At 34.9% G+C, this 115,343-nt stretch carries 81 protein-coding genes and 2 tRNA genes (1 of these 83 running past the window's edge); 39 read left to right on the top strand and 44 right to left on the bottom strand.

Translation table 11 applies throughout. The features are described 5' to 3' along the window. From GXM17_RS02925 to GXM17_RS02870, 13 genes are all read right to left on the bottom strand, one after another. Positions 1-1,258 carry the 5' end (the start) of a baseplate J/gp47 family protein gene (locus GXM17_RS02925; protein WP_163397776.1) on the bottom strand. Its footprint begins 2,129 nt before the window's first position, so the window shows 1,258 of its 3,387 coding nt (coding positions 1-1,258); its start codon is at positions 1,256-1,258; the stop codon falls past the left edge of the window. Positions 1,259-1,269: 11 nt separating this feature from the next. Beyond that, complete coding sequence (locus GXM17_RS02920) at positions 1,270-1,680, bottom strand: GPW/gp25 family protein (protein ID WP_163397775.1); 411 nt, start codon at positions 1,678-1,680, stop codon at positions 1,270-1,272. Positions 1,681-1,682: 2 nt separating this feature from the next. After that, positions 1,683-1,973: a PAAR domain-containing protein gene (locus GXM17_RS02915; protein WP_163397774.1), complete on the bottom strand. Its 291-nt coding sequence runs from the start codon at positions 1,971-1,973 to the stop codon at positions 1,683-1,685. Between the two features lie 54 nt (positions 1,974-2,027). Then, complete coding sequence (gene vgrG / locus GXM17_RS02910) at positions 2,028-3,773, bottom strand: type VI secretion system tip protein VgrG (RefSeq protein WP_163397773.1); 1,746 nt, start codon at positions 3,771-3,773, stop codon at positions 2,028-2,030. Continuing rightward, the gene (locus GXM17_RS02905; RefSeq protein ID WP_163397772.1) at positions 3,774-4,463 is read right to left on the bottom strand and encodes a CIS tube protein; all 690 of its coding nucleotides are present in this window, start codon (positions 4,461-4,463) and stop codon (positions 3,774-3,776) included. 1 nt (position 4,464) lies between these two features. Then, positions 4,465-4,626 (bottom strand): DUF5908 family protein, encoded by a 162-nt coding sequence (locus tag GXM17_RS21540; RefSeq protein ID WP_167522105.1) that lies wholly within the window; start codon positions 4,624-4,626, stop codon positions 4,465-4,467. 7 nt (positions 4,627-4,633) lie between these two features. Further along, positions 4,634-5,080 (bottom strand): phage tail protein, encoded by a 447-nt coding sequence (locus GXM17_RS02900; RefSeq protein WP_163397771.1) that lies wholly within the window; start codon positions 5,078-5,080, stop codon positions 4,634-4,636. Between the two features lie 2 nt (positions 5,081-5,082). After that, positions 5,083-5,511, bottom strand: a complete 429-nt coding sequence (locus tag GXM17_RS02895) for a phage tail protein (protein WP_163397770.1) — start codon at positions 5,509-5,511, stop codon at positions 5,083-5,085. A gap of 29 nt (positions 5,512-5,540) precedes the next feature. Next, positions 5,541-7,667 carry a phage tail sheath C-terminal domain-containing protein gene (locus GXM17_RS02890; protein ID WP_163397769.1) on the bottom strand — a complete coding sequence of 709 codons (2,127 nt, stop codon included), beginning with the start codon at positions 7,665-7,667 and terminating at the stop codon, positions 5,541-5,543. Between the two features lie 18 nt (positions 7,668-7,685). Then, positions 7,686-8,525 carry a hypothetical protein gene (locus tag GXM17_RS02885; protein WP_163397768.1) on the bottom strand — a complete coding sequence of 280 codons (840 nt, stop codon included), beginning with the start codon at positions 8,523-8,525 and terminating at the stop codon, positions 7,686-7,688. Positions 8,526-8,527: 2 nt separating this feature from the next. Then, positions 8,528-9,124: a Pvc16 family protein gene (locus GXM17_RS02880; protein ID WP_163397767.1), complete on the bottom strand. Its 597-nt coding sequence runs from the start codon at positions 9,122-9,124 to the stop codon at positions 8,528-8,530. Positions 9,125-10,174: 1,050 nt separating this feature from the next. Continuing rightward, positions 10,175-10,246, bottom strand: a tRNA-Glu gene (locus GXM17_RS02875). A gap of 305 nt (positions 10,247-10,551) precedes the next feature. Then, positions 10,552-12,072, bottom strand: coding sequence for a hypothetical protein (locus GXM17_RS02870; RefSeq protein WP_163397766.1), 1,521 nt, complete (start codon positions 12,070-12,072; stop codon positions 10,552-10,554). A 128-nt stretch (positions 12,073-12,200) separates the two neighbouring features. Between GXM17_RS02870 and yiaA the strand changes: the two genes are divergently transcribed. Next, the gene (gene yiaA, locus GXM17_RS02865) at positions 12,201-12,677 is read left to right on the top strand and encodes an inner membrane protein YiaA (protein ID WP_163397765.1); all 477 of its coding nucleotides are present in this window, start codon (positions 12,201-12,203) and stop codon (positions 12,675-12,677) included. 143 nt (positions 12,678-12,820) lie between these two features. On the opposite strand, the gene GXM17_RS02860 is transcribed toward yiaA, so the two are convergent. After that, the gene (locus GXM17_RS02860) at positions 12,821-16,888 is read right to left on the bottom strand and encodes a hybrid sensor histidine kinase/response regulator transcription factor (protein WP_163397764.1); all 4,068 of its coding nucleotides are present in this window, start codon (positions 16,886-16,888) and stop codon (positions 12,821-12,823) included. Positions 16,889-17,487: 599 nt separating this feature from the next. Between GXM17_RS02860 and GXM17_RS02855 the strand changes: the two genes are divergently transcribed. The 10 genes from GXM17_RS02855 (at position 17,488) to GXM17_RS02810 (ending at position 33,074) form a co-directional block, all read left to right on the top strand. Further along, on the top strand, positions 17,488-20,445 hold the full coding sequence (locus GXM17_RS02855) for a SusC/RagA family TonB-linked outer membrane protein (RefSeq protein ID WP_163397763.1): 2,958 nt from the start codon (positions 17,488-17,490) through the stop codon (positions 20,443-20,445). A gap of 12 nt (positions 20,446-20,457) precedes the next feature. After that, positions 20,458-22,056, top strand: a complete 1,599-nt coding sequence (locus GXM17_RS02850; RefSeq protein ID WP_163397762.1) for a RagB/SusD family nutrient uptake outer membrane protein — start codon at positions 20,458-20,460, stop codon at positions 22,054-22,056. 32 nt (positions 22,057-22,088) lie between these two features. Further along, the gene (locus GXM17_RS02845; RefSeq protein WP_163397761.1) at positions 22,089-23,234 is read left to right on the top strand and encodes a SusE domain-containing protein; all 1,146 of its coding nucleotides are present in this window, start codon (positions 22,089-22,091) and stop codon (positions 23,232-23,234) included. 100 nt (positions 23,235-23,334) lie between these two features. Further along, on the top strand, positions 23,335-24,432 hold the full coding sequence (locus GXM17_RS02840) for a glycoside hydrolase family 53 protein (protein WP_163397760.1): 1,098 nt from the start codon (positions 23,335-23,337) through the stop codon (positions 24,430-24,432). A 5-nt stretch (positions 24,433-24,437) separates the two neighbouring features. Then, a complete protein-coding gene (locus GXM17_RS02835; RefSeq protein WP_244307323.1) occupies positions 24,438-25,466 on the top strand; it encodes a glycoside hydrolase family 53 protein in 1,029 nt (342 codons plus the stop codon). Between the two features lie 328 nt (positions 25,467-25,794). Beyond that, complete coding sequence (locus GXM17_RS02830; protein WP_244307322.1) at positions 25,795-28,173, top strand: DUF4982 domain-containing protein; 2,379 nt, start codon at positions 25,795-25,797, stop codon at positions 28,171-28,173. A 577-nt stretch (positions 28,174-28,750) separates the two neighbouring features. Beyond that, a complete protein-coding gene (gene egtB, locus GXM17_RS02825; RefSeq protein ID WP_163397758.1) occupies positions 28,751-29,890 on the top strand; it encodes an ergothioneine biosynthesis protein EgtB in 1,140 nt (379 codons plus the stop codon). A gap of 36 nt (positions 29,891-29,926) precedes the next feature. Further along, positions 29,927-31,282, top strand: a complete 1,356-nt coding sequence (locus GXM17_RS02820; RefSeq protein ID WP_163397757.1) for a mercuric reductase — start codon at positions 29,927-29,929, stop codon at positions 31,280-31,282. Between the two features lie 134 nt (positions 31,283-31,416). Beyond that, positions 31,417-32,409, top strand: coding sequence for an L-histidine N(alpha)-methyltransferase (locus tag GXM17_RS02815; RefSeq protein ID WP_244307321.1), 993 nt, complete (start codon positions 31,417-31,419; stop codon positions 32,407-32,409). Continuing rightward, on the top strand, positions 32,409-33,074 hold the full coding sequence (locus GXM17_RS02810; protein ID WP_163397756.1) for an aspartate/glutamate racemase family protein: 666 nt from the start codon (positions 32,409-32,411) through the stop codon (positions 33,072-33,074). Before GXM17_RS02815 ends, GXM17_RS02810 begins: the two co-directional genes overlap by 1 nt. A 273-nt stretch (positions 33,075-33,347) precedes the next feature. On the opposite strand, the gene GXM17_RS02805 is transcribed toward GXM17_RS02810, so the two are convergent. After that, positions 33,348-33,420: transfer RNA gene (locus GXM17_RS02805), tRNA-Met, on the bottom strand. A gap of 248 nt (positions 33,421-33,668) precedes the next feature. Continuing rightward, positions 33,669-35,198, bottom strand: coding sequence for an ArnT family glycosyltransferase (locus GXM17_RS02800; protein WP_163397755.1), 1,530 nt, complete (start codon positions 35,196-35,198; stop codon positions 33,669-33,671). 304 nt (positions 35,199-35,502) lie between these two features. Here GXM17_RS02800 and GXM17_RS02795 point away from each other — a divergent pair, with 304 nt between their 5' ends. Continuing rightward, positions 35,503-35,892 carry a TonB-dependent receptor domain-containing protein gene (locus GXM17_RS02795; protein ID WP_341872898.1) on the top strand — a complete coding sequence of 130 codons (390 nt, stop codon included), beginning with the start codon at positions 35,503-35,505 and terminating at the stop codon, positions 35,890-35,892. Between the two features lie 30 nt (positions 35,893-35,922). Here GXM17_RS02795 and GXM17_RS02790 read toward each other — a convergent pair whose 3' ends face one another. Continuing rightward, positions 35,923-36,978: a glycoside hydrolase family 130 protein gene (locus tag GXM17_RS02790; RefSeq protein WP_163397754.1), complete on the bottom strand. Its 1,056-nt coding sequence runs from the start codon at positions 36,976-36,978 to the stop codon at positions 35,923-35,925. Between the two features lie 561 nt (positions 36,979-37,539). Between GXM17_RS02790 and katG the strand changes: the two genes are divergently transcribed. Further along, positions 37,540-39,813: a catalase/peroxidase HPI gene (katG, locus tag GXM17_RS02785; RefSeq protein ID WP_163397753.1), complete on the top strand. Its 2,274-nt coding sequence runs from the start codon at positions 37,540-37,542 to the stop codon at positions 39,811-39,813. Positions 39,814-40,088: 275 nt separating this feature from the next. Here katG and GXM17_RS02780 read toward each other — a convergent pair whose 3' ends face one another. From GXM17_RS02780 to GXM17_RS02730, 11 genes are all read right to left on the bottom strand, one after another. Further along, on the bottom strand, positions 40,089-43,109 hold the full coding sequence (locus GXM17_RS02780) for a type I restriction endonuclease subunit R (protein WP_163397752.1): 3,021 nt from the start codon (positions 43,107-43,109) through the stop codon (positions 40,089-40,091). Next, on the bottom strand, positions 43,093-45,033 hold the full coding sequence (locus tag GXM17_RS02775; protein WP_163397751.1) for a DUF262 domain-containing protein: 1,941 nt from the start codon (positions 45,031-45,033) through the stop codon (positions 43,093-43,095). The genes GXM17_RS02780 and GXM17_RS02775 overlap by 17 nt, the downstream gene beginning before the upstream one ends. Continuing rightward, positions 45,023-46,450 carry a DUF262 domain-containing protein gene (locus GXM17_RS02770; protein WP_163397750.1) on the bottom strand — a complete coding sequence of 476 codons (1,428 nt, stop codon included), beginning with the start codon at positions 46,448-46,450 and terminating at the stop codon, positions 45,023-45,025. Before GXM17_RS02770 ends, GXM17_RS02775 begins: the two co-directional genes overlap by 11 nt. Further along, positions 46,447-47,163 (bottom strand): hypothetical protein, encoded by a 717-nt coding sequence (locus tag GXM17_RS21635; RefSeq protein WP_208796407.1) that lies wholly within the window; start codon positions 47,161-47,163, stop codon positions 46,447-46,449. Before GXM17_RS21635 ends, GXM17_RS02770 begins: the two co-directional genes overlap by 4 nt. Positions 47,164-47,200: 37 nt before the next feature. Continuing rightward, positions 47,201-48,502 (bottom strand): restriction endonuclease subunit S, encoded by a 1,302-nt coding sequence (locus tag GXM17_RS02760; protein ID WP_163397749.1) that lies wholly within the window; start codon positions 48,500-48,502, stop codon positions 47,201-47,203. A 3-nt stretch (positions 48,503-48,505) separates the two neighbouring features. Then, positions 48,506-50,857 carry a type I restriction-modification system subunit M gene (locus GXM17_RS02755; RefSeq protein WP_163397748.1) on the bottom strand — a complete coding sequence of 784 codons (2,352 nt, stop codon included), beginning with the start codon at positions 50,855-50,857 and terminating at the stop codon, positions 48,506-48,508. 18 nt (positions 50,858-50,875) lie between these two features. After that, entirely contained in the window at positions 50,876-51,073 is a 198-nt protein-coding gene (locus GXM17_RS02750) for a helix-turn-helix transcriptional regulator (RefSeq protein WP_163397747.1), read from the bottom strand. 107 nt (positions 51,074-51,180) lie between these two features. Further along, entirely contained in the window at positions 51,181-52,107 is a 927-nt protein-coding gene (locus tag GXM17_RS02745; protein ID WP_163397746.1) for a HipA domain-containing protein, read from the bottom strand. Beyond that, entirely contained in the window at positions 52,100-52,432 is a 333-nt protein-coding gene (locus GXM17_RS02740; RefSeq protein WP_163397745.1) for a HipA N-terminal domain-containing protein, read from the bottom strand. The genes GXM17_RS02745 and GXM17_RS02740 overlap by 8 nt, the downstream gene beginning before the upstream one ends. Further along, the gene (locus GXM17_RS02735; protein WP_163397744.1) at positions 52,432-52,635 is read right to left on the bottom strand and encodes a type II toxin-antitoxin system Y4mF family antitoxin; all 204 of its coding nucleotides are present in this window, start codon (positions 52,633-52,635) and stop codon (positions 52,432-52,434) included. Before GXM17_RS02735 ends, GXM17_RS02740 begins: the two co-directional genes overlap by 1 nt. Before the next feature lie 398 nt (positions 52,636-53,033). Then, entirely contained in the window at positions 53,034-53,285 is a 252-nt protein-coding gene (locus GXM17_RS02730; RefSeq protein ID WP_244307320.1) for a helix-turn-helix domain-containing protein, read from the bottom strand. A 770-nt stretch (positions 53,286-54,055) separates the two neighbouring features. Between GXM17_RS02730 and GXM17_RS02725 the strand changes: the two genes are divergently transcribed. The 12 genes from GXM17_RS02725 (at position 54,056) to GXM17_RS02670 (ending at position 72,014) form a co-directional block, all read left to right on the top strand. Next, the gene (locus tag GXM17_RS02725) at positions 54,056-56,224 is read left to right on the top strand and encodes a heparinase II/III domain-containing protein (RefSeq protein WP_244307319.1); all 2,169 of its coding nucleotides are present in this window, start codon (positions 54,056-54,058) and stop codon (positions 56,222-56,224) included. Between the two features lie 6 nt (positions 56,225-56,230). Continuing rightward, a complete protein-coding gene (locus GXM17_RS02720; RefSeq protein WP_163397742.1) occupies positions 56,231-56,605 on the top strand; it encodes a cupin domain-containing protein in 375 nt (124 codons plus the stop codon). A gap of 464 nt (positions 56,606-57,069) precedes the next feature. Next, complete coding sequence (locus tag GXM17_RS02715) at positions 57,070-58,083, top strand: polysaccharide lyase family 7 protein (RefSeq protein ID WP_244307318.1); 1,014 nt, start codon at positions 57,070-57,072, stop codon at positions 58,081-58,083. A gap of 31 nt (positions 58,084-58,114) precedes the next feature. Further along, complete coding sequence (gene gnd, locus GXM17_RS02710; protein ID WP_163397740.1) at positions 58,115-59,992, top strand: decarboxylating NADP(+)-dependent phosphogluconate dehydrogenase; 1,878 nt, start codon at positions 58,115-58,117, stop codon at positions 59,990-59,992. 101 nt (positions 59,993-60,093) lie between these two features. Next, a complete protein-coding gene (locus GXM17_RS02705; protein WP_163397739.1) occupies positions 60,094-62,433 on the top strand; it encodes a polysaccharide lyase 6 family protein in 2,340 nt (779 codons plus the stop codon). A 58-nt stretch (positions 62,434-62,491) separates the two neighbouring features. Continuing rightward, a complete protein-coding gene (locus tag GXM17_RS02700; protein WP_163397738.1) occupies positions 62,492-63,733 on the top strand; it encodes an MFS transporter in 1,242 nt (413 codons plus the stop codon). Positions 63,734-64,150: 417 nt separating this feature from the next. Beyond that, positions 64,151-67,363 carry a SusC/RagA family TonB-linked outer membrane protein gene (locus tag GXM17_RS02695; RefSeq protein ID WP_163397737.1) on the top strand — a complete coding sequence of 1,071 codons (3,213 nt, stop codon included), beginning with the start codon at positions 64,151-64,153 and terminating at the stop codon, positions 67,361-67,363. Positions 67,364-67,373: 10 nt separating this feature from the next. Next, positions 67,374-68,744, top strand: coding sequence for a RagB/SusD family nutrient uptake outer membrane protein (locus tag GXM17_RS02690; RefSeq protein WP_163397736.1), 1,371 nt, complete (start codon positions 67,374-67,376; stop codon positions 68,742-68,744). A gap of 145 nt (positions 68,745-68,889) precedes the next feature. After that, positions 68,890-69,603: a FadR/GntR family transcriptional regulator gene (locus GXM17_RS02685; RefSeq protein WP_163397735.1), complete on the top strand. Its 714-nt coding sequence runs from the start codon at positions 68,890-68,892 to the stop codon at positions 69,601-69,603. A gap of 129 nt (positions 69,604-69,732) precedes the next feature. Continuing rightward, complete coding sequence (locus GXM17_RS02680; protein ID WP_163397734.1) at positions 69,733-70,503, top strand: SDR family NAD(P)-dependent oxidoreductase; 771 nt, start codon at positions 69,733-69,735, stop codon at positions 70,501-70,503. A 61-nt stretch (positions 70,504-70,564) separates the two neighbouring features. Then, a complete protein-coding gene (locus tag GXM17_RS02675) occupies positions 70,565-70,999 on the top strand; it encodes an RbsD/FucU domain-containing protein (protein ID WP_163397733.1) in 435 nt (144 codons plus the stop codon). A gap of 148 nt (positions 71,000-71,147) precedes the next feature. Then, complete coding sequence (locus GXM17_RS02670) at positions 71,148-72,014, top strand: polysaccharide lyase family 7 protein (RefSeq protein WP_163397732.1); 867 nt, start codon at positions 71,148-71,150, stop codon at positions 72,012-72,014. Positions 72,015-72,466: 452 nt separating this feature from the next. Here the strand turns inward: GXM17_RS02670 and GXM17_RS02665 are convergent, their stop codons facing one another. The 4 genes from GXM17_RS02665 to GXM17_RS02650 form a co-directional block, all read right to left on the bottom strand. Further along, entirely contained in the window at positions 72,467-74,074 is a 1,608-nt protein-coding gene (locus GXM17_RS02665) for a RagB/SusD family nutrient uptake outer membrane protein (RefSeq protein ID WP_163397731.1), read from the bottom strand. A gap of 48 nt (positions 74,075-74,122) precedes the next feature. Continuing rightward, on the bottom strand, positions 74,123-77,296 hold the full coding sequence (locus GXM17_RS02660; RefSeq protein WP_163397730.1) for a SusC/RagA family TonB-linked outer membrane protein: 3,174 nt from the start codon (positions 77,294-77,296) through the stop codon (positions 74,123-74,125). Positions 77,297-77,683: 387 nt separating this feature from the next. After that, complete coding sequence (locus GXM17_RS02655; RefSeq protein WP_163397729.1) at positions 77,684-78,805, bottom strand: phytochrome family protein; 1,122 nt, start codon at positions 78,803-78,805, stop codon at positions 77,684-77,686. A gap of 91 nt (positions 78,806-78,896) precedes the next feature. Continuing rightward, a complete protein-coding gene (locus tag GXM17_RS02650; RefSeq protein ID WP_244307317.1) occupies positions 78,897-79,646 on the bottom strand; it encodes an alpha/beta fold hydrolase in 750 nt (249 codons plus the stop codon). Between the two features lie 1,020 nt (positions 79,647-80,666). Between GXM17_RS02650 and GXM17_RS02645 the strand changes: the two genes are divergently transcribed. From GXM17_RS02645 to GXM17_RS02610, 8 genes are all read left to right on the top strand, one after another. After that, positions 80,667-81,368: a FadR/GntR family transcriptional regulator gene (locus GXM17_RS02645; RefSeq protein WP_163397727.1), complete on the top strand. Its 702-nt coding sequence runs from the start codon at positions 80,667-80,669 to the stop codon at positions 81,366-81,368. 883 nt (positions 81,369-82,251) lie between these two features. After that, complete coding sequence (locus GXM17_RS02640) at positions 82,252-82,953, top strand: FadR/GntR family transcriptional regulator (protein WP_163397726.1); 702 nt, start codon at positions 82,252-82,254, stop codon at positions 82,951-82,953. 166 nt (positions 82,954-83,119) lie between these two features. Continuing rightward, positions 83,120-84,406 carry an MFS transporter gene (locus tag GXM17_RS02635; RefSeq protein WP_163397725.1) on the top strand — a complete coding sequence of 429 codons (1,287 nt, stop codon included), beginning with the start codon at positions 83,120-83,122 and terminating at the stop codon, positions 84,404-84,406. A gap of 26 nt (positions 84,407-84,432) precedes the next feature. After that, positions 84,433-85,197 (top strand): SDR family NAD(P)-dependent oxidoreductase, encoded by a 765-nt coding sequence (locus GXM17_RS02630; RefSeq protein ID WP_163397724.1) that lies wholly within the window; start codon positions 84,433-84,435, stop codon positions 85,195-85,197. Between the two features lie 48 nt (positions 85,198-85,245). Further along, the gene (locus GXM17_RS02625; RefSeq protein ID WP_163397723.1) at positions 85,246-86,268 is read left to right on the top strand and encodes a sugar kinase; all 1,023 of its coding nucleotides are present in this window, start codon (positions 85,246-85,248) and stop codon (positions 86,266-86,268) included. 10 nt (positions 86,269-86,278) lie between these two features. After that, complete coding sequence (locus tag GXM17_RS02620) at positions 86,279-86,944, top strand: bifunctional 4-hydroxy-2-oxoglutarate aldolase/2-dehydro-3-deoxy-phosphogluconate aldolase (protein WP_163397722.1); 666 nt, start codon at positions 86,279-86,281, stop codon at positions 86,942-86,944. A 242-nt stretch (positions 86,945-87,186) separates the two neighbouring features. After that, entirely contained in the window at positions 87,187-89,457 is a 2,271-nt protein-coding gene (locus GXM17_RS02615) for a chondroitinase-B domain-containing protein (protein WP_244307316.1), read from the top strand. Continuing rightward, on the top strand, positions 89,458-90,180 hold the full coding sequence (locus GXM17_RS02610; RefSeq protein ID WP_163397720.1) for a ribonuclease activity regulator RraA: 723 nt from the start codon (positions 89,458-89,460) through the stop codon (positions 90,178-90,180). 81 nt (positions 90,181-90,261) lie between these two features. On the opposite strand, the gene GXM17_RS02605 is transcribed toward GXM17_RS02610, so the two are convergent. Further along, on the bottom strand, positions 90,262-91,227 hold the full coding sequence (locus GXM17_RS02605) for a sugar phosphate isomerase/epimerase family protein (protein ID WP_163397719.1): 966 nt from the start codon (positions 91,225-91,227) through the stop codon (positions 90,262-90,264). A 12-nt stretch (positions 91,228-91,239) separates the two neighbouring features. Continuing rightward, complete coding sequence (locus GXM17_RS02600; RefSeq protein WP_163397718.1) at positions 91,240-92,790, bottom strand: aldehyde dehydrogenase (NADP(+)); 1,551 nt, start codon at positions 92,788-92,790, stop codon at positions 91,240-91,242. Between the two features lie 341 nt (positions 92,791-93,131). Between GXM17_RS02600 and GXM17_RS02595 the strand changes: the two genes are divergently transcribed. Next, complete coding sequence (locus tag GXM17_RS02595; protein ID WP_163397717.1) at positions 93,132-94,478, top strand: polysaccharide lyase family 7 protein; 1,347 nt, start codon at positions 93,132-93,134, stop codon at positions 94,476-94,478. Positions 94,479-94,726: 248 nt separating this feature from the next. On the opposite strand, the gene GXM17_RS02590 is transcribed toward GXM17_RS02595, so the two are convergent. Both GXM17_RS02590 and mnmE read right to left on the bottom strand, forming a co-directional pair. After that, on the bottom strand, positions 94,727-94,996 hold the full coding sequence (locus GXM17_RS02590; RefSeq protein ID WP_208796406.1) for a DNA-binding protein: 270 nt from the start codon (positions 94,994-94,996) through the stop codon (positions 94,727-94,729). A gap of 232 nt (positions 94,997-95,228) precedes the next feature. Then, the gene (mnmE, locus tag GXM17_RS02585) at positions 95,229-96,629 is read right to left on the bottom strand and encodes a tRNA uridine-5-carboxymethylaminomethyl(34) synthesis GTPase MnmE (protein ID WP_163397716.1); all 1,401 of its coding nucleotides are present in this window, start codon (positions 96,627-96,629) and stop codon (positions 95,229-95,231) included. A 160-nt stretch (positions 96,630-96,789) separates the two neighbouring features. On the opposite strand from mnmE, the gene GXM17_RS02580 reads away from it, so the two are divergent. The 3 genes from GXM17_RS02580 (at position 96,790) to GXM17_RS02570 (ending at position 100,828) form a co-directional block, all read left to right on the top strand. Further along, positions 96,790-97,971: a T9SS type A sorting domain-containing protein gene (locus tag GXM17_RS02580; RefSeq protein ID WP_163397715.1), complete on the top strand. Its 1,182-nt coding sequence runs from the start codon at positions 96,790-96,792 to the stop codon at positions 97,969-97,971. A gap of 181 nt (positions 97,972-98,152) precedes the next feature. Further along, on the top strand, positions 98,153-98,986 hold the full coding sequence (locus tag GXM17_RS02575; protein ID WP_163397714.1) for a universal stress protein: 834 nt from the start codon (positions 98,153-98,155) through the stop codon (positions 98,984-98,986). A gap of 69 nt (positions 98,987-99,055) precedes the next feature. Continuing rightward, the gene (locus tag GXM17_RS02570) at positions 99,056-100,828 is read left to right on the top strand and encodes a MutS-related protein (protein WP_163397713.1); all 1,773 of its coding nucleotides are present in this window, start codon (positions 99,056-99,058) and stop codon (positions 100,826-100,828) included. 94 nt (positions 100,829-100,922) lie between these two features. Here GXM17_RS02570 and GXM17_RS02565 read toward each other — a convergent pair whose 3' ends face one another. From GXM17_RS02565 to GXM17_RS02540, 6 genes are all read right to left on the bottom strand, one after another. Continuing rightward, positions 100,923-101,348, bottom strand: a complete 426-nt coding sequence (locus tag GXM17_RS02565) for an HIT family protein (protein WP_163397712.1) — start codon at positions 101,346-101,348, stop codon at positions 100,923-100,925. A gap of 142 nt (positions 101,349-101,490) precedes the next feature. Then, positions 101,491-103,758 (bottom strand): TonB-dependent siderophore receptor, encoded by a 2,268-nt coding sequence (locus GXM17_RS02560; protein ID WP_163397711.1) that lies wholly within the window; start codon positions 103,756-103,758, stop codon positions 101,491-101,493. 228 nt (positions 103,759-103,986) lie between these two features. After that, positions 103,987-104,712, bottom strand: coding sequence for a DUF4198 domain-containing protein (locus tag GXM17_RS02555; protein WP_163397710.1), 726 nt, complete (start codon positions 104,710-104,712; stop codon positions 103,987-103,989). 104 nt (positions 104,713-104,816) lie between these two features. Beyond that, entirely contained in the window at positions 104,817-105,914 is a 1,098-nt protein-coding gene (locus GXM17_RS02550; protein WP_163397709.1) for an alpha/beta hydrolase, read from the bottom strand. A gap of 5 nt (positions 105,915-105,919) precedes the next feature. Beyond that, positions 105,920-107,089, bottom strand: a complete 1,170-nt coding sequence (locus GXM17_RS02545; protein ID WP_163397708.1) for a PepSY-associated TM helix domain-containing protein — start codon at positions 107,087-107,089, stop codon at positions 105,920-105,922. 73 nt (positions 107,090-107,162) lie between these two features. Beyond that, positions 107,163-109,571, bottom strand: a complete 2,409-nt coding sequence (locus GXM17_RS02540; RefSeq protein ID WP_163397707.1) for a TonB-dependent receptor — start codon at positions 109,569-109,571, stop codon at positions 107,163-107,165. A 195-nt stretch (positions 109,572-109,766) separates the two neighbouring features. Here GXM17_RS02540 and GXM17_RS02535 point away from each other — a divergent pair, with 195 nt between their 5' ends. Next, positions 109,767-110,756 (top strand): AraC family transcriptional regulator, encoded by a 990-nt coding sequence (locus tag GXM17_RS02535; RefSeq protein ID WP_163397706.1) that lies wholly within the window; start codon positions 109,767-109,769, stop codon positions 110,754-110,756. Positions 110,757-110,791: 35 nt separating this feature from the next. Here GXM17_RS02535 and GXM17_RS02530 read toward each other — a convergent pair whose 3' ends face one another. Then, a complete protein-coding gene (locus tag GXM17_RS02530) occupies positions 110,792-113,242 on the bottom strand; it encodes a TonB-dependent receptor (RefSeq protein WP_163397705.1) in 2,451 nt (816 codons plus the stop codon). 290 nt (positions 113,243-113,532) lie between these two features. Between GXM17_RS02530 and GXM17_RS02525 the strand changes: the two genes are divergently transcribed. Next, positions 113,533-114,693 carry an MFS transporter gene (locus GXM17_RS02525; RefSeq protein ID WP_163397704.1) on the top strand — a complete coding sequence of 387 codons (1,161 nt, stop codon included), beginning with the start codon at positions 113,533-113,535 and terminating at the stop codon, positions 114,691-114,693. Between the two features lie 230 nt (positions 114,694-114,923). Here GXM17_RS02525 and GXM17_RS02520 read toward each other — a convergent pair whose 3' ends face one another. Continuing rightward, a complete protein-coding gene (locus tag GXM17_RS02520; protein WP_163397703.1) occupies positions 114,924-115,274 on the bottom strand; it encodes a hypothetical protein in 351 nt (116 codons plus the stop codon). Positions 115,275-115,343 lie beyond the last annotated feature (69 nt).

Here is a 115,343-nt window from a genome sequence, read left to right as displayed (position 1 = left end):
CTAACAGTAGAGATCTCACATCCTTAACTTCTACTTTTGTTGAAATACCGGTTATATTTTTTGTAACTAAGCTTCTAAAAAGACTATGTCCTTTTTTATCTTCTGTACGAATTAAAAACCGAATAACAGGCAGTTCTGTTGCGAAAAATTCACCTAAAATTTTCTGGTCATAGCCAACAATTGCCGGACTATCTTTTGGTATCTCAAAAACCAGTCTTAATTCGTTGCCGCCAATTGCCGAAGATTGAATACCATTTTTAAAAGATATGTTTTCGCCAGGTCTAAATTTTCCAATCCATTCTTTCTGTCCACTATACAGAATGCTGATGTTTTCCAAAAGATCATCGACATTAAATGCACTATAAAAAATTAAATCTTCAGAAAAAGTAATAGTGATATCAATTTTTCTGTCGCCTTCCTTAAGATTAAATATTTCTCCGGCTATTGCAAAACCTAATTTAGCATCGCTTAATTCGGGGTATTTCTCTTCATTGGATGTATATCCAAAAGGAAACCAATATGGAGCATCATCTTTCAGCGGTTCTCCTTTTCCGTCAATGGAATTTGCAATTTCGCTGTATTTTATCTCACCACGGTCCACGTCATTGTACACATTTTTCAGGTAGGCTACAGTGGCTCTGTTGGCAATGAATTCTTCTGTGGTTTTGTATATTAATTTTTTGCCATCTGGATCTTTTCCGGCATCAAGTTCTGTACCTGCAGGAATTCTTTCTTCTGCAATTTTTTTTGCCAGCTCAAAAATAATATTGACTTTATCTGCTTTTGGAGGGAGTTTTTCGATCTGCAGTATATCTTTATAAAAAAAATCTAAATGCTTTTTTGTAATTAAATTTAGTTTGTTTTGTGACAATTCCAATAATTTCAGGAAACACACAAATAGCGTTAGGTGAGGAGCAAGGTCTTTATTTACATTGGCATTTGATAATATTCCGGAAATGTTTTCTTTTAAATCGATGTATTTTTGATCTGTTCTTTTAGGAATACCATTTGGAAGATTATCATTGGAAAACCCGAAATAGCTAAAGAATTCCTGCCAGTCTCCCTGAGATTTTGTATGGTCATTAGTATCGAAAAAGTTGACTTCCTTTGCGAAATTATAAGCAAATAGCAGCCAGTCTTCAATCGTAAAATCATGAAGTTTTAAGTTGCCCGGCTCTAATGCATCACTAAAGCGTTCATCCTGGTTGATTCCATTTCTTTTAAAAATTACACTGTGTGTCTGGCTGCCGGTACTCATAGGTAATAAACTTAAATATTAGTGCCTTCTCCTTTATAAAACGGATAAACAAGATTGCTTCTTGAGTTTGTGCTTCTTATTTTGTAATCGATTATGACCAGCAATTCCCCTTCTAAATCATCCCCTTGCAGTATGTCAATTTTTTCAGCATCAACTCTGGGTTCGTAATATAAAATGGCTGTTTTTATGAGTTCAGAAACATAAGTTATGAGTGTCCTGTCTAATGTTTCAAAAAGCAATTCGTCCATATTGCAGCCATATCCGGGAAGCATAATACGTTCGCCGATTTTGGTAGAAAGCAATATCTCCAGACTGCTTTTAATGTCCTGCTCGTCAGATGTCATTACGACTGTATTACTGTTTTTTTTAAATTCTGGCGGAAAGCTCCATCCCGTACCTAAAAATGCGTTTTTATTTTCCATAATTAACCTATTAAAACAGTTGGGCATCCTACTATAATTGTTCCGCCATGCGCAGTTGAATCGCCCATTCTTGCGGCTGGCTTTCCGCCAATCAGTACTGTGCCTGATCCGGTTGTAATACTGTCTGGAGGTCCTGTGCAAACAATCATATCTCCCACACAGGCCGCCGGCATACCGCCAATTAATACTGTGGTTGTACCCGAAGGTAATATGGGTCCGCCAACATGAGGTACAGTTCCTGTTACCATTGGACATACATGCATATCGCTGATTCTTGCGGCTGGTGCTCCCATAATTTTTATTTTAAATGTTTAACTCTTACAACCCGAATGAATTTAGAGTCTATGTTAATTTATCTGAACAATACTGCCTTTTACTATCGCCACTGCTGCTGAGGACATTTCTGCACCTGCATTACCTTCAGCTTTAAATTGGGCCATGGCTTTTACATTTACATTGGTGCCTTCAATTTTTACATCGCCAGTTGCCTTCAGGGAAATATCGCCTGCGCTTTCCAACTTTATACCTGCGCTGTCAATCGTAATCACATTAGCATTTTCGTCTTCAATAACAATTGAGCCTTTGTCTTCGTCCAGTGTTATTTTTTTGCCTGCCGGAGTCTCAATGCCAATTGATTTTTTATCATCATCAAATAGCACTTTCATTTCACTTCTTGTAAAAATCCCTTTTTGATGGTTGTCGTCCGCCCCTTTTAGAGGAGCAGGTTTTGCGCTGCTGTGTAGCATTCCTAATACAATGGCATCATTAGGATCTTCATTGATGAACCCAATAATTACTTCATCTTCAATTTCGGGTCTGAAAAAAGTACCTCTGTTGTCACCTGCATCGAGAGCAGCCACCCTGCACCAAATACCCTGTTCTTCATTATTGATAATTGGGATTTTGACCAAAATTCTGTCTTCGCTGTCGGGATCGTCCTGAAGCTGTGTTACAATACCAATATGCAGTCCTTTTATGGATGGAGTTATTCCTGAAGCTGAGGGTGTATTGATGTCATAAGTTTCCGAAAACCACTCAGGATTCATTCCAAACTGCGCATTTACAGTCCAGTTGCCGTTAGCGATTTCATGGAAAACCCCGGTAATATATGCTTTGCCGTTAAAACGGTCTCCAACACCTTCAAGTGTAATAATGGTGTTAGGTTTTACAGCCGGAATGCCCTGAAATTTTACTCTGCCCCGAACTTTTGATAACTGCTGGAATAATAATTTTGCATCTGCCCAATCCTGTAGTTCGCTATCGGTAATATGACCTCCGTGGCGCAATTCTAAATTTTCCAGCTTTACCACATCTGACAAGTCCGAAGGGGATAAATTTCCGTTTAGGGTTACAGCGGGATCTTTGGCTTCAATTTCTAATAATTCCTGATTGGATGCATTCCAGCTGTAGGACGAAACTTTGGCAAACTGATTTCGGGCATCAATTTCGGCATCAAAATCCAGCATACTGGCGCCAAAAGCAACTGTTTCGACCGATTGAGAAGATAAGTCTGGTTTTTTGATCGAAATTTTGCCACCTTCAACAAAACATATTTTTCCGTTCGCCTGAGCCCGTGACACGATAAAATCCCAATCAGACGTATTGTATTGTACCAATTCCTTATGACTAAAATTAGTACTCTCGACGTCTTTTTGTAATCCGTATTTGCCTATAATATCTTCAAAAACATCACTGTCTTTTACATCATAAAAGTATTTGCTTTTTCTCCCAATTGTCATTTTTACTGCCAAATCCTTGCATTCCACAATTAACAGCGATGAATTGTTTTTTATTTTGATGGAATGTTTTACAACTATTCCTTTGTAAATTGTTTCCTCGTCACTGTGATAACCGGCTTTTATTTCTATTTTTTTTCCCGGAATCAGCAAATCTTCGTTACTTAACTTAAAATCACGTGCAGCAGCATCTCCATCGGTCAGAATAATTTGCGCCATTGGTATTTTATTGATCTCATTATGAACAACAATGCTCATTACCTGATATAATCCAGATAGTTCATTTCCTTCAATGAGCAATTTGTGCGTTATTAAATCGGCACTCTGGCTGGTTTGTATGACACCGCTATTGTTCATCTATTGCTGTTTTTGTAAAGGAGGGAAAAATATTTTCTGGCCGATTTTTAATTTTCTAAAGTTGATGAGCTTATTGGCCTTTGCTACTTCGGGATAATATTTTGAATCTCCATAGATTTTAAAAGACATTAGCGGAAGCGTATCGCCCGCTTTTACAACTCTGGTATGCGTTAAATCAGGAGACTGATTGTTTTGCTGTTTTGCTCTTAACTCATCCTCAACAACTCCTTTAAATTTCCCTTTTGCAATCGCTCTGATGGGTGTTCCGTCTGGCCTGAAAAGTTTATATTCAATAGTCATTTCTGTGAGAGATCCTTTGAACAACAGGCTTCCCCATGCAATTTTTAAGTAGTTTGGTTTGTGTTCTGAGCCATTATACTCTAAAATTACTTTTCTAAAATGCTGAATGTCTTCGATAACACCATTTTCTGTGCTTTCTTTGCCTGTGATAACACCTGTACGGTCAAAAACAAAATCCAGTTCTAATTCCTCAGGAGCAATTGCTGTAAATCTTGGTGCCTGACTGCTTGTTCCGGCTGCCTGGGTTGTATCCTGCTCTATCTTGTAATGGAAAGTATATTTTTCCGGATTCATTAAAGTAATGAACTCCTGAATATCCGAAACTGGATTGTTGAATTGAGGATCGCTGTAGGCAATGATCTTCAGTTTTTTTAATTCTCCTGTAGTCATATCAGCGTTCTTTTTTTCGTTCAATAATCTTCATTACCTGCTCGACGCACTCTGTTACAGCATCTTTTTCATTATTTGATGATGAAGAAACCGGTTTGGTGCCAGGATTGGAGTTTTCGCTTACGTTAATTTTGATGTGAAGTTCTTTGATTTCAATTGGCATCGTAAAATTATTTTTTGTGAAGGGTGAAATAATTGTAAGCAAGTTCAAAGCTTTCAATAACAATTTTGCTTTCTAAAGCACTAAAATCTTCAACAGCCCATTTTACCGGATAGGCATGTACAACTTTCCAGTGCATTAAAGGATCGTGATGCTGGTTCAGAAGTTTTACAGTTAGATCGACGGGTTTAAACTCGAAGTTTTCTATCGCTTTTCTGCACCATTCTATTACGTCAGAGTCTATAAGTATGCCTCTTTTTAAAACCAGATTGGGATATTTGGTCTTAACAGGCAGCTTGTGTTTGAATCTGTTTTCTCCGCCCTCGACGATTTCTTCCGTTTCAAGATCAACCGAGAGTCCTGATACGGATTGAAATTGATGGTCCTTTTCTTTTGTACCCAGTTGACCGAATTCAACCAGAAAATGAAAGCCAACAGGCGGATAGTAGTTAGCCATAGTTATTCATTTTGAATGGATAATCCTTCATGAACCAGTTCCATAGATTCGATTGCGACCTCATTACCATCAGCCTTTAAATCGGTTGACTGTATTTTTGTGGGCCAGGCATTTTTTACTTTCCAGATGATTACCGGATCGTGTTCTTCGTTTAGGAGTTTTATAGTAATATCTCTTCTTTCTATAGTGTTTAATTTCACTGTATTCCACCATTTGTAATACTCATTATCACTCTTGAAAGACCCTCTTTTTAATGTGATGTTTGAAAATTTCTGCATACCGGGCATTTTAATTTTGCTATATTCAGGACTTGCTCCCTGACGGTATTCAATAACTTCTGTTTCAACGTCTAGTCCGGAAACTTCTGTAAAACCTATATTTGTTCCTCCCCAGTCAACTGAGAAGTGAAACTTTGGTAACGGATAACTCATGGTTTATATTTTTTAATGATAATTGTTAATTATGATTCCTGCATTTTGTGAGAGAAACGCAGGATGATGAACTCAGCGGGACGTACTACCGCCATTCCGATTTCAACAATCATTCTGCCTTCCAAAATATCTAAAGCCGACATGGTTTGTCCCAGACCAATCCTTACATAAAATGCCTGTTCCGGTTTTGCCCCGGCTAAAGCTCCTGCTCTCCATTGAAGAATAAGAAAGTTCTCAATCATCGCTCTGACTCTTACCCAGGTGTTGGCATCGTTAGGTTCGAATACAAACTGCTCAGTTGCTTTTTTGATGGACTCTTCGGCCATGTTGAAAAAGCGGCGTACCGGTACATAACGCCATTCGTTGTCATTACCTGCAAGAGTTCTTGACCCCCAAATCAAGGTGCCCTTACCTGTAAAACTTCTAATGGCGTTAATTGATTTTCCGGCAACAGTATCAATATTCAGGTTGTCCTGATCTTCATTTGTTATTTTTATTGTTGGCTTTATGACATAATTTATTCCCACATTGGCCGGCGCCTTCCAAACCCCCCGGCTGGAATCGACCCGTGCGTAAATTCCGGCTACGGCACTGCCTGGAGGAAGCGTAAGAGGAAGTGCTGAAATCTCAGCTTTTATAGCATTGTATGATTTGTTATCCAAACCTTCAATATCTCCAAGGAAACGCCCGTTCATTGCGCCGTTATTGGTGTCAGTAGGAGTAACAAGATTGATTTCGTCTCTAATGCTTTCAACAAGGTTTAACATGGTATTTCCCGGAGTTGCTTCATTGAAAACATTCAGGCTAATATTCAAATTATCATTTGGCAGCTCAACGATTGAATCTGTAGTTGCTGTAGGAACTGTAAAAGCAAGAAGTTTCGCAATTTCGTCAACCACATTATTTACACTGGTTCCTAACGAAGTCGTAGTTTTTGCGGCACGTATTTTTGCAGTTAAATCTTCTAAAGCTGTTTTCACGCTTTCGATTTTATTAGCTCCTTCAAACAAACCATTGAAATCATTCAAGGCAGCCTGAAGATTAACTTCGACTCCAGAATTTTCTTCAACTGATTCAATTGCAGAAACAGCGGCATTTTTAATCTTTTGTTTTGAATTGATTAAATTATTTAAGTCGGTTGTCAATTTTGCTAATGTATCTGCAAAATCATCTTTTAAGGCCATATCAAAATTTGCAGGCCCGGCTCCAAGATTAAATCCATCCGGATTTGGACTGTCTGTAAACAAAAGCACATCTGCAATACTTCCTGATATCGTGTCATTTTCTGCACCACCACCTGAATTGGTTACAGAAATAAGACTTGAAATTGTGGGAGTAATATTGGTTAATGCCAGTTGAACATCAGCGAATGCGGTAACTATAGCATCGGGAACGTTTGTATAATGATTGATTTGAATATCGCTCTCATTGTATCGGTAATCCAGAATAGTATCCAGATAAGGGTAATAGGCGGCTCCGTATTTGAGATAATCTTTTTCAAGTGCAATTTTATTTCTTAGGGCTTCAGAGTCTGTTTGTATATCAGTCGAACCATGAGTGTCTATAATGGTGAATCGGTCCTGCATGTCGTGGCATTGCATTAAAGCATTGCTGTATAAGGCATAAAAATCTCCTTCGTTTAATGCTTTTGCATCTGGAAAAAGAATTAATGTTGGCTCATCTTCGCCTCTTAATAACTCAAGACCATTATTTAGGCTTTTTCCATTTACTAAATCCTGAAATAAAACGGTATTTTCATTGCCATTTTCATCTTCATATCTATTTACAGAAACAATATAACAAGGCCCTCCGCCATTTGCAAAATAGATTTGAAGCGAGTAATACATCAAAAAAGGTTTTGGAGTACCTGGCTGGTTTACCACAATACTTCTGTCTGTTAATACATTATCGGTTACTATGTCGGTAACATCTACAGTAATGGTGTCTTCCGGATAAGCGAATCCAAAATACGTTTCATAATCCAGTAAAGAAGTAATTCGGGTAGGAACCCTGTCTAAATCGTTCTCCACTTTTTTAGTCGCTTTTTCGGTATAGCCAATAAAAGCAGGGATCGCTGTTTCTACCTGTGCAACTGAAGGGGGAAACTTAACGATTTCCTCAATATATACTCCAGGCGTTTTGTAAGTTGTTGCCATAATTGATGGTTTTGATTATTAAATAAATATTTCCGAATAGTAATCACTATTGATTTTTAGTATTGACTTAACTGATGGGTTGGGGTATTGATGGGTGGCCGGTTCGGGAGGAGTAAAATCGGTAAGGGGATCAATTTCCACATAACCTGAACAGGCTAATGGTTTTTCAGCATTTGTAATAATTTCGGTACCTGCTTTTCTGTTGATGTATTTCCAAAAGGTTTTTCTGTTATCAAAATGAATTTTGAAATTCGGATTTACTATTTTACCCGAATTATTCAAAATATCTTTCGAATTGTTATCCCCTCGCATTGTCAGCGAAATCATTCCAAAAACATCTTGTTTTTCAGGCGTATGGAGCTCAGATATAAAATGTTCTGTAGTTTCTTCTGATACCAGATAATCATTGGAAATAAGGACATTGTTATTAATCTTTGGAATGTATTTAAAACTTACTGGCTCGGTGGAAGGTTTTACATTGCTGAATAAAAAGATTTGTTTACGGGAAAATTCCAGAGTCGTGTAATTCTCAAACTGATAGTCAGTGATGGAGATTTTGAAATCCAGCTTTAAATCAGCAGGAATACTTATAAACGGATCAGTTGCATCGTCCTTCACCATCACATATACCCGAAATCCTGTTTTAGTTGGTTTGAACACCATTTTAAAGTTTCTTAAACGGATGTTGGTTTCGATAGTGGGAGTTATAGCTGCAAATGAGTCGATTCTGAATTTCTGCAGCATTTTTGCTTTATTTTTTGCAGACATGCCAGAGTAATTATCTTCACCACTGTTTAGAAAATAATTGTGCAAAAGTGTTACTTCAAATAGCAATTCATATATGGGAATAAAACTCATAATTACTCTTTTCTTTTTGTTAGACTCTCAGGTTTGCTGATAAGCAGTCCTTCACCTTGTGCGATTTCGCGTTCAATTTGTATCATGCTCACTTTGTATAATGCTGATGGAAATTGTTTACTTCCTAATGTTCCCCAGATATAGTTTAATTCTTCAAAAGTGGGAGTGTAGAGTTCCACTGTAAATCTAAAGTTGGCCACATTGCTCATGGCAATATTGTTTCTGTTATAAATAGTATTGGCCTGGGTAAAAAGTTTTTTTCCCTGAAAAAATTCAATGATTTTTGAAATATCCTTAAGCGAATTGATATAATAATCCCGATTGGCACTAAAAAGTAAATACAAATTTAAATTGACAATACTGTTTTTATAAATTGTTTTAGTATTCTCAATAGTATGATTTGGGAAGTTTTTTAAAGTAGTTTCTTCATCTAAATTAATTAAGGTAAGGGCAACACCATCCTTTAAAGCTTTAGTTGCTTCGTCATTTTGGGACTCTAAAAGGGAAATGTTTTCCGGAACAACAGATTTGTCCAGCCCAATTTCATCCAGATAGTTGTTTACTTGTTCTGTAATTATTTGAATTACTTCAAAAATCATTTTAATGGAGTTTTATGTATAAGATTATTTTAATTAGGTTTTTCTAAACCAGTAATTATAGTTTTGAAGACTGTAATAGGTAATTGCTGTAACAGCTAATGTTACGTCAGGCATTTAAGATTGTTATTGTCGGTTTTATAACAAAAAGGCTAAAATAATTATGACACGGCTTGAGGTATGGTGTAATTATAAAACAGACAAAGAAGTTTAAAATCTGATCTAGTGTGGAATTTAAATTGTAGTAGAAATTTTGGTTAAAGATATGTACTTGTAGCAATTTTACTTATAAAATTTATCAAAAACAGGTTGCAAGTTATAATATGAAACAAATAGATGTAAATGATACAATCTATTTAAATGTATATATGCTTATATAAATAAGTCGTTTTACAACAAGCAAAAGCTACGAAGTGTGAAGACTGATTAGAAAAAAAACTACTTTGATGATTTGAAAATCAGGTATAATTATTTCTAAAAAAAAACGTAACAATTACTTAGCTGTTTATGTCTAATTAAATGCTGATTTAGTTTTTTTAGACAGTAATCAAAAAATCGTTATTTATAGTGATAGTGAGAATGTTATCAGACAGTAACTTTACTTCAACTTAAAATAGAATAAGTTTTAATACATGATAACCATTTTTCCAAAAATGCTGTTATACCTACTTTTAATTCTGAAAGCAATATCGTGCATAATTGGACTGCTGCAGAAACAGCTGAAGGAAATTTTTAATACGGCAGGCCTAAAAGATAGAAAGTACATCTCCGAATGATAAATTTTAAAACAAAATAAAAATGCTTTTGACTGTCCCCACAGCAAAAGTGTTTTTAAAATGTGCATCGTCTCTGACCTTGCACATTTTTTTATTCGCTTAAATTCGGAATCCTTAAAGTGAATTTTGAAATATTTTATGGTGTTGTGAATTCTAAATAATTTAAAGACTTACACTATAAAAAATAATAATTGGGATATCCGGTGCAAGTTGATTTTAGTATACAATTTAAAACAAAAAAAGCTCCGGATTTCTCTGAAGCTTTTGTCTTAGTAAGTAGTCCGTGGGGGAATCGAACCCCCCTTACCAGGATGAAAACCTGGCGTCCTAACCGATAGACGAACGGACCTGTTTTGTTATTTCGGGTGCAAAAGTGCAACAAATTTTAAAATACACCAAATGTTTTTTTAATGAAAGCAGTTAAATTATACTGAGAACTCCCTCCTTAAAAAATAATCTCTAGTAAAGAAGTCAGAATTTTTTCGATGTATTAGTTTGATTGATAATGGGTTGTTTTTTCGGAAGAAGAATAAAAAAAGTTGCTTTCAGAAAATGATGCATTTCAATAAATTTTAAAATTATTTTGAAAATTATTGTTTTGAAAGAATATTCTTTTGGTTTTTTAGGCTTCTGTTGAAATGCTGGTTACATAATTCATATAGAATACGCTTTGGGAAAATAAGTTGGAAGGAGATTTAAGGTTGTTTCATAAATTGTTTTTCGTCTTACTTTTGCAAGCAGCCAGGATAAGAAACTCATGATTAGAATATCTTTAGGTCCATTTTGCGCACTAACAATAAAATCTTCAATTGCTTCATGAAATTTTTGTGTTTGAATAATTTCTGGTTTAAGTACATATTGCTCTGTAAATAAAATATATTGGACAACGCGTTCTTCGTTTACTGTCAGAAGGTATTTTTTATAACGCCGTTTAAAGCTTTTAATCCGGGATAAAGCCAGTTCGGTGTTTTCCAGCTGGGCATGCAGAAGGATTTCTACAAGACACTTTTTGATAGACCAGTCTATTCCCATCTTTTTTTCGTACCAGCTGTCGGTATGATTAAATTTTGCCATTTCTTTTGCGGCATTTCGCCCTCCATTTTGCTGTATATAGAAAACGACCAGCATAAGACGAAGATCGTTACTATCGTTTGGATCTGCTTTTTTAATTAATGAAAGTGCTTTTTGAGCAATTTCTATTGCCTTTTCAGATTGGCCAAGATAGTTTTCATTGAAAGCCAACAACAAAAAATATCTAAGACAGAAACGCTGATAATACTTTCCGGATTGTTTTTGAAGTTCTGTAAACATCAAATCAAGATAACTTAGAGACTTCGTAAAATGACCATTCCGAAAATAAAAGTTGGCTATAAAATACAAGATGTAAATATGATAGTATAAATGTTTGTCTGCCAAATCGGTCTTTTTACTAATAAACCGATAACTTTTAATAACAAAAGGCTGAATAAGCGAGAAGTCGTTTTTTAAAGAAGCATATTCGTTGGCAATAAATAATATTTGATACAGCGATTTAAAAGTTAATCCCTGTTTTAATGATATGCCGTGTGTTTCAATAGTGTTTTTTATAAGTGACTGAAAATCTGTTATTCGGCCTTCATGATATATCGCAGCGAGTTCGCGACGTAAAACTGCATAACCTAAATTCAGCTGTTCCTCATATTCGAGTTGTTTTTTATTGGCTTTAAACTTCTCTATTATTTTTTCGATGGGTTCAGACAAATTAAAATGTGCAAATTGTATCTGAGTGTGATATATTTGATTGAGAAGGCTGAAATGTTCAATGCTTAATGCAATCTCTTCGGCTTTTGCCAGACATTTAAAGGCTGTTTTTGTAAGCTTATGTTCAAAAAATAAACGGCTTACCACAATCAGACGAAGTACAGCATTTTCCTGTGAGGTATCATTTTCAAAACTTCGGGAGGCCATAAAATTAATCAGGCTGTCGTACAATCTTTTTCTGAGTGCATGATACGCATCGGTACTTTGTTTACTTTTTAAAGTATATTTTTTATATTTTATATCATCAGTTTTTAAAGAACTAAAAAAAGCGATATTACCTGTGTCTTTACGCTTATTCTTTTTTGAGAGATATTGTATGAATGCCTTTTTTTCGGTTTCATTCATCATATTTGCTATTTCCTGAAGTGCATTCATAAGTGATTTTATATGGAATAAAAGTAATAAAATATGTTTTTATATCATCAGTTTTACTGATAAATTGACTTTTGCAACTCCTGTTTCATTCAGACATTTGCCTCATAATTATAAAACATAAAAAAATTATGGAACCGCTAAAATCAAATGAATCAAACAACAATTCAGAAACAAAAAAAAGCCAAAGATTTAACAATGAACCTGGTCCTTTAAAACCAAGTGCTGCTTTTATCGGCGCATCCTGGATGACGCTGCTTATAGGTATCACTTCCTATTGTATTGGTCTTAATAATTCGGATATGGCTTACAACGAAAAAGGATATTATTTTACAATTCTTCTTTTTGGACTTTTTTCTGTAATATCAGTACAAAAAAGTGTACGGGACAGGCTGGAAGGTATCCCCGTAACGGATTTGTATTACAGTATAAGCTGGTTTAGTACCATTGCTTCGATAGTATTGCTTATAATTGGTCTATGGAATGCTGATTTACTGCTCAGTGAAAAAGGGTTTTTCGGAATGTCTTTCGTATTAGGAATGTTTTCTGCGCTTGCCGTGCAAAAAAACACGAGAGATCTTAAACAATTTGAATCGACTAATCTATAGTTTTTAGCGGGCCTCATTACTGTCACAAAATCGTGCAGTTTTGAGGTTTACTAAACTTCAATTTACAGGAATTGAGATCTAATTAAATATAAAACGAAACACCACTTATTTAATGAGTGGTGTTTTTTCTATTAAAAGTTGTGTTAGCTAATATCATCTCCCTTTTGAATAATATTCAATTCTTTATTAAAAGAATTTCGGTATTTTTTGATATACTCAGAAGGTTTCATTCCAAATAATTTTACAAATTGCTGGCGGAAATAACGCTGATCTTCAATACCAACCTGAGGTCCGACCTGAGCGATATTAATGTTTTCAGTAAGCATAATTACTGCGGCCCTGCGGATTCTGATAGACCTGATAAAACCGGTTACGGTTTGTCCTGAAATGGCTTTGATCTTTTTGTAAAGACTCGAATGGCTCATGCCCATTGCAGCAGAGAAACTCTTTAGGTTGAATTCGCCGTTCTCGAGATTCGCTTCGACGATTTCGATGCATTTTTCCAGAAATTCTTTGTATTCAGGGGGAACCTTATTTACATTTTCACGAAGCGTTATGCTGTCGAGGAAATACTTGCGCAATTGTCCTCTGTTTCGAAGTACAGCATCTACACGGGCTAAAAGTATAGTACTGTCAAAAGGTTTGGTGACATAGTCGTCTGCGCCTTCGGTAATACTCTGCAAATGGATATCATTGCTGGTGGTAGCCGTAAGGAGTATCACCGGAATATGGCTTGAATCATCATTTTGCTTGATTGATTTGCACAAATCCAAACCGTTCATGCCTTCCATAGCAATATCGCTCAGTACAATATCAGGCATGTGTTTTTCCACAAGTTTCAGGCCTTCGATTCCGTTGGCTGCCGAATACACAATATAGTTTTTAGAAAAAAGTTGTACCAGATAATGATTCATTTCGGGATTGTCTTCTACAATCAGCAGTACTTTTTTGGTAGTGATTAATTCCTCCTGTATGGTTTGAGGATTTGAAGGCTTATCAATGTTTTTAGGAGTGTTTTCTGCCGGCATTCCTTCCAGAAGTTCTCCTACAAGAGGCGACATCTGCGGATGCATCTCATTGATACTCATTGCTTCAAAATGGCTTTTTCCTTTTGGAAGTATAATCGTGAACGAAGTCCCTTTTCCGACTTTACTCGTACAGGTTATTTCGCCATGATGTTTATTCACAAAATATTTAGCAACATAAAGGCCGATTCCAAATCCATTGCTGCTTTTAGACTGAATTTGTTTGAATTTCTCAAAAATAGTATCAATATCATTCTCATGAATTCCGCTGCCGGTATCTGATATAATAATAGAAACATCAGTGTCTCTTTCGATTAACTCCATACTTATAGTTCCCTTATTGGGTGTGAATTTGAAAGCATTTGAGATTAAGTTAAAAAGCGTAATCTCTATTTTTTCGTAATCGCCATATATTTCAGCAGGTGTGTTTTCATCAATAAACTGATAATTTAAATTTTTAACCGCTGCCATTTGCCTGAAGCTGCCAAAAATTTCACGGCAAAGACTGTTTACATTAATCTTAGAAATTTTGAGCTCATCAAGATCTGTTTCTGCTTTTCTGAACAATAGTAACTGATCGGTAAGGCTCAATAACCTTTTGGCATTTTTGTAGGCGAGATTCAGGTCAAGATCGTCTTCAGGAGCGTTTTTTCTGTTAATAGTACTTTTTAGCGGATTGATAATCAAAGACAGCGGAGTACGCAATTCATGCGCCATATACGTAAACATAGAAAACTGTTTTTCGGCATGTTCCTTGTCTTTTTTATGCTCCATTCGGGTAAGTTTGATTTCGTAGCGAAGTCTTTCCTTGTTTTTATGATAATCTACATAAGCATAAATTGCACCCGCAATAGCGATTAGATAAAAGGTATAAGCCCACCATGTTCTGTACCAGGGCGGAAGGATTTTTACTGTTGCAAGCGTGACTTCATTGGTCCAGTTTCCAAAAACATCGGTGGTTTTTACTTTAAATGTATAAGTTCCTTCTGTCAGCCTGGAATAATTTGCCCTGTTGTTTTTTGAAGTATAATTCCAGTCTTTGTCCCATCCTTCGAGGAAATAAGCTGTATTGATTTTTTCGGAATTGACATAATCCAGATAAACAAAATCAAAACTCAATGCCGATTTGTCATAAGGAAGTTCGGCTTGGCTTATCATTTCGAGTTTCTTTTCTGTGATATACGGACTATCCAGTTTTAAAGGCTGATTGTTTACCAGCAAATCATTTAATAAAAATTTGCCGGTATTTTTTTTGTCTTTTATCTTTTCAGGATCAAAAACATTGAATCCGTTTATACCTCCAAAAATAAATTCTCCTGTTGAGAGTTTAGTACCGGAATTCCAGCTAAACTGACTACCCTGAAGCCCGTCAGAGACTCCGAAATTCCTGAAAGTATAGTTCTTAGGATTCAGTCTTGAAATCCCATGGTAGGTACTCATCCATAAATTTCCCTTTTTGTCTTCTAAAAGGCGAAGTACGGTATTGCTTGAAAGACCATTTTGTGTCGTATATTTTTTGAAAGTGTCATTTTTTCGATTGTATAAAAGCAGGCCGCCTTCAACTGTGCCAATCCAAAGATTTTTGTTTTGGCCTTCAGTGATGCATCTGATTGTGTAATCGGAATGATAGGTTTTAATTTTTTTTATTTTTGGATCTATTTCAAAAAAAGAATTAAAGGTTCCGCCCCAGATTTTTCCGTCTTTGGTTTCGTATAAACAGGTAACATCGCGCAAAGTATTACTATAGCAGACGAATTTGTTTTGTTTTCTGTCCAATTGATACAATGCTCCATTATTGGTAACGGCAAGCCACAATGTTTTTTTCGAATCTAAAAACAATAGCCAGGATTCCTGTTCAGCCTTTTTAGTGAATTGATTGTAAATCGGGAAATTCTGGATTGCTTTTGATTGTGGAGCAATGCGGCAGACTCCGCCTTTCCACATCGAAACCCAGATGGCATTATCAGAATCCCTGACAATGCTGGTCACAAAATCGCTCTGAATTTTTCTGGCAGGAGAAGAGGTTGTCGAATAAACCTCGTAGGTATTTTGTTTTCTGTTCCAGTATCGCATTCCGGCACCATCAGTTCCTATCCAGATATTTTTGTTTTCATCTTCACAGAAAGACTGAATGAAGTTTGCGGCAGGATCTTCATCTTCCTTATTCGTCAGCGGATCCTTGATTTTAAAATGATTAAAATCAAGCGGTTTTTTGCCCATCATGCTTACGCCGCCGCGAAGGGTCCCAAACCACATTTCTCCGTTTTTGCTTTGAAATATATCATAAAGCGATTTACTTTTAAGGAGCGAAACAGGACCGCTGGCGCGATATAAAACAGGGGTAGTCTCATTTTTTGTAATGGTATAAAGACCAGCTCCGTCAGTCGCAATCCAGAGTCTATTTTCCTGCTGAAAAAAATCACGAACAACTGTTTTTTCCTGAAAGTAATTTTTAGAATAGGTATTCAGCCTGTCATTGTATAAGTAAGCCCCTTCGTCTGATCCGATCCAGAGTCCTTCATTAGTTAGTTTAATGCAATTTGCACCTGTAATTTTATTGTTGAGAAGTGTTAGTTTTTTTGATTTGATATCGTACTGGCAAAGACCTGTGCCGGTTATAAAAACGTAGAAAATTTGTTTTTTAGCATTATAAGAGATTGATCTTGCGATATAATTTAATTTTCTGTCAAAAGGTATTGCTGTTCCAATTTTCTCACCCTCCTTAAAAAGTATGATGGCGTCTTTTGTAGCAACCAGAATTATATGTAAAGAATGTACAGCGATTATTTCGTAAGCGGTAACACTTAATGGTTTGGCTTTTTTGTTATTATCATAATATTGCAAAGGAATAAAAGAAGATCTTTCAGCATTAAAAATCACTGGTCCTGCCGTTGTTCCTATCCATAAATTATTTTCAAAATCGCCTTCTATGCAGCTAATGGCATTACCCTGAATAGAATAAGGGTCAGTATGAACATGGCGGTAGATTTTAAAATCATTTCCGTCGTATCGGTTTAGCCCGTCAAAAGTTCCAAACCACATATACCCGTTCTGATCCTGATATATAGTAGCAACAGAATTGTTAGAAAGTCCTGATGCAATATCAAGATGTCTTATCGGGTAATTTTGTCCTGATGCGTGAAGGCAGAGAAGACTAATTACAAGAAAGAACTTTAACTTATTCATAGAAAATTTTTTAAAAAGCGTGCTGTTCTTTGATATACGAAAAATAAAAGGAATGTGGTCAGGAATACAGATCATATCTTATATGAATATATTAGCTGTATGCCTTGCGAAAATAGCACAATTATGTAATCTTTTAAAAAAAATGATATTTGTTTTTGATGTGTTCTTGTCAAAGAAATAACTTCAGGTGATTTTTTCTTACGAAAAATAGTACTCACAGGGTAGTTATTAAATCGATTATTTTAATGGTTAAAATTGATATTATCATTTATTTTGCGGTAAAAAAATAAAGAATATGTTTTTATTAAGCATTGTGCGCCCGCTTTTACGAAATTGTCCCCTTTTATAAATGAATTTTTCCCTGTCTTAATATCCTGTTCTGCGCTTAATTTGCAGGAGTTGATGAATTTAACGTTTAAATAACATACTGTACTTTTTCGTTAAAGAGTCAACGAAAACTCAAACCAAATTATCTAACCAAAAACATCTAAACATGAACAGTATTGAAATTTACAGGGATAACTCTTTTTAAAATCCCTGCTATTTATTTTGTAACCCTACAATGAAAAAACTAACTTAAACTAACTCATTAAAAAAGTATGAACAGAATTAAAAAGAAATTTTTGCTTTTATTACTCTTGCTTCCCTTTTGTGTTTTTGCTCAGAACACAGTAAAAGGAGTTGTTCTGGAAAAAACGACAGGGCAGCCGATACCGGGAGTAAACATAAAAGTATCAGGAGGAAACTTAAATGCCTCGACAGATTTTGATGGAAAATTTGAATTTTCAGGTGTAAAACCAGAACAGCAAATTACATTCTCTTACACAGGTTATACAACACAAACCATAACTATCGGAACACAAAAAAACCTGACTGTTAATCTTCAGGAAGATACTAATTTGCTGAAAGAAGTTGTCGTTCAGGTAGGATATGGATCTGTAAAAATTAAGGATGCTACAGGTGCAGTAACTTCGGTAACAGCAAAAGATTTTAATAAAGGAAACATTGTTACTCCCGAAAATCTCCTTACAGGTCGTGTAGCAGGTTTATCTATCGTTACTGGTGGAGATCCTGGATCTGGATCGACTATCAGAATTCGTGGAGGAGCATCATTAGGAGCGTCAAATGATCCTCTTATAGTAATCAATGGTTTACCTGTAGATAATAATGCAATAGGTGGATCTCGCTCTATATTGAGTTCTATAAACCCAAGTGACATTGAGTCTTTTTCTGTTCTAAAAGATGCATCAGCTACAGCTATTTATGGTTCTAGAGCTTCGAACGGGGTTATTATCATTACTTTGAAAAAAGGAGTTAAAACACTTTCGGCTACTGTTGACATGAATATGGGTGTTAATACCTTGGCGAAAACGATGGATGTTTTTAGTGCCAATGAATTGAGAGACTTAATAAGTGTAAAAAATCCTAGTCTATTACCTTTATTAGGTACTGCAAATACTGATTGGCAAGATGAAATTTACAGAACAAGTATTTCATCTACTGTAAACGCTTCTGTAAATGGAATGTTGTTTGATAAAATTCCATCTAGAGCTTCTTTTGGTAATACCATCCAAGAAGGTTTAATGTTGACCGCAGGATATCAACGTACCACAGGATCGGTGTCTTTGAATCCAAGTTTATTTAAAGATCATTTAAAAGTTAGTGTAAATGCTAATGTCTCTTTAGAAAAAAACAGATTTGCTTCTGGGCAACAAGGGAACGCTATAACTTTTGATCCTACTCAACCGGTATACGATGAAAACTCTCCTTTTGGTGGCTATTTTCAATATTACAAAGACAATAATGATGGTGTTATCAACAAAAGTGATTTAACACCAATGGCTCCGCTAAACCCTGTTGCTGAGCTTTTACAAAGAAACAACCGAAGCGAAGTAAAAAGAATATATGGAAATGTGAAATTAGATTATAAGTTTCACTTTTTACCTGAATTATCTGCTGTTTTAAACTTAGGTTTAGACAAAAGTTCTGCAGATGGTTATACAAGAGTATCAAATCAAAATCCGCTTTCTCAAGCTGATGGACGCATTGTTGGTTCTTCTACAGAATATTCTAACGAGCAAAGCAATAGCTTATTAGACGGTTATTTAGCTTACAAGAAAACCTTTGGAGCCTTAAACTTAGATGTTACTGCAGGTTATTCATACCAAAAATTTACTAATGAAAGATACAATAGTAATGAATTATTAGATGACGGTGTAGATAGTGCGCCTGTTACTAATATTGATCCAAATTTGGTTTTGATTGGATTCTTTGGAAGAACAAATCTTTCTTTTTATGACAAATATCTTTTTACATTTTCTTATCGTAGAGATGGTACTTCTCGTTTTAGTGAAGACAACCGTTGGGGTAATTTCCCAGCAGCAGCTTTTGCATGGAAAATTAAAGAAGATTTGTTTGCAGATTCTCAAACCCTATCTAACTTAAAATTGCGTTTAAGTTGGGGTGTTACCGGTCAGCAAGATATCGGGCAAACCAATTTAGATTTGTACATGTCAAGATATACGACAGGTTTACCCACTTCACAATATATTTTTGGAAATGCCGTAACCAATACCGCTATTCCACAATTTAGAAATGAAGATTTAAAATGGGAAGAAACTACTACTTATAACGCTGCTTTAGATTTTGGATTCTTAGACGACAGAATTACCACAACTATCGAAGGATTTTACAAAGAATCTAAAGATTTATTGGCTAATGCTGCCATTTCTGACGGGTCTAACTTTAGTAATTCTGGGTTCCAAAACATCGGTAATTTCACTTCAAAAGGACTTGAATTCTCTATAGCGGCAGATATTATTAAAAACCCTGATGGTTTTAATTGGAATGCCAATTTCAATGCTACTTTTATTAATACTCAAATTAAAAGTTTAGCCTTAAATCAAGATCAATTAGTAGGTGCAACGGGTTCTGGCGCTGGTGACGGCTCAACAGTTCAAATTCATCGAGTGGGTTATACGCCTTATTCGTTCTACGTTTACAAACAAATTTACGACGAAAGTGGTGCCCCAATTGAAGGCGCTTATGCTGACTTAAACGGAGATAACATTATTAATGAATCTGATTTATACATTCACAATAATGGTTTACCAAAAGTAAGCATGGGATTTGCCTCTAATATGAATTACAAAAACTTGGATTTATCATTTAATATGAGAGCAAACCTAGGAAACTATGTTTACAATGCTGCCAATTCAACAAGAGCACAATATAATTTATTGCAAAACGGTGCGGTAGTTTCTAACTTACCTACTTCGGTTTTAGACAGTAATTTCAATTCTAACGAAACCGTATTATTATCTGATTACTATATTGAAAATGCTTCTTTCTTAAAAATGGACAATATAACTCTTGGATATACTTTCAAAAATACATTTAGCGATCGTTCTTCTATACGTTTGACAGCTGGGGTACAAAATGTGTTTACCATTACCAATTATTCAGGTTTAGATCCAGAGGTATTCGAAAACGGAATTGACAATTCAATAACTCCACGCCCTAGAACTTTTCTACTTGGAGCTAATATGAAATTTTAATAAAGAAACAGTATGAAGAATATAATAAAACATAAAGCAATTTACATCTTAGGAGTTGTATTAGTCCTTACTGGCTGTACAAATGACCTTAATGTCGAGGTTAATGACCCTAATGTATTGTTGGTAGATGACTTTTATTCTACTCCGGAATCTTACAAACAAGGTTTAGCTGGTGTTTATGGTAACTTATCTATAACAGGTGCAGGCGGGCCGGCAACTTCTAATATTACAGGACTTGATCCAGGAACCAGCCAATACGGTAGAGGTTTGTGGAATATGCAGGAACTTACCACTGATGAATACAAATGGTCTTGGGAAAATGACCCAGGATTAAAAGGATTAAACAATGATACCTGGACATCTGATAACGTTATTCTAAGAGGTTTCTTTGGAAGATGTATGACTCAGATTGCTTTTGTAAACGAATATCTTAGACAAACAAGCGATGCTACTTTAGATGGTCGTGGTGTAAGCGGAGAATTACGTAATGAAATTAAAACTTACAGAGCCGAGGTTCGTTTTTTAAGAGCATTAGCATACTATCATTTGATGGATTTGTTTGGTAAAGCAGGATATGTTACCGAAAATGATCCAGTAGGTGCTTACCAATCTCCACAATACGATCGTAAGCAATTATTCTCATTTATCGAATCTGAAATCAATGCAATTCTTCCTGAATTAAAAGATGCCCGTCAGAACGAATATGCAAGAGCTGACAAAGGTGCTGCTTGGATGTTATTGGCGAAAATTTATTTGAATGCAGAAGTTTTTATTGGTGAGAAAAAATACGACCAATGTTTAGAAAATTGCAAGAACATTATTGCTGCCGGATATATATTATCACCAGTTTATGCAAACAATTTCAATGCTGACAACCACAGTAATTCGGCTAAAAATGAAATCATTTTCCCTATCGTTTCTGATGGTGTAGTGACTCAAAACTATGGTCCAACTACGGTTTTGGTAAATGCTCAAGTAGGATCTTTAGAACAAAATGCAGCAGATTTTGGCGTAGTTGGATGGGCTGGTGGATTGAGAGTTACCAAACAATTCTCAGAAACTATGCTCAATGGCGACTATGATAATGACGATAGAAATACGATTATCAGCAAAGACAGAACTATTGAGATGACTAACATGAGCAATTACGGAACCGGTTATATTACTGCAAAATGGTCTAATAAAACTTCAACAGGCGTAAATGGTTCGGCTACAGAAATGGTGGATACCGATTTCCCAATGTTCCGTCTGGCAGATGTTTATTTAATGTATGCCGAAGCCGTTCTTAGAGGCGGAACTGGAGGTTCAATGGCAACAGCTAGAGATTATGTAAACCAATTGCGAGGAAGAGCTAATAATACCAAAACTATCTTGACTGCTGATCTTACTTTAGATTTATTGTTAAAAGAAAGAATGGTCGAATTATACGGAGAAGCTCACAGAAGACAAGATTTAATTCGTTTTGGAAGATTTACCGGAGGAAGTTACAACTGGTCTTGGAAAGGAAACGTAGTAAGTGGAATCGGAATTGACGATAAATACAAACTATTCCCAATTCCTAAAGCGAGTATCGCTGCTAATCCAAATCTTGTACAAAACACTGGTTACTAAAAATAGATATAAAAAATAAAAATATAGATACAATGAAAAAACTAACCATACTATTTATAGCATTTATAACCTTATTCAGTTTAAATGCATGCTCAGACGATAATGATCCAATTTTTGTGGCCAAACCTGATGTTGATGGCATTGCTTTTGCCAACACATTTGCGGCAAACTACTTAATTTCTGAAGCCACAAAAGCCAACATCGCTGATCGTTTTATTTGGGAATCTGCCGATTTTGGAGTACCAACCAACATTACGTATGAATTACAAGGAGCTACTACTTCAGATTTTGCTGCTTTCAAAGTAGTAGGAACAACCAGTGAAAATAACATGCCTGTAATCGTAGCTACTTTATTAGATTTTGCCAAAGAGTTAGGTCTTGATGCAGACCCGACAACCACAAATCCTGATGGTTCTGCTAATAATAAAGGGCAAGTATATTTTAGATTAAAAGCTTCGGCAGGAACTAATGGAGCGAATGCAACGTTATCTGAAAGTCAAGTAATTTCAATCGAATGGGTAGAAACAGTAGCAACAGGAACTGCTTGTCCTTCTCTTTGGGCTGTTGGAGATGCTTTGACAGATATCGCTTGGAATTTTAAACCAGAAGGAGAATTAGTTTGTAACAACAATGTTTTACAATTCAAAGCAAGATTTGGTGCTGGAAACTTCAGATTTTTCCAAGAATCAGGTAACTGGTCTTCTGCTTTAGGTTTTTCTTATTACACTGAAGAAGGATACACTATCGATGCTAACTTAGCTAGTGCAGAAGACGGAGATAGTAACTTTAAATTTGTTGGAACTCCAGGAATTTACACACTGACTATTGATAATACTAACAAAACAATCGAAATGGAATTATCTACTAATCTTTGGGCTGTTGGAGATGCAGTACCTGGAGGTTGGTCATTTAGCATTAGTACTGCTGAGTTCGTAGAAGCTACACCAAACATTTGGTCAGCGAATATTATTTTATCAGCTGGTGTTTTCAGATTCTTCCACGAATTTAATACTTGGGATACCAACAACAACTTTGCTTATTATGAAGATGCAGGTTTCACTATCGATCCTAAATTTGAAAATGACGGAACTGGCGATGCTAACTTTAAATTTATTGGTGCACCTGGCTCTTATAAATTAACTATTAATGCAATTACTAAAACAATTACATTAGAATAAACTAAATCCCCCAAAATGAGCATGAATACAAATTGGCATCAAACACCAATCCAAACATGCTCATTTTTATTTTTAATTAAAAAACAAATAGTATCCAGATATGAAAAGAATCCTAACCATATTATCGCTTTCTGCTTTATTAAGTATCAATTTTGCTTGTTCAAGTAGTGATTCGCCAGAAGAAACACCTGTTGATCCACCAGTTGTTGTTGATGATTTTATTAGAGCGGCTGACATTTCTTTTCTACCAGAAATAGAAAGTGCCAAAGTTGTTTTTACTAATAATGGTAAAGCCGAAGACATGCTTACTACATTGAAAAATGCGGGTTGCAATACTATCAGAATCCGCTTATGGAAAAATCCAGCTGATGGACATTCAGGTTTTAATGAAGTAAAAACATTCGCTTCTCGTGTTAAAAAAGCAGGTTTAAAAGTGTGGTTAACGGTTCATTATTCAGATGATTGGGCAGATCCTGCGGTACAAACCATTCCTGCAGAGTGGAAAAATTTATCTTATGCTGATTTAAAAACAGCAGTGGCTAATTATACATCAACCATAATTACTGACATCAATCCTGATATTATTCAAATTGGAAATGAAATCAATAATGGTTTTTTGTGGCCACAAGGAAAATTGACTACTAATGAAACACAATGTATTGAATTACTAAAAGCAGCTAGTGCAACTATTCGTAGCAAAGCTCCAAATACCAAAATCATGATTCATTATGCAGGTGTGAGTGCTACTGATACCGATTGGTTTTTCAATAAAGTAAAATCAGTAGATTATGATTATATCGGACTTTCTTATTACCCAATTTGGCATGGTAAAGATTTAACTTTAGTAAAATCTACGATTAATGCTTTAGGTTCTAAGTTTACCAAAAAAGTAATAATTGCTGAGACTGCTTACCCTTTTACCTTAGGTTATAATGACTGGACAAACAACATCGTTGGACAAGATGATCAATTGGTTTCGGGTTATCCAGCAACACCAGAAGGTCAAAAAAATTATATGTTGGCTATCAAAGATTTGGTAAAAACATCAACTTCGGGTATCGGATTCGCTTACTGGGGAGGAGAATGGGTTGCTTTCAAAGGAGATGAAGCTACTAATGGTTCAACTTTCGAGAATCAGGCATTCTATGATTTTGACAATAAAGCATTACCGGTTTTACAAGTCTTTAAACTAAATTAAAAAATATGAAAAAGTTACTGTATTCTCTATTGATTATCACTGTCTTTTCATGCAGTAATTCTAATGAAGTAAACGCACAATCCAAAAAAGATTCCTTTTCAAAAGGAGCTGATATTGGTTGGTTGCCACAAATGGAAGCCACAGGGTATAAATTTTATGATGCAGACGGCTCTGAAAAAGACTGTCTGCAATTATTAAAAGACAGAGGAATTAATACTGTTCGCTTGCGTGTCTGGGTAAATCCAAATGATGATAAAGCAAGCGGGCACTGCAGTCCGGAAGAAACCGTTTTAATGGCAGTTCGTGCGCAAAAGATGGGAATGCGCATCATGATTAATTTTCATTACAGCGATTCGTGGGCAGATCCGGGCAAACAAAATAAACCGGCAGCCTGGGTAAATCATTCTTTTCCGGAATTGCTGAATGATGTTTACAAACATACCTATGATGTACTGAAATTATTGAAAAAAGCCGGAGTTACACCAGAATGGGTTCAGGTTGGGAATGAAATCCCAAGTGGAATGCTTTGGCCGGAAGGTCATACAGACAACTTTCCTCAACTGGCTCAGTTGCTGAATAAAGGATATGAGGCTACAAAAGCTATCGATTCAAAAATTAAAGTTATTGTACATTTGGACGAAGGAAACAAAAACGAAAAATTCAGATGGTTTTTTGACAAGGCAACAGAGCTGAATGTAAAATATGATGTAATTGGTCTTTCATACTACCCATTTTGGTTAAAAACAGATTATAAAGAAAACATTGCCGATTTAGAAAACAATCTAAAAGATATGGCTTCCCGTTACAACAAAGAAGTAATGGTGGTCGAAGTCGGTGGTGATTATACACTGATACAAAACACCAAAGAAATGCTTGAGGCTACTATAAAAGCTGTAAAAAGTGTGCCTGACAATAAAGGTTTAGGTGTTATTTACTGGGAGCCTCAGGGAGCAAAAAGCTGGAGTCATTATCAGCTAAATGCCTGGCTGGATAACGGAAAACCCTCTCCGGCACTGGATGCTTTCAAAAATTAAATAAACAATTAATTTACCATTAAATATGAGGCATGTACTTTATATAACCTTTTGGATAAAATTAGTTTTTGATAATAATTTCCGTCAGTTCGAGTGATTTCGATTTTTCATCGGAATTGTATCGAGAACAGAAAATTATCATTAAAAAGGTTCTCAATACATTTTTTGTTGCACCTCTCTGCACAAAAACACTCGAACTGAAGATTTTAAAAATTACACCCAACAGGTTTTATGTGCTTAATTTTTAATGGTATAGAACAAAACGAACATGAAATTAATTTTTAGATCAGTATTATTCTTATTGCTGCTCATTTTTTCGTCCGGAAAAATGAGGTCACAATCCACTACTGTTGTTTTAAAAGACAACTGGCGTTTTTCTGCAGCCGAAAGTGGAGATGCTTCTGACGTAAATTTTGATGCTTCCAAGTGGGAGAAAGTAAGTGTGCCTCACGATTGGGCTATTTATGGACCTTTTGATAAAAAATGGGATCTCCAGACTGGTATCATTGAGCAAAACGGCGAAAAAGAAGCGACTGAAAAAACAGGAAGGACCGGAGCATTGCCACATATAGGAACAGGCTGGTATCGTAATACATTTACTATTCCGGAGTTCAAAAAGGGAAAAAAAGCGATCCTTTTGTTTGAAGGCGCCATGAGTGAACCTCAGGTTTATTTAAACGGCAAAAAAGTGGGACAGTGGGGGTATGGATACAGTTATTTTTACATTGATATTACCAATGATCTGCTTGTTGGGGCAGAAAATGTACTGGCTGTCAAGTTGACCAATGAACCATTTTCATCAAGATGGTATCCCGGAGCAGGTCTTTATAGAAATGTTAGTATTATTGTTAACGAGGAAGAACGTTTTGCACAGTGGGGTACTTTTATTACAACGCCGGACATGAAAGGAAACAATGCTGTTGTTGATATTAAAGCGGAGTTTCATGGTAGTAATGTTTCAATGGTAACTCAAATAAAGAATGCTGATAATAAGGTAATAGCAACACAAAAAAGTACCGAAATCAAGGATGGAAAATTTTATCAGACACTAGAAGTTGGAAAACCTCATTTGTGGAGTCCTGAAACACCTTATTTGTACACAGCAGTAACCAAATTATATGCAGCTGACGGAACTTTAAAAGACGAACAAAACATAAAATTTGGTATCAGGTTTATCAAGTACGAACCTAAAAAAGGATTTAGCCTGAATGGCAAAGTAACCAAATTTAAAGGCGTTTGTCTTCATCATGATTTAGGACCTCTTGGTGCGGCTATAAATAAAGCGGCGCTTCGAAGGCAGCTTACGATTCTAAAAGACATGGGTTGTAACGCGATCCGAAGTTCTCACAATATGCCTTCTTTTGAACAGCTTGAACTGGCTGACGAAATGGGATTTATGTTCCTTGCAGAAAGTTTTGATGAATGGGCAAAGCCAAAAGTAAAAAACGGTTATCATCGCTTTTTTGAAGAATATGCAGAAAAAGACATCGTGAACCTCGTAAGAGCCACGCGAAATCATCCTTGCATTGTCATGTGGAGTTCAGGAAATGAAGTTCCTGATCAATGGGGAGCTGAAGGGGTAAAACGTGCCAGATGGCTGCAGGACATTTTTCATCGTGAAGATCCTACAAGACCTGTGACAGTTGGTATGGATCAGGTAAAAGCAACTATGGAATCCGGTTTTGGAGCTTTGCTGGATATTCCCGGATTAAATTACAGGGTTCATCTTTATGAAGAAGCGTATAAAACATTTCCGCAGGGATTTATATTAGGTTCTGAAACCGCTTCGACAGTCAGTTCAAGAGGGATTTATAAGTTCCCTGTGGTAAAGGCAAAGAATAAACAATACGATGATTTTCAAAGCTCTTCTTATGATCTTGAAGCCTGTAGCTGGTCGAATGTCCCTGATGAAGATTTTGTATTGCAGGATGACAAGCCATGGGTTATCGGGGAATTTGTATGGACTGGTTTTGATTATTTAGGGGAACCTACGCCTTATGATGAAAAATGGCCGTCAAGAAGTTCTTATTTCGGAATTTCAGATTTGGCCGGACTTCCTAAAGACCGTTTTTATCTGTACAGAAGCAGATGGAATAAGGAAGACGAAACGCTTCATATTTTGCCACACTGGAACTGGAAAGGAAGGGAAGGTGAGGTCACTCCGGTTTTTGTTTACACCAATTACGACAGTGCTGAGCTTTTTGTTAACGGTAAAAGTATGGGAATCCAGAAGAAAAATAATTCCACTCCGCAAAACCGCTATCGTTTGATGTGGAATGATGTTAAATATGAGCCGGGAACAGTAAAAGTTGTAGCCTTTGATTCTAATGGAAAAATAGCTGCTAAAAGTGAAGTTAAAACATCTGGAGATCCATACAAGATTGTGCTTAATGCAGATCGTAAAACTATCAAAGCAGATGGAGAGGATATTTCTTTTGTAACGGTTTCGGTTGTAGATAAAGACGGCATTCCGTGTCCTGTAGCCGATAATGAATTGCAGTTCAAAGTAACCGGTGCAGCAACTTACAGAGCTGCATGCAATGGTGATGCGACATCATTAGAAGTATTTCATCAGGATCACATGAAGCTTTTCAGCGGTAAACTGGTGGTTTTGGTAAAAGCAGTAGAGACCCCGGGAACAATACAGTTAGAAGTAACCGGGAAAGGACTTCAGACTGCTAAAATAAAGTTGAAATCGAAAATATAATAATTGGAGTATTAAAAAATTGATTTAATTTTCGATTTTTCTGTTAGTTCACAGACAAAATTAAGAGTAATATAAAATCTATAATTTTTGAACTAAAAATAAAATTAACTGTACCAGCCCTCAAAAAGTCAGATACTATTTTGGGGCTTTTTTTGTGGAAAGAAAGTAAGGTAATACTGCGCGACTAAAAAACAGATTCCGTACCTATGCCCGTTTTGTACCGGAATGTAAAGACGATTTTGCCTGGGAAATGATAACAAGACATTAGTTCTTAATCTAAATTGTTTTGAATGAATTTCGAATTCAGAATTTCCGGAATTTATTTTCCAGTACATAAATATGCCTCTTTACTGGTCTTTGATTGTTTAGCAGAAATAAGAAATGGCTAAACATTATGCTCAGCTGAAAAAATTACGCTGCAACCTTTCATGATACAGCTTAAATCCAAAACAAAAGGTAAATTAATGTCTTGCATTATTAAATTAATACTATTTTTTACTTAAAATTAAGTATTCTGTTTTTTAAATTACTAACTTAGAGTATAGTACAAACTCGCAAACAGCAGTAATTTAATAATATGATAGCACGTTTCTTAAAGGTCAGACAAAGAACAGAACAAATTTGTACCCCCTTACTTGTAGAAGATTATTCCGTACAACCCAGCGATTTTGCATCGCCTCCAAAATGGCATCTGGCCCATGTTACCTGGTTTTGGGAAGAGTTTTTACTTACAAAATACAACCCAGATTATACAGTTTACCATCCTGATTTCTCTTATTTATTTAATAGTTATTACAATACAGTTGGAAAAAGAGTGCAGCGTCCAGCGAGAGGTTTTATGACACGGCCGTCTGTTGAAGATGTGTATGCGTACAGGAGCTACGTTACAGCCGCCGTTGAACTATTTATGAAGAACGACTTAAATCAGGAAATACTTGATATTATTGAGATCGGAATCAATCATGAAGAACAGCATCAGGAACTTTTAGTGTATGATATAAAATACCTGTTAGGAACACAGCCAATTTTTCCTGAGTATGGTAATTATTTTTCACCTCTTGCTGAAAAACAGGAGAATAGTTTTGTGAAAATTGCAGCAGGGATATATGAAATTGGACATGCGGGACCTTCTTTCTGTTTTGATAATGAATTAGGAAGACATAAGGTGTATGTGGCAGATTTTGAAATTTCAACTAAATTAGTAACCAATGCGGAATACTTACAGTTTATACAAGACGACGGCTACAGCAATTTTAATTACTGGCATGACGAAGGCTGGGGCTGGGTCAGCGAAAATGAAATCCAGGCACCACTATATTGGCATAAAATAGAAAATGAATGGTATGTGTATCATCTCAATGGACTCAAGAAAATTGAAGCAGATTTACCGGTAATGCACCTCAGCTATTACGAAGCTTTTGCCTATGCACAATGGAAAGGAATGCGATTACCAACAGAATTTGAATGGGAAATATCAAGCAGTCAGTTCTCCTGGGGGAAAGTTTGGGAATGGACAAACAGTGCTTATCTCCCTTATCCTAATTTTAGTAAAGCTCCTGGAGCATTGGGAGAATACAATGGAAAATTTATGGTGAACCAAATGGTTTTAAGAGGCGCTTCGACAGCAACTCCGGAGCAACATAGCCGTAACACCTATCGTAATTTTTTTCATGCTTCAATGCGTTGGCAGTTTTCAGGATTACGACTGGCAAAGTGATTTTTTAAAATCAGCTCAATCTCTTAAAAAAATACTATGAAAAAGTTTGATTATATTATTATTGGAAGCGGACAGGCAGGTATTCCTTTGGCATTTAGCCTGTCAAAAGAAGGAACAGTTGCCATTATTGAAAAGAGCTTTTTAGGTGGTACATGTGTCAATAATGGCTGTATCCCAACCAAAGCTTATGTTGCCAGTGCGCGAAGGGTCTGGGATGCTTTTCATGGAGATGATTTAGGTGTTGAAATTCCTAAAGGAACAAAAGCCAATCTTAAAAAAATTAAGGCACGTAAGGATCTGTTGGTTAATGAATCCCGCACCAATATCGAAAGAGCGATTAAAAGAAATGAAAAAATTTCATTATTTCATGGTGAAGCTCATTTTTTGAGTAATTATGAGATTAAAGCCGGAAACACAATCCTTACTGCAAAAAAAATATTTATCAATGTGGGAGCCAGGGCAGTAATCCCAAAAGAATATCAGGAAATTCCTTTTTATACCAATGAAAATATTCTGGAAATTACTGATATTCCAAAACATTTGATCATCATAGGCGGAAGTTATATTGGTTTAGAATTTGCTCAGATGTTCAGAAGATTTGGCAGTGAAGTCACTATTGTAGAAAAGAACAAACGATTGATCCACAGAGAAGATAAAACAGTGACTGATGTAGTAGCTGAAATCATGAAGGCAGAGGGTGTTGATCTTGTTTTGAATGCCAAAGACATTAGTGTGACAGAAAATAATAAAGGAGGCATTACCCTGAAAACAGCTGCTAAGGAAATAAAAGGCTCGCATCTTTTACTTGCAATTGGTCGTGTTCCTAATACAGATACGCTTCAGTTGGAGCATACCACTATCAAATTGGATGAAAAAAAGTATATAAAAGTCAACAATTACTGTCAAACAAATGTCGAAGGTATTTTTGCCATTGGGGATTGCAATGGCGAGGGCGCCTTTACACATACAGCCTACAATGATTTTCAAATTGTAGAAAGTTTTCTTTTTAAGAAAAAGGACCGGAAAATTAGCGATAGAATATCCACTTACGGATTATTTATAGATCCGCCGCTGGGCAGAATTGGAATGACAAAGAAGGAAGCCCTCGAAAAAGGATATGAAATAGTAGTAGGTTATCGGCCTATGACCAAAGTAAACCGTGCTAAAGAAAAAGCAGAAACCCTGGGCTTTATGGAAGCAGTAATCGATGCAAAAACGAATCTGTTTCTTGGTGCTTGTGTCTTAGGAGTGGGCGGAGACGAAATCATAAATGGTATTACCAATTTGATGTATGCTAAAAAGCCTTATACTGTTTTAAGGGACTCCGTACACATTCATCCCACTGTAAGCGAACTTATCCCAACGATGCTGGAAAATTTAACTCATGAATAAGGAAGTAATTTTTGTTTCTTTAGTAGATAACATAATTTAAACACAATTTTTTTTGAAAATAGTGTAACGTCAGGCGTAGGTTCCTATCGTATTTTTAGGATCACTTGCAAAATAAATAATAAATAGCTTTAATTATGAAAGAGACAGTTGTTTTAAATAAAATGGAATCCCCAAAAAACACCTTAGCACAATTCAAAAAAGAAGTTAATGAAGGATTAGACAAGTCTTTCAAGACCTTGCCTTCAAAGTTTTTTTATGATAAAAAAGGGGACGCTCTTTTTGTCGAAATTATGCATTTGCCTGAATATTACGTTACGCGTTCAGAGCATGAGATTTTCAAAGAGAAAAGCGCTTCCATAATTAATGCATTACAATTAAACAAAGATACTTATTTTGAACTGATAGAGCTCGGGGCTGGTGACGGTATGAAAACAAAAGAACTGCTGCAGGAACTCTCACGACAAAATTACAATTTTGATTACATTCCGGTAGATATTTCGCAAAATGCTTTAGACAAACTGGAAAAAGATCTCAATCAGAAAATGCCTCATATTAAAGTAAAAACCAAACAAGGAGATTATTTTGAAGTTTTAGAATCTTTAAAAGAAAATTTACATACAAAAGTAATCTTGTTTTTAGGTTCAAATATTGGCAATATGCCGGATGATGTCGCTACCGACTTTATTGCTAATCTCAGCGAAAATTTAAATTTAGGCGACAAGTTTTTTTTAGGTGTAGATCTAATAAAATCTTCAGATATTGTTTTGCCTGCTTATAATGACAGCAAAGGAGTTACCGCTGCATTTAACCTGAATTTGCTCGAACGGATCAATAGGGAACTGGATGCTGATTTTGAAATTGAAAATTTTAAACACCAACCGGAATACGATGAAAAGGAAGGCATTGCCACTAGTTTCTTAGTAAGTACAAAAGAACAGGATGTATTTATAAAAAAACTCAATAAGATTTTTCATTTTGCTAAAGGCGAGAAAATTTTAACTGAAATTTCGAGAAAATACAACGATAAAATTTTAGATAAAATTTTAAAAAAGACAGCGTTTGTCATAAAGGACAGAATTATGGATCGTAAAAAGTATTTTGCTAATTACGTACTTGAACATTTATAATGAAAATACAAGCTCTGGGCATACTGGGATTGGGTAGCCGTTCGACCCTTTTTTATATTAAAGAACTCAATCGCCTCTATCACAAAAAGAAAGCGGGATACAGCACCTGTCCTTTTATATTATGGAATACTAATTTTCATGACCTCAATATCTTGTTGCCTGAACCTTCCGACAAGATTAAAGTATTGTTGGAGAGTTATTTGGCAGAATTGTTACACTTGAATGCAGATGCTGTTTTAGTTCCCAATATAACCCTGCATGAAACCATTGATAAGCTTAGTATGTTACCGAAAATTATTCATCCTGTGCATCTCACCATATCCAAACTCAAAGAAATAGGTTTTAACGAAGTCGTTTTAATGGGTTCATTGTATACGATGGAATCAGAGTATTTAAAAACTGCATTTCATGATGCAAATATTTCAGTTGTGCTTCCTGCTACACAAGACCGCCTCGTAATGGAGGAAACCCGTAAAAATATTTATTGGGAAACAGAGAGTAAGCAGCTGATGAAAGACTATGCCGCTATCATCAAAAAATACAGTGTAAATCATGCTGTGGTACTGGCCTGTACAGAATTATCAATAGCATGTACTACCACTAATAAAAACGTTTTTGACATGGCCCGGATTCAAATTCAAACCGCTGTTGACAATATTACTTAGTACGTCAAGCCTCAATCAATATTCTTTAAAATAACTTTTCAAATTAAACAGTTGATGATAAAATCATTAGATACTGGAGAAAAGGAGATATTGAGACTAAAAATAAGGATTCAAAATTTAGTCTTTTCGGAAGAATTGTCAATTAGGGCAGAAAAAAGACAATATCTAACTAATAGGTTAACCAAGTTTTTAGTTTAATCTCAACGTTTACAAGGATTCAGCCGAGTATTAAAAAACAAAAAACCCATCAAAATTTTGATGGGTCATATTCAGTAGCGGGAACAGGACTCGAACCTGTGACCTTCGGGTTATGAGCCCGACGAGCTGCCTACTGCTCTATCCCGCGATGTTTCGGGTGCAAAGATACGCACTAAATACGTTTATCCAAAGAAAATCCTGAAAAATTTAGTAAAAGTTATAAAGTTTAATAACCTGTTAACATATAGCTGTTTAAGGAAACTAAAATTGATGTTTATAAATCATCTGCCGAAAATTCTAAAAGTATAAAAAAATAACATCTTATAAATCGGCATCACATTTGGTTTTCTATGGTGTTTATTTCAGTTATTTTTTAATATTCAAAAAACTTGAAGATTAACTTTTACTGAAGTCTTTTGCTTCTTTAATTTCGTTTTCGATCCTTTTATTAATGTTGATTTTTGCTTCCGTAAAAACAAAAATTACGGTTTTGTATTCCCTCGCAAACTTATTGGTTATTTCACCGCCAATAGCTGAAGACTTAAAGTAGGGACCGGTTTCATTCAATTCAGTACTGTTTTTTTGATATTCCTTTACTCTGATAAGGTTTTTGTATGGGACATCGAGATCAAACCAATTTACATAATCTGCATTGAATGAAACCGCCTTGATTCCTTTTTTGGTATAATAATTAATGGCTCCGGCCTGTCCGTAATTATCACAAAGAATAAGTGTTTTTTCAGAATTGGGTAATAAAGCATAAACGGAATCTATTTTAGGGGCAAGTTCTTTCCAGCCCAGCATATCGGCAAAATCCTGTGGCAGTTCATGATCTTTTCCGTCTTCCCAGCGAAGCAGTCCGAGTTTTTTATATTTTTCGGGATGGCTGGCAATATTTTCAGGACTTTTATTTGGAAAGGCAAGATCGTATATCGGAATAAAAAACAATATCGGAATGATGGTGAATACTGGCATTAGAAAACGTTTCCAGCCTTTTTTTAAAATTTCAGCTAAGAAAACTGAACCAAAAGCAATATAAATGGGGTATAGACCAATCGCATAATACCCTTTTGCCTTAAAGTATAAAAAAACAATAAGTGTAAAAAATATTGAAGCAAAGAAAAATCTGTATTTCTCAAATGGTTTGTAAAATAATAAGGCATATAAAGCGACAATTATCACGAAAAAAGAACCAATAAAAAACAGTAGTTGTTCTTTTAGAAAGCTAATGCGATCTACATTCACTAATTGTGTTTCTGCCAGTTGTTTCATATGATGTATTACAGGAAATTGATTGTTGTATTGCCATAAAAGATTTGGTACAATCAAAATGAATCCTAAAATTATAGCTAAATAAAGTTCCCTTTTAGCCAGCATTTTTCTTTGCCTGGAAAGTAAAACGGCAGGCAACAGACCAATAAGCAAAAACAGGATGTTGTATTTGTTTAAAAAACCAAAGGCAAAAACGATGGCCGCTATATAGAACCATTTTGTTTTTTCGCTTTTGATATATTGAATTATTGCACAATAAAAAGCTGTCCAGCATAAAATATCCAAGGAATTAGGCTGGTAAAGCATATTGATTCGCAGCAGGCATGAAAACAAAACACAAACTGATCCTAAGATTAAGGCAGATAAGTTTCCTTTGAGAATTTCAATGGTCTTCCATACGATTACCAATGTTAAAGCACCAAATAGAGCAGGGAAGAACTTGACCCAGAAAACAGAATTTCCAAGCAATAGAATGAAATAAGAAAACCAGGAGGTTACCGGAGGCACAGATAAATATCCCCAGGCTAAATGATTTGCCTGATCTAAATGTAAATATTCATCACGCTGTAAATCATATTCAGGATTATACAGGGCATATTGTAAAACAAATTTTAAAATGATGAAACCTATTAAAATTGTAGTTTTTTTACTCATCTGTTTTGTCTTTAAATTGTTGGCCGGTTTAATAGCTTTAAAGTCATAGCTAAGATATAATTTATATTAGACAGACTTACTATTTTAAAGAAAACGGAGAATATAAAAAAATAAGAACCCCCGACTTATCCGAAGTTCTGTCTGACATGAAAATTACTAAATGAGTAATATTTATTTTTTTTCATTTTTTCTTCTTACCCAGCCAGATTAATAGTCCTGTAACCGGTAAGGTTACAGCAAAAAGACAAACAATAAGAGCAAGTATTTTGGTAGGGTAGTTGAATTTGAATTTTTAGCAAATCCAATTCCTGGATTAGATATTACAGCAGGTTATGCCTATAATGATAACCGCATCGAAAAAACAAGTGGTGCTAATAAAGCTATAGAAGGAAATAAAGCGCAAGATGCTCCTGAACACGTAGTGAATTTTTGGGCATCTTATAAACTTCAAAATAAGTTAAAAGGTTTAGGTGCAGGATTTGGTGCAAATTATGTAGATGAAAGTTATTTGACGACTGCTAATACCTTTTATATTCCATCTTATACTATTTATGGTGCGATAGTGTTTTACAAGCAGCCAACATGGAGAGTTGGTCTTAAGATAGACAATTTAACTAATGAAAGATATTGGAGTACATGGGGAGCACCTCAGGCACCTACAACTGTTTTGGGAAGTCTGACGTTTAAGTTCTAATTGTTATCAGTGAGTAAAAGAATACTAAAATCAGGGTTCATAAATTAGGTAAGACAAAATTTCTGCAATCGAAAAATAGGCACCGCAGACAAATTCATCTGCTGCTCCATAATAAATAGTAAGTTTGTCTCCTTCTACGACATGCCCGTTAGTAAAGACCACATACCCAAAAAAACCACTCAATTCATAATTTTCCTGAGGCATCATAATCGGTTCTAAGGTACGCGCAATTACTTTTGAAGGATCATTTAAATCCATTAGAAACGCACCAAGACAATATTGGTGTTCAGCATTAGCGCCGTGGTAAATTTCCAGCCATCCTTTAGCTGTTTTAATAGGTGCTGCACCGGCACCGACCCTGCCACTGTCCCAATGTCCTTTTCTGGTTCCAACAAGAAATTGGTGATTTCCCCAATGTACACCGTCAAGAGATTCGGCTAACCAAATAAAATTGCCTCCAATCTGCGGACTTGATGGACGATGAAGAGCGTAGAACTTGCCATTTATTTTTTCTTCAAAAATCGCACAGTCTTTATTGTGCGGAGGAAATATCATGCCTTTTGGTGCAAAATTTTTCCAGTCCGTGGTAGTACGTAACCCAACGCCAACACCATTAGCAGAAACCGCAGTATAGGTGATATAATAAGTGTTTTCTAACTTGCTGACCCGCGCATCTTCTATACCAAATTGTTCCAGCGTACCAGAACCAAATAAAGAACTATTACCTTCAGGTTCATAAAAATGTATTGCATCGTCACTGCACAGAATACGTAAATGTGAAAGCGTAGTTAAATAATCAAGACCTTTATATTGCACAATTCGCGCATCCGTAGCTACAAGATCAGGATCATTTAAGGGGATTTCAATAATTTCTACTTTTCCGAGTTCATTAATGACAGGAAAAAATATAACACCTTCCTTTTGCGCAATGCTCTCAGCTACCCGCACTAAAAGCCAGGTTTTGTTTTCAAAGACAAAAACACCCGGATTTAATAGACTGATAATTTGCAGGTCAGGAGTGCTGGACTTTAGATCTTTAGGCATCAATATTGGATTTTCAGGAAATCTGTGTGCTATATCGCTCATAATAAGATTGTTATTTTTGTGGTTCAATTAACGGGTCTGATATTTACTTGAATAATTTATAAAGAAAGCTATTTTAACTTTTTAAATATTTATATAATAGAGATTACAGATTATAATATTTTAATATTTGTAAAATTGACTTTATTAGTCTGATATACAAATTTTTATATTAATATACTACTAAGAGAGTGTATATAAAAAAATTGATTTTTTAAAAAATATTAGGGAGACATATTAACATTCGCTTTGTTTCTCATCAGGCTACAATTTCGTTAAAATACTAAATATAAAAAACGAGTAAATTTTTTATGTTAGAACAATGTGTATTTTTAGTGTAATTTAATGAATATCAGTTATATAAAAAAAAATAAATATTTTGTATCTTTCCTATTTATTGGATGCATTTTACAGTTAATTTTCTGATTTGTGTTTATTTTAATCTTTTTCAGTAATAGATTTTGTCTATGAAAGTAGATTGATATAATATAGATCATACATAGTGTTTTATTATTGTGTTCGTAATTTAGTAATCCGTTAAATGATAAATCAAAAAAGTAAAATATGGAAAATCAATCTAATGACATTAGCAAATGCCCTTTTCATAATGGCAGTATGGACAAAGCGGCTGCCTCAGGTACCAAAAACCGGGACTGGTGGCCAAACCAATTAAAGATAAGCATTCTTAGACAGAATTCGCCGTTGTCAGACCCTATGGGAAATGATTTTGATTATGCTGAAGCTTTTAAGAGTCTTGATCTTGAAGCTGTAAAAAAGGATTTACATGACCTGATGACAGATTCTCAGGACTGGTGGCCGGCTGATTTTGGTCACTACGGAGGTTTATTTATCCGAATGGCATGGCACAGTGCCGGAACGTATCGCATACATGATGGTCGTGGTGGAGCCGGTGCAGGACAGCAGCGTTTTGCTCCGCTTAACAGCTGGCCTGATAATGTGAGCCTTGATAAAGCCAGAAGACTTTTGTGGCCAATTAAACAAAAATATGGAAGAAAAATATCCTGGGCTGATTTAATGATATTAACCGGAAATGTTGCCCTGGAGTCAATGGGGTTTAAGACATTTGGTTTTGCCGGTGGACGTGCAGATGTTTGGGAACCTGACGAATCTGTTTATTGGGGTTCTGAAACTACCTGGCTTGGGGGAGATGAACGTTATGCTGACGGTTCTGAGGGAGTGCCAAAAGAGCATGGTGTAGTTTCCTCTGATGATGATGCAGATGGTAACATTCATTCCAGAAATCTGGAAAAACCCCTTGCAGCAGTACAAATGGGTCTTATTTATGTAAATCCCGAGGGACCGGATGGTAATCCTGATCCTATTCTGGCAGCCAAAGACATTCGGGATACTTTCGGCCGTATGGCAATGGATGATGAAGAAACTGTAGCATTAATTGCAGGCGGACATACATTTGGAAAAACGCATGGAGCTGCCCCATCAGATCATGTTGATAAAGAGCCGGAAGCTTCAGGTATAGAATTACAGGGCTTTGGATGGCATAACAGTTTTGGTACAGGTAAAGGGCCTGACACTATTACAAGCGGACTGGAAGTTACATGGACAAAAACACCAACACAATGGAGCAATAATTTCTTCGAAAATTTATTTGGTTTTGAATGGGAACTTTCTAAAAGTCCTGCCGGTGCACACCAGTGGGTAGCCAAAAATGCAGAGCCAATTATTCCGGATGCATTTGATAATTCCAAAAAACATGTGCCAACAATGCTTACTACTGACTTGTCATTAAGATTTGATCCTGTTTATGAAAAGATATCACGCAGGTTTCTGGAAAATCCGGATGCTTTTGCAGATGCATTTTCACGTGCGTGGTTTAAACTGACTCATAGGGATATGGGACCTCGTTCACGTTATCTTGGTCCAGATGTTCCTCAGGAAGAATTGTTGTGGCAGGATCCTATTCCTGAGGTGAACCATACTTTGATTGATGAGAATGATGTAATTCAATTGAAAGAAAAAATACTAAGCTCAGGATTAAGTATTTCACAATTAGTCGGGACTTCATGGGCATCGGCTTCTACTTTTAGAGGGTCAGATAAGCGAGGAGGAGCAAACGGGGGGCGCATCAGACTGGCTCCTCAAAAAGACTGGCAGGTAAATAATCCGGGACAGCTTAAACAGGTGTTAGACAAACTTGAAAGTATCCGGACAGAATTTAATGCTGCACAGGGAAATGGAAAAAAAGTTTCGTTAGCAGATTTAATTGTTTTAGCCGGTAATGCAGGAGTGGAGAAGGCTGTTAAGAATGCAGGATATTCAGTAAATATTTCTTTTGCTCCGGGCAGAATGGATGCTTCTCAGGAACAGACAGATGTTGAATCTTTCGGTTATCTTGAACCCAAAGCAGATGGATTCCGTAATTATCGAAGCACTAAATCAACAGTTTCTACCGAGGAACTTCTTATAGATAAAGCTAATTTACTGACTCTTACAGCACCTGAACTAACTGTACTTTTAGGAGGTTTGCGCGTATTGGATATCAATACTGACGGAAGTAAAAATGGTGTTTTTACAAATCGCCCGGGTCAGCTTACCAATGATTTCTTTATTAATTTACTGGATATGAATACAAAATGGCAGGCTTTATCAGATGATAAGGAACTTTATGCCGGCAATGATCGTAATACCGGACAGCCAAAATGGATTGGGACCCGTGCAGATCTTGTTTTTGGATCTAATTCAGAATTAAGAGCCATTGCTGAAGTTTATGCAAGCAGTGACGCACAGGAAAAATTTATAAATGACTTTATTGCTGTATGGAATAAAGTAATGAATCTGGATCGTTTTGATTTAGTTTAGTCCGTATTTATATTCCGTTAAAAGAAGGAACCAGATTTTTTTCTGGTTCCCTTTTTTTGATCGTTACTAATTTTCCGGTTATTTCTCCTTTCTAATTTTTATGACTCAACAAACATACGTACTTATACAGATTGCAAAATTTACCGACAACGTAACTACATGACTACAAAATGAATAAGAAAAAAAACTTATTTAGATGTTAATCAATGATTTGTATTTTTTTTTTAAGATTTCAATATTTTAATTTTACCGATTACAGGAGTGTTTTTTTTCTGCTAAAGATTAACCCCTTGCTTTATGGTATTAAAAAAAGCTTGGTAAAATGATGAATCTTGTGCATATAGCTTATACAGCTCTAATTCTACTTTTCTTCTTCTGGACATTTCATCATCCAACATTTTCTTGAGTGCCAGTTCCCGGTTTTGTTCATCATGATTTTGCGCATACTTGCTCTCAAAATCCGGATGTGCTTGTACAGATTTTATTACCGAAATAAACTTTATCCTTTGATCTTCCGGTGTAGCTTCCCAGCCCTGAAACCATCTCTCATTAAATCCATTAATGATAGCTTCTAATTCATCTTTTTCTTCTTCCCCATGTGCACCTCTGGCATTAGGGTTTTGAGGGCTTAACTCTGTTTCCTCATCATCTAGAGGGATAGAAACATTTAATTTTGTTCTCTCTAAACCATAGGTCGAAAGGTCAACGGATTCCAGCAATTCATCCAATAAATCAGCTTGCGCATCTTTAACTATCATTTTAGGAATTAAAAATTTCAAAAACCAAAAAAGTTTTTCCCAAGCCAATATTTCATAAGGTAAGATTGCAGCAACCTGTCCATAAATCTTTACAAACTGCTTTGCCTTGATTTTATAATCTGCTTTTTGTTTATCATCCAAATCCAGCTCGTCGGCAAATCTTTTGGCGGCTTCATCTATAATCGGACTTAACAATTGTGCATCTGTACCTTTAAAGTATTTTTCATTAAAATCATCAACTTCCGACTGTTCATAAATTCCAGAATCGTCCAGACTGTCTTTCAACTCGTGTAGTACATTAATATCCGTTGCACCACTCAGGCTGGTTGCTGTATAAAATGGATCAAAAGATTTTTGAATATCTTCTATAGTATTAAAGAAATCTAACACGAACAAATCTTCAGTTTTTTTATTCAGTTTATTAGCAGAGCGATTTAGTCGTGACAAAGTTTGTACTGCCAGTACACCTTGCAATTTTTTATCTACATACATTGCCGAAAGTTTTGGCTGGTCAAATCCTGTCAAGTATTTGTTCGCCACTACAAGCATTCTGTATTCGTCTTCGTCAAATTTATCTTTGGTTTCACTTTCAGAAAAACCATTCATTTGCGCTTCGGTGTATTTAATGCCACCGATTTCTTTTTCACCCGAAAAGGCAATCAAAATTTTAAAAGGATTTCCTCTTTTATTCAACAACTCATTCAAAGCCTGATAATAGCGGATGGCAGATTCGATACTTTGTGTCACTACCATTGCTTTGGCTTTGCCATTCAGTTTTTTCTGATTGACTACTGCACTGGTAAAATGATCAAGCATAATCTCTGCTTTTGTACCGATAGTTTGTTTATGCTTCTCTACATACGCTTTCAGCTTTTTCTGAGCTTTAGAAGTATCAAACAACGGATTGTCTTCTATCGATTTTTCCAGTTCATAATAACTTTTGTAAGTCGTATAGTTAGCCAAAACATCCAGAATAAACCCTTCCTCTATCGCCTGTTTCATAGAGTACAGATGAAAAGGTTTAAAAGAACCATCTTCCTGCTTCACTCCAAACTTCTCTAATGTTGCGTTTTTAGGTGTCGCCGTAAAAGCAAAGTAAGAAGCATTCTTGGTCATTTTTCTTGCGTGCATTGCTTGAAGCATCATATCCTGATAATCTTCGCTGTCCGCCTCGTCACCTTTGTTCCCTATGGCTTCATTAAGTTTATCAGCTGATGTTCCAGATTGGGAACTGTGAGCTTCGTCAATAATTACTGCAAATTGCTTATTACTCATATCGGCAATACCATCAATGATAAAAGGGAATTTCTGAATAGTAGTAATGATAATTCTTTTCCCATTTTCTAAAGCCGATTTTAAATCAGAAGACTTATACGCTGGAGCTACAATGTTTTTAACTTCAGAAAACTCTTTAATATTATCTCGCAATTGTTTATCCAGTAATCTACGGTCGGTTACGACAATTACTGAATCAAATAAAGGCTGGTTCACCAGTTTATTTCCTGCCACTACTTCATTTTCGGGATAAGCTTCTATTAATTGGTAAGCTAGCCAGGTAATTGAATTGGATTTACCCGAACCCGCACTGTGCTGAATGAGATAGGTTTTTCCTGCTCCGTTTTGTGCAGTATCTTTCAGCAACCTCCGCACCACATCCAACTGATGATAACGAGGAAAAAACAAAGTCTTCTTGCTCAAAGCATCATTTTCTCCTCCATCAAAACGTACAAAATGCTGAATGATATTGGCAATACTTTCCCGCTTCAAAATATCCTGCCAGAAATAAGCGGTCTTATGACCAAACGCATTGGGCGGATTGCCTTTACCATAATTATCTCCGAGATTGAAAGGCAAAAAGAAAGTCTTGGCGCCATCCAGTTTGGTGGTCATATAAATTTCATCAGTATCTACAGCAAAATGAACAATACATCTTCCAAAGTTTAACAGCGGTTGTGTTGAATCTCTTTTAAATTTATACTGATTAATACCGTGAACTTTCGCATTCTGTCCTGTCCAATGATTTTTTAGCTCGATGGTGGAAATCGGAATACCGTTGATGAAAATCACCATATCAATTTCCTCTAAAGGATTAGATGCGGAATACCGCAATTGTCTGGTTACACTGAATTGGTTTTGCTCAAAATTATCTTTAATCGCCTGACTACTGTTTTGCAGTGGCGCTACATAAAACAACGTAAAATGAGCATCATCTACCGCTAAACCTTTACGCAACAATCTGAGAATACCATATTTCTTTACCAACTTATCATAGCGACCGAGGATTTTTATTTTCCAGTCGCTTTGGCGTTTTAGTTTTTCAAGTTCATCTTTTTGCGTACTTTCCAAAAAATTCCAAAAACGTGCTTCATCCAAAGCATATTTGGGATTGAAATCTGCTGGATAGCCTATTTGATAACCGTTACTACCGTAAACTTCCATGGGCTCGGCAACTGTGTTTTTAATATCTTCGGTTGAAATGCCACAGAGTGCTTTTTCTATGGCGGTTTCGAGAGCGAGTTCGTTAGTTTGACTTTTCATAATGCTTTATGATTTTCTCAATCATTTTATTTTTATGTTCTTCTATTCTAGTTGCATTCCAGTTATCATTGTTAAAGATATAATAAGATTTTAATGTGTCGTATGCTCCACCTTTATTAAAAAACATTCCTTTTTTCTCTGTAAAAGATTTTCTGCTATACTCTGAGTTTTGCGCAACACTTAATAAAACCAAATTACCAAAAGAATCTAAAATATTTTTATCTTCCAATTTTGGTGTCTTACTTCCTTCTTCTGGATTTTGTGGGTAAATGTGCTCCACAGAGTTTCGCGACATTACTCTAAAACTTTCAAACTCTTTTGTTTTCTCAAACTCCCAGTTTTTCCAGAGAATGTACTCTAATTTTTGAAACCAATAATGCTTAAATTTTGTACCCAAACTTTGTTCAAGATATACTTTAATATCAATATGTCCCAATTCATAATAATTTTCAGACATCAACTTCCAGGACAATTCTTTATCTTTTACATTTTCTGTGGTTGAAAAAATATTATCAAGGAGTTCCAAGTACTGTAAATGTTCTTTACTATTGGCATTTAAATTCTGGTGTTTTTCAATCAAATAGTTTAAATACGACGTAAGCCAATATTGACGGAGATAATCTCCAGTATAATACAGCACACTTTGCAACATCAAACTTGCCGACTTTTCATATTTACTTCTACTGTAATAGCTATCCAGGTTTCTATTAAAATTCATTAGTTCTAATGACTCCGACTTTGTGTCTACATCCGAAATCCATTTAATAATGTACTTGTCAAAAACATATCTAACGTCCCATAATAAATGAAAAAATCTTTTTATTTCATCAGGATTGTTCCTTTCTTCCATCTTTTTAAAGACAGTAATCAGTTTGTTCACGTGAAAAGTCACTTCAAAATCAGGTAGATTTTCTCTTTTTAAATGAATTCTGTAGGTATGTAGTAAGAGTTGTCCAAAACTGATGATAGAACGACAAAATACTTCTTCAGATTTCCTATTATTTTCATCAACCACAATTTTGGAAGGTTGGTTATATTGTTCCAAAGAATTTATGACGAGAGAGTCAATTGTAAATAAAACTGTTCTATCTTCTTCCTTTGAATTATTGTCATATTTAAAAAGGTTTTTATCAAATGCAATATAATTGTTTAGATTAATCGAATTCCAATTGGAAGCTGGAAAAGAACTTCTGGCATTTCTCTCAAAGAAATTATTCATCTCTTCACAAGTTTCCCAAATTCTACTAAAGAGTACCTTTTCATCAATTAAATTCAGCAAATTAGCTTTGATGATATCTGTCTGTTCTAACTGAATACCTGCACTGTTGATAGTGGAAAACAGTTGATTAAGATCGGTTCCTATTGCAGTGGTATTTTTGATCAGTTTTACATTGTGATAAATGAAGTCACCAAAAGCTTCTATTTCTTCATCGGGTTTTTGTTCCAAATACCCTTTAATAAAAACCAATGCCCTTGCTATATTTTTTAAGTAAGGATATTTGACGATGTAATCTTCCGAATAAACTTTATTAACCACTGAACTATCTGTTAGCAAGGCTTCTAAAAATTCACTGACCTCCTTTCTGATTTCAAAACCAAGTCTTAAATTATTTTCTTTTTTCAAGAACTTTGAAATAGAAGAAGACGGACAAAGATGGCTTATCACAAATGAAATTAGCCAAAGTGTGGTAAAACGTTGTTGACCATCGATTAATTCCGTATGCTGGTTTTCTTCTTTAGTAAGAAATGTACTCATATAATAAATGGATGTATCGGACTGTTTGAACGATGTATAAAAATCATCCAGTAATTTTTTTAACTGTTCATCACCCCAAACATAAGGTCGCTGATAAGTTGGAATGGAAAAATCAAAACCATCCAGCGTAGCTAAACTTTCTATTGATGTCTGAAATTTACTTTGCATTCGTTTTGATTTTATCGTTAATAGCAATCATCAAGTGTTTATCAAATGATTTGGGATGCTTTTTGTATTCTTCTACATTTTCAACTTTGTCGAAATAAGATTTTAAGGTTTCTATGTGTTTACCTTTTACAGAGTTCGTTTCTAAATAGTCTGTACTTAGTGTATAGCTAAACCTTTTTAAGTAGTTAAACAGTTCTGTGGTGGTATAAACCTCTAGAATGTTGTCGATAAACTGCTGGTCGTATACAAATTTAAAGATGCTGTCTTCTCTCACATTTCTACCCATAGAAACACGAATAGAATAAATCATTCTATATAGCCATAAAGAAGCTTCAAATAGTTGGAAAAACCCAAATCTGCTCACATAGGCAATCATTGCGATTTCAAATAATTCTTTTAAAAACAAAGTCCCGTTTTCGCCGTGAAGCACGTTGTCTCTAAAATCATAAAAAGCATCGTCTATTCGGTGGTCATTTACCTTTCCAAACAGGAGGTTTTGCAGACTGATGTAATCATTAATATAATCTAGCGTATTATTGCCATTTGCTAAGGGTTGCTTAAGTTGCTTATAGGCACTTTCATGCATTTGCAATAATCTTCCGCTTTCGTTTTTTACAGCGCTGTAATAGTATGAAACATCATCATTATTAGTAGTCTGTAAAGTATATTCGTCGATAATGGCATTTTTGATTCCAGAGCTATCACGATAAAACGGAAAACGTTTCCAGTTTCTATTATCCCAAAACCGAACTTTGGTTAAAAGTTGTACTACATATTCAACTTTACTACTGGCTATGCTTTCCCATCTTCTTGCTTGATAATTAATATTTTTTTTGTCAGGAATAGCTCGGAGATGATGCGCTTTTAAAATATCACTTCCATCTAAACGGACGCCACCTGTATTTTGTGTTTCAAAAAAAGTGTAAGCCAAATCTTCTGTGTCGGTAACAATCAACGTTACATTGATAGTGTTAAAATCAATTTCCTCAAAAACAGAACTATCTCTAAAATCAAAAACATCTTTATTTTGAATGCTTTTGAGGTAAGATAAATTATATTGGATGTTACGAATACTTTTTTCTGAACAGTAACTAATACCAGACTTTTTATGCGGATCCACTATCTTTTGAAGCAGAAGTGATGTGGTTAACCTTTGTTGTCCGTCGATAATTTTGAGTTGGTTGCCATCTTGATGCAAAATAATACTGCCCAAATAATACATAGGTTTATTATCCTCTTTAATGGTTTGATATTCTATCAAGTCATTCAATAAGCGGTTAATTTGCTTTTCTCTCCAAACGTAAGGGCGCTGATATTCCGGAATTGTGAGTTGACCTGCAATTCCTGTGTTGGGAATCACTTGCTGATTGGTGTTCAACAGTTCTTGCAACGTGCAGCTTGCTACTTGTACACTCATTTTATCGTTATATACTTTTTCAATTTCTCTCTAATAATTCCCTCATCTTCTTTTCGCTTTCTCAACAGCTTTTTCCCTTTCGTATGCCCAAATTCCGAATAATCAAACTCGATTAATTCCAATTCATTTTTGGGAATTTCCGTCCTTCTTAATTCATCATATTTTTTTCTCTGTTCACCTCTGCTTATTCCGGAAGAAGTCATTCTTTTATCAAAAAATGCGACCGCTTCTGTATGTTGCTTTTCCCGATACTCTATGGCCAATTTCAGTGTCGGATAATAAATATCAACCGGAAGTTTTGTTCCTGAATCTCCTCTCAAAAAATCAAAACGATGCTGGCGCAAACCTTTTAAACCCAAAATCTCATCGCAAATAGCTAAGATGTAAGCTTCATCACTGTTAACTCTATTTTTTGCAACAGCTTTTTCAAGCGGTTCAGCTCTAGTTTGCAAGTACTTCTTCACGGTTTTGGGTTGTATCTGCGTTCCTTTTATGCTACCGAAAAACCAATTCGTGTTTTTTGTTTTTCTTTCAGCAATCAGATGGGGTAAAAGATGCAGTTCGTTTCGTTCATCTAACTTTCGTAAAACTTTCCTGATGGGCAAACCGTTTTTCTCATCTTTAGAAAAGATATTCGCCTTGATGAAATAAGGCATTAAATCTTTTGCAGGAACTACAGAAACAGAAGCATTATTGTAAAAATAATCTTCCACCACTTTTTGAATTGCTTTGATCTTCTCCATCACTAGATTAATTAATTTTCACTTTCCCCGTCACCACATTATCAATCAGCACCGTCTTATACTCCTTCAGCTTTTCTATTTCCTGCTGCTTGAGCAAAATGGCTTTGTCGATTTTTTCATTTTTTGAGTTATATTCAAAAAGAATTTCTTCTTGTTCTTTTAAAGGTGGTATAACAACGCTTAACGTCGAATATTTATCAGCTCCAATATTTTCGATGGTAGCTTTATTGAAAATTGCAGATTTCCAATTATCAAATAAATTTGAATTGGTGTATAGATACAAGTAGTCACTACGTATAATTTCTTCATTCGCTTCTGCTTTAATCAAATATCCAGCAAAAGAATAATGCTTTTCGAAAGACATTGAAGTCTTGAATTGATAACTTTTCCCCACAGTAGCACCACTTCTTGCAAAAAGAATATCACCATCTTTAAGTAAATAATCTTTTCCTTGTTGCCAAGTCAGTGATAGCTTTTTGTCCTCAGATAATTTTCCATCAAATCCAAAATCAGTAATTCTAACATATCTTGGCAATTCTAAATCATAATCAACACCAGATTCGTTTGCTCCGTATTTTAATTTTGAACTTAAACAAAACTTCAACTTCCTCACCTCCCAATGCTCCGGAATTTCCCCTATCCAATCCACACCGCTGTCTTTGAGTTTTACGGTATCATCCAAACCTTTGGTAACTGCCTTTTGGATGAGGATTTGGCGGCGTTCTTTCAGCAGTTCTATTTCTTTTTCCTTGATGCATATCGTTTGGTCTATTTTGGCGGTTTTGTCATCGAGAAACTGGGCGATGGCGGTTTGCTCGGGAAGTGGTGGAAAAGGAAAGTTAAATCTTCTAAAATCTAAATAACTTATGTTTTGTCTTAACCCAGAGCCTAAACCATAGATTATTTTATTATTATCGATGCTTCTGAAAAAGTAGTGGAAAAATTTAGGGTCGGCGTTTTCTCTAAATCTTAAATTTAAATAAGCGCTAGTTATTATTCCTTGATATTCAGAAATTGAACTTCGTAAACTAACCATATCATTTTGCAAATCTGTTGGTCTGAATATCAAATCACCTACGTTTACCAATTGATAGGTCTCAAAGGATTCAGGAACTAAACCAGTAAGTTCGCTTTCTGCTTTAACTCTTATTTTACCATAACTTAAAGACAAAACAGTATTTCTAATCATTCCTTTGTTTTTTGCTTTATTTTCATAAATAAAACTCAAACCTGGTAAGATTTCCCATCCCTCTGGAATTTCCCCAATCCAGTCCACGCCGCTGTCTTTGTATTTTTCGTATCGCTGCATTGTCTAAAAATTTAAGATTTCAGCCAGCAATCCGTCGCCTTCCTGTTCCAGTGCCAAAATATCCTGTGTCACTTCTTCCAACGAACGCAAAGGGGCCGGCTGGTAAAAATATTTATTAAAGCTCAGCTCATAGCCAATCTTTACAGAATCCAGGGCAATCCAGCTTTCTTCGGTATAAGGCTGCACTTCTCTCAGGAAATAATCCTGTATATTTTCTTTCAGTGGGATGCTTTCGCTGTCACGCAAATCACTTTCGGTTTCGTAAATGGTATATTCGCCTTTGGCTTTGGTTGAAAAATATCCGTAATAAGGCAGATCTTTTTCGGTACAGCCCAAAAACTCCAATAGTGAATCCAGTTTTTGTCCGCTCAGCTTTTCGGTTTTCTTAACCACTTTATCCGCTTCCTCGTCATACCAGCTTACACTATCTAAAATCTGTTTCTTCTCCGAAGCTGACAGTTTGGTTTTGTCACCTTGCAGCACTTCATCTACTTTCATAGTGAAAACATTGAAATTGGTAAATTCGTCTGTTCCCAACACTTCCATCACGCGCACTGCGGTTTGGTACAACGCTTCCTGCTTTTGCCAGGTTTCCTTTTTTAGAAATGCTGCAAGCTGTTTCGCATTGATATTTAGGTCCTGTTTTTCAGCAACATCTTCTATTTCCTTTTTGTGTTTTTCCAGTCCGGTATAGACTTCCATTCCATACTTTTCAAACAAAGCCTTACTGAAATCAGGCTGTGCTTTGTCCCATTTCAAAACTTCAATTTTTTCTGCTGTAAATTGGGATTTCAGACGTTTCGGTCTTTCGATATTTACTTTGTAATAACCAAAATCGGCATTTTCAAAAACCTTACTGCCAATGTTTCCGGTTTCCTTTTTATTCATCTCATTTAATTCCAAATAACAGTTCAAAATCTCCTGAATGTGCTGTTTGGTAAGCTCACAGTTTTTATTACCCAGATTTTTTCTAAGCTTCTGATACATTTCACTGGCATCAATCAACTGTACTTTTCCTTTTCGGTTAGCGGGTTTGTTGTTACTCAGAATCCAGATGTAGGTGGTAATGCCTGTATTGTAAAAAATATTATTCGGCAACTGGATAATCACATCGAGCAAATCATTTTCAATAATATAGCGCCTGATATTGCTCTCGCCACCGCCGGCATCACCGGTAAACAGACTCGAACCGTTGTGTACCGAAGCAATACGGCTTCCAATGGTATTTTTACTGGTAATGGCTTTCATTTTATCCACCATCTCCATCAGGAACAGCAATTGTCCGTCACTTGAACGCGGTACCGCATCCACATCTTCTTCTTCGCCCCAATAGTTTTTCAGTTTAATTTTAAAACGGTTGTCTATAACATCTTTTCCGTCTTTGATATATTTCTGCTCACTCGCCCAGCTCTTTCCGTACGGCGGATTAGAGAGCATAAAGTCGAACTTTGTGCCTGCAAATTCATCAGTAGAAAGTGTAGATCCCACCTTGATATGCTCGGGATCTTTGCCTTTAATCATCATATCCGATTTACAGATAGCGTAGGTTTCATCATTCACTTCTTTCCCAAACATATACACAGAAGTATTGGTCGCTTTGATTTCTCCCTCGGGATCGGTGATGAAATTTTCAGACTCCGTCAGCATCCCACCCGTTCCGCAGGCAGGATCATAAATCGTAATCACGGATGGAATCTGGTTTTTAATCGGCTCAAAAACCATATGCGTCATCAGGTCAATCACTTCTCTCGGCGTGTAGTGTTCTCCCGCTTCCTCGTTATTCTCTTCATTGAATTTACGGATCAGCTCTTCAAACACATAACCCATTCCCAGATTCGTCAAAGCAGGCAGTTTTCTTCCGCCCGAATCCAGCTTTTCAAAAGGTGTCAGGTTTATATCAGGAGACGTAAATTTTTCCAATACATCTAACAATACATCTTTGTTGGCCATGTGCTTGATCTGCGCACGAAGCTTAAACATATTGATAATTTCCTGTACATTGGCACTGAAACCATTCAGATATTCTTCAAAATTTCCTAATAAAATCTGCTGACTATTGGTAGCGTTGGCATGCAGGCTTTGCAATGTCCATTCGCTGGTGTTGTAGAAAACATATTTAGAAGCAGCGGTCATTCCTTTGTCATCCCAATCGGTAAACTTCATCGTATTTTTCTGGAACTCTACCTCTTCCAAAACATGTTGTTTGGTAGGCTCCAATAGGGCATCTAATCTTCTCAAAACTACCATTGGTAGAATAACATCTCTATATTTTCCTCTTACATAAACGTCCCTAAGACAGTCATCGGCAATACTCCAGATGAAGGAGACGAGTTTATTGTGTACAGCGTGATTCACGATTATTTTTTGTTTAATTTATTTTGATGAATTCAATAATTCTTTGATGTCAATTTCTAATAGGACTGCAATTTTAAGCATGGTTTCCAATGGTGGTTGCACCTCATTAGTACACCAACGGGAAACAGTCACTTCGCTTTTGCCCAATTGCTCAGCGAGCCATTTATTGGTTTTTTCTTTTTCAACTAAAACGATTTTTAATCGATTGATTTTCATATCCTGTTATTGTATTAACATTTTGTGTTAAATATAATCGATTTTTTGGGATCACCAAAAGACATTGTGTATTAATTATCTGATCGATATTATTCGAAAAACATCTTTTAAAACTGTAATTGTTTCAACTTTTGATCGAATATCTGCACATACCTTTCCTTGTACTCATCAGTCAAAAAACTGCTTTCAATAAAGTTTTGAACTTTATCAATCTGCTTTGAAAAGTCTTTGTAAATATTATCACGAACTATAGCTGTAAGCCCTAAACTCATGGCAAACTGGTCAAAATCAGAACCTTTTATCTTTCTTTTCCGACCACCTAAGGTCAAAGCCAAATCCTCTTTATCGTCTGGATAAATGAGGTTTACATTCAATAAATCATAAGCTGGTGAAAACAAAATACCTTTATCGGTATGCATCAGCGAAAAGTTTTTCAGGTGCATATCGTTGTTTCCTGTTACAAAAGAAAATAAGACCAATCTAAAATATTTAATAGCATCCAGCCCCGAGTTGGTCGCATATTGCCTGATGATCTGACCCACACGTTCGTAAGAGCTTTTGTATTTTTGTTCTGTGAGCAATTCTGATAACTGACACAAATCTTCAACGTGCATTTTCTTGTCCTTTGCCCGGTCAAAACGTTTGGTGATATATGCCAGCTCGCCTGCAGAAGTCCGAATTAACGCATGTTCTGCCGTTTCAATTTTAAATAATCTTGCCAAATGCATTGTTAGGTCTTCCACCTCAGGCATAAAAGCAAAATCAACAGATTGTGGCTTTAAGATATACTCGCCCCATAAACCCACTAAGGTCAATCGCTTGTTGCCTTTTTCACCGTTTAAGCTTAACGATATTTTGGGTTGAACACCCGTTAAAGCCAATCGTTCATTTACCGTAATTTGAGCCAGTTGATTTAACTTTTCCTGATCTAATTCCAATGCAGGAACTTGTGTTGTACCAAAGAATTTCCTCGAGCAAGCAGCGTGATATTCAGCTGTTTCAACAGGCTGATAGCAGAATAAACAATTACTCATGATCTTCTTCTATTGGATATACAGAAACAGCCCCAATAGTATCCCTGCATAAATTGATTAATAATTCAAAACGGTCACGTGGGTTGAGTTTCCAGTGTTTTTCACCAATTTCTAACAACCAGCCTTCGGGAATTAGACCGTCAAAAAAAGGAAAAAGCACCTTGTTATGATATGTGTTTTTTGAAAGCGGTAACGTTAGACTGATTGCTTTGGGATTGGAACTATTCAGGTAATCTTTCTCATAATGAAATGAATACCCATTATCTCCCTCAGCCAATATACCGGCTAACTGATCCCGAAAATATATTTTTGCCTGTCGCGCCATTATTCCCGGATTTTGTCAATTACACCAACTTCTTTTCCGAACAATGCCAGTACATCATTCACTTTATCTAAGCGAAGTGTTTTCTTTCCCTGTTCCAAATCACGCACAAAACGAAGTCCTACACCCGCATTTAACGCTAAATCTTCCTGGGTGAGTTTTAGTTCTTTGCGTTTTTGTTTTACAAATAATCGTATTGAATCCATATCTATACCTTTTCTGGTATAAATGTATGTAAAATTTCAATACGATACCATTTCGGGTATAAAATTTAAGATTAAAGTATTTTTATACCCAAAGTGATATACTGAATTTTACTTTCCAATGCAGAAATTAACATTCCTTATTTTAATAGGGTTTTCTAGTTTAATGGTACAATTATGGTACATTTTAAAGCAAACTATCGCAAATAAACAAAGGATCCTTATTGAGATAACAAAACTCATGGGAGTTGTTTAATTAACAAAAATAGTGTAAATTTTTAATAGACAAAGCTTTGAAAGATTACCATATTGCTGATTGTGCATTCGGAAGGTTAAAACTAAATGGTAAAAAAACTAAGTGTTAAATTTAGAGTTTTGACCTTTTTAATTTCGTTTTTCATTTATATATAGGTTTTTACCCGACCTGATTTAATCCATTCCATTAACTCCTGCTTATAAAAATATATGCGTTTTCCTTTCTTGTTAAAAGGAATTTCCTTACTACACACTTTACTGTAGATTGTAGCCACAGATAGATCCAGAAGGTTTGATACTTCTTCAACATTCAGAAGTTCATCTTTATTTTCTGCTGTAGTAGAGATTCTCAAAATAAGCTTTTCCAAATGCTCTAGTTTATCATGAAGTTTGTTCATTATGATAGATATTTTATCAAAATTAAATGGTTTAATAACATACTAATATTAAATATCATTTAAAGATATACTTTAATACTATATATATTAGTTGTCCTTAAAGGAGTTAGTTTGGCTTTTAATTGTTAATAAATAAGACTAAAATCTAATTCATTACCAAGTTGAGAATTTTATTAGAATCAGCCATGAGTGCAGTTGCAACCCATGCCAGCTATATTCCAAACTAGGTTGCTTTATATTAACTCTTCTGTTTATGGGAGGAGTTGTCACGGAATCAAAAAAACTGTAGAATTGGTATATAACATTATATCAGATCGCTCATAAAACATTAAACAAATAACAAAAGATAAAACCATTATGAATTTTAGATTATCAAAACATTCATTTTTCATCGCAATAATGATAGCCACAAATGATTTGAAAAATTTTCGCAGCAAAATTCTGTTGCCCACCGTCAGAAAATTATTTCAGCAAGTTAAAATGTCTGCAAACCTCTTTAATATTTGCCTACAAACAAACAATGATTCTTAGAATATGTAAAAAATATTCATTTTGTTTTCTTAGTTATACAATTAATAATATATTTGGAAAACCAAATTGGTTAACCATTATTTGGTTTGTCTTAAATGTAAATAATTCGAAATATAATGATTTTTCACAACCAAAATAAAAACGTAGATTTAACAAGATTAAGGTGTTTGATTCAATTATTTTTTAGTTGTATTGCTTTTTTGTTTTATACCCAGTTTTTTGCTCAAAATCATCCAAGTTTGGTTTTAACCAAAGAAGGTGTTCGCGAAATTCGTTCCCAATTAGGGAAATTACCACTTTTTGATGCTTCAGTTGCTGATGCAAAAAAGGAAGTTGATGCTGAAATCACTGTTGGTATTGAAGTTCCTGTTCCTAAAGATTATTCGGGTGGTTATACACACGAAAGACACAAAAAGAACTTTTTGATCATGCAAAAAGCAGGTGTTTTATATCAAATTCTTGGAGAAGAAAAATATGCAGTGTATGTGCGTGATATGTTGATGGCTTACGCTAAATTATACCCAACTCTACCATTGCATCCACAAACTCGTTCGTATGCCAGAGGAAAATTGTTTTGGCAGGCACTGAACGATTCTAACTGGTTGGTTTACGTAAGCCAGGCTTATGATTGTGTATATGATTTTATTACCCCATCGGACAGAGCAATTCTTGAAAGAGATTTGTTTAAACCCTTTGCTGATTTTATTTCTATAGGTTCTCCTCAATTTTTCAATAGAGTTCATAATCATAGTACCTGGGGGAATGTTGCTGTTGGAATGATTGGTTTAGTGATGCAGGATAATGAATTAGTAGATCGGGCATTGAATGGTTTGGAAAATGATGGTTTGCCGGAAGGAATGAAAGACAGCGATGGAGGACTGATTAGAAAACCGGGACAGAAAACGGGTTTTTTAGCGAATGTTGACGAACCTTTTTCTCCTGATGGCTATTATACAGAAGGTCCCTACTACCAACGTTATGCAATGTATCCTTTTATGGTTTTTGCAGAATCGCTTCAAAATGTCCGGCCTGATTTAAAAATCTTTGATCATAAAAACGGAATTTTGATAAAAGCTGTATATGCCTTATTGAATTTGACCAATTCGGATGGAGAATTTTTTCCTTTAAATGATGGTCAAAAAGGAATGTCATATTATTCAAGAGAACTGGTTTCGGCTGTTGACATTGCATATTTATACGGAGGAAAAGATCCATCCTTGTTATCTATCGCTGAAAAACAAGGACGGGTTGAACTGGACAATTCAGGTATGGCGGTAGCACTTGGAGTCAAAAATAATCTGCAAAAACCATTCGAAAAAAAATCAATTGATTTGTCTGATGGACCAGAAGGGAAAGATGGTGGTGTAGCCATTATTAGAAATAAAACCGATGGAAACGAATTGACTCTGGTAATGAAATACGCTTCGCAGGGATTGAGTCACGGGCATTATGATAAACTTTCATTTTCTTATTATCAAAATAATAAAGAGATTTTGCAAGACTATGGCTTGGCACGTTTTGTAAATATCGAACAAAAAGGTGGAGGGAATTATTTAAAAGAAAATACAACCTGGGCGAAACAAACTATTGCACATAATACGATTATTCAAAATGAAACTTCTCATTTTGGAGCTGATTTTGAAACCGGAAATCAATTCTCATCAAAAAAATACTTGTATGATGTAACGAACCCAAAAGTTCAAATTATTAGTGCTACTGAAAATAATGCTTATCCGGGAACTTCAATTCATAGAACTATGGCATTGATTCAGGATGAAGGATTTGAAAAACCGTATTTATTAGACATCATTCAGTTGAATTCAAAAACCGCTAATCAATACGATTTACCTTTTTATTATTTTGGTCAGATCATGTCTGCTAATTTTGCTTATGAAAAGTCCAAAACATTAGAACCTTTTGGTAAATCCTTTGGCTACCAACATTTATGGAAAGAAGGTTCGGCAGTTTTAAATACAGCTAATGCAAAAGTTTCCTGGATGAACGAAGGTAGTTTTTACACCCTTACATCTGTAACTAAACCGAATGATGAATTGTATTTCGTGAGAACAGGAGCTAATGATCCTAATTTTAATTTGAGAAGAGATCCGGGTATTGTTTTCAGAAAAAAGAATGCGCAAAAAGCCACTTTTGTTTCAGTTCTTGAAACACATGGAAGTTACAGCACCGTTTCAGAATTTGCAAAGAATGCCTATAGTACTATAGAATCGGTTGAGCTGGTTTATGAAGATGCAAATTACATTAGCGTAGCAATTAAAACTAAGCCGGGTGTAACCAGTTTATTTATTTTGGCAACTAAAAATAACAAAGCTACTCAAAAACACCGCTTAGAAATCAATAAAAAAACCTACAATTGGGTAGGACCATATTATAAAACAACTATTAAATAAAAAAAAATGGAAAGATCAAGTCAAAAGTTTATTATCACAAAAGAAATGGAGTGGGAAAAATTAGGTGGTGGAGTATCAAGAAAATTCTTAGGATATGATAATCAAATCATGATGGTGCAAGTGAGTTTTGAAAAAGGTGCATTAGGTGCCCCACATCAACATTTCCACACTCAAGCTACTTACTGTGTTTCAGGTAAATTTGAATTTGAAATTGATGGCGTAAAGCAAATTGTGGAAGCAGGTGATGGAGTTTATATTCAGCCTAATTTGTGGCACAGCGCAGTCTGCCTGGAAGAGGGAATGCTGATTGATACCTTTAGTCCGGTAAGAGAGGACTTCCTGAGTGGTGGTGCAGTGTCTTATTTCGGCGATAAAGATTAAAGCTATATATGGCTGGAATTTTGCCTACTTATATTAGAAAAAAGGAAGTATCGTTACTACACTTTAAGCAATTTTGAAGAGTATAAAATAAAATATATAGAAATCCCCGGATTTAGACATTCCCCAAAAAAGTTAGAAGCTATTTGGGGATTTTTTATTGTAAATGTTTAAGAAAATATTTTGGCATTTGTGCAAAAGTATGTGTTATGACTATTAAAGAACTAAATGTGTAATGGATTTCAATAGAGTTTATCCTTTAAAAACGAATTAAAATTAAATACTAGGTAATTAATTATGATTTTTTTTTTATTATGTGTAAAATAAGTTTTAATAATAAATAAATAATGCTATATTTGGTGCGCCAATTTGGTTTACCAATGTGAAAAACCAAAAAAATGTTTTTTAATTTAATAATGATAAAAATGAATAGGAATTTTTTAAAATCTTTCAAATGTCTTTTGATAATGAGCCTTACATTACTATTAAATAGTTGTCTTAGTGCGGAGAAAAAAAATGTAAGCAAAGATAGAAGTACAATATATCCAAGTGATGTTATTCCCTTTATGGACCACTGGAGTATTCTTTTGGGAGATGGAACAAATATTAAAAAATTAAATAATTACTACAAAAAAGATTTCTTTTATGTTTCAACCGATGGTAAAACAAACTGGGTCGTATATAAAACACCCAATTCAGGTGTCACCTCACCAAATTCCAGCAATACAAGAACAGAATTAGGGCAGTTAAAGCATTGGGTACCTGAAACGGGAGGTAAATTAACGGGTACATTAAAAGTAATGCATGTTTCAACGTCTGGTGATGCAAGGGTTGCTGCTTCCTACTCGGTAGTAGTTGGGCAAATTCATAGCGCTGAAGGTCATAAAAATGAACCTTTAAAAATATTTTATAAAAAATTTCCTGGCCACAAAAAAGGATCTGTTTTTTGGAATTATGAAATTAATACAGATGGTGATAATTCTAAAAGATGGGATTACTCAACAGCTGTATGGGGAAATGATATGTCTGTAGTTGGGCCAAGCACAACAGAATTTCCTGAAGAACCTAAAGATGGTATTGAACTAGGTGAAGAGTTTAGTTATGAAATAAATGTTTACAAAGGTATGATGTACCTCACTTTTACTAGTGAAGGTCATAAAACTGTACAATTTACCAAAAACTTATTGAAGTCAGATTTTGCAGCCTATTCAGATATTCCACAACAAATATTGACTTTATATGCGCCAATAGGCCGTGATGGTGTAGAACGTCAAAATGCCTATGCTGGTGAACTACAGTTTTTTAAACAAGGAGCTTACAATCAAACCAATGGGAAATCCCCAAAAGATAACATAGTTTGGAGCACAGGATCTGAAACGTACGGTGGGGATATAGCAAAGCAATATGCAAATGGATGTTATGCTGAAGTGTGGTTTAGAGAAGCAACTATAGGTGCGGGTACAGAACCAAATAAGGAATAAATACTATAAAGTTTATTAATATTATATAAATATGTACAATGTAATCTTTATAATGGGAGTTTCAGGTTGCGGAAAGAGTACTATTGGTCAATTAGTATCGGAACGTTTGAAAATTCCTTTTTTTGATGGCGATGATTTTCATCCGCAATCCAATGTGGATAAAATGAGCAATGGTATTGCATTGAATGATGAGGATCGTTACGGCTGGTTGGTTACACTAAATAAGTTAGCAAATGCTAATTTAGAAATGAACAGTTGTGTTATTGTTTGTTCTGCTTTAAAGCAATCGTATAGGGATATTTTAAGTACGGATATACAAAATCAAGTGAAATGGATTCATTTGGCAGGAAGTTTTGATCAGATTGTAGAACGGATAAATAAAAGAGAAAATCATTATATGCATTCCAGTTTGCTACAATCACAGTTTGATATTTTAGAGGAGCCACAAAATGCTTTAGAGATCGATATTACTTTAAAGCCAGAAGAGATTGTAGCTATAATTACCGCAAATATAGAAATGAAATCAGAATTTGGATTGTTTGGATTAGGAGTAATGGGAAAGAGCTTAAGCAGGAACCTGGCTCAAAAAGGATTTACTATTTCCATTTTTAATAGAGAAGTGTCTGGGATAGAAGAAGATGTAGCGGTTAACTTCAAGAACAATCATAAAGAACTGGCTACGGCAAAAGCATTTTCAGATATTGAAGCCTTTGTAAATTCATTGCAAACGCCTCGAAAAATCATGTTAATGGTTAATGCAGGCAAGACTACCGATAGCGTTATCGAAGATTTGATTCCCTTTTTATCAGAAGGAGATGTTTTGATTGACGGTGGTAATTCCAATTACTTACATACAAAAGAAAGATACGAATATTTAAAAGCAAAAAAAATCCACTTTATTGGTGTAGGGGTTTCCGGTGGTGAAGAAGGAGCATTGAAAGGACCTTCAATCATGCCAGGTGGAAATAAAGAAGTATATAATTTGGTGCAGCCTTATTTAGAAAAAATTGCAGCCAACGATGCCAAAGGTTTGCCGTGTTGTACTTATGTCGGAGAGGAAGGAAGTGGCCATTTTGTAAAAATGGTTCACAATGGAATTGAATATGTAGAAATGCAATTGTTGGCTGAGGTGTACAGTATTTTAAAAAATATGGAGAAAACTCCGGATGAGATAGCGGCTATTTTAGAATCCTGGCAACCGTATTGTAACAGTTATTTATTAGAAATTACAATAGCTATTCTTAGAAAAAAAGAGGGCGAAGATTGGTTGGTCAATAAAATTGTGGATAAAGCAGGCAACAAAGGAACGGGGAATTGGACAACCATTGCTACTGCACAATTAGGTATGCCAGGCACCTTAATCGCTACGGCATTGTTTGCACGTTTTACTTCATTTTATAAAGAAGAAAGAATTGAAGCCAATATTAATTTTAGAAAGGAAGACTCAAAGCTGGAATTAAGCATTCAAGAAGTTCAGGAGGCGTACCAGTTTGCCAGAATTGTAAATCATTATCAGGGTTTTAAATTAATTACCGAAGCTGGAAAGGCTTATAAATGGCACTTAAACTTAAGCGAAATAGCAAGAATTTGGACTAATGGCTGTATTATCAGGTCTGATTTTATGGTAGAATTAATTTCTATATTAAAAGAAGAAGATACTATTATAAAACATAAATCTATCGTTGATCAGCTGAAAATCTTAAAACCATCGATAAAAAAAGTAGTTGCAAATTGTATTTTAAATGAAATAGCAGCGCCTTGTTTAACGGATTCAGTTAGTTTTTTAAACGGATATGCAACAGCAAATTCGTCAGCAAATATTATACAAGCCCAGCGGGATTATTTTGGGGCTCACACCTACCAACGAACCGATGATGCTACCGGGAAATTTTATCATACGAACTGGTAGTAAGAATTTTAAGGCTTTTAGCTTTGTATGTAAAGCATTGAATAATAAGCAAATATTTTAATTTGACCGGATCAGTCTGGTCGCAAAAAAAAAATAATAAAATGAAAAGTTTATCTGGTTATTTTTTAAAAGTAGTAGCCATTTTAGTTGTAATGACTTCCTGGACAAAATACAATACAGATTCAAATATTTTAGTCAAAAACGGAACTGAGTTTAAGAAAGCGGTTGGCGAGGCTAAACCAGGAGATGTTATTGTATTGGCTAATGGGATTTGGAAAGATACTGAACTTATTTTTGAAGGTAAAGGAACAAAAGAAAAACCGATAACCTTAACGGTAGAGGAACGTGGAAAAGTAACTTTAGAGGGGGCTTCTAATCTTCAAATTGCAGGGGAGTATTTAATTATAAAAGGCTTAGTTTTTAAAAATGGATTTAGCCCATCAAATGAGGTGATTTCGTTTAGAAAAAATAAAAAGGAATTAGCCAGCAATTGTCGTATGACGGAATGTGTGATAGATAACTATAATAATCCGGAACGCCAGTTTCAGGATTATTGGGTTGCCATTTATGGAAAGAACAACAGAATAGATCACAACCACATTGTGGGCAAAAAAAATTTAGGAGTAACCATGATTGTTGGTTTAGATACCAAAGAAAGTATCGAAAATAATCATCAAATAGATCACAACTATTTTGGACCGCGTCCTACTTATGGAAATAATGGTGGCGAAACTTTACGAATCGGAACAAGCCATAATGCATCTGAAAATTCCAGGACATTGGTGGAGTCTAATTACTTTGACAGATGCAACGGAGAGCATGAAATTATTTCCAATAAATCATGTCAGAACACATACAGGTACAATACTTTTTTTGAGTGTACAGGCACCCTGACTATTCGCCATGGTAACGAAACTTTGGCAGATAGCAACATATTTATTGGTAATGGTGTAGCGGGCACAGGTGGTGTTCGTGTAATTAATGAATCACAAACCGTTATTAATAATTACCATTTTGGTTTAGCGGGATATCGCTTTAGAGGGGCTTTTGTAATGATGAATGGTGTTCCAAATTCACCACCAAATCGCTATGTGCCTGTGATCAATGCCAAAGTAAACAACAATACTTTTGTTAACTGTGACTATATTCAGCTCTGTGCAGGTAAAGATGCTGAAAGAAGTATGCCGCCAAAAAACTCTGAGATGTCTGGAAATATTTTTTACAATGATGTGAAGAAAGACATTTTTACGGTTTACGATGATATAAGCGGAATTACCTTTAAAGATAATATTGTAAGTAAAAATACAGAAACAAAAATCAAAAGCGGTTTTATAACAGCAGACATGAAACTCGTGAAAAACAACCAGGGTTTTTTAATTCCGATATCTAATAAAATAAAAAATAAAGTAGAAATCAGTCCCAATATTGCCACTAAAGAAAACACGGGAACTACCTGGTATTCTAAAGCTGATAAAACCATTGTTTTAAATTCTGGAAAAATAATTGTTGCAAAACCGGGTATCAATACCTTATTTGAGGCTTCTGAAAATTCTAACCCCGGCGATATCATAGAGCTGGAATCCGGAGGTAATTATCTATTGACAAAAGTTGTAGCTGTAAAACATCCGTTGACGTTTAAAACTTCAGCAAATGCAAAAGCAACTATTTTGTTTGAAAGAATGACGGCTTTCGAAATTCAAAATGGAGGAAGTCTATCATTAGAAAATTTAAAATTTGATGGAGCAAGCGCACCGGATTATGCTGCAAATGCAGTAATAAGCACGAGCAAAAATGCGATGATTGAAAATTATAAATTATTTATTGACAAATGTGATTTTGAAAATATGGTTGTGAATCACTCCTTTGATGTACTAAGAGTAGCTAAGGGAACATTTGCTGATACAATTAGTATTCAAAATTCAAAATTCAACAATATTACAGGTCATATTGCCGCATTAGATACGGAAACTGATGATATTGGAGCTTATAATGTAGAGCATTTCATAATGAAAAACAATATTCTGAAAGATCTGCAAGGCACTGCTCTAAGAATATATAGGGGTGGAACAGACGAAAGCACTTTTGGCCCTTTTGTAGAAATAAACCATAATGTTTTGGACAATGTTGGTTTTGGAGGCAGAAATAAATATCAAGCAGCCATCTCATTGTATGGCGCTCAGGTTATTACTATTGAAAACAATATTTTCAATAAAACCAAACCAATAAACTTGCATTTAGTAGTAGGAGAGCCTCTGGTTAATATTCTAAATAATGATTTCTATGAGGCAGATAAAATTAAGGTTACTGGTGATGAAAAGTACAATATTCAAAACCTTTGGGATCTTAAACCGCTTTTTGATGGAGAAACCTATAAGTTATTAGAGGACTCACCCCTAAAACGCAAAGGAACTGATAAACTGGATTTAGGAATACTGCATTAAAAATTACAAATAAGTATTAAATAGAATAATTATACCCAACGGGTTAACAATATAGTATATGAAAAATTCTAAAATTTATCCCTGGGTCCTGGTTGCTTTGCTTTGGGTAGTTGCATTACTAAATTATATGGACAGGCAAATGCTTGCGACAATGAAACCGGCCATGATGGTTGATTTTGTAGAGTTAGAATCAGCAGAAAATTTTGGAAGACTAATGGCGGTTTTCATGTGGATTTATGCCTTTATGAGTCCCGTTTCAGGTCTTATAGCGGACAGACTAAATAGAAAGTGGCTCATTATCATTAGTCTTTTTGTATGGTCTTCTGTAACTATTACGATGGGTTATGCTGAAACTTTTCAACAATTATACTGGCTTAGGGCGATAATGGGAGTTAGTGAAGCGATGTATATTCCCGCTGCACTTTCTTTAATAGCCGATTTTCATTCCAATAAAACAAGATCACTTGCTATTGGGATACATCTCACAGGATTGTTTATGGGGCAGGCATTAGGTGGTTTTGGAGCAACAATAGCTGATCATTGGAACTGGAAAATAACATTTCAGTTGTTTGGTTCGATAGGAGTTGTTTATTCATTTGTGCTGGTTGTTTTTTTAAAAGAATTTAAAAGTTCTAAAGCTGAGCTGTTAAAAAACAATATAATTGAAAATAAAGTACCTTTTTTTAAGGTCTTTAGTGTGTTGTTTAGTAATATTTCCTATTGGATAATCTTGTTTTATTTTGCTGTTCCTTTCTTGCCGGGTTGGGGAACAAAAAATTGGCTGCCAACACTTTTTGCCAGTACGCTAAATATAGATATGGCTCAAGCAGGTCCGCTTTCGACTATTACTACAGCAGTTTCGTCACTATTTGGGGTGATAATTGGAGGGATTGTTTCAGATCGGTGGGCACGAAAACATCTTCGAGGCCGAATTTACACTTCTTCCTTAGGTCTAGCCCTTACAATTCCTGCCTTATTATTACTAGGCTTTGGTCATTCGCTTGCCCATATAATAGTGGCAGCCTGTTGTTTTGGTTTTGGTTTTGGAATGTTTGATGTAAATAATATGCCTATTCTTTGCCAGTTTGTTGCCCCAAAACACCGGGCAACTGCTTTTGGTTTTATGAATTTAACAGGGATTTTAGCAGGTGCTTTTATAACTGATTTATTAGGTAAATCGGCAGATGAGGGCCATCTTGGGCAAGACTTTGGAATTATGGCTGGTGCTGTATTTGTAGCGCTTGTGGTTCAACTTCTTTTCCTTCGGCCTAAAGTGTCTGATTATGTCGAAAAAAATTAATTACTTTTTAATTCATTCCAATGAATATCCTTCAAATATCCAAAATTGGTTTTATACAGATAATTTTATATAATATAAGATATATCCCAAGTTTTGAATGATGATGAGCTATATTTAAATAAAAAATATAATTTATTTTTTTTTATTGAAAAAAAAATGAATAATGTTTTTTTTTAAAGATTATTTTATCATACTTTTGGTAAACCAGATTGGTGTTCCAATTTTGATATTTAAATTTTAATCTGACAAAATGAATCAAGCCATAAAAAAACAATATTTGTTACTCCAAAAAAAATGATTAGAGTGAAGTTTTTGACTGACCTGTACCAAACATAGTAAAGCTTTTCAAAATGCTTTTAGACAGAGTAGAAATTATACTAAAAAAATTATCAACTATTTAACTAAACCATTTTATCGATGAATTTAAAAACTAAATTAATTTTAATGCTAATAATGCTATTCAATATATCATTGTTTGCGCAAGACGGTTATCAATTATCTGGAACCGTAACGGATGAGAGTAATATGCCTATACCTGGTGTGAATGTTGTTATAGGGAAAAGTAATCAGGGAACTTCGACTGACTTTGATGGAAAGTTTCAATTGAAAGTTGCTAAGGGAGATGTACTTCAGATTACGTATATAGGTTACTTAAATCAATCTGTTACAATATCAGATCAAAAAACGCTTAAGGTGGTCCTGAAGGAAGATGCTAATAAACTTGAAGAAGTAGTAGTAGTAGGGTATGGTACCAGAAAAAAATCCCAAGTTACCGGATCTATTGCTAAGATTGGAGGAGAAGAGATAGCTGCCATACAATCAACTCGTGTTGATGATGCATTAGCTGGAAAGTTATCTGGTGTAAGAATTCAGACTCAGGATGGATCTCCAGGAGCAGACCCAAAAATTCAAATTAGAGCGTCCGCATCTGTAAACGGAAATGCAAGTCCACTTGTTGTTGTAGACGGATATCCTATTTCCGGAAGTATAGCCACTATAAACCCTAACGATATTGAAAGTTTAGAAGTGCTAAAAGACGCTGCTTCTTCTGCCATTTATGGTTCAAGGGGAGCAAATGGGGTAATTTTAGTGACTACCAAAAAAGGAAAAAGCGGTAAACCTAGCTTCAGTTATAATACCTATGCGAGTTTATCGAATAGATATAATAACAAAAATGCGCAAATGACTGCAGGAGAGTGGGGTAATAAATTAGAAAAGGGTATTGCGAACGGCACTTATGATGTTTCTAATTTGGATCCAAGATATGTACAATATAAAGTTGACGCTTATAAAAATGCGCCGGATGTTGTATCGATAGAAGACTGGCTTTTTCAAACTGGTCAAAGTATTAACCACGACTTTAGTGTAACTGGAGGAACTGAAGATGTGAAATACTTTGCGTCTTTGGGTTATCAAAATACCGAGGGTATTGCGCTTAACCAGGGTTTTGAAAAAATTAATGCTCGTATGAATATTGATGCTAAACTAGGCGATAAGTTCAAAACTGGATTAAGTTTTAATGGATTTGCATCTAGAAGAGATATCTTAGGTACTGATATGAGAGACCTTATCAGAGCTTACAATATTTCACCTATTTATCATACAGCAGCTTCTATTGCATTTGTACAGCAATTGGATCAGCAAAGAGCTGCTCTTTCTGCGGCAGGTGTTCCGGGCTTAGCTAGTACATTTAATTCTGGTGCTCAGGTAAATGCAACATATTTTAACAAAGATATTTATAGTTTACAGCCAGGAATGCCTGTGAGTGACTGGCATTATGGAAGAGCAAATAATGGTATTGGAGGCACTGGTGACAATGGACCTGCGTTAAAACTGGACAACACAAAACGCTACCAAAACATCTATTTTGGTAATGTAAATACCTATTTACAATACAGCATAATTAAAGGATTAGACATAAAAACGGTTTTAGGTGCTGACCTTAATGATACCGAAGATTATTTTTGGAAAGGCTTAGGGTATGATCCTTCATCCCGACCAGCGCAAACTAATTTAAATAAAACATTATTAAAACAGTCCTCTGTATTAAGTGAAACTACTTTGAGTTATACTAAAGATATTGGTAAGCATAATATATCTGCTGTTGCAGGAATTGAGTTTCAAAGTATTTATTATAAAGGACTTGCTACAGCCGGTATTAATGTGCCTTTTGGGGATATTATTAATTATAACCTGCTGGCTCCTGCAGATATTACAGTAACTGAAAGGGATGAAACTATAGTAAGAAAAAGTATTTTTGGCAGATTAAATTATGCTTATGACGATCGTTATTTATTCTCTGCATCTTTAAGAAGAGATGGTGATTCCCGTTTCGGAGCTAATAAAAAATTCCAGACGTTTCCTGCTGTTTCTGTAGGCTGGAATGTACATAAGGAATCCTTTTTCAAGTCAGAACTAGTAAGTTTGTTGAAATTTAGATTGAGTACAGGTTCTTTAGGATCTACTTCTGATTTAGGGGCTTATAGTTCATTGAGTCTTTTGGGATCAAGAGCAACAATATTCGGTACAGGAAATACTATCCCATCTAATATTTTAAATCCAGATCTTACCTGGCAGACCAATACAGAGACCAACTATGGTATTGATTTAGGATTTAAAAGCAATCGTTACAGGTTGAGTGTAGATTATTATACTTCTGATATTAAAGATATCTTAATTAATCAGCCTATATCAGAAATATTAGGTAATCCTACAGCAAAACTGAATTCAGGAGACGTAAGAAGTTCCGGATTAGAATTTGAATTATCAGGAGCCATTATCCAAAGTAAGGATTTTTCCTGGAACCTTGCAGCCAATTTATCAACTGTAAAAACTAAAATTACCGATTTAGGCGGACTTAGTGAGATACCTCCAACAATTTATGGAGTGAGTGGCAGAGGTCCTTATTTTAGAAATTATGTCGGTGGTCAGATAGGGGAAATGTGGGGTGTAGAAACAATTTCAGCGGTTGAAGATAAATTTATCAAGGATCCAACTCAGGCAATTGGCATTAATAGTTCTGCCTATTATGTTAAAGACCAGCAATCTCCAGGTGAACCTGGCTATGGAGTAATTGATAAGAATCGTACAGTTGAGCAAGGAGGGGATTTGGTTAAAATAGGAAATAATACACCTGACTTTTACTGGGGATTGAATAGTTCAATGAATTATAAAGATTTTGATTTTTCATTCCAGTTGCAAGGATCGCAGGGAGGAGAAGTTTGGAATGTGGATCCAATTTATTGGAATTCAGAGTTTGGCAGGGCATTTACGCCTGGTTTTGATGCGAATAATGATGCTAAAGCAGATGCTAACGGATTACCTTATTTGACATCGAATAGTCAGCTTGACGCACAGATTCAGGATGCTTCTTTTGTAGCGTTGAGAAATATTACATTAGGATATTCTTTTAAACCAGAATTATTGAATAAAGCAGGAATAAGCTCTACTAGGCTTTATATAGCAGCTACAAATCTATTGTATTTCTGGGGCAAAGATTATACTTCATTTAATCCAGAGGGTGTTGATACGACACAGGCTGGTTATGGTGGGCCTACAACATATGGGGTACAAAATGGTGCAACTCCAATTGCCAGAAGCTTTACACTAGGTTTAAATATTAATTTCTAAAGACTTAAAAATGAAAAGAGTATATATATTATTATTAGGATTAATGCTGGGAACATCAGCCTGTGAAACTGATTTGGATCAAACGCCTCCAAATATTGCTAATTCAGATTCATTGACAGATTTTACAGGAGTATTAAATGCAGCCTATTTCTACCAGCTCGCTTCAGTTACACCAATGGCAGTGATGGGTGATTTCAGGGCAGATAATGCAAAAATGATTGAACCACCCTATACGGAATTTGATATTTTTTCTGGAAATAATCTCACTCAGATGAATGAGCAGTTTTTTCGTCCTTTTTATGCGGCAATGTATAAGTCTATTCTGAGTGCAAACAACGTTATTTTAAATTCAAAAAATGCTACACAAGTTGGTGAGGCTAAATTTTTAAGGGCTTTATCTTATTTTAAATTAGTGCGCGTTTTTGGAGACGTAAGTGTAAATTTAAAAGCTTTGCCAATTGTATCAGATTACCCTTCTTTTGCGAGACAACCTGCAGCAGATGTATACAACAACGTAATTATTCCAGATCTAATAGACGCTAAAGCTGTTTTGAGTCCGACAAGATCTACTATAGGAAGAGCTACGAAGTATGCTGCACAAGGCTTACTGGGGAAAGTCTATATGCAAATGGGTAACCCTCTCCTGGCCGAACCTGAACTGGCTGCTGTTGTAAATGCTGCGGCATCACCTGGGTCAAGTGACGCAACAAAATTTGCTTTAAAAACAACTTATGCCGGTATTTTTGGCAGTGCAAATGATTTGAATTCTGAAATCCTTTTTGCAACTCAGATTTCAAGTTCTATAAGAGACGAATATGCAGCTGTTTCTGCAAGTAATTTTTGGACATGGTATTTAGGAATAGATACAAAATCAATCTCACCTGTTGATCCCAGTTTAGTAACTGCTTATAATACAAATCCGGGAGACTTAAGGAAAACAACGAATATTCAGGTTTCAGGAGCCAATATCATCTCTCCAAAATATCCTTCATCCAGTGGTCCTAATCAGGACTGGATTGAATTGAGATTAGCTGATATTATCTTGTTATATGCTGAAGCATTAAATGAGAATACCAATGCTGGTGGAGCGAATTCTGTAGCTATTTTGAACAGATTAGATTATATAAGGTCCAGAGCAGGTTTAGCTTCTTTATCTTTAAGTACGGCTCCTACTCAGGCCGCCGTAAGAGCTGCGATATTAAAAGAAAGAAGGTTAGAATTAGCTTTTGAGGGTCAGAGATGGTTTGATTTGGTAAGAACAAATACAGTAAGTGCAGAAATGGGAGCAACAATCGATAGTAAGTACTATGTGTTTCCTATTCCAATCTCTGAAATAACTGCTTCGGATAACATTATAACCCAAAATGAGGCATACAAATAGAAGAGTAGTGTCGTAAATGTGAATTATTTTATTGCTAACCGGCCTGAATCGAAGGGTCGGTTAGCTTTTTTAAATTCAGGACTTATAGTAGTTTTTATTTATGTAAAATATTTGGAGTGCCAACTTTAATACTATTATTCAGTACATGAACTTAGATATTCTTTCGAAAAACGAAAACTTAGAAAGCACGGGTCGTGTTAATAAAATAATTGGTCAAATTAATGATTTAATTAACGAAAAGCTTTTACAGCCAGGTGATAGATTGCCTCCTGAACGGGAACTAGCTGAGAAATTTAACGTAAGCAGAAGAAGTATTCATGTGGCAATTTTAAAATTAGAATCTTATGGAATTTTAAAATCCATTCCACAAAGCGGAACATTTATTCCAAATATCGGCAGGATAGCAATGAACGGTATGGTCAGAGATCTCTTAAATCTTGGATTGCCAAGCTTTAAATCATTGGTTGAGATTAGAATTATATTAGAATTAAAAGCGGTTAAATTGGCAGCAAAGAAACGTTCCGAAGAAGATTTAATTAATATTAAAAGCGCCCTGGATGCACATGAAAAAAAAATATTATCTGGTGAAGATGGTGTCCAGGAAGATTTATTATTTCATTTAGCAATTGCAAAAGCAAGTGATAATGTTACTATGAATCAGATTATGATCGCCATTACACCTCAAATTATTGTTGATTTTAAAAAGTATCATGTTGATTACAATCAATTGGATGAATTGAGAATAAAAGAACATAGGAAAATCTATAAGGCAATAAAAAATCAAGATCCTAAGTTAGCCAAAAAAAGAATGAAGCAACATTTTAAGTTACTATACGAATATTGCGGTATTAGTAAATAGCATTAAAGTAGAAGAGAAGAATGGTAATAAATTAAAAACACCATTTTTTATAATAAGTATAATCACAGCACGATGTAAAATTGTCTTTAAACTATATTTTACTATTGAGAAATATCAAAAATAAAAAATATGAATAACAACACTAAATTAACTGGAAAAAATATTCTGATTACCGCAGGCGCACAAGGAATTGGAGAGGCAATAACAAAACACTTTATTGATAGTGGAGCAAATGTTGCCATTCATTACTTTTCTAGTGCTGATACAGCAAACCAATTAAAGGAATATGCTAATAAAAAAGGACAAAAAGCTGTCACTATAAGTGGTGATCTGACAAAAGAATCCGATGCAAATTTATTGGTAGAAAAAACCGTAGAAGCTTTAGGAAGTCTAGATATCTTAATAAATAACGCTGGCTCAATGGTTGCAAGAAAAATGCTCAATGAGATGGAGGCTGATTTCTGGCATAAAGTAATGGATATTAACCTGACATCGATGATGTTTGTAACACGTGCTGCAGCTCCCTTTCTAGCCAAAAAAGAACATAGCAGCATTGTTAATTTAGCATCATTAGCGGGGCGTAAAGGAGGGCATTCAGGTTCACTGGTTTACTCAACAAGTAAAGGTGCTATCTTGACATTCACAAGAGCACTTTCATCAGAGTTAGGACCTCAGGGAACTAGAGTTAATGCAGTTGCTCCAGGACTTATTTTAGGCACTTCGTTTCACAACACGCATACAACAAAAGAATCGGCAGCAGCAACAATTGCCGGAATTCCTATTCAACGACCTGGAAACGCTGATGATGTAGCGCGAGCGGTTTTGTACCTCGCATCAGAGTATGACGGTTTTATTACTGGGGCTACACTCGACATTAATGGCGGAGTCTATAATATGTAATTTGTTTCCAAATAAAATACGCTTAACTAATTAAGATAATACTTTTGAATCCTACACAGTCATGTTAAAGACCGCAGTAATACACCCAACAATCATGGAAGCATTGGCACGTTCAGGACATTTTGCCCAAGTGGTTATAGCAGACGGTAATTTACCAGTTGGTGCCGTAACAGGTCCAAATTCTACAATGGTGCATCTCAACTTTCGGCCAGGATTACTAGATGCCGTCACAGTTCTTGAAGGAATACTTGAAGTCTGTCCTGTCCAGGGAGCAATAGTTATGCAAAGGCCTGCTGAAGCAAACGCAGAAATACATCTTGTTTATAAAAAATTACTTGGTAATGTAACCTGGGACGAGATGGAACGCTGGGCTTTCTACGATAAAATTAGAGAACCTGCTACCACATTAATTATTCAAACAGGAGAGCAACGCCGCTTTGCCAATTTAATTCTAACAGTTGGAGTAGTAAAAATGACAGAAGAAAGCGATTTTTAGAAAATTGGTTTTTCTTGAAAATTGAAATAGATACTTAAATATTCTAATTATTTTAATTATGGGGATACTTCATAAATCTCTTCAAAAATTAATATATTAAAACCAGTTAAATCACTTATAAAAAAATTAAACTATAACTTAAACAATCATGAATTTTAAAATCTCAAATCTCTCTTTATTCATCGCAATAACGATGGTAACCTGTGTATATTGCCAGGATGAAAAAAGTAAAAAGAATGTTGCAGATATCGATCTGTCCCATTGGTCTTTAACAACTCCGGCAGAGGATCCTAATAAGCCAGGAAAAACACTTGATTTAAACTATCCTGAGATATTGGATTTCTCTTCAAATGATGCTGTTAATAAATTTATGTATGAAGATCCAAAAGATAAATCTATTGTTTTTTACGCATTTCCATCCGGAATATCGACAGCCAACAGCCATTTTTCCAGATCCGAATTAAGAGAAACTATGGGAATTGGGAATAAAAATGTAAACTGGACTTTTGCCCAGGGCGGAAATTTCAAAGGAACTTACGCTATAGAGGATGTTTCAAAGGAACCAGACGGAAAATTCAGTAAGGTAATCATTGCTCAAATCCATGGAAGATTAACTGATGAGCAGCGTGATTTAATTGGTCAAAAGGATAATAATGCGGCTCCGATCTTAAAAATTTATTGGGAGCAAGGAAAGATTAAGGTAAAAACTAAAGTGATTAAAAACAGCAATGCAACCTTAAAAGAATTGCTTCCTGATCATGCCTGGATGGACGATAAAGGAAATATATTCAAAGAAAAAATAGATTTTAACACAAAATTTACTTTGGAGATTAAAGTATCTGATGGCAGGTTAGAGGTTATTTTAAATGATAAGGAATCGTTTGTTTACGACAATTTAAGTATAAAAAAATGGGGAGTTTTTGAAAATTATTTTAAGGCGGGTAATTATTTTCAGTCAAAAAGCCCTGATACATTTGCCAAAGTTAAGTTGTATAGCCTTGAGGTATCACATTAATAACAATTATCAAATAGATTTTTTAAAAGTTTTAAATATTAGAATTTAATAGAGTTATTAGCTCAGCGAAAATTACCTCTTACTATTTTGTGAGAGGTTTTTTATTTTAATTATTGTTTTTATTAAGCTTTTTTTTCTGATTTATTGAAAACTAAAGACCTGTAGCTTTCAAAAAACGAAGGTGTTTTATATTTAGGGCTTTGCTTTACAAATACACACATACTCAGTGATTCATATACTTAGTAATGAGGATCAATTGTCCGGCTTTCACTTTATTTTTACTTCGGTACATCTTGGTAATAATATCATTGCTTACAGTTTGCAATATATGTTAGAATAATTTTAAAACTTACCATAATATCTAACATAAAAAAACCAATAACTCTTAGTAACTAAGCGTTATTGGTTTTTGTTTTGAATAATTATTTATGAAATATAAAAATTATATTTTATTAATATCCTGGATTCTGTATAATAGGATATGTAGTGTTAGTTACAATTTCTACATTCGGAATTGGCAGTAAATTGAACTTAGGATCATTGGTTTTTTCTTGCAATTGCTGTGTTGTATAAGCTCCATCGTATTGAGAATAAAAAGGCTGCATTGTTGCAAAATGATTACTCATTACGGTTTTGGCATTGATTGTTGGCATAGTTGTATTAAAGCGCAGCAAGTCAAACCATCTTTGATTTTCCAATGCAAATTCCCATCTTCTTTCATCTGCAACCGCTTTTTCATATAAGGCAGTAGTGCTAATACTGGCAGTTGTTAGAGGGGCTAATCCTGCTCTGGTGTGTACCTGATTCAAATATCCTAACGTTGTTGTATTACTAGCGCCAACTGCTTCACAATACATTAATAATACGTCGCTAAAGCGCAATACTGGCCAGTCTAACTCAGAGTCATTTGCAACTGTAGTTAATATATTGTGTTTTGCTGCCCAATAGGTCCAGGTAGAGGATGCAGATGTACTAGTTGGCTTATAAACTTTGATCGTATAATCTCTTCTTAAATCATTTGCAGGGTAAGAATCATACAACTCTGCAGTTGGATTGTTGAATGCTCCACGTGTTCCTGCTGGTTGTGCCAGTTTTGTCTGGGAAGCTATACTTGATGTATTGGTTGAAAACAAGTTTGATAAAGAACTTCCATAGCCCAGACCTCCGGATTTGAATCGGATTGCAAAAATCATTTCAGCATTCATTTCGTTTGTACTTGAAAAAACGCTCGAATACCCTGTTGTTCCGGTTAAAATCGAATGTCCACTATTATTGATCACATCTGTTAAAAGAGGTATTGCATCAGATTTTTGTCCTAATGTCAGGTAAACTTTAGCAAGTAAAGCTCTTGCCGCCCACACAGTCGCCTTACCTTGTACCGCTTTTTGTGCGTCAGTAGTATTACCATATTTAGCCGATATACAATTTTCAGAAGCGTTTTTCAGGTCAGCCAGTATGAATTTATAAATATCATTAACTTCAGATCTTGGAATCTTTAGTGCTTCTTCAGAAGTGACAACTTTGTCAAGCAGGAACACACCTCCATACAATCGAACAAGATTGAAGTAATGATAAGCACGCATAAAAGAAGCTTCTCCGGCAATTCTTTTTCTTTCGGCTTCTGTCATTGTAATTTTGAAATCACCATATTCAATTGTACCTGAATTTCTGTTATAAGACGTATTTAGACCTTCTAATAAAGCATTTATACTTCTAATACTTTGGTATGTTGTTCCCCAGTAGCTTTCAATAAAATTATCAAAAGCAGGTGCTTCAAAAATGTCGTTACTGTATATCTGCAGGTTTTGCGGATTTGTAGTTGCCGTAAGATTCATAAAAGTATTATCACTTCTAATCTCAGAGAGCATCCATTCAAAAGCCACTGGAGCTCTTAAAGAACTATAACATCCTGACAGTGCATAATTTAATTCGCTTTCACTATTGTAAAAACCTTCTAGTGGTATTTGATTTTGATTTTCAAGTTCTATATAATCAGAACAGCTGGTCATAATTAGAATTGAAAATAAAAGTAATAATTTTGTATTGAGAATATTTTTCATAATTTTTTTAATTTTTGATTACTAAATCCAATTAGATTGAGTTTTTGGTTATAGACCTACTTCTAATCCAAACAAAATTGTCTTTTGCATAGGAAAACCTCCTCTTTGATATCCATCAATTAAAGCACTGGTCTGTGACGTCCTTGCTTCTATATTAATACCTCTGTAATCTTTGTTATTCCAAAACAATAAGTTTTGTCCTGAAAGAGAGAATCTTAAATTAGTTAAACCAATTTGTTGCAGGGTTTCTTTTCCAAGATTATATCCTAAATTAATTTCGCGAAGTGAAGTGTATGATGCATCTTCTACCGCATTATCAGTAAATACCCAATTGTATCCGTTTGTGGTATAAGGTGTTTTTCCATCACCAGGATTATTAGGGCTTACCCATCTATTTGCCATATAATTTAAGTTTCTTTCCTTTGCTTCATTATAATTAACATCACCGTTAATTAATTCTCCACCAACTACTCCTTGTAGCGTAAAGCTTAAATCAATATTTTTATAGGTTAATTTATTACTGAATCCCCAGGTAAAATCAGGATATGGATTACCTAAAATTGTTCTGTCGTTGTTATCAAGAACGCCATCTCCGTTTAAATCAACAAGCTTTAATCCTCCCTCTTTCAGTCCATTGGTCAGAGTTGTTGTAAGTCCTGAAGCTTGTATGTCTTCAATGCTGTTCCAGATACCATCTGTCTTAAAACCATAAAAACTAATTAAAGGCTCTCCTACAATGGCATAATTGTTCAATCCGCTTCGTCCGTCAATTGTTGGGGAAATAATACTTGTTTTTTCTCCAAGGTTTTTAATTTCATTCTTTACATGTGAAATATTAAAATCTGTAGTCCATGAGAAGTTTTGATTTTTAATATTTACAGTAGACAATTCTACTTCAAAACCTTTGTTTCTCAAACTTCCCACGTTTGCAATAACAGAGCTTGAACCAGAGATTAGCATACTGGATTGTTCCAGCAATAGTTTTTCAGTATTAGATTGGTAAACATCAACATTTAAGTTTAATCTGCTTTTGAACATCGACAGGTCAAATCCAAAATTGGACTGAAAAGTTCTTTCCCAGGTAATATCAGGATTATTGTTGATATTGCTTGTGTTTGCTACACCAATCGAAACATTGCCGTTTCCGTTTCCGCTTACATAATTCGAAGGATTTAAATAATATTGATATAAGAAATCGCCAATATTATTATTTCCGGTAGCACCATAACTCGCTCTAAACGCCATTCGGTTTATAACGTTGATATCAGACATGAAGTCCTCTTTAGAAACTACCCAACCTGCAGATACAGCTGGAAAACCGCCCCATTTATTTCCATCTCCAAATTTGCTGCTGCCGTCAGTTCTGTAGCTTCCCATTAATAAGTATTTATCTTTGTAAGCATAGTTAATTCTTCCCAGGAAAGAGATTAGGCCAATCGTAACATCTGACTGTATTGGCTGCAATACAACAGTAGCGTAGTTTAAGTTTTTATTCTCATCACTTGGAAAGGTTGTTCCGGCAGTTACCAGAGACTTTGTTCTTGTTGATTGCAAAGTAAAGCCTGCAAGAGCTCCAAATTCGTGATTACCAATGCTTTTTTTATAGTTTAAAGTATTCTCTGTCAAGAAATCAAAATAATTGGTATTCGTATAAGTAGCGTAATTTGGATTCCCCATTCTTGAAGCGTTTGCTGCTCCTGACTGAACTCTTTGTGAATCTCTGTAATATATATTTTGAGTTGTTTTGAAATCTAATCCTTTTTTGATTTCATAATTCAACCCAACACTTCCCTGAAGTCTAAACTGATTAGTATTGTCATCCTGTTCCAGCAAAGCTCTCATAGGATTTGTATTTGAAGTAGTAAACGGAACAGCATTTGCAGCCGTTGTATAAGCAACACCATTTGGATCTATGCCTGTATAAACCAAATTCGCAAAATCATCATCTTCAGCATAATTCCCTGGTAAGATACCTCTGGATGGCTGCTGTCCATTGATAAAATCGGCTGTGGCTTGTGTGTGATATACGGGTATGAAACTAGGAAATCTTGTAAAATCTATAAAATTGATTGCAGGTCGTTCTGTTTTTGTATTAGAAGGGTTCAAATTAATATTTAACTTTAATTTGTCTGTTAACTGGAAATCGAATTTAGCTCTGAAATTCAGCTTTTCAAACTCACTTTTTAACATCATACCCTGATCATCCTGATAACCAACAGAGATAAAAAACTTGTTTTTAGTAGTTCCTCCGGATACATTAAATTGTAAGTCCTGGTAATAAGCCGTACGCAAAGCTTCTTTTTGGTAATCTGTTGCTTTTCCGCCCAGTAGATCTTTCTCAATAGAATATTGTGCACGCCATTTATCAAGCGAAGGTAAGCTAGAACCGTAAGCTGTTGTCCAGGCCGGATCAGCATCTCTTAAGGCCTGTTCTGCATAAAGTCTTTCTACATAATCAGTTGAATTCATAATATTATAAGTATCATACGCTTGTTTTATACCTGCTGTACTTTTAAAATAATATTTTGTTTCGCCGTTTTTACCACTTTTAGTGGTTACAAGTATTACACCATTGGCTCCGCGAGAACCATAAATTGCGGCAGAGGCAGCATCCTTAAGAACCTCAACAGATTCTACATCAGCACTGTTAAGAGCAGAAAAACCGTCCGGCATTGGCTGCCCATCTACTACTAACAAAGGTCCTGAACCAGCAGTAACAGAACTTATTCCTCGTATATTTATTTGAGTATCTGCACCTGCTTCTGAGGATATACTTTGAATTCTTACACCGGCAATTTTTCCCTGGATGGCATTATCTAGGCGTGATACAGGTGCGTTTTCAAATTTTTCACTTTTTAATTTGGCAACAGAACCGGTAACACTTGATCGTTTTTGTGTTCCGTAGCCAATAACTACAACATCATCCAGAATATTTGTCGATTCCGCCAATGTCACATTCAGAATTTTATTGTTGCCTATAGTGAGTGTTTTGGTTGCAAATCCAATATAGGAAAAGCTTATTGTTGATTTTGAGCTGTTTACTGTTATGGTATATACACCGTCAAAATCTGTCACTGACTTATTTCCATCGGAACTAATTGTGACACCAGGTAATGATTGTCCGGTATTATCAACCACTTTTCCTGATATTTTTAACTTATCAGTTTGTGCATGAATAATACTCGAGAAAACCAAAAGCAAAATCAAAATCTTTTTTTTCATAATTAAATCTTTAGTTAGTTTAGAGTTCAAATAGTTTAATTTAATTGGTTGCCAGATTAACTGCAAACTAGACAACCAAACTGGTCAACCAATTAACAACGCAAACTTAACTTTTTTTTAACTAGATAAAAAAATAAATCAGGAAAAAATAATAAAATAAAGTAAAAAAAAATGAATAATCCTTTATTTAACAAGGATATAAATAAATAAATCAATAAAATACCGATTTATCAGTAAATTTTTAAATATTTGAACAGTTTGCTATTTGATAGAATAACTAATGATCTACAATATTTTTACAATCGAAATATAATATGCAAGTCTTTACTTGTTATAGTTAGTTTGGATGTCCTCAGTATATTACTGTTAATTGGTAAATGGTGGTGCTTATAAAACGTCCTGCGGCTTATTGTGAGGAAGCAGAATGGTGTACCCGACACCTTTCCCTTTGACGGATTTGGCCACAATAGTTCCCAGATGTTTCTCTATAATGCGTTTGCAAAAAGCCATTCCAATACTAATTTTATTAAACTGTGCTGACTTCTGCAGAATCTGAAACACTAGCGAGGAATCTTTTAGGAAGCCTTCCCCGTTGTCTGTATAGGTTATCTTTACAAATTTTTCGTATTGATATTTATTCGATGATTCCATAAAAATATTTTTTTTGGTTTCAATCATTGAAATTTCAATGTATAAATTCTCTTTTTGAACATCTCTGTTACTTATCGAATTGCATATGAGTTCTACGAAGAAATGCGTCAGCAGGCGCTGGTCTGCATAAAAGATGGGGCAGCGCGAGGGATAACTTATCACTATGCTCTTATCGTTGGTGTTTACTTCCCTAATAGCCTGCTGCACTACTACATCAAGCTGTATTGGAACATACGAGAGGTTTTTATTTTCCAATTGTTCATAGCGCTGCAAGGTCAAAAGCATTTCACGCATCTCGGAGGAGTAGTTGATTATTTTACCGATTTTTTCAGCCACACCGTTTTCAATTTTTCCGCACTCTGCTAAAAGGAAGTTGCCTGTAAAGACTGTTTTTCTTAGCGGTTCCTGAAGATGATGGGCAATGATTTTGAATATCTCCTGCTGCTGTTCTTTAATGGATTTAAGTTTTCTAAATTGAATTTCAAGATCTTTCTGATGCTCCAGCAGCGCATTTTTTACTTCAATAAGCTCTGCATTTTCAGCCAGGGTTTCCTCAGCGGCTCTCTTGGCCTCCATGAGTTCTTTCTCAAATCGGTTTCGGTTTGAGATAATCATGCCTCCGCAGTGAATCTCTGTGTCATCTTCACCTTGCGTAACTTCAACGTTTAATAATACCGGAATAGAATCGCCTTGTCCTTTAAAGGAGAGAAAGATTTCGCGCACCGATTTTTTCATTTTTATCAAAGGATAAAAGTGGGTCTGAAAAAATATCCTGCTGCCCACAGTGAGTAAATCCTCTATACGGCTTCCTATTACAGCGTTATCAACGCCCAGTTTTAATCGCATTTCAGTATTCATTTTCACTATCTTTCCATTATCTGAAAATGAAAACAGAAAGCAGGGGACAGAATTGTAAATATCCTCCCAATGCGGATGAGGGTTTTCGGATTTAATAGGTAGTCTGGTTTAGGAATTTCTGAATGAGCTTCACCGTTTCTTCGGGATCGCTCATATGGGGGCAGTGTCCGGTGGCATTCATTTTTTCAAATGTGCTTCCTTTAATTTTATGATGTATGTACAGGCCAACCTCTTCAGGTGCAATTGCATCATCCGAACATTGTAAAATTAAGCATGGCATGGTTAGATTCGAAAGGTCTTCCCTGTTGTCCGAGAAGAAAGTAACTTCAGCAAACCTTCTGGTAATCACCGGGTCGGTTGAGCAGAAACTTTCCTTAAGTTCTTGTGTTAATTCAGCGCGCTCTTCATTTTTCATCACAACTGGGGCTAAAAAATTAGCCCAACCGATAAAATTGTTTTCCATTACCTCAAGAAGACCTTCAAGATCTTCGCGGGAGAATCCTCCCATATAATCCACATCATTTAGATATCGGGCAGAGGGACCGATAAAAATCATGCAGGAGAAAATATCAGGATTTTCTACAGCAGCCAAAAGCCCGATCATTGCGCTGACGCTATGACCTACGAAAATAATTTCCTCAGCTTCAAGAGCAGCACAGATTTCCAGGACATCCTGTGCATATCCGTGAAGGCTTGCATAACGATCAGCATGATAAGCGACAGTGTCTGATTTTCCGCAACCAACATAATCAAAGAGTACAACCTTGTATTCTTCTTCAAAGGCAGGAGTAACAAACCTCCACATATTTTGGTCACATCCAAATCCATGAGCAAACAGCATTATCTGGTGACCCTGCCCCTTTAAAATAACATTGTTTCGTTTTAGAATATCTTGTGACATTGTTCTTTTTGTAAAATTATAAAATTATAACAGCAATAATACAGTACTTGTGTTTTGCATCGACTAATTGCTTTTGCGCAACACACTGATATATTGCATAAAAGACTGCATAGATTTCTCCTTTAAAAAGCATAATTCATAGACTTTATTTGTCTGATCTTTACGTCTTAAGGAAATTTAAAACGCTAAATACATTTAATTGTAGTAATGAATTCGCTTCACTACATTCTGAAATGATTAAATATATAGTTTCATAATCACCATTGCAGCCAAAGATAGCTAAATTTACATCAAAAACGTCTCTAAAGCACGTTTTAAACTTCAATTATACACTCAAAATTTGTAAAAATTATACATATTTATAGCAGGTCGCGTGTCTTTTGGATAATGCAACCAGACAGTAAGTGAATATGGCAAGATAGATTTGAATGCGAACAGCATTTTTAATAGTTCCCCGAAATTTTTTAATTCACAGATGTTGTTTTAATCATTTGAAGAAAAGCTCAACTCGCCAGCCATTTCCATAAAGGTCAGCAAGTTGAAGTGGAGAAATTTTCAAAACATTGGTAAAAAAACTCACGATTTTGTTCTTCATTCCAATGTTTATCAAACGACCGGGCTACATACGATTGACTTTACTTCAGTTGAATTGGAAAAAGTTGAGTAAAAACGTATTTATTCTGAATTCCAAATATTTTAAAGAACTGTTTTAGATTTAATGTTAACGATACACTATATAAGTAAAAAGTCTTTACTACACATCGCTGGGCTGTCATACTATGAATTATTTCAATGGCTATAGTACAAATAAAACTGTTTAAATTTCTTAAATGAGCGTAAGAGGACAAGGAATTGCCACTAAATAATGTATGTTATTTAAAAATTATTTTTTTGTTGATTTTTTATATAATTTTATCGACTTTTAGCTGTACTCTTAGTTAACACACAAAATCACAAAATATGAATTTAGAGATTCTTAGCAAGAAAGATAATAAGGAAGTTTTAAATACTATTATTTCTAAAATTAGGGACTATATTCTTTATAAAAATTTAGAATCAGGAGATAAACTTCCCTCTGAAAGAATGCTGTCTGAAAAATTTGAAGTGAGCAGAGGTGCTATTCGTGAAGCTATTCAGAAATTAGAGTTTTATGGTATTTTAAATTCTATTCCACAAAGTGGAACTTTCGTCGCCAATATCGGTCAGATTGCGATAAATGGAATCATTGAAGATATTTTAAAGCTAGAAGAGTCAGATTTTAAATCATTAGTAGAAACCAGAATATTGCTAGAATTAAAGACTGTTCGTTTAGCAGCCATTCGCAGAACAGATGCTGATTTAGAGAAAATAAAAGCTGCCCTTGATGCTTACACGAAAAAAACTATGAATGGAGATGATGCTGTACAGGAAGATTTATTATTTCATTTAGCTATTGCAAAAGCAAGTGCAAATAGTACAATTAATACTTTAATGTTATTGATTACGCCCGAGATCATAACCAACTTTAATAAATATCACGTATGTGATGAAAACCAGGCTCAAAAAGGTGTTCAGGAACATTTAGAAATATATGAAGCAATTCAACAAAAGAATCCTCAACTGGCTAAGCAAAAAATGAAGGATCACTTTAAAGTTTTGTATCAATATTGCTATAATTTATAAGGTTTTCGCTTTTTTACTTTACCTTAAAGGTGTCTGTAATTAATTAAGCAGATATTTTATTTAATCACATCATAGAATATTTATAGTCGCTTTTAGTATTATTAAGCCGTGTTTGACTTCTATTCTCAATATATTTTAAAGTGATTTTTTTTCTACTATTACTACTACTACTACTACTACTACTACTACTACTACTTTTAATCATGTCTAAATTTATCCTGTTAATCTGTTAACTTGGATAAGTATTATATGAAAAACACTTCACATTAAGTTCAGCATTCATAATAAATTAAATTATGAACATTCCATAGCTTCTGCTTTTTGATTTAGGTTTTAAAATAAAGTAAAAATGATAAAAAGAAAAAAAAATTAAATTTATTTTTTTTAGTGCTATAAATAATTATATATTTGGCAAACCAAATTGGTTAACCAAAAAAAAAATATTTTTCCTCATTAACAAATAAACCTAAATGAATCCTATACTAAATATAAAGTGCATTAGCTGGACTGAACAAAAAATATATCCGAATGTGTATACATTCATTTTATTTGGCTGGGATTTCTTTTGCTATGACTCTTTATTTAATGGAAGAAGAAAATTAGACTAATTAGATTAATTATCTAAGAGGTAACTCTATATTTTGTTTTGGCTATTTTTAAAAGAATCAATCAGCATGTTTAGATAATTTTAAAAAACACTCATAAAGAGTTTGAAATTGAGTACTGCCATAACTCTTTTGGAGACTTTATTTTTGATTTTTCTATATACCAATTCTTTGTATTTTTTTAAATAAATCTCTTTTTTATTTTTTATTAACGTTTTTTTTATATTTTTAACAAACCAATCTGGTAAACCAGATTTTTAATTTAAAATAATGTTGGAATGAATTTAGAGGTACTTACCAAAAAAGACAATAAGGAGATCATAAATACTATAATCGCACAAATAAGGGATTATATGAATTATAAAAATTTAGAACCTGGAGATAAATTACCTTCAGAGAGAATGTTGTCTGATAAATTTAATGTTAGCAGGAATTCAGTTCGTGATGCTATTCAAAAATTAGAGTTTTACGGTATATTGAATTCTATGCCCCAAAGCGGGACTTTTGTTGCCAACATTGGTGTAATTGCAATGAACGGAATTATAGAGGACATTTTAAGATTAGAAGAGTCTGATTTTAAATCTTTAGTTGAAACCAGAATCCTGTTAGAATTAAAGACGGTTCGTTTAGCCTGTATTCGGAGAACTCAGGATGATTTAAAAAAAATGAAATTAGCTTTGGATGCTTATTCAGAAAAGGCAATGAATGGAGAGGAAGCGGTTCAGGAAGATTTGCTTTTTCACTTAGCCATCGCGAAAGCAAGCGGAAATAGCACAATAAACACATTAATGCTAATCATTACACCTGAAATTATTACCAATTTTGAAAAGTATCATGTTTGTGATGAAAATCAGGCTGTAAAAGGAATTGAAGAGCATTTGAATATATATAATGCAATAAAAGATCAAAATCCAACTTTGGCAAAACAAAAGATGAAAGAGCATTTTAAATCATTGTATCAGTATTGTTATAATGTATAAGTTATGATTTATGTATTATAAGCGATATGCTTATGACTGAAAGTGAATTATTTTTTTCGCTAACTAATTTAATTAAAAATAAAATTGGGATACGATTTAATCTCAATTAGCTGAAAAGTAGTGATGTATTATTATTTTAAGAACAGAAGACAATAAATAAAAAAATATGAAAGTAAAAGGATTAAGATGGTTTATTATTGGTTTAATTTTTTTAGCCACTGTAATAAATTATATCGATAGAAGTGCCTTGGCGATAATGTGGGGTAATGAAAATGTAGAAGGTTCTATATCACAGTCATTACGACTTACTAAAAGTGATTACGGGAATATTCTAAATATTTTTATGGTATTTTATGCCTTTGGGCAATTGTTTTCCGGAAAATTATTCGATAAAGTCGGAACACGAATTGGGTATGTTTTGAGTATTGGAATCTGGGGATTATCCTCATTTTTGCATTCGACAGTAAGAGGTTTTCTGTCAATTGCTTTTTTTAGAAGTACTCTGGGAATCTCTGAGGCGGGGAACTGGCCGGGAGGAGTAAAAAGCAATGCCGAATGGTTTCCAATAAAAGAGCGCGCCATAGCTCAGGGACTGTTTAATGCAGGTGCTTCGATCGGTTCAGTGATAGCACCTCCTTTTATAGCTTCCCTTTTTGTGACCTATGGCTGGAGAAATACCTTCATGGTTATTGGATCTTTTGGACTTTTATGGATTATTCCCTGGTTGCTTATTAATAAAGCAGGTCCTAAAAAACATCCCTGGATTACAAATGAGGAGCGCGAATACATACTGGAAGGTCAAAGTAAGGCAGACCAGAATGCGACAGAAGGAACGAAGGGGCTTACTTTAAAGCAGATTCTATCTTATAAACAGTCTTGGGCTATTGTTGTAGGGCGTTTTTTTCTTGAACCTATCTGGTGGTTTTTTGTAGGCTGGATGCCAATTTACCTTTTTGATGTTTATGGTTTTGATGTAAAAGAAGTAGGTGCATTTGCGTGGGTACCTTATGTTGGTGCAGCAATTGGAAGTATTGTAGGCGGATATGTATCAGGACAAATTATTTCTAAAACGAATTCTATTGATAAAGGCAGAAAATCAACCATTTTAATTGGAGGTATAATTATGCTTTTAGGACTGGTAATGAGCGTATTTTTCGCCACTACGCCTGAGCGCTTTGTATCAATAGTGTTTGTTGTGCTGTTTGGATTTCAGTTTGCAATTGGAAACGTTCAGACTTTACCAAGTGATTTGTTTAGTGGAAAATCAGTTGGTTCCTTAGCAGGATTGGGAGGAATGGTTGGTGTCTTTTCTGTAATTATTATGAACATTGTTGTTCCTAAAATTGCAGAGGTATCCTATACGCCCATATTTGTAGCAATTGCTGTATTTGTTCCATTAGGAATTGGGGCAATCTATTTCTTTGCAAGAAAAATTGAATCTGTAGAAAAATAAATAATTAATAATAAATCAAATATAATATGAGTAAGATAGAAGGAAAAATAGCGGTGATCACAGGTGCTACAGGCGGAATTGGTTTTGCGGTAGCAAAAAGATTAGGTAAGGACGGATATACTGTAATTTTAAACGGTATTGAAGATGATAAAGGTCTAAAAGCTGTAGAAGAACTGGCAGCAGACGGGATTACTGCTGAGTATTACGGGTTTGATATCACAAATGACGAAGAAGTAACCAAAAATATAAGTGAAATTGGTGAAAAATATGGAAAAATTGATGCTCTTATCAATAATGCAGGCGGTATAGGTGTTAGGGCCAGGTTTGAAGAAATGACAACAGCTGAGTATAAATTCGTTATGGGCTTGAATCTTGATTCTGTATTTTTTGCATCAAGAGCGGCTATTCCTTTTCTTAAAAAAGGTGAAAATGCTTCTATCATAAACTATACTTCAAATGCAGCATGGAACGGAGCGGGGCCAGGAGCAGGAATCTATGCAACATCAAAAGGAGGTGTACAGTCTATCACCAGAGCTTTAGCTAAAGATTTGGCTGAGTACAATATTAGAGTGAATGCAGTGTCTCCAGGTACAATAGATACTCCTTTTCATGCCCAAATTAAAGCTACTAAACCTGAAGTTTTTGCTTCCTGGAAGAATAGTGTGTTATTAGGCAGGCTGGGTGAGCCGGAAGAAGTTGCTGGTGTTGTGGCTTTCTTAGTAAGTGATGATGCTTCTTTTATAACTGCTGAAACGATCCAAATTGGAGGAGGTCAGGCGTTAGGAATATAAAAGAATTTTCATTTAACGGTTAAGCATAATATTTAGGAATAAAAAACAATGAATAAAGTAGTCACTTTTGGAGAAATTTTACTCCGTTTATCCACCGAAAGACACTTACGGTTTCCTCAGGCGGAGTCTTATAAAGCAACCTATGGAGGTGGAGAATTTAATGTAGCCGTGTCTTTGTCGAATTATGGTTTATCTACCGAATTTGTTACCAGACTGCCCGACAATGAATTAGGTACTTGCGCACTCAGGGAGATGCGCAAATTAAATGTAGGGTGTGAACATGTAGCATTTGGGGGGGAGAGACTGGGTTTGTATTTTTTAGAAACAGGAGCCAGTACACGAGCCAGCAATGTAATTTATGACAGAGCAAATAGTTCTATGGCTACTATTGAAACAGGCACCATTGACTGGAAGCAGGTTCTGAAGGGGGCTACTTGGTTTCATTGGAGCGGAATTACCCCGGCTTTATCTGAATCCGCTGCAAGGGTGTGCCTCGAAGGAATCAGGGCTGCGCATGAATTAGGGCTTACTATTTCGACAGATTTAAATTACAGGTCTAAATTATGGAAGTATGGAAAGCAACCCAAAGAGGTAATGCCGGAAATGCTACAGTATTCCAATATTATCCTGGGCGATATCGATACGGCGTATTTTATGCTGGGATTGGATAAGGTCAATCCTGACTATGACAATAAGGATTCCTTGACAACCTTATACGATAAAATATATGAAATATGCCCTGAATTAAAAACTGCTGTAACGACTTTGCGTTATTCGGTAAGTGCTTCTCATCAGCGAATAGGCGGGATTCTGTATGACGGAAATAAAATATACAATGCGGACGTACAGGATGTAACACCTGTTGTGGACAGAGTTGGCAGTGGTGATGCATTTATGGGCGGACTTATTTTTGGTCTCAATGAAATGCCTTTAAACAAACAGCGCGCCTTGAATTTTGCTGTGGCTGCCTGTTGTTTAAAACACACTATTTCCGGAGATTATAACTTAATCACCATACCGGAAATAGAAAAATTAATAGATGGGGATTTTTCAGGTAAAGTTTCCAGATAAAACATTAAAAATGGCACAATTTACAAGAATAGAAGTAGCACTGAAAATGAAGGAAACTGGTTTGGTACCTTTATTTTATAATGATAATATTGAAATAAGTAAAGAAGTTTTAAAAGCATGTTATGAGGGTGGAGCACGTTTGCTTGAGTTTACAAGCAGAGGAGATTTTGCTTTTCAAATTTTTGATGCTTTAAATAAATATGCACTGGCCGAGCTTCCGGGAATGATCTTAGGGGTAGGTTCGGTAACTGATGCGGCTTCGGCCTCTTTGTATATGCAGTTGGGGGCAAACTTTATTGTTACCCCTGTATTAAGAGAAGATATCGCAATGGTTTGCAACAGAAGGAAAGTATTATGGTCTCCGGGCTGCGGAACGCTCACAGAAATAGCTAAGGCAGAAGAGTTAGGCTGTGAAATTGTCAAACTTTTTCCAGGAGATATTTATGGTCCTGAATTCATAAAAGGAATAAAAGGCCCCCAACCTTGGACATCCGTTATGCCTACAGGAGGCGTTTCGCCAACGGAAGAAAGTTTAAAAAAATGGTTTGATGCAGGTGCTACCTGTGTGGGAATAGGTTCGCAATTGATAAAGGCTGACCAGGAAGGAAAGTACGATCTGGACAGAATTAAAAATCTCATACAAGAATGTATGGCTATTATTCAGTCGTATAAGTAATATTGTGTAGTATAAGATTATTCATGGAGCATTAAAGTGCGATTTAAGTGTGTTTTTTTAGTTTAGGAGATTTGTTAAGCACTTTAGTAATAGCTCCATGATTTTAATAATTTAATTTTAAACTATTGTTTAATTGAAACCGCTAATTTTTTCTATTAGTAATTTTGCCCCAAATTGCTTTTACAATAATTTATAAAATTTAGATAATGAAGGATTTCTTTTTTTTTAATATGCTTTTTTTAATGATTTTATCATTTACAAAAACCGAAGCCAAAAGCATTCCGGTAAATAATGAAAATGAATTAAAAATTGCTATAAAAGAAGCTTTGCCCGGTGACGAGATTATTTTGGCAAATGGTGTTTGGAAAAATGTTCAAATAAAATTTTATGGAAAAGGAACCAAAGAAGCACCTATTGTTTTACGCGCTGAAACTTCTGGTAAAGTAAGTATTGAGGGGATTTCTGATTTAAAAATAGGAGGTACCTACTTAATAGTGAAAGGATTGTATTTTAAAAATGGCTACACACCTTCAAAAACTGTTATTGATTTTCATATTGATTCAGCATCCATTGCTAATCATTGTAAAGTGACTCAATGTGTTATCGAGGATTTTACCCAGCTCAATAGGGTTAGGGATGATCACTGGATTGAATTTTGGGGAAGACATAACGAATTATCGAACTGTTACATTACAGGGAAATCCAATCAGGGTCCTACTATTATGGTAATCTTAGAAGGGAATGAGCAAATAAATAATTACCATCAAATTATTAACAATCATTTCGGACCTCGCCCAAGAAAAGGAGGACCTCATGGAGAAACTATTCAATTGGGTGACAGCGGTACTTCTATGGCGCCTTGTTTTACAACGGTAGCCAATAATTTTTTCGAAAGATGTGACGGTGAAGTAGAAATTATCTCTAATAAATCCAATAATAATATTTACAGAAACAATATTTTCTATAAATCTGAAGGTTCTTTGGTTTTGAGACATGGAAACTATTGTACAATTGATGGGAATATTTTTATAGGAGATAATAGTTCAGAATTTATGGGTGGTATTCGTGTGATAAATACCGGGCACTGGATTACCAATAATTACTTTTATAAAATAAAAGGAAATGAATTTAGAAGTGCTTTAGCTGTAATGAATGGCATTCCTAAATCGCCACAAAACCGTTACAACCAGGTGACTGATGCGGTAATTGCGTATAATACTTTTGTAGATTGTATAACACCATGGCAATTTAGTGTGGGTGCCAATATGGACAAAAAAGACGTTTTGCCAATTCAGGAAATCCGCTCAGCAAAACCTGTCAGAACAATTGTAGCCAACAATTTAATTTATAGTACAGGTAACGATGATTTTCCGATAAAAGCTTATGATAAAGTAGATGGTATTCTATTTAAAAACAATGTGAGTAACAATCCCAACAATAGTGAAATTAAAAACAAAGGGATTACTACGGAGGATTTTATAATGACAAAAGTATCCGATTGGTTATATGTTCCTGCTTCAAATAAAAATGAGGTTTATGCAGGATTTGATTTTGAAACGATTCAAAATGATCTTTTTGGTTCAGAAAGAAATAAAGAAAATGCAATAGGATCAGTAGTATTACCAATAAAAGATAATCAAGGACTAATTAATGAAAAAGAGTTTGGACCCGACTGGTTTTCTGTCAAAAAACCGGAAAGTATTTCAAAAGTTGTTCAGGTAAGTTCGACTAAAGAATTGATTTCTGCTATAGCAAATCAAGACTCAGGCGTTATAATTGAGTTAAAAAAGGGAGTGTACCAGCTCGAGCGTTCTGTAATAATCGATAAACGTATTTCATTGCGGTCCAAAGATGCTGCAAACAAGGCAACGATTGTGTTTAAGGGACAAAAGAATACTGCTGCCTTTATCATGCATCCAAAAGGGAATTTAAATTTAAGCACAATTATTCTTAAAGGCGACAAAAGTCAAACTGCCTTTTCTACCAAAGAAAGAGATATGTCATCGGCCTATAATTTAAAAATAGAAGATACCGAAATCATCGACTTTAATTATGTTTTAAAGGTATATAAAGATGCTTTTGCAGATACTATTTCCATAGACAAAACTATTATAAAAAATTGCAGAAACGGACTTAATTTAGCTGCGGAAACGGAAGATCTGGGCGAGTACAATGCTGAGTTTGTCACTATTACAAATTCTAACTTCGATGGAATTGAAAATGGCATTTTAGATTATTATCGTGGTGGCTATGACGAGTCTACTATAGGAGGTAATTTAACTTTTCATAACAATACAATTAGCAACAGCGGAAAATCGGAACCAAGCGGAATTTTAATTAAAACCAGCGGGATAGTAAATGTCCGGATTTCAAATAATACATTTACCAACAATGCTGTGAAAGTTATAGCAGTTTTGTGGGGAGAAAAAAATCAAAAACCAATTGATAATACCATAACAAATTCGGGGGAGTTTAAAATTGAACAAAACCCAAAACAAAAAATGATGTATTAAATGGCATTATCGGAGTCAACCAAAGCGAAATTACAAAAGGTAAGTACCCCTACAATCGCAACTTGTCTTTTTAAAAAAGGTTTTAAGAATCAATTTATACAAGAGGTAAAACCTTTACAATTAGGAAAGCCGACCATGGTGGGAGAAGCATATACTTTACGTTGTATTCCTGCACGTGAAGATCGCAACCCTATCACAGTTTTTAGAAATGAGGATCATCCCCAGCGAGTGGCAGTAGAAAACTGTCCTGCTGGTCATGTTTTGATAATAGACAGCAGAAAAGATCCACGGGCAGCCTCTGGTGGTGATATTCTGATTAGTCGTTTAATGATTCGCGGGGTAGCGGGAATTGTTACTGATGGTGGGTTTAGGGATTCGGCTAATATTGCAAAACTGGCTATTCCTTCCTTTCACAACAGACCAAGCGCTCCTACGAATTTAACCCTGCACGAAGCTTTGGATATTAATGTTCCTATTGGCTGTGGCGATGTAGCGGTTTTTCCCGGTGATGTGCTGGTGGGTGATGATGATGGCGTAATGGTTATCCCGGCTGATATTGTCGATGAAGTGGCTGACGAATGTACAGAAATGACCCTTTTCGAAAATTTTGTTTTAGAGAAAATTTTGCAGGGTAGTCCTGTTATAGGTCTATATCCTGCAACTCACATTAATGCCCTGGTTGATTTTGAAGAATGGAAAAAAAATAAGGCCCTAAAGAAGTGAGTAGTCTGTTTTCTGTTAGGTGCTAATTATAAAATTCCCAAATTGAAATCGTCTTTTGATTTTAATTTGGGAATTAATTTTTTATGCTTCTCTCCATAGTTTCTGAATAGATGTCAAATCTTTTTTCATCGCATCGAAAACTACTTTTTTATCTACTGAAATTGTTTTGTTGCCTTTCTCAGCACCGCCCAAATCGTATTCTAAATGTAAGGAAACGGGTGGTTTTAAGTGGTTCTTTTTTAATAATTTGAAATACATGTCAAAATCTACCATTCCTTCACCAATAGGAACATGTATTGCTTTCCACTTTCCATTATTCTTCTGCCATTTATAATCTTTAAGTGCAATTACTTTAATTTTATCTTTTAAAAGCTCAAAACCGTTTTGCCAAGAGTTTCCTCCCTCAACCATAGCGTGTCTGATATCGAATTGAGAACAGAAGTATGCAGGGTCTGCCGTTTTTAAAATTGTATCTGTTTCCCAAAAAGAGGATCCGATACTACGGCCATCATGGTTTTGGTAGCAGCCTGTTATTCCTAAGGTTGCATTTAGTTGTGCTAATTTTTCAATCTCCTTTTGATAAAACAGCAGTGATTGATTCATAGAGAGCTGCTCTTTGTATTTAAACCAGTTTGTTCGGTAATACTTGATATCAAGACCAGCGGCTGCTGTAATGATATCAACATCTAATTGATTAGTGATACTTTCAATGTTTGTACTGATCATTTTGCAGTCTGAACCGGCTTTTTTTATTGCTTTTATTGCAAGTGGTAAATCCGTTTTTACCAGTTCAGGCAATACATGCCCGTTAGGTCTAACCGTGAGATCAACTCCTGAGAAACCCATTTCAGCGGCCATTTCACCAGTATTTTTATAATCTAAAAACTGAAGGTGTTTAGAAAAAATGCTGACATCTAATTCAGAATCATCTTTAAAGTTATTTGTTAGAAATGAATTTGCATTACTTATGACTGGTATTAATCCAATTGCAGCTAATGAAGAGAGTTTAATAAAATTTCTTCTGGAATATTGTGAGAAGTGAGTCATGTTTGGTTAGTATTAGGATTCTATTTTATCCTGAGTAAAATTTCCGTTTACCAATCGCCAGATTTTTTGCGGATTTTTATTCTTTAATGCATCAGGCAATAAATCATCAGGATAATCCTGAAAGCATATCGGACGAACAAATCGCTTAATAGCTCCGCTTCCCACTGAAGTTGAATTGGGAGCTGTAGTGGCAGGAAAAGGACCTCCGTGTACCATAGAATGGCAAACTTCAACTCCCGTTGGAAAATTGTTTATTATGACCCTGCCTACCTTTAGTTCTAAAATAGAAAGTAATTCAGGGTTGTTTTTCAAATCGTTTGGTGTTCCAAAAATTGTAGCCGTTAAGTGTCCTTTGAGATTTCTTGCAGCTTCTAAAAGGGCTTGTTTAGAATCAGATTCAACAATAACACTTGATGGGCCAAAATTTTCATCAGAGAGCTCTGGATTATTTAAATAATTAGAAATGGATGTCTTAAATATATTTGCAATTGCATTATTTGAGCCAGTAGTTTCTATACCTGAACTAAGTAGTTGAACTTGAGAAATAGATTTGGTCTTATCAATTTTCAGTTCATAATTTTTTTTTATGCCTGGTGTTAGCATGGTAACACCCATCGTTTCTGAAATTTTTTGTTTTAACTCCTGATAAAAAATATCTGCATCTTTTGATTTCCCTACAAAAGTAAGCCCGGGACTGGTGCAAAACTGCCCAACTCCTAAGGTGATTGAATTTGCTAATCCCACTGCAATTTCTTTGGTTTTATTTTGGAGCGCTTCGGGTAAAATAAATACAGGATTGGTGCTTCCCATTTCAGCAAAAACAGGAATAGGTTCTGGTCTGGAATTGGCATAATCAAATAGGGCTTTTCCTCCAGTAAATGATCCTGTAAAGCCTACCGCTTTTATCTCGGGATGCTGGACTAATTCCTGACCTACTTTTTTAGAGTTGCCTTGTAATAGAGAAAATGTACCTTCGGGCATTCCGCAAATATCGATTGCTCTTTTTATGGCCTTTGCGACCATCTCTGAAGTTCCTGGATGTGCCTCATGTCCTTTTACAATAACAGGACAACCTGATGCCAAAGCAGATGCAGTATCACCACCTGCTGTAGAGAAAGCAAACGGAAAATTACTTGCTCCAAAAACAGCCACCGGACCTATTGGAATTAACAGCTGCCTGATATCTGGCTTGGCGACAGGATTTCGGTCTGGTATTGCCGTATCAATTTTGGCATCAACCCAGGAACCCTCGAGCACAAGATTTGCAAATAATAGCAATTGGTTTATTGTTCTGGTTCTTTCGCCCTGCAATCTGGCAATTGGCAGTCCTGTTTCCAGATGGCATCGTTCAGGAAGTGCCTCTCCTAAGTTACTTATTTCTTCGCCTATTTGAATTAAAAAAGCAGCAATTTGTTGCTTACTTTTCTTTCTGTAAATAGCAAAGGCGTTTTTTGCCTGTAATACGGCATTATCTATCTCTTTTTTGGTGGCATTGTAAAATTCGCCTTCTAATTTATTGTCGTTAGACGGGTTTATGGCGAAGAATTTATCAGAAGTTTTCATAAATAAATTGAATTGGTAAACCAAATTGGTTTTTCAAAAATAATACATTTTTAATCATTTTAATGGAAAGTTTTCGGAAAGATTTTAGGTGAATCAAATGCTACTAAACAATTTATAGTTTTAACATTTTAATGAGGCAAACAATTCTTTAATAGAAAAAAAATTGCAGTCTGCAAAAATTATAGGTGTAAGATATAACTGTATTTGTTAAAAGTGTATTTTTTTATATTTTTTTTATTAGAAGTATAATTAATTCAAAATAAATGCGTTAATTTGGTAATCCAAATTGGTAAACCACAATTCAAAACCAATTTTAACTATTAACCCTTAATTTTATTTTTATGAAAAAAGAGAATTTATTTAAAAAAACCAAAAAAAGTTTTAACAGGAAAATCGCTTTTAGTTTAGCCATGCTAACTGCACTTTTTGGGAGTTGTACAAACGAGGATCCCATCGCCGCTGAAGAAACTGCTGTTTTAACCAGAAGTACTGCTAAATCGGTAAGCACCAAAATTGTTCCGATAAGTGTTTCTGCTAATGGAGACGACGGAAATGTGCCGGCAAACACAATTGACGGAAGCCTTACGACAAGATGGTCCTCTAATGGTGCAACGGGCAAATACATTACCTATGATTTGGGCAGTTCCAAATCTATCGGTAGTGTTAAAGTTGCGTGGTACAAAGGAAATGAACGAAAAACTTATTTTCAAATTAGAGTAGGAACCTCTTTAAACGATCTTGTAACTGTTTATGATGCGAAAACAACAGGAAGCAGTGGAACTACAGCTTCTCTGGAGTCATATGTGTTATCTGCAGTGACTAATGCCCGATATGTCAGAATTTCTTGCTACGGAAACAGTTCCAATACCTGGAACAGTATTAATGAAACAGAGATTTATAGTGGTACAGATGGTGGAACAGATCCTGAAGTTCCTTCAAATCCATCCAACCCGACCTCAGTTTTAGGAATCACAGCCAAAACATGGAAAATTAATAGTTTTCGCGGTACTCCGGGAACTTCGGCTGTTTATTATGATGATATAACTACCGCCAGCGGTGTTACTTATAATACCTATAATGATCCAAATTATTTTTATACTGACGGTTCCTGGACGTATTTTAAATGTTACAGAGGATTGGGGACTTCATCAAACTCTTCAAATCCAAGAGTTGAATTAAGAGAGCTGATTAACGGAAGTTCTGCAAACTGGAACGGATCAAGCGGCACTCATACTATGACCTGGACAGTTAAGGTGGATAAATTGCCAAAAGGCGAATCAGGTACTACCGGAACTTTGTGCTTTGGACAGATTCATGGACCTGAAACCAACAGTAGCGGAGTAGAAGTTGACGATATTATACGAGTTCAGTTTGATGGGCTCGCCAATCAATCTACCGGAGCAGTAAAATTAAAAATTAGCGGGTACATTACTGAAGAGGTTTTAGGAGGAAGCAAATCGTTTACAGGATACTCCTTAGGGACAACCTATACTTTTACTCTTAAATACACAGGCGGAAAAGTATATCTCTATAATGGATCTGCTTTGGTATTTTCACAAGCTATGAACACTAGTACTGAAGGTAATTATTTTAAAGTTGGTAATTATTTGCAATCTGTTAAAGGACAGAGTTATGATGGATCATTTGGTTTAGTTGCAATCAAAAATCTTTCAGTAACACATAATTAAAATATTTTTTGTTAGTTATTTTTAAATGTGAGAAAGTCCGTTTCATTATTTTGGAACGGACTTTTTTAGTTTTTACTATCATGTGACTGAGTGCGCTCACTACATAATTCAAGGTACTTTATGATTGTAAATAATCTGGGAAATGATTTTTTAATCATGAAAAAAATTTCTGAACCAATTTATGCGCTTGCAGATGTTTAAATAATACTGTTCGTTTGCCAAACTTTCCGATGTCAAACTGTCCTCTGTTAACTAATCTGTAAATAGTACTTCTGCTTATTCCAAAAAGAACCTGCCTGTTTAATGCTGCGGAAATCTTTTACCCTTACCGCTTCAAGGAATGGATTTTTGGCCATCTCAGTCTGTTTGTTGCTCTGATCGATTTTAGACTGCCTTGTCCTTGCCTTGTAGGCCCTGCTGCTGCATTTTAGCCCGCAGTACTGGGTCTTTGTTGTTTTTGCGATGAATTCGTTCTGACAAAATTCGCAAATTCGTTTAATCATGATGTTTGTACTCATAAAATGTGACTGTAAGTGTCCCATTGTGTCTATGTGTCTCTCATTGTGTCATGATTTGTCCAAAAAAAAAATCCAATTTGGAAAAATTTTTCGTGGTACAATAATGGTACAAATAAGAACAAACTATCTGCAAATAAAACTATATAAACAGAAAGAAAAATCCTAGTTAAAATGCTATTTTATAACATTTTAACTGGGATTCTTTGTTTTATTTTGTGATGTTTTGTGAAACCTATTTTCCAATGCAAAAGTTAGCAAAGATATTCCCCAGTAATTCTTCGTTTGAGACCTGACCTGTGATAAGCCCGAATTGATACAAAGCTTCTTTAATATCCAGTGCAATTAAGTCGCTGGAAAGATTTGTTTCAAGTCCAAATTTTACTTTTTGTATTTCATCCAAAGCTTTCAATAAAGAATCATAATGTCTTGTGTTTGTGATGATAGTTTCATTGTTTCGTAAAGCTCCTGTGTTTACAAAAGACAATAATTCATTCTTTAATTCGTCAACGCCAATTTTGTTTTTTGCAGAAATTTTTAAGAGTTTTAGGTTTAAAGTTTCAAGTTTTTCATTGATTAGTTCAATTTCTTTTTCGCTTAATAAATCTACTTTATTTACGACAACTAATATTGGTTTCAATGGATATTTATTCTTGACCTTTTCAATTTCAATAATATAATCAGAACCTGAAACCTGAAACTTGAAACCATCAAACAAAAAGATAACAACCTGTGCCTGATCGATTTTTTCAAAAGTTTTTTTAATTCCGATGCTTTCAACCACGTCTTTTGTTTCACGTATTCCTGCAGTATCTATAAACCTGAAGCCAACACCGCCAATTACCAATTCGTCTTCAATTGTATCTCTCGTTGTTCCCGCTATATCAGATACTATAGCCCTTTCTTCGTTTAATAAAGCATTTAACAAAGTCGATTTGCCAACATTTGGTTCACCAACAATAGCAACCGGAATTCCGTTTTTAATAACATTTCCAACAGCAAATGAATCGATTAGTCGTTTTAATACAAATTCAATTCGGTTTAGTAACTCATGAAATTGTGTTCTGTCTGCAAACTCTACATCTTCCTCTGCAAAATCCAGTTCCAGTTCAATTAACGATGCAAAATTCAAAAGTTCTTCACGTAACTTAGCAATTTCATTACTAAAACCGCCACGCATCTGCTGCATCGCAATTTGGTGTGAAGCTTCGTTATCAGAAGAAATCAAATCAGCAACGGCTTCTGCCTGCGATAAATCCAGTTTTCCGTTCAGGAAAGCTCTCAGTGTAAACTCACCCGCATCAGCCATTCTGCAGCCTTTTCTTAATAACAGCTGAATAATTTGCTGTTGTATATAGGTTGATCCATGGCAAGAAATTTCGATTGTATCCTCGCCCGTATATGAATTTGGCCCTTTAAATACAGATACTAATACTTCGTCGAGGGTTTTTGAATTATCCACAATATGACCTAAATGCAGTGTATGTGTTTTTTGCTTCGTTAAATCTTTATTTTTGATGGATTTAAACACAGAGTTCGCTATAGAAATAGCATCAGCGCCTGAAATACGAATTATGGCAATAGCTCCTGCTCCGGAAGGTGTTGCCAAAGCGACTATAGAATCTTGATGTATCATGTTATAAGTTGCAAGAGTGCAAAGGTACAAAGTTTTTGTAAGGCTGATAAGTTTGTGGTTTTATATTTTATACAAGGATATTAATAAGTTACTTATTACAAATAAGGAAGTAAAAAAGATATTTTTTATTTTTGTAGAAACAATTAAAAATTTAAAGCTTATGAAATTAAAAATTACTCTTATCGCGGTTTTGTTTTTAAACTTTTTTTGTGGACATGCTCAGGTCACACCTACCTTGGTTCATAATAATTTAGGTGGTGGCGCACAGTTTAGTGACGGCATGGATATGGAAATTTACAATAATGAAATTTATATTTCTGTTACCTCGGCTGGTAAAATTGTAAAAGTAAGTCTTGCTGCTCCAAATAGCCCGGTAGTGGATGTAGTTACAGGTCTGACATATCCTACTGGATTAAAAGTGGTGGGTAACGAACTTTACTTTTTGCAAAGAAACAATGCCCTAGAGGCTCCCTCTTCAGGTAAACTTTCTAAAATCAATTTAGCGGTTAGCAATTCATCTGTAGTGGATCTTTATTCGGGATTAATGTATCCGGTGGAGGTTGATGTAAACGGAACAAATGTGTATGTTTCTGAGGCTTTCATAGATAGTAATCAAGATTTGATCAATATGCAGATCTCCTTGATTAATTTATCCGGAGCGCCTATTAAAACGATATTGAATAATCAATTTTACAGTGTAGATGATATTGAATTCAAAGATAATGCTTTATATATAATTGAATGGTCTGGAGTAGAAGCAGCTGGCTCAACAAGACTTTTAAAACTTGATGTAACAAGTGGTACAGCGGGAACTCCTATTGAGTATTATGTTGATACACCTGGTAAAGCTTTTTATAATGGGGAAATTTATAATAATTATTTGTATTTAAATACCGATACTAGCCAAGGAGTAGTTGATAGAATGGATTTGACTTCAGCTATACAAATACCATCTGTAGCCTTTACCGGGTTCGATTTTAACGGAAATACCCCTTACATTGGTGAGATGATTGCTGATGGAAACAATAACTTGTTTGCTTTTGGAGAATCTGGATCTCCAGGAAGTGTAACCTATTTGTTGTATAAAGTTAATTTGAATAGTTTAGCAACACAGGATTTTGAAAAATCTACAAAAATAACTTTACATCCTAATCCAACTTCTGATTTTATTAGTTTTTCAAATTTAGAGGATTCATCCAAGTATCAAATCATCAGTATTGATGGGAAGGTAGTTAAAGAAGGGAATGTAGATACAGATGAAAAAATTAATATTTCTCGTTTTACAACAGGAGTCTATACTGCCCGTTTAGGAGATAAATCTTTCAAGTTTATCAAGCAATAACAATTTTATAAACCTGGATATAAAGCTTTAGGGAGTTTGGAAACAAATTTTCTAAAGCTTTTTTATTGAATCTAATTTCTGAAATAGCCGGTTTGGGTTAAAATTTTCTAAAATTGATAATTATCAGACTGCATCTAACTGTGATTTAGTAACTTTATGTAGATAACTAAAAAATGTAATGATGAAAAAGATATTATTCCCAACCGATTTTTCTGAAGCAGCTACAAATGCATTTGTTCATGCTTTGGAATTTGCAAAAATTGTCAACGGAGAACTTATTTTGCTGCACACATTCGAAATTCCGGTGTATGACAGTCAGTTTTTTCCGGAAAATTATGCTGCGATTTACAGTTCAATAGAATTGGCTAATTTTGAAATGTTTAAAGACGAAATTCCGAAACTGAAAACTATTGCCGTTGAAAGGAATTTAGAAGAAATAGTTATTAAACACCGTCTAATGGACGGAGATTTGCTTTTTAATTTAAAAAATGCAGTAAAAGAAGACAATGCAGATTTTGTTATTATGGGGACGAACGGAATTTCTGACTGGACAACTTTTTTTACGGGTTCCAATACAAGTTCGGTGATTTCAGGCGTGCATGTTCCGGTTTTATGCGTACCAATTGATGCTAAATTCAAAAAAATAAAAGTTATTGGATTTACGACGCGTTACCGTGAAAAAGATAAAAAAGAATTAAAAAAGGTTTTGAAAATAGCTAAGAAAATGGATGCCAAGGTTCGAAGCCTGTATGTTAAAACATCTGCATCTGATGTAGCACCGGAAACCATCAAAGAATGGGAAGTTGAATTTGCAGGCGAAAATGTAGAATTTTTAGTCCTTCCAAGTGATGATGTTAAAGAGACCATACTTGATTTTGTGCTCTATAAAGATGTTGATGTCCTGACGACAATTACGCATAAAAGATCTTTTTTTGAAAGCCTTTTTACTTCCAGTTTTAGTAAAAAAATAACAAAAGAGGTTTCAATTCCGGTTTTAGTGATGCATGACAACTAATTTCTGTTACAATAAGGACCAATTTTGAAGTGCTAAAACCTATATTTGCGGTTAAGCTAAATTGAAAAGATGGACTATTATCAAAACAGGGTTACCCTTTATACAGAATCATTAAACAAAACCAATAAAAAATTTAACAGCATCAGCCTTTTAAGGCTTTTAAGTATTTTTAGTTTTTTGTTTCTGATGTTTTATTACATCAAAACCAATCAAATTCTATACTTAATTAGTGCATTGTTATTTTTTATTCGTTTTGTTTTTTTAATGCAAATTCATTCTCGATTGTCTTTTCAAAAACAGTTTTTAACAGCACTTTTAAAAGTCAATGAAAACGAAATTTCTTTTTTGAAAAGAGAAAAACTTTCTTTTGAAAACGGTTTTGAATTTAATGATTTTCACCATACTTATGCTTACGATCTGGATATTTTTGGGGAGCATTCCTTGTTTCAGAATTTAAACAGAACTGCGACTTTTATTGGAAAAAAAACATTAGCAAATCAGTTGCTGAAATTGAATTCTAATGAAGTTATTCTTGAAAATCAGGGCGCGATAAAAGAGCTTGTTTCAAAAATAGACTGGCGTCAGGAATTCAATGCGCTGGGAATTGTCAGTCATGACAGTAAAGATTTTTATGATTCATTAATGTATTGGAAATCATTTAGAAATAATTCTTTACCTAAAGTTTTAAATGTACTTTCAGTTGTTTTGCCAACGTTATTTTTGGGTTTTCTGGCAGCTTATTTTATTACTTCAAAAACAATTCTGTTATCGTATCTGACTTATATTTTTATTGGGAACCTGGTTGTTTTAGGAACAGCATTAAAACGAATTCAGTCTGAAATTGCCAAAGCCGACAATATTGATAAAATCATTAAACAATATGGACTTTTGGTTGAGAAGATTGAATTAGAAAAATTTGAATCTAAAAAATTAATTGATTTACAAAACCAGTTAGTATTTAAAAATGCATCAGCCAGTTCGCATCTAAAACAGCTTTCGGAACTGTTTTCCAGAATGGATACGATTAATAATCTTGTTACGGCTACTGTATTTAACGGTACGTTTTTGTTTAACATTCATGTTTTAAAAGCACTTTTAAAGTGGAAAGAAGAATATGCAGAGGAACTTGAAAAATGGATTAATGTGATTGGTGAATTTGAAACATTAAGCAGTCTTGCAAATCTGGCTTACAATAATCCGGATTTTGTGTTTCCGGAAATCAATTCTGAGTATAAAATCGGATTTAAAAATCTGAGTCATCCCTTATTAAATCCGGTTAGCAGGGTAGGGAATGATACGCATTTTTATCCGGAATCGTTTATGATTTTGACAGGTTCCAACATGTCCGGAAAAAGTACTTTTTTGAGAAGTTTGGGAGTTAATATGGTTTTAGGCGGAATAGGATCAGTTGTCTGTGCTTCAGAAGCTAAAATGCATCCACTTCCGGTTTTAGTTTCAATGCGATTGTCAGATTCTTTAGCGGATAGCGAGTCCTACTTTTTTGCTGAAATAAAGCGTTTAAAACAAATTATGGATACGCTGGAAGAGAAACCCGCTTTTGTTTTACTGGATGAAATTTTAAGAGGAACCAACTCTGATGACAAACGAAACGGAACAATTGAAGTAGTCAAAAAAGTGATTGCTAAAAATGCTATTGGAGCCATCGCAACGCATGATATTGAAGTCTGCCTGACCACTGATGAATATCCGGAAGTTTTAACCAATCAGTGTTTTGAAGTAGAAATAAAAGACAATGATTTGCATTTTGATTACAAACTCCGCAACGGAATCTGTAAAAACAAAAGTGCTACTTTCCTGATGCAGAAGATGGGAGTTATTTAGCATTGAAATCTTTTTATAATGAAAAAGCTTTTTCTGCATTTCAAAATTGAATGAGGCAGAAAAAGCTTTTTAGTTGATGCTCGATTAAATCTGATTACAAATTCGCTTTAATTTTTTCGATAACAGTGTTGTATTCTTCGTCAGATAAATAAGTTTTTTGAGGATTCATTTCAAAAACACTTCCAAATCCGTAACCATCTTTGTATTTCGGAACGATGTGCATGTGTAAATGCGATAAAGTATCACTAAATGCCCCGTAGTTGATTTTATCAGGATTAAAGGCTTTTGCAATAGCTTTTGCGACTGTAGCAACATCCTCCATGAATAAATTGCGTTGTTCGTCGCTTAATTCATAAAATTCAACTGCATGATGGTTGTAAACTACATTTAAACGGCCTGTATAAGATTGTTCTTTGAAAAGGAAAAGCTGTGAAACTTTTAAATCTGCAACTTTTATCATTAACTGGTGTAAGGTGTCGTTGTTTTGACAGTAAAGGCATTCTGAAACTGGACTAGGCATATTTTAATTTATATAAGGTTTTTGATATTGGAATTAATTTCGACAAAAATACTTTTTATTTTAAAAGAAAAAACTTTTCCTGCTTTTCAAAATGAAAGAGGCAGAAAAAGTTTTTTAGTAAAAGTTTAAACCTGATTTTAGTTTATAATTTGTATTTCAAACTTGCCATTACCTGACGTGGCGCGATTGGATTAACACTGTAGTTTTCATGAACAGTGTAGTTCAGTTCGTCTGTGATGTTTGATAATTTAACCAATAAAGATATTTTTTTCCAGGAATATCCTGCAGAAACATCAATAGTAGTGTAACCACCAATTGGAATTTCTCTGTGGTAAATTCCATCAGGATATTTAACAGGATCTGTATTGTTGTGTTGATTGTTCCAGCCTACAATTCGATCACCTATATAATTTCCTATGGCACCTAGAGATAAACCTTTAAATAAACCTTCTGGCAAAGTATAGAAGAAACTCAAATTAGCAGTATTTTGTGGAGTTCCAACTAAACGGTCTCCTTCGACAGGACTTCCGTTTAAACCAGATGTTTTAGAGTAACGGTAATCATTATAACTGTATCCCGCTATAATACTTAAGCCTTGTACTGGTTTTGCAGTAATATCCACTTCAACTCCTTTACTTTTAGTCTGTCCGTTCAAAACTTTTATGGATGTATCAGTATTAGGTGTTCCATCAGCTTTAAATTCAGCTGTTTGAGCTAAGTTGTTGTTAGTGATTTGGTAAACAGTTACGTTGGTGCTGAAAAGACCTTTTAGAAAATCGGTTTTAATTCCAGCTTCATACTGATCAATTATAGAGGGCTCAATAGGCTGTAAATCTACTGTAGTTCCTGTGTTTGGAGTAAATGAATTGGAGTAACTGGCAAATAATGAGATGTCTTTTGTTGGCTGAAACACTAATCCGGCTTTAGGAGAAAATGCATTGTCTAATTTCTTAGGGGCAACAGTTGGTTCAGTTCCTTCAGGTTTTCCATTACCAGCGGTTTCTTTATAAGTAGTTACTTCTAACTCCTGCCAGGACCAGCGAATACCTGCTAAAACTTTGAATTTTTCAGTAATTGAAACTAAGTCCTGAAAGTAAACTCCAAAACGATTGGTGTCAGTGTTGGCTATTTGGGTATTTCTTGCATTTGGCTCATCTGTTCTTTGATTGTCAGGGTCAAAAGTGTACAAATTGATTTTGTCGTAAGTTGTTGGGTTAAAAGCAAAAGTATAAGCAGGAGCAAATGAATTTTCCCAATCAGCACCTGTAAAGATTTGATGTTTGACGCTTCCCGTATTAAAAGTTCCTTGTAAACTTAACTGATCAGCAAAAATTCGCTCCAGGTTTTTGTTTTGGACTAAACCTCTATTCCAGTCTCCAGTGGGTGTTACACCGGATAATTGAGCTGTAGATTTTTGAGTTCTGTTATAAGATTGATAGGAAGCATTGAAATTTAATTTCCAGTTTTCGTTAAAATCGTGGTTTACAAATGCTGATGCACTGGCTGATTTTGTATTTCCTCTTGACCATAGTGCACCATAATACATATTACGTGGTGCATCAATTATGATAGAGTTTGTAGCAGGGGCTGGATAACTGATCGCTCCTGTTCCAAAATCCGGAGTCCAGTCGGCATCCAAATAATCTCCCTGAACCGTAATTTGTGTTTTATCAGAAACGTTGAAAAGTAAAGATGGATTTACATAAAAACGCTCGTTTTTTACCACATCTCTAAAACTTTCCGAATTTTCATAAGAAGCATTGATTCTATAGGCAATAGATTTGTTTAAAGGGCCATAAAAATCAATTGATGGTTTGTAATAAGCATAACTTCCTGCCTGCATAGATACTGATCCGCCTTTTGTAAAAGAAGGCGCTTTGGTAACCAAATTCAAAATTCCTCCTGGGGCAACATTTCCATATAAGATAGCTGAACCTCCCTTAAGGAATTCTACTTTTTCTAAACCAGAAATATCAGGAATAGAACCAGAATTAAATCGAAAACCATTTTTCAAAATACTTCCTGCATTACTATTACCATTATTATTACCACTTAAGGAATATCCCCTGGAAGAAAAAGATTCCTGAGCTCCGCCACGTGCCGAGCTTACATTAATACCATTAGCGTTTTTTAATACTTCACTCAGACGGATGGCTTGCTGTTGTTCGATCACATCAGAACCAATTACTTGTACACTTTGAGGTGTGTCCATTGGTTTTAATCCTGAACGTAATGCCGTAACTGGTTTTTGATGTTTGTTCCCTGTTACGATAACTTCGTTTAGTTCCTGACCCTTTTTTTTCTTAACGGTGTCATTAATTGCTGAAGCACTATCGGTATCTGATGCTTTATTTTGGCTATAGGAAATAAAACTTACAAATGATAAGACCAGCAGTAATTTATTCTTCATGTTCTTTATTTAGATTTAATAAAAATTATTCGGTGCAAATATAAATACATGAATGTGTTAACAAAAAATTATGAATGAGTTTTCTTTCTTAAAATTTAATTAAGATTACATTAAAATTATATTAGAATTTAGCTTATTAAATTTTGTTTTAGTATTGAAAAAAAAGGTGAAATAAAAAAACCTTGCTTTTTAGCAAGGTTTGTAGATAAAGATTTAGATAACTTCAAATTACTTAACAGCAATTTGATATGTCGCCATTTTCCAGATTTCATCGTATTTTTTGCCGTTGTGATCTCCTCCGGATTTTTCGGTGTGAGCATATTCAACCATATAATTTCCGGACCATATTGGAGTAAAAGAAAACTCACCTTTGTCATTTGTCCACAGTTCTTTTTCCCATCCGTTTGGCGCTATAACTTTAATTTTTGCTTCTTTAGCAATATTGCCATCATAAGAGGCTACTCCGTTGATTTTTGTATTCTTTTTTGCAATGTCTGCGTTTTCAGAAAAAACAGCAATCTTGTTGGAATTATTAGCAATGTTGTTTCCTGTGTTTTTATTTCCAACAACAACATTTGCACTAGAGTTGTAATCCAGTTTCATTGTGCCATATACATCTTTTACAGTATGATGCATCACAATAGTATATACACCATCTTCATCAGGAGTAAAAAAGGCCTGATATTTATTTTCTAAAGCCTTTGTGGTCAGTTTTGTTTCTTTTTTTGAAGGGGAAACCAACACTAATGTGAAGTCTTTTAAATCTGAAAACCATTTGTCAGCTTTTGTGATATCATTTTCTGAGAATTCTCCAAAATAAACGTTTACTTCCTGTGCTTTTCCTTTTGTACCGGTAGCTTTAGTTTCTATCCAAAGAGCATGAGCAAATAAAGAAGGCGCGGCAACTAGCATTAGTAAAATAAATGCTATTTTTTTTAATGTGTGTGATTTCATAGTCGTATTTCTATTTAAATATTTCTACAAACTTAAGCCTTATTTAGAATAGTTAAAAACAATTAAGGATTTTAATTTAATTTTCTTAAAAGAAACCGGGGATATTATTTTTTTTCCAATTTCAATTGTGCTTTTTCTAACGATAAATAAGCATTTTTGCTGTTTGGATAATAGGTTTTTGCTAACTGAAAAAAGGTAACGGCACTATTTACCTGATCTCTTTCAAGACAAAAATTACCCATCCAGTCTAAAAAGCTTTCTGATGGCAAAAAACTAAAACCGGTTTCTTTAGAAAGTTTTGCATATTGTTGCGATACCAGACCAGGATTATGAACAGCTTCTTTAACCTGAACTAAATGTTCTTTAAAAATAAATCGTAAACCATCATATTCTGCCGGAATCGGAATCGTTCCATGGTCTTCATTTTCATAAAACTTAAAATTCCATCGCAGGTTTTTAGGTTTCTTTTCTTTTAATAATTTTTCAAATTTTCTGATTCCTCGGGCCATATCTGTGGTAGTGTCCTGCGGAATACTGATTTTATTAGCCATTGCAACATAAATACTTCTTTGTTCAAAATCTTTTGTATTGAAAATAGAGTCCGCTTTTTTGATCATGATCTCCTCATCCCACCAGAGACTAGGATCAATAATAACATAAGAGTTGAATAATTTTGTGTTATGAAGCAAAATGTTTGTAGCAGTCAATCCGCCAAAGGAATGTCCGTTTAAGATATTGTAACCTGAAGTTCTGTAATTCGAATCGATGTAGGGGCGAAGTTCTTTTACTAAAAAAGTTATAAAGTTTTTATTGCCGCCGCTTTGTTTAAAAAACTTTTTGCTTTTATCATAAAAAGCGACACGATTACTTTCGGTTGGTGTTAAATCTAAGGTGCGATTAGTATTGCAAATTCCAACCACAATCATTTGCGGAGTCATTGCGTATGGTCCTTTTGCCAAAGATTGCTGGAGTCCTGTAAAGGAATGAAAATTGCTTTCAGCGTCCAGTAAATAAACGACGGGATATTTTGCAGGAGCAAATTTTTTAGAGTTATAATCGGGTGGAAGATAGATCCAAAAATTGCGTTCTTCGTTTAATGCTTTAGAAAAAATATGGTGTTTGCTGCCAATGACAATACTGTCCTGACAAAATGAATTAGCGTATGGAAGCAATACAAATAGTAAGAAGAGTATCCTTTTCATAGTATTTAATTTAATTGTTCCTTTTTCTTTTTATTTCGCCTGCCATACCAAATTAAGAAACCGGTTACAGGCAGAAACATACATACAAGCCCAACAAATAAAGTTAGTGTTTTTCCGAACCATCCTGCCCAAAAGCCAATATGAAGGTTCATGGTCATTTCGTCAATGCCTAATCCGTTCATGACTTGTACAGGAATCTCAATATTTTTACCGTTATAGCGATTCACGACATACGTTTTTCCATTTTCAACGCCTTTAAGGCCAATGCTTTTGGCGGATACAGCTGTAAAAATAGTGAGGCTGTCTTTTGCAGGAATGCCTAATTTAACTTGCTCTGCGGATTGGTTTTTAGCAAAAAGTTTTGATATTACTGGATTTATAGCACTAAATTTTTTTGATGAATCATATTCCGGACTAAATTTTTCAATTTCTTTGTATGCTTTCGGCTTTCCGTCCAAAAGATGATGCGTAGTTTTATTCAAAGGTTTGTTGACTATAATTAAGCCCGTAACAGTAATTAAGAGTGCCGGCAATAAATTATAAAACCCAGGGACATTGTGTAAATCATAATTCAGCCGTTTAAAGCTTGCATTGGTTTTTATGGTAAAACTTTGTTTTCGGGTAGATTTATTCCACTTTTTGGGCCACCACAAAATTAATCCTGTTATTAATTCTATTAAAAATATCCATACAGAAATTTCTACGATTAAATTCCCGGTATCACCAAAAGGCATTTCCCCACTATGAATATGGGCGATGATATAAAAGAAGTCATACGCTTTACCGGAAGTCAGTATTTTTCCGGTATAAGGGTCAATCCACGAAAATTGTAAATCACGTTCCTTAGTATAAGACCCCATTTTTACAGTACGTTCCGGGTTGCGATAGGTAATAAAATAACTTGGAGTCCGTTCGGGGTTTTGTTTTTTGTAATTTAAAATGAGTTCCTCGGGAGTTAATCTTTTATCTTTTACTTCCTTTACGTATAAAGAATCATAAGCCAATCCGTCTATAATATCATCACAAAAAATAAACAATACACCAGTTAGTGATACAATAAATACAATAATACCTGATGAGAGTCCGAGCCATAAGTGGAGCCAGGCGTTTATAATACTCCATTTACTTTTTTTTGAGGTTTTCTTTTGAGGTTTTATAATTGGATTATTTGTCATAATTTTAATGATAAAAAACCAAGCTAACAGCTTTAAAAGCTGTTAACCTGGTAAAAAAAATAATGAAATTGATTTAGAATTTGTATGTCAGGTTAGCTACAAGTTGTCTTGTAGGCATCATAGTTGCCCATGAATCCGCCGACCAATATTCTTTATTTGCAATGTTGTTTAGTTTTAAGCCTAATCTGAATTTTTGATTTTCATAAAAAACCGTAGCATCCATAACAGTATATGCGTTTGATTCAAATGTATTGGCATCATTAAAGTAGCTGTCGCTTTGTGTGTTTCCTCCAAAGCCAAATCCAAGGCCTTTTACTTTTCCATCCAATATTTTATAGCTCATCCAAAGATTTGCAACATTAGCAGGAGTAGAGTAAGGCCTGTTTCCCTGAAGTGCTCCTGAAGTATATTCGCTTTCATTGTATCCATATCCCATGATAACATGAAACCCTCTGAATGGATTTGCAATTAAATCGGCTTCATAACCTCTGCTTTTTTGAGTACCATCTTGTACAGTATATAAAGGGTTATCCGGATTTGCGCGTAACTTATCTTTTACTTCAATATTGTAGTAACTCAGGGTTCCGTTTAATTTTCCTCCTAACAATTCAAGCTTAACACCACCTTCTAGCTGATTGGCTCTTTCAGGTTTAAAATCGACCGGATTTTCCGGATCAGATGTCATCCCTGCACCAACATTGTTAAAGCCATTCATATAATTTCCAAAAAGTGATACTTTGTCTTTCACTACCTGATAAATTAAACCCAATTTAGGAGAAATAGCATTTTGATTGTAATGGGCAATTTTATTTTCATTATGATCCCATCGAACACTCGCCATAGCAATTAAATTATCTGTAAAATTAATCACATCTGATGCGTAAACACTTGTAGTTCTTAAATCTCTGTTGTTTACTACTGATGGCGACGGCATCGCAGCTATCATCTGTTTGTATTTTTCGATATTAATAAACGGAGCATTTCCATTTATTGGAGTTAATGCATTTCCGGCAGATGCATCATAGGAGTTGATAGTCCATCTGTTATCATTTGTGCTGATATAGGTATAGTCCAGACCCAGAAGCAGACGGTTTTTTATATTTCCAATATTAAAATTCCCGACAAAGTTTTGCTGAATCTGACTTGTTTTAAAAGTACTGTTTATATTCATTAGCCTGCGTTGCAGAAGCGGTAAAGCATCCGTGTCAGGGTTGTTGTTTATGAGTAAGAATAGATAATTAGCTTTATTATCTGTATAGGCATTAGAGAAATTGGTTTGTGAAATCCAGTTGTCTGATAATTTGTATGTTGCTCTGGCGAATACATTTGTTGTTTTTGCTTCAGATTGTAAATCATCTGTGGTATAAGATTTTTTGAAATCAAAATTGAAGTCATTAAAGCTTTTGTAAGGAGATGTTGCCAGAGTCAGATTTCCCAGACCAATATAGCTGGCATTACGGCTGCCGCTGTACACTTCCAGATCAAAATCAAAAGTCAGCCGGTCACTTACATGATAAGTAAAAGACGGGGCAATAATAAAGGTTTTGCTCTTACCCTGATCCTGCCATGTTTTCTGATTGTCTAAGGCAGCATTAACTCTGAAAAGCATTGTTTTTTCTTCATTAATCGGGGTGTTGAAATCGATAGTTGTACGGCTTAATGCCCAGCTTCCGGTAGTGTAACTTACTTCTCCTTTTGTAGTTTCAAAAGGTTTTTTTGTCACTCTGTTAATAAGACCTCCGTATGTAGTTAATGCTGATCCAAACAAAGTTCCTGATGGTCCTTTAATGACTTCGATGCTTTCTAAATTTACAGGGTCACTCATCGTTACCCAGTTAGTGTTCATTCCGTTGCGTATAGATCCTGCAGCAGATGCACCGCTAAAACCGCGCATTCTCAAACTCAAACCAACCCCGCCTGATCCAACACTCTGGACTACATTGCTTAAGCCCGGAGCCGAGTTTAAAGAACTTTTAAAATCAACTGCAATTTGTTCCTGAAAAAGTTCTTTTGGGACTACAGTATAAACCTGCGGGTTTTCAAGATTGCTGATCGGAAGCCTTGCTACATATTCACTTTTCTTTTCAGCAAATTTTTTCGCTCCCGAAACTATTACAACTTCTTGTAGTTCCCTTAACGAAGAATTTAGCTGGATCGATACTTCAGAAGTCTGTTCTGCAGATACAGTTACATTTTTTATAATGGGCTCATAACCTTTCATGTTTATTTGCAAATCATAATTTCCTTCCGGAATATTTTTGAAATGGAAAACCCCATTTTCATCTGTTATATCTGATTTTTTTAATTGCGAAAGGGCTACAGTTACTGATTCTCCCGATTTATCATCAGATGTTATAACGGTACCCTGAATATTTCCGGTCTTTTGCTGGGCATAAATAGTTGTAATGGCAAAACAGAAAAGCAATACCGCATACAAGGGCTTTGTTACTAATTTTTTTAGTTCGGGTTTAATAAAAAACATAGTATTCTTATTTAGATTAGTTATAAATTAATAATTTTACGCAAAAGTAGTTTGTTAGTAAAAAGACGGTTAACGCAATAGGGATTAAAATAAACGCAATAAGGATTATGTGGAATAGGCATAATTTTAAAGCAATTATCTTATCCTAATGAATAAATAGAATTTTTAAATTATTAAAAATCAAAGTGTTTCTGTATGAAAACAATGATGAAGAGCGATATTTTTAAGAAAGAACGTGTTGTTGTAAATAACCCAATTCGCTTTAATAAAGAACATTTACTGGAAAAAAAAATTAATTACGATCACAAAGGCATTATCGGAGTTATTACGGATATTATGCTGGATGGAGTGCATTTGGTTGCCAGGGATCTGTGTGTGACAACTGAATCTTATTCGATAGAAGTAGAGCATGATTTTACATTTGTTAAGCTTCATATAGAAATAGAAGGGGATAACGAGTACTGTCCTGAGGACCCATTAGAAAAGGGAATTTATATTCCTCAGGGACACTACAACTTATTTTATTTTCCTAAAATAAAAGGAGTTTTAAATTATCGTACAAAAAGGAGAAAAACACTGGAGATTACTTTTACAGAAAAATATTTAGAGCAGCTGTTTTATCCGGATTTAAAGACCACAATTCCTTTATTGGCAGAAGCGATTGCGAATAATACCACCTATTTTATGTGGGAGAAAAGTAAAAGTATTTCGCCTAAATTGTATATTTTGATTGAAGATATATTACAGTGTAATTATACTGGCGCTATTAAAAAAGCATTTTTGGAATCGAAAGTAGTGGAGATACTCTCTTATTTATTTACTATTATTAACGAAGAAGAAAATACAAAAATTAACGAAGGCTTAAGCTTAAGTGATTATGATAAAATCATAGCTGTTGATGGTATTTTAAAATCCGGGTTTAAAGAAAAACATACCTTGGCCAGTATCGCTGCGCAAGTGGGACTGAATACTTTTAAGTTAAAGAAATATTTTAAAATAGTTTTTGACACAACAGTATTCAATTATTTAACCCGGCTTCGCATGGAATATGCAAAACAATTAATTGCAGAAAAGGATTTTCCTGTTTCTACTGTTTCAGAAGAATTAGGATATAAAAACCCACAGCATTTTACGGTAGCTTTTAAAAAAACGTTTGGGTATTTACCAAGTAAACTAAAAAATTAAAGGGAACTAATTTTAGATCAGTTCCCTTTATATCTTTAGAATTTGTAGCTAAAACCAGCTACAACATTTCTTGGTTTTTGCGGATTTACAGTACCCCATCCACCATTGAAATATTCTTTGTTGGTAATATTGTTGATGTTTAGTGCTAACCTGTATTTATTTGTTCCGTAAAAAACAGAACCATTGAGTACGGTGTAGGACGGAAGTACAAACTTACCAAGTTTATCACTATTGATAATTGCATTTTCACTGGCATAATTTCCTCCAAAACCTAAGCCAAAATCTTTTAGCCCCCCATCAGCAAATTTATAGTTGGCCCAAAAGTTAACTAAACTTTCCGGTCCTGACCACATTGGTCTTTTGCCTTCTTCCAGCCATACGTTATTAAGACCGCCTTTTGTTATTTTACTGTCATTGTAACTGTATCCCGCAATAATGTTTAGGCCTTTTAGAGGAGAAGCATTAAGATCAAACTCAAAACCTTTGCTTTGTGAAGTTCCTTCTTGTCTGCTGTTCAGAGGAATTTTTGGGTCTGGTGTAACCAGGTTTCCGACTTCGATACTATAATAGCTTGCTGTTGCATTTAATTTCTCGCCAAGAAGATTGATCTTTACACCAAACTCAAGCTGATTGGCATGCTCAGGTTTAAAGGTTGCGGCTCCGGTTACATCTCCATTTGTATTGTATGTTTTTTTGGGAGAAATGTTTTTAAAACCATTCATATAATTCGCAAATACAGCAATCTTGTCAAGTATTGGCTGATAGATTAAACCGAATTTAGGAGATAAAGAAGTTTGATTATAATTGTCATTATCCGTTTTTGTATCTCCTTCTGTATCAAAATAGTCAACGCGTAAACCCGCCATCGCTATCAAATTTGGAAAAATGTTTACAACATCAGATGCGTAAACACTGTATGTTGCTTCTTTGTTATCATATATTATGGCTCCGGACTTAGACAGCACCGTATCTACAGAACTTCGGGTTGGGTATGTTGGCGGATCTTCTGTTCCGGTATAAGGATTTAAATAATTTACATCGCCCTGAGGAGTAATATTATAAAGCCAGGCATAGCCGGAACCACCAAATGTATCTTCTTTTGCAAAGTAATCCAGTCCTGCGATAATGCGGTTACGGATATTTCCTATTTTAAAGTCACCAATAAAGTTTTGTTGAATATCTGTGGTCACTGTTTGTGATTGCTCTTTTGTAATATTTAATGCAAATTCGCCTAATCCATTTTCATTATCCGGCATGTACGAATAATATCCATCTGATTTTGCAGAACTTCTTGATAAAGCTGTTTGAGAAGTCCACTGGTCTGAAACTTTATAATTCATCTGAGCCTGCAAATTGAATTTAGGGTTTTTTATAGACAAATCATTGCCATAAAAAGAGAGTTTAGTATTGTAGTTTAATTCTTCCAGATTTGAAAACTGCAACGATGTGCTTCTGCCTAAAAACAGCATAGGTGGTACAGCCCTCTCTTCCTGCATGAATTCAGTATTGATAAGGAATGATAATCTGTCGTTAATTTTATAGGAAAGGACTGGGGCTAAAAAATAAGCTGTACGGAAACCGGCATCCTGAAAACTATTTTCCGTCTGATAGGCTGCATTGATTCTTATAGCTACATCATCAGATTCGTCTACGCTGGTATTTACATCAGCAGTAACTCTGTTGAGTCCAAAACTTCCGGCAAGATAAGAAACTTCTGTACCAAAACCGGAATAAGGTTTTTTAGTTACTGTATTGATTAAACCTCCATAACTGATTAAACTACTCCCGAACAAAGTTCCGGATGGGCCTTTTATAACTTCAATACTTTCTATGTTTGAAGGATCAAGACTTCCGTTTGTTAATCCAGGGAGCCCATTTACAATATTAGCCTGAGTTTGAAACCCCCGTATTGCATAAAAGGAGCTTCCGCCACCACTACGACCTGTGGATTCCCATAGTTTTTGAACACCGGGAACGTTCTTTAATGCATCATCAAAATTAGTTACAGCCTGTTCCTTTAATAAGTTAGCTGTAACAACATTATAAACCTGTGGATTTTCGATGTTTTTGAGAGGCATTTTTGAAACATAATTACTTTGCTTCGGGAAAAGTTTTGCCCTGTTATTATAGATTGTTACTTCATTTAATTCCTTATTCGAAACTTTCAATTGTAAATTAAGAGTTGATATTTTATTTTCTGAAACAGTTACTTCCTGTTCTAAAGTTTCGTAACCTCCTAAAGCTACCTGCACTATATAAGTATTTGCTTTTACTTTGTGGAGTTCGAAAGAACCATTTTCATTTGTTACAGAACTATATTTAGTGTTTTTAAGAAAGATGTTTATACCGGCTGCGGGTTGTCCGTCGGATGTAGTTATAGTTCCTTTGAGCTTTCCATTGTCTTGTGCAACGGCATCGGTAGTTAAAATTAAAAAGATGCAGATTATAAAAATAAAATGCTGCATTTTTGGGTAAAGGTAATTCATTCGTTTTTGGTTATTATTGGTAATTTTTACAAATCTAAAAATTTAATCATACAAAAATGAATTATTAGCTTAGACCTTCCATTTGTCATGATTCTAAGGTATATTTTATAAGAAAAAACACCTCAGTATAGAAGTCCGAACTGAGGTGTTTTGCAAAATAAATATAAGCTTTTAGTATAAATTATTAATCATCTAATTGTTTTGTTTTTTTTAAAATTAAAAAAAGTTTAAAAACGGAAATTGGCTCTAAAAACCTTAATTTTGCAGGCAAATTAAATTGACAGTACTCCATGATTATTCCCTTTCTAAAAAAAATACAGAACACTCCCAAAGGTTATCGTTTAGCTAATACTGTCTTTTTTTTCCTTTCAGGTTTTGGATATTCTTCGTGGGTATCCCGAATTCCGCATATCCAGGCACAGCTGCATTTATCTGAAGCACAATTTGGAGCTGTACTATTTGCGTTTCCAATAGGTTTAATGCTGACAATGCCTTTTACCGGAAAATTATTAAACAAACACAGTAGCCGGTATATCATGCTTTTAGGAGCTGTTATGTTTAATATTGTGCTATCCTTACCAGGTTTAGTAGCTTTTGTATGGCAATTAGTTATTGTACTTTTGATTTTTGGCGCATCCCGAAATATTTTTAATTTATCGATTAATGCACAATCTCTCGAAGTGCAGAAGTTATATCCAAAATCGATTATAACGAGTTTTCATGCGGTTTGGAGTATTGCAGTTTTTTCAGGAGCAGGTTTTGGGTATGTAATGGTAACGCAGCGCATCGCGCCATCACATCATTTATTGGGAGTAAGTGTTTTTATGCTGGCGCTTACAGCTTGTTTTTATCCGTTGAGTATTCATAATGAACCGGTTCCTGTTAAGAAGAAATTCTTTGCAATGCCCGAAAAAAACCTCATAAAATTCGCTGTGATTTGTTTTGTTTCAATGGCTTGCGAAAACACCATGTATGACTGGAGCGGTATTTATTTTGAAAATATATTGAAAGCTTCTCCAAAATTAACCAGTGCAGCATTTGTGTTTTTTGCAACAGCGGTAACTTTAGGCCGTATATTTGGTGATTCTGGTGTAACGAAATTTGGTATTAAAAAAATTCTGCTTTACAGCGGTATCCTGATTACTGCTGGTTTTGCTATTTGTTTTATCCTGCCTTATGCTTACCCAACTATCTTTGGTTATGTTTTGATTGGTTTCGGGGTTTCCTGTGTTGTTCCGTTGGTCTTTAGTATCGCGGGAAGATCATCAAAATTAAACAGTGGTACTGCCATAACTTCTATATCTACAATTGGTTATCTTGGCTTTTTGCTGGTTCCGCCAATGGTTGGTTTTATTTCTGAATACCTGAGTATGAAATGGGCGTTTTTAATTATGTCAGTTTTAGGGATTCTGATGATTTTTATGGTGAATAAGATAGGGGAGAATGAGTGATTTTTTAAGGTTCTAAGGGGCTGAGATGCTAAGCTTCTGAGGTTTTTTTTGCTGCGAAGGGGATAAGCGCAAAATTTTTATTTTTATTTAAAAATTTGTCAGAACTTCAATCTTATATGCTTCTTGAATTTTTGATGCAATTTCTAAAGCTGCATTTCTATCATTTGCAAAATACAATGTGAAATACTTTTCATTATAGTCAAAGATATTTATTTTGACTGTTTTCTCAGTTATAGTTGTTGTGGTCTAGATTTAAAACCCAGCCTTCCAAAAGTTTGTTTTACAGTGGTTTCTACTAATGCGATATATTTCATTTCAGGAAAAAACGTCCATGTCAGACCAATTCGAATTCCATAAACACAAAATAGTTTTCTAAATTTTTTATTTTGAAAATCAATTTCTAAACCCTCTGATGAAATGAAGAAAATTCCCCAGTAAGCAATTAATAGGAAAAATAAAAAAAGAATTGGATTATTTCCTTTATTGATAAAAATTATTACCAATACACTGGGAACAAATAGTAGATTGCCAATAATAAGTTTTATAAGTGAAGCCTTTTCGGCGTAAATGTAATTTTTCAAGACTAATTTTATAATTTAAGGAAGTAGATTCTCTTCCTTAATAACATTTTAGATTTTACAAAAAACAAA

This window comes from Flavobacterium fluviatile, from assembly GCF_010645065.1.
Lineage (GTDB): Bacteria > Bacteroidota > Bacteroidia > Flavobacteriales > Flavobacteriaceae > Flavobacterium > Flavobacterium fluviatile.
Note: the sequence above shows the minus strand (reverse complement) of the source record. Positions and strands in the feature narration are given on the sequence as shown.

Bases quoted from the DNA above. Each gene is read 5' to 3' on its own strand.
- GXM17_RS02920 (WP_163397775.1), bottom strand. From the start codon at position 1,680: ATGGAAAATAAAAACGCATTTTTAGGTACGGGATGGAGCTTTCCGCCA.
- GXM17_RS02915 (WP_163397774.1), bottom strand. From the start codon at position 1,973: ATGGGAGCACCAGCCGCAAGAATCAGCGATATGCATGTATGTCCAATG.
- vgrG (WP_163397773.1), bottom strand. From the start codon at position 3,773: ATGAACAATAGCGGTGTCATACAAACCAGCCAGAGTGCCGATTTAATA.
- GXM17_RS02905 (WP_163397772.1), bottom strand. From the start codon at position 4,463: ATGACTACAGGAGAATTAAAAAAACTGAAGATCATTGCCTACAGCGAT.
- GXM17_RS21540 (WP_167522105.1), bottom strand. From the start codon at position 4,626: ATGCCAATTGAAATCAAAGAACTTCACATCAAAATTAACGTAAGCGAA.
- GXM17_RS02900 (WP_163397771.1), bottom strand. From the start codon at position 5,080: ATGGCTAACTACTATCCGCCTGTTGGCTTTCATTTTCTGGTTGAATTC.
- GXM17_RS02895 (WP_163397770.1), bottom strand. From the start codon at position 5,511: ATGAGTTATCCGTTACCAAAGTTTCACTTCTCAGTTGACTGGGGAGGA.
- GXM17_RS02890 (WP_163397769.1), bottom strand. From the start codon at position 7,667: ATGGCAACAACTTACAAAACGCCTGGAGTATATATTGAGGAAATCGTT.
- GXM17_RS02885 (WP_163397768.1), bottom strand. From the start codon at position 8,525: ATGAGTTTTATTCCCATATATGAATTGCTATTTGAAGTAACACTTTTG.
- GXM17_RS02880 (WP_163397767.1), bottom strand. From the start codon at position 9,124: ATGATTTTTGAAGTAATTCAAATAATTACAGAACAAGTAAACAACTAT.
- GXM17_RS02870 (WP_163397766.1), bottom strand. From the start codon at position 12,072: ATGAATGCACTTCAGGAAATAGCAAATATGATGAATGAAACCGAAAAA.
- yiaA (WP_163397765.1), top strand. From the start codon at position 12,201: ATGGAACCGCTAAAATCAAATGAATCAAACAACAATTCAGAAACAAAA.
- GXM17_RS02860 (WP_163397764.1), bottom strand. From the start codon at position 16,888: ATGAATAAGTTAAAGTTCTTTCTTGTAATTAGTCTTCTCTGCCTTCAC.
- GXM17_RS02855 (WP_163397763.1), top strand. From the start codon at position 17,488: ATGAACAGAATTAAAAAGAAATTTTTGCTTTTATTACTCTTGCTTCCC.
- GXM17_RS02850 (WP_163397762.1), top strand. From the start codon at position 20,458: ATGAAGAATATAATAAAACATAAAGCAATTTACATCTTAGGAGTTGTA.
- GXM17_RS02845 (WP_163397761.1), top strand. From the start codon at position 22,089: ATGAAAAAACTAACCATACTATTTATAGCATTTATAACCTTATTCAGT.
- GXM17_RS02840 (WP_163397760.1), top strand. From the start codon at position 23,335: ATGAAAAGAATCCTAACCATATTATCGCTTTCTGCTTTATTAAGTATC.
- GXM17_RS02835 (WP_244307323.1), top strand. From the start codon at position 24,438: ATGAAAAAGTTACTGTATTCTCTATTGATTATCACTGTCTTTTCATGC.
- GXM17_RS02830 (WP_244307322.1), top strand. From the start codon at position 25,795: ATGAGGTCACAATCCACTACTGTTGTTTTAAAAGACAACTGGCGTTTT.
- egtB (WP_163397758.1), top strand. From the start codon at position 28,751: ATGATAGCACGTTTCTTAAAGGTCAGACAAAGAACAGAACAAATTTGT.
- GXM17_RS02820 (WP_163397757.1), top strand. From the start codon at position 29,927: ATGAAAAAGTTTGATTATATTATTATTGGAAGCGGACAGGCAGGTATT.
- GXM17_RS02815 (WP_244307321.1), top strand. From the start codon at position 31,417: ATGAAAGAGACAGTTGTTTTAAATAAAATGGAATCCCCAAAAAACACC.
- GXM17_RS02810 (WP_163397756.1), top strand. From the start codon at position 32,409: ATGAAAATACAAGCTCTGGGCATACTGGGATTGGGTAGCCGTTCGACC.
- GXM17_RS02800 (WP_163397755.1), bottom strand. From the start codon at position 35,198: ATGAGTAAAAAAACTACAATTTTAATAGGTTTCATCATTTTAAAATTT.
- GXM17_RS02790 (WP_163397754.1), bottom strand. From the start codon at position 36,978: ATGAGCGATATAGCACACAGATTTCCTGAAAATCCAATATTGATGCCT.
- katG (WP_163397753.1), top strand. From the start codon at position 37,540: ATGGAAAATCAATCTAATGACATTAGCAAATGCCCTTTTCATAATGGC.
- GXM17_RS02780 (WP_163397752.1), bottom strand. From the start codon at position 43,109: ATGAAAAGTCAAACTAACGAACTCGCTCTCGAAACCGCCATAGAAAAA.
- GXM17_RS02775 (WP_163397751.1), bottom strand. From the start codon at position 45,033: ATGCAAAGTAAATTTCAGACATCAATAGAAAGTTTAGCTACGCTGGAT.
- GXM17_RS02770 (WP_163397750.1), bottom strand. From the start codon at position 46,450: ATGAGTGTACAAGTAGCAAGCTGCACGTTGCAAGAACTGTTGAACACC.
- GXM17_RS02760 (WP_163397749.1), bottom strand. From the start codon at position 48,502: ATGCAGCGATACGAAAAATACAAAGACAGCGGCGTGGACTGGATTGGG.
- GXM17_RS02750 (WP_163397747.1), bottom strand. From the start codon at position 51,073: ATGAAAATCAATCGATTAAAAATCGTTTTAGTTGAAAAAGAAAAAACC.
- GXM17_RS02745 (WP_163397746.1), bottom strand. From the start codon at position 52,107: ATGAGTAATTGTTTATTCTGCTATCAGCCTGTTGAAACAGCTGAATAT.
- GXM17_RS02740 (WP_163397745.1), bottom strand. From the start codon at position 52,432: ATGGCGCGACAGGCAAAAATATATTTTCGGGATCAGTTAGCCGGTATA.
- GXM17_RS02735 (WP_163397744.1), bottom strand. From the start codon at position 52,635: ATGGATTCAATACGATTATTTGTAAAACAAAAACGCAAAGAACTAAAA.
- GXM17_RS02730 (WP_244307320.1), bottom strand. From the start codon at position 53,285: ATGAACAAACTTCATGATAAACTAGAGCATTTGGAAAAGCTTATTTTG.
- GXM17_RS02720 (WP_163397742.1), top strand. From the start codon at position 56,231: ATGGAAAGATCAAGTCAAAAGTTTATTATCACAAAAGAAATGGAGTGG.
- GXM17_RS02715 (WP_244307318.1), top strand. From the start codon at position 57,070: ATGAGCCTTACATTACTATTAAATAGTTGTCTTAGTGCGGAGAAAAAA.
- gnd (WP_163397740.1), top strand. From the start codon at position 58,115: ATGTACAATGTAATCTTTATAATGGGAGTTTCAGGTTGCGGAAAGAGT.
- GXM17_RS02705 (WP_163397739.1), top strand. From the start codon at position 60,094: ATGAAAAGTTTATCTGGTTATTTTTTAAAAGTAGTAGCCATTTTAGTT.
- GXM17_RS02700 (WP_163397738.1), top strand. From the start codon at position 62,492: ATGAAAAATTCTAAAATTTATCCCTGGGTCCTGGTTGCTTTGCTTTGG.
- GXM17_RS02695 (WP_163397737.1), top strand. From the start codon at position 64,151: ATGAATTTAAAAACTAAATTAATTTTAATGCTAATAATGCTATTCAAT.
- GXM17_RS02690 (WP_163397736.1), top strand. From the start codon at position 67,374: ATGAAAAGAGTATATATATTATTATTAGGATTAATGCTGGGAACATCA.
- GXM17_RS02685 (WP_163397735.1), top strand. From the start codon at position 68,890: ATGAACTTAGATATTCTTTCGAAAAACGAAAACTTAGAAAGCACGGGT.
- GXM17_RS02680 (WP_163397734.1), top strand. From the start codon at position 69,733: ATGAATAACAACACTAAATTAACTGGAAAAAATATTCTGATTACCGCA.
- GXM17_RS02675 (WP_163397733.1), top strand. From the start codon at position 70,565: ATGTTAAAGACCGCAGTAATACACCCAACAATCATGGAAGCATTGGCA.
- GXM17_RS02670 (WP_163397732.1), top strand. From the start codon at position 71,148: ATGAATTTTAAAATCTCAAATCTCTCTTTATTCATCGCAATAACGATG.
- GXM17_RS02665 (WP_163397731.1), bottom strand. From the start codon at position 74,074: ATGAAAAATATTCTCAATACAAAATTATTACTTTTATTTTCAATTCTA.
- GXM17_RS02660 (WP_163397730.1), bottom strand. From the start codon at position 77,296: ATGAAAAAAAAGATTTTGATTTTGCTTTTGGTTTTCTCGAGTATTATT.
- GXM17_RS02655 (WP_163397729.1), bottom strand. From the start codon at position 78,805: ATGAATACTGAAATGCGATTAAAACTGGGCGTTGATAACGCTGTAATA.
- GXM17_RS02650 (WP_244307317.1), bottom strand. From the start codon at position 79,646: ATGCTGTTTGCTCATGGATTTGGATGTGACCAAAATATGTGGAGGTTT.
- GXM17_RS02645 (WP_163397727.1), top strand. From the start codon at position 80,667: ATGAATTTAGAGATTCTTAGCAAGAAAGATAATAAGGAAGTTTTAAAT.
- GXM17_RS02640 (WP_163397726.1), top strand. From the start codon at position 82,252: ATGAATTTAGAGGTACTTACCAAAAAAGACAATAAGGAGATCATAAAT.
- GXM17_RS02635 (WP_163397725.1), top strand. From the start codon at position 83,120: ATGAAAGTAAAAGGATTAAGATGGTTTATTATTGGTTTAATTTTTTTA.
- GXM17_RS02630 (WP_163397724.1), top strand. From the start codon at position 84,433: ATGAGTAAGATAGAAGGAAAAATAGCGGTGATCACAGGTGCTACAGGC.
- GXM17_RS02625 (WP_163397723.1), top strand. From the start codon at position 85,246: ATGAATAAAGTAGTCACTTTTGGAGAAATTTTACTCCGTTTATCCACC.
- GXM17_RS02620 (WP_163397722.1), top strand. From the start codon at position 86,279: ATGGCACAATTTACAAGAATAGAAGTAGCACTGAAAATGAAGGAAACT.
- GXM17_RS02615 (WP_244307316.1), top strand. From the start codon at position 87,187: ATGATTTTATCATTTACAAAAACCGAAGCCAAAAGCATTCCGGTAAAT.
- GXM17_RS02610 (WP_163397720.1), top strand. From the start codon at position 89,458: ATGGCATTATCGGAGTCAACCAAAGCGAAATTACAAAAGGTAAGTACC.
- GXM17_RS02605 (WP_163397719.1), bottom strand. From the start codon at position 91,227: ATGACTCACTTCTCACAATATTCCAGAAGAAATTTTATTAAACTCTCT.
- GXM17_RS02600 (WP_163397718.1), bottom strand. From the start codon at position 92,790: ATGAAAACTTCTGATAAATTCTTCGCCATAAACCCGTCTAACGACAAT.
- GXM17_RS02595 (WP_163397717.1), top strand. From the start codon at position 93,132: ATGAAAAAAGAGAATTTATTTAAAAAAACCAAAAAAAGTTTTAACAGG.
- GXM17_RS02590 (WP_208796406.1), bottom strand. From the start codon at position 94,996: ATGAGTACAAACATCATGATTAAACGAATTTGCGAATTTTGTCAGAAC.
- mnmE (WP_163397716.1), bottom strand. From the start codon at position 96,629: ATGATACATCAAGATTCTATAGTCGCTTTGGCAACACCTTCCGGAGCA.
- GXM17_RS02580 (WP_163397715.1), top strand. From the start codon at position 96,790: ATGAAATTAAAAATTACTCTTATCGCGGTTTTGTTTTTAAACTTTTTT.
- GXM17_RS02575 (WP_163397714.1), top strand. From the start codon at position 98,153: ATGAAAAAGATATTATTCCCAACCGATTTTTCTGAAGCAGCTACAAAT.
- GXM17_RS02570 (WP_163397713.1), top strand. From the start codon at position 99,056: ATGGACTATTATCAAAACAGGGTTACCCTTTATACAGAATCATTAAAC.
- GXM17_RS02565 (WP_163397712.1), bottom strand. From the start codon at position 101,348: ATGCCTAGTCCAGTTTCAGAATGCCTTTACTGTCAAAACAACGACACC.
- GXM17_RS02560 (WP_163397711.1), bottom strand. From the start codon at position 103,758: ATGAAGAATAAATTACTGCTGGTCTTATCATTTGTAAGTTTTATTTCC.
- GXM17_RS02555 (WP_163397710.1), bottom strand. From the start codon at position 104,712: ATGAAATCACACACATTAAAAAAAATAGCATTTATTTTACTAATGCTA.
- GXM17_RS02550 (WP_163397709.1), bottom strand. From the start codon at position 105,914: ATGAAAAGGATACTCTTCTTACTATTTGTATTGCTTCCATACGCTAAT.
- GXM17_RS02545 (WP_163397708.1), bottom strand. From the start codon at position 107,089: ATGACAAATAATCCAATTATAAAACCTCAAAAGAAAACCTCAAAAAAA.
- GXM17_RS02540 (WP_163397707.1), bottom strand. From the start codon at position 109,571: ATGTTTTTTATTAAACCCGAACTAAAAAAATTAGTAACAAAGCCCTTG.
- GXM17_RS02535 (WP_163397706.1), top strand. From the start codon at position 109,767: ATGAAAACAATGATGAAGAGCGATATTTTTAAGAAAGAACGTGTTGTT.
- GXM17_RS02530 (WP_163397705.1), bottom strand. From the start codon at position 113,242: ATGAATTACCTTTACCCAAAAATGCAGCATTTTATTTTTATAATCTGC.
- GXM17_RS02525 (WP_163397704.1), top strand. From the start codon at position 113,533: ATGATTATTCCCTTTCTAAAAAAAATACAGAACACTCCCAAAGGTTAT.